116 protein-coding genes and 1 riboswitch (1 of these 117 only partly in view) are annotated in these 109614 nt (G+C 64.5%); of the genes, 60 read left to right on the forward strand and 56 right to left on the reverse strand.

The features are described 5' to 3' along the window. From C7G41_RS21325 to flaF, 3 genes are all read left to right on the forward strand, one after another. A partial coding sequence (locus C7G41_RS21325; RefSeq protein WP_146159786.1) for a DUF1522 domain-containing protein occupies nucleotides 1-1418 on the forward strand: 1418 nt, incomplete at its 5' end. Between the two features lie 215 nt (nucleotides 1419-1633). Further along, the gene (locus tag C7G41_RS21330) at nucleotides 1634-3925 is read left to right on the forward strand and encodes a DUF1522 domain-containing protein (protein ID WP_106944383.1); all 2292 of its coding nucleotides are present in this window, start codon (nucleotides 1634-1636) and stop codon (nucleotides 3923-3925) included. A gap of 291 nt (nucleotides 3926-4216) precedes the next feature. Further along, nucleotides 4217-4585 carry a flagellar biosynthesis regulator FlaF gene (gene flaF, locus C7G41_RS21335; protein ID WP_106944384.1) on the forward strand — a complete coding sequence of 123 codons (369 nt, stop codon included), beginning with the start codon at nucleotides 4217-4219 and terminating at the stop codon, nucleotides 4583-4585. Between the two features lie 142 nt (nucleotides 4586-4727). On the opposite strand, the gene C7G41_RS21340 is transcribed toward flaF, so the two are convergent. From C7G41_RS21340 to C7G41_RS21355, 4 genes are all read right to left on the reverse strand, one after another. Then, the gene (locus tag C7G41_RS21340; protein WP_027518930.1) at nucleotides 4728-5087 is read right to left on the reverse strand and encodes a hypothetical protein; all 360 of its coding nucleotides are present in this window, start codon (nucleotides 5085-5087) and stop codon (nucleotides 4728-4730) included. Between the two features lie 159 nt (nucleotides 5088-5246). Further along, a complete protein-coding gene (locus C7G41_RS21345; protein ID WP_106944385.1) occupies nucleotides 5247-5744 on the reverse strand; it encodes a hypothetical protein in 498 nt (165 codons plus the stop codon). Between the two features lie 11 nt (nucleotides 5745-5755). Beyond that, nucleotides 5756-6121, reverse strand: a complete 366-nt coding sequence (gene flgJ / locus C7G41_RS21350; protein WP_199198513.1) for a flagellar assembly peptidoglycan hydrolase FlgJ — start codon at nucleotides 6119-6121, stop codon at nucleotides 5756-5758. Continuing rightward, nucleotides 6121-7245 carry a flagellar basal body P-ring protein FlgI gene (locus C7G41_RS21355; RefSeq protein ID WP_106944387.1) on the reverse strand — a complete coding sequence of 375 codons (1125 nt, stop codon included), beginning with the start codon at nucleotides 7243-7245 and terminating at the stop codon, nucleotides 6121-6123. Before C7G41_RS21355 ends, flgJ begins: the two co-directional genes overlap by 1 nt. A gap of 270 nt (nucleotides 7246-7515) precedes the next feature. Between C7G41_RS21355 and C7G41_RS21360 the strand changes: the two genes are divergently transcribed. Beyond that, entirely contained in the window at nucleotides 7516-7929 is a 414-nt protein-coding gene (locus C7G41_RS21360; protein ID WP_106944388.1) for a flagellar assembly protein FliX, read from the forward strand. A 4-nt stretch (nucleotides 7930-7933) separates the two neighbouring features. On the opposite strand, the gene C7G41_RS21365 is transcribed toward C7G41_RS21360, so the two are convergent. Then, nucleotides 7934-8305 (reverse strand): helix-turn-helix domain-containing protein, encoded by a 372-nt coding sequence (locus tag C7G41_RS21365; protein WP_106944389.1) that lies wholly within the window; start codon nucleotides 8303-8305, stop codon nucleotides 7934-7936. Nucleotides 8306-8453: 148 nt separating this feature from the next. Between C7G41_RS21365 and C7G41_RS21370 the strand changes: the two genes are divergently transcribed. Together C7G41_RS21370 and dksA are read left to right on the forward strand one after the other, a co-directional pair. After that, nucleotides 8454-9065 (forward strand): NAD(P)-dependent oxidoreductase, encoded by a 612-nt coding sequence (locus tag C7G41_RS21370; protein ID WP_106944390.1) that lies wholly within the window; start codon nucleotides 8454-8456, stop codon nucleotides 9063-9065. Between the two features lie 215 nt (nucleotides 9066-9280). Further along, nucleotides 9281-9646: an RNA polymerase-binding protein DksA gene (gene dksA, locus C7G41_RS21375; protein WP_008554760.1), complete on the forward strand. Its 366-nt coding sequence runs from the start codon at nucleotides 9281-9283 to the stop codon at nucleotides 9644-9646. A gap of 284 nt (nucleotides 9647-9930) precedes the next feature. On the opposite strand, the gene C7G41_RS21380 is transcribed toward dksA, so the two are convergent. Continuing rightward, nucleotides 9931-10329: a helix-turn-helix domain-containing protein gene (locus tag C7G41_RS21380; RefSeq protein WP_199198514.1), complete on the reverse strand. Its 399-nt coding sequence runs from the start codon at nucleotides 10327-10329 to the stop codon at nucleotides 9931-9933. 95 nt (nucleotides 10330-10424) lie between these two features. Between C7G41_RS21380 and C7G41_RS21385 the strand changes: the two genes are divergently transcribed. Then, a complete protein-coding gene (locus tag C7G41_RS21385) occupies nucleotides 10425-11453 on the forward strand; it encodes an aldehyde reductase (protein WP_106944391.1) in 1029 nt (342 codons plus the stop codon). 87 nt (nucleotides 11454-11540) lie between these two features. Beyond that, nucleotides 11541-12320 (forward strand): 2-keto-4-pentenoate hydratase, encoded by a 780-nt coding sequence (locus tag C7G41_RS21390; RefSeq protein WP_106944392.1) that lies wholly within the window; start codon nucleotides 11541-11543, stop codon nucleotides 12318-12320. Nucleotides 12321-12616: 296 nt separating this feature from the next. On the opposite strand, the gene flgH is transcribed toward C7G41_RS21390, so the two are convergent. From flgH to flgF, 4 genes are read right to left on the reverse strand one after another with little or no spacing between them, the layout of a single operon-like run. Then, nucleotides 12617-13384 (reverse strand): flagellar basal body L-ring protein FlgH, encoded by a 768-nt coding sequence (flgH, locus tag C7G41_RS21400; RefSeq protein ID WP_106944394.1) that lies wholly within the window; start codon nucleotides 13382-13384, stop codon nucleotides 12617-12619. A 3-nt stretch (nucleotides 13385-13387) separates the two neighbouring features. Then, nucleotides 13388-14527: a flagellar basal body P-ring formation chaperone FlgA gene (flgA, locus tag C7G41_RS21405; RefSeq protein WP_199198515.1), complete on the reverse strand. Its 1140-nt coding sequence runs from the start codon at nucleotides 14525-14527 to the stop codon at nucleotides 13388-13390. Between the two features lie 10 nt (nucleotides 14528-14537). Further along, nucleotides 14538-15326, reverse strand: coding sequence for a flagellar basal-body rod protein FlgG (flgG, locus tag C7G41_RS21410; RefSeq protein ID WP_007602131.1), 789 nt, complete (start codon nucleotides 15324-15326; stop codon nucleotides 14538-14540). Between the two features lie 16 nt (nucleotides 15327-15342). Then, nucleotides 15343-16104 carry a flagellar basal-body rod protein FlgF gene (flgF, locus tag C7G41_RS21415; RefSeq protein WP_106944395.1) on the reverse strand — a complete coding sequence of 254 codons (762 nt, stop codon included), beginning with the start codon at nucleotides 16102-16104 and terminating at the stop codon, nucleotides 15343-15345. A 379-nt stretch (nucleotides 16105-16483) separates the two neighbouring features. On the opposite strand from flgF, the gene fliL reads away from it, so the two are divergent. The 5 genes from fliL to C7G41_RS21440 all read left to right on the forward strand — a co-directional run bounded on the left by fliL (nucleotide 16484) and on the right by C7G41_RS21440 (nucleotide 23266). Beyond that, entirely contained in the window at nucleotides 16484-16984 is a 501-nt protein-coding gene (gene fliL, locus C7G41_RS21420; protein WP_106944396.1) for a flagellar basal body-associated protein FliL, read from the forward strand. Nucleotides 16985-17003: 19 nt separating this feature from the next. Then, on the forward strand, nucleotides 17004-18206 hold the full coding sequence (gene fliM / locus C7G41_RS21425) for a flagellar motor switch protein FliM (RefSeq protein WP_027567600.1): 1203 nt from the start codon (nucleotides 17004-17006) through the stop codon (nucleotides 18204-18206). Beyond that, a complete protein-coding gene (locus tag C7G41_RS21430) occupies nucleotides 18203-18649 on the forward strand; it encodes a DUF6468 domain-containing protein (protein ID WP_106944397.1) in 447 nt (148 codons plus the stop codon). The genes fliM and C7G41_RS21430 overlap by 4 nt, the downstream gene beginning before the upstream one ends. A gap of 9 nt (nucleotides 18650-18658) precedes the next feature. Continuing rightward, a complete protein-coding gene (locus C7G41_RS21435; RefSeq protein ID WP_106944398.1) occupies nucleotides 18659-19417 on the forward strand; it encodes a MotE family protein in 759 nt (252 codons plus the stop codon). Nucleotides 19418-19519: 102 nt separating this feature from the next. After that, entirely contained in the window at nucleotides 19520-23266 is a 3747-nt protein-coding gene (locus C7G41_RS21440) for a tetratricopeptide repeat protein (RefSeq protein ID WP_199198516.1), read from the forward strand. A gap of 270 nt (nucleotides 23267-23536) precedes the next feature. Here the strand turns inward: C7G41_RS21440 and fliP are convergent, their stop codons facing one another. Both fliP and C7G41_RS21450 read right to left on the reverse strand, forming a co-directional pair. After that, complete coding sequence (fliP, locus tag C7G41_RS21445; RefSeq protein WP_106944400.1) at nucleotides 23537-24298, reverse strand: flagellar type III secretion system pore protein FliP; 762 nt, start codon at nucleotides 24296-24298, stop codon at nucleotides 23537-23539. After that, entirely contained in the window at nucleotides 24295-25266 is a 972-nt protein-coding gene (locus C7G41_RS21450; protein WP_106944401.1) for a flagellar biosynthetic protein FliO, read from the reverse strand. The genes fliP and C7G41_RS21450 overlap by 4 nt, the downstream gene beginning before the upstream one ends. 346 nt (nucleotides 25267-25612) lie before the next feature. On the opposite strand from C7G41_RS21450, the gene flgB reads away from it, so the two are divergent. The 9 genes from flgB (at nucleotide 25613) to atzF (ending at nucleotide 34728) form a co-directional block, all read left to right on the forward strand. Beyond that, nucleotides 25613-26017: a flagellar basal body rod protein FlgB gene (flgB, locus tag C7G41_RS21455; protein WP_106944402.1), complete on the forward strand. Its 405-nt coding sequence runs from the start codon at nucleotides 25613-25615 to the stop codon at nucleotides 26015-26017. A 72-nt stretch (nucleotides 26018-26089) separates the two neighbouring features. Next, nucleotides 26090-26515 (forward strand): flagellar basal body rod protein FlgC, encoded by a 426-nt coding sequence (gene flgC / locus C7G41_RS21460; RefSeq protein WP_106944403.1) that lies wholly within the window; start codon nucleotides 26090-26092, stop codon nucleotides 26513-26515. A gap of 16 nt (nucleotides 26516-26531) precedes the next feature. Beyond that, nucleotides 26532-26840 carry a flagellar hook-basal body complex protein FliE gene (gene fliE / locus C7G41_RS21465; RefSeq protein ID WP_007612285.1) on the forward strand — a complete coding sequence of 103 codons (309 nt, stop codon included), beginning with the start codon at nucleotides 26532-26534 and terminating at the stop codon, nucleotides 26838-26840. Between the two features lie 173 nt (nucleotides 26841-27013). Further along, nucleotides 27014-27277 carry a flagellar biosynthesis protein FliQ gene (gene fliQ / locus C7G41_RS21470; RefSeq protein WP_007612284.1) on the forward strand — a complete coding sequence of 88 codons (264 nt, stop codon included), beginning with the start codon at nucleotides 27014-27016 and terminating at the stop codon, nucleotides 27275-27277. Between the two features lie 17 nt (nucleotides 27278-27294). Beyond that, entirely contained in the window at nucleotides 27295-28065 is a 771-nt protein-coding gene (gene fliR, locus C7G41_RS21475; protein ID WP_106944404.1) for a flagellar biosynthetic protein FliR, read from the forward strand. Nucleotides 28066-28076: 11 nt separating this feature from the next. Then, nucleotides 28077-29156 carry a flagellar biosynthesis protein FlhB gene (flhB, locus tag C7G41_RS21480; RefSeq protein ID WP_106944405.1) on the forward strand — a complete coding sequence of 360 codons (1080 nt, stop codon included), beginning with the start codon at nucleotides 28077-28079 and terminating at the stop codon, nucleotides 29154-29156. A gap of 154 nt (nucleotides 29157-29310) precedes the next feature. Then, nucleotides 29311-31893 carry a cell cycle histidine kinase CckA gene (gene cckA / locus C7G41_RS21485; protein WP_106944406.1) on the forward strand — a complete coding sequence of 861 codons (2583 nt, stop codon included), beginning with the start codon at nucleotides 29311-29313 and terminating at the stop codon, nucleotides 31891-31893. A gap of 288 nt (nucleotides 31894-32181) precedes the next feature. Further along, nucleotides 32182-33174 (forward strand): Tim44 domain-containing protein, encoded by a 993-nt coding sequence (locus tag C7G41_RS21490; protein WP_106944407.1) that lies wholly within the window; start codon nucleotides 32182-32184, stop codon nucleotides 33172-33174. Nucleotides 33175-33342: 168 nt separating this feature from the next. After that, nucleotides 33343-34728, forward strand: a complete 1386-nt coding sequence (gene atzF, locus C7G41_RS21495) for an allophanate hydrolase (protein ID WP_106944660.1) — start codon at nucleotides 33343-33345, stop codon at nucleotides 34726-34728. Nucleotides 34729-34738: 10 nt separating this feature from the next. On the opposite strand, the gene C7G41_RS21500 is transcribed toward atzF, so the two are convergent. From C7G41_RS21500 to C7G41_RS21515, 4 genes are all read right to left on the reverse strand, one after another. Continuing rightward, complete coding sequence (locus C7G41_RS21500) at nucleotides 34739-35428, reverse strand: Crp/Fnr family transcriptional regulator (RefSeq protein WP_245446634.1); 690 nt, start codon at nucleotides 35426-35428, stop codon at nucleotides 34739-34741. Nucleotides 35429-35554: 126 nt separating this feature from the next. Continuing rightward, nucleotides 35555-36394, reverse strand: a complete 840-nt coding sequence (locus C7G41_RS21505) for an ABC transporter ATP-binding protein (protein ID WP_199198517.1) — start codon at nucleotides 36392-36394, stop codon at nucleotides 35555-35557. Nucleotides 36395-36414: 20 nt separating this feature from the next. After that, the gene (locus C7G41_RS21510) at nucleotides 36415-37239 is read right to left on the reverse strand and encodes an ABC transporter permease (RefSeq protein ID WP_245446636.1); all 825 of its coding nucleotides are present in this window, start codon (nucleotides 37237-37239) and stop codon (nucleotides 36415-36417) included. Between the two features lie 14 nt (nucleotides 37240-37253). After that, nucleotides 37254-38498 (reverse strand): NrtA/SsuA/CpmA family ABC transporter substrate-binding protein, encoded by a 1245-nt coding sequence (locus tag C7G41_RS21515; RefSeq protein WP_245446611.1) that lies wholly within the window; start codon nucleotides 38496-38498, stop codon nucleotides 37254-37256. Between the two features lie 131 nt (nucleotides 38499-38629). On the opposite strand from C7G41_RS21515, the gene C7G41_RS21525 reads away from it, so the two are divergent. Together C7G41_RS21525 and C7G41_RS21530 are read left to right on the forward strand one after the other, a co-directional pair. Then, nucleotides 38630-39310, forward strand: coding sequence for a lectin (locus C7G41_RS21525; RefSeq protein ID WP_106944413.1), 681 nt, complete (start codon nucleotides 38630-38632; stop codon nucleotides 39308-39310). Between the two features lie 186 nt (nucleotides 39311-39496). Then, nucleotides 39497-40204, forward strand: a complete 708-nt coding sequence (locus C7G41_RS21530; protein WP_106944414.1) for a glutathione S-transferase — start codon at nucleotides 39497-39499, stop codon at nucleotides 40202-40204. Here the strand turns inward: C7G41_RS21530 and C7G41_RS39015 are convergent. The 3 genes from C7G41_RS39015 to C7G41_RS21540 all read right to left on the reverse strand — a co-directional run bounded on the left by C7G41_RS39015 (nucleotide 40201) and on the right by C7G41_RS21540 (nucleotide 41672). After that, nucleotides 40201-40590: a hypothetical protein gene (locus tag C7G41_RS39015; RefSeq protein ID WP_373681139.1), complete on the reverse strand. Its 390-nt coding sequence runs from the start codon at nucleotides 40588-40590 to the stop codon at nucleotides 40201-40203. The genes C7G41_RS21530 and C7G41_RS39015 overlap by 4 nt on opposite strands. Before the next feature lie 134 nt (nucleotides 40591-40724). Next, nucleotides 40725-40898: a hypothetical protein gene (locus tag C7G41_RS37880; RefSeq protein WP_018456406.1), complete on the reverse strand. Its 174-nt coding sequence runs from the start codon at nucleotides 40896-40898 to the stop codon at nucleotides 40725-40727. A 300-nt stretch (nucleotides 40899-41198) separates the two neighbouring features. Next, complete coding sequence (locus C7G41_RS21540; protein ID WP_106944415.1) at nucleotides 41199-41672, reverse strand: hypothetical protein; 474 nt, start codon at nucleotides 41670-41672, stop codon at nucleotides 41199-41201. Between the two features lie 247 nt (nucleotides 41673-41919). Here C7G41_RS21540 and C7G41_RS21545 point away from each other — a divergent pair, with 247 nt between their 5' ends. Beyond that, nucleotides 41920-43575 carry a fumarate hydratase gene (locus C7G41_RS21545; protein ID WP_106944416.1) on the forward strand — a complete coding sequence of 552 codons (1656 nt, stop codon included), beginning with the start codon at nucleotides 41920-41922 and terminating at the stop codon, nucleotides 43573-43575. 161 nt (nucleotides 43576-43736) lie between these two features. Here the strand turns inward: C7G41_RS21545 and C7G41_RS21550 are convergent, their stop codons facing one another. The 6 genes from C7G41_RS21550 to C7G41_RS21575 all read right to left on the reverse strand — a co-directional run bounded on the left by C7G41_RS21550 (nucleotide 43737) and on the right by C7G41_RS21575 (nucleotide 48001). Then, nucleotides 43737-44657 (reverse strand): SH3 domain-containing protein, encoded by a 921-nt coding sequence (locus C7G41_RS21550; RefSeq protein WP_106944417.1) that lies wholly within the window; start codon nucleotides 44655-44657, stop codon nucleotides 43737-43739. Between the two features lie 14 nt (nucleotides 44658-44671). Further along, a complete protein-coding gene (locus C7G41_RS21555) occupies nucleotides 44672-44968 on the reverse strand; it encodes a hypothetical protein (protein ID WP_106944418.1) in 297 nt (98 codons plus the stop codon). A 104-nt stretch (nucleotides 44969-45072) separates the two neighbouring features. Then, nucleotides 45073-45627: an inner membrane-spanning protein YciB gene (locus C7G41_RS21560; protein WP_106944419.1), complete on the reverse strand. Its 555-nt coding sequence runs from the start codon at nucleotides 45625-45627 to the stop codon at nucleotides 45073-45075. 12 nt (nucleotides 45628-45639) lie between these two features. Further along, nucleotides 45640-46215, reverse strand: a complete 576-nt coding sequence (locus C7G41_RS21565; RefSeq protein ID WP_106944420.1) for a hypothetical protein — start codon at nucleotides 46213-46215, stop codon at nucleotides 45640-45642. 78 nt (nucleotides 46216-46293) lie between these two features. Beyond that, a complete protein-coding gene (locus tag C7G41_RS21570) occupies nucleotides 46294-46563 on the reverse strand; it encodes a hypothetical protein (protein WP_106944421.1) in 270 nt (89 codons plus the stop codon). Between the two features lie 40 nt (nucleotides 46564-46603). Further along, nucleotides 46604-48001: a carotenoid oxygenase family protein gene (locus C7G41_RS21575; RefSeq protein ID WP_106944422.1), complete on the reverse strand. Its 1398-nt coding sequence runs from the start codon at nucleotides 47999-48001 to the stop codon at nucleotides 46604-46606. Nucleotides 48002-48106: 105 nt separating this feature from the next. On the opposite strand from C7G41_RS21575, the gene C7G41_RS21580 reads away from it, so the two are divergent. Together C7G41_RS21580 and C7G41_RS21585 are read left to right on the forward strand one after the other, a co-directional pair. Continuing rightward, a complete protein-coding gene (locus C7G41_RS21580; RefSeq protein WP_106944423.1) occupies nucleotides 48107-48832 on the forward strand; it encodes a TetR/AcrR family transcriptional regulator in 726 nt (241 codons plus the stop codon). 48 nt (nucleotides 48833-48880) lie between these two features. Next, nucleotides 48881-49528, forward strand: a complete 648-nt coding sequence (locus C7G41_RS21585) for a DUF6321 domain-containing protein (protein WP_106944424.1) — start codon at nucleotides 48881-48883, stop codon at nucleotides 49526-49528. Here C7G41_RS21585 and C7G41_RS21590 read toward each other — a convergent pair. After that, nucleotides 49525-50145 carry a hypothetical protein gene (locus tag C7G41_RS21590; RefSeq protein ID WP_106944425.1) on the reverse strand — a complete coding sequence of 207 codons (621 nt, stop codon included), beginning with the start codon at nucleotides 50143-50145 and terminating at the stop codon, nucleotides 49525-49527. The genes C7G41_RS21585 and C7G41_RS21590 overlap by 4 nt on opposite strands. Before the next feature lie 165 nt (nucleotides 50146-50310). On the opposite strand from C7G41_RS21590, the gene C7G41_RS21595 reads away from it, so the two are divergent. Further along, nucleotides 50311-50874, forward strand: a complete 564-nt coding sequence (locus tag C7G41_RS21595; RefSeq protein WP_106944426.1) for an SET domain-containing protein — start codon at nucleotides 50311-50313, stop codon at nucleotides 50872-50874. A 136-nt stretch (nucleotides 50875-51010) separates the two neighbouring features. On the opposite strand, the gene C7G41_RS21600 is transcribed toward C7G41_RS21595, so the two are convergent. Both C7G41_RS21600 and C7G41_RS21605 read right to left on the reverse strand, forming a co-directional pair. After that, nucleotides 51011-51409 carry a hypothetical protein gene (locus C7G41_RS21600; protein WP_106944427.1) on the reverse strand — a complete coding sequence of 133 codons (399 nt, stop codon included), beginning with the start codon at nucleotides 51407-51409 and terminating at the stop codon, nucleotides 51011-51013. A 38-nt stretch (nucleotides 51410-51447) separates the two neighbouring features. Then, nucleotides 51448-51678, reverse strand: a complete 231-nt coding sequence (locus C7G41_RS21605; RefSeq protein WP_199198518.1) for a hypothetical protein — start codon at nucleotides 51676-51678, stop codon at nucleotides 51448-51450. Nucleotides 51679-51779: 101 nt separating this feature from the next. Here C7G41_RS21605 and C7G41_RS21610 point away from each other — a divergent pair, with 101 nt between their 5' ends. Further along, a complete protein-coding gene (locus tag C7G41_RS21610; RefSeq protein ID WP_106944429.1) occupies nucleotides 51780-52601 on the forward strand; it encodes a helix-turn-helix domain-containing protein in 822 nt (273 codons plus the stop codon). Between the two features lie 67 nt (nucleotides 52602-52668). Continuing rightward, the gene (locus tag C7G41_RS21615; RefSeq protein WP_106944430.1) at nucleotides 52669-53334 is read left to right on the forward strand and encodes a DsbA family oxidoreductase; all 666 of its coding nucleotides are present in this window, start codon (nucleotides 52669-52671) and stop codon (nucleotides 53332-53334) included. 8 nt (nucleotides 53335-53342) lie between these two features. Here C7G41_RS21615 and C7G41_RS21620 read toward each other — a convergent pair whose 3' ends face one another. After that, nucleotides 53343-54506, reverse strand: a complete 1164-nt coding sequence (locus C7G41_RS21620; RefSeq protein WP_106944431.1) for a GNAT family N-acetyltransferase — start codon at nucleotides 54504-54506, stop codon at nucleotides 53343-53345. A gap of 170 nt (nucleotides 54507-54676) precedes the next feature. Here C7G41_RS21620 and C7G41_RS21625 point away from each other — a divergent pair, with 170 nt between their 5' ends. Together C7G41_RS21625 and C7G41_RS21630 are read left to right on the forward strand one after the other, a co-directional pair. Continuing rightward, a complete protein-coding gene (locus tag C7G41_RS21625) occupies nucleotides 54677-55105 on the forward strand; it encodes a YeeE/YedE family protein (protein ID WP_106944432.1) in 429 nt (142 codons plus the stop codon). Nucleotides 55106-55110: 5 nt separating this feature from the next. After that, on the forward strand, nucleotides 55111-55578 hold the full coding sequence (locus C7G41_RS21630) for a DUF6691 family protein (RefSeq protein ID WP_106944433.1): 468 nt from the start codon (nucleotides 55111-55113) through the stop codon (nucleotides 55576-55578). A gap of 57 nt (nucleotides 55579-55635) precedes the next feature. Here C7G41_RS21630 and C7G41_RS21635 read toward each other — a convergent pair whose 3' ends face one another. Beyond that, complete coding sequence (locus C7G41_RS21635; RefSeq protein ID WP_035961409.1) at nucleotides 55636-55965, reverse strand: hypothetical protein; 330 nt, start codon at nucleotides 55963-55965, stop codon at nucleotides 55636-55638. 109 nt (nucleotides 55966-56074) lie between these two features. Next, the gene (locus C7G41_RS21640) at nucleotides 56075-56479 is read right to left on the reverse strand and encodes a hypothetical protein (protein WP_106944434.1); all 405 of its coding nucleotides are present in this window, start codon (nucleotides 56477-56479) and stop codon (nucleotides 56075-56077) included. A gap of 168 nt (nucleotides 56480-56647) precedes the next feature. On the opposite strand from C7G41_RS21640, the gene C7G41_RS21645 reads away from it, so the two are divergent. Both C7G41_RS21645 and C7G41_RS21650 read left to right on the forward strand, forming a co-directional pair. Continuing rightward, on the forward strand, nucleotides 56648-56881 hold the full coding sequence (locus tag C7G41_RS21645) for a hypothetical protein (RefSeq protein WP_007602200.1): 234 nt from the start codon (nucleotides 56648-56650) through the stop codon (nucleotides 56879-56881). A gap of 12 nt (nucleotides 56882-56893) precedes the next feature. Continuing rightward, entirely contained in the window at nucleotides 56894-58930 is a 2037-nt protein-coding gene (locus C7G41_RS21650) for a pyrroloquinoline quinone-dependent dehydrogenase (RefSeq protein WP_373681140.1), read from the forward strand. A gap of 47 nt (nucleotides 58931-58977) precedes the next feature. On the opposite strand, the gene C7G41_RS21655 is transcribed toward C7G41_RS21650, so the two are convergent. Beyond that, nucleotides 58978-59220 (reverse strand): PilZ domain-containing protein, encoded by a 243-nt coding sequence (locus C7G41_RS21655; RefSeq protein WP_199198519.1) that lies wholly within the window; start codon nucleotides 59218-59220, stop codon nucleotides 58978-58980. A 180-nt stretch (nucleotides 59221-59400) separates the two neighbouring features. Between C7G41_RS21655 and C7G41_RS21660 the strand changes: the two genes are divergently transcribed. Then, a complete protein-coding gene (locus C7G41_RS21660; RefSeq protein ID WP_199198520.1) occupies nucleotides 59401-59694 on the forward strand; it encodes an HdeA/HdeB family chaperone in 294 nt (97 codons plus the stop codon). A gap of 112 nt (nucleotides 59695-59806) precedes the next feature. On the opposite strand, the gene C7G41_RS21665 is transcribed toward C7G41_RS21660, so the two are convergent. Continuing rightward, entirely contained in the window at nucleotides 59807-60271 is a 465-nt protein-coding gene (locus C7G41_RS21665) for a PaaI family thioesterase (protein ID WP_007612196.1), read from the reverse strand. A 360-nt stretch (nucleotides 60272-60631) separates the two neighbouring features. On the opposite strand from C7G41_RS21665, the gene C7G41_RS21675 reads away from it, so the two are divergent. Both C7G41_RS21675 and C7G41_RS21680 read left to right on the forward strand, forming a co-directional pair. Further along, nucleotides 60632-60943, forward strand: coding sequence for a hypothetical protein (locus tag C7G41_RS21675; RefSeq protein WP_106944662.1), 312 nt, complete (start codon nucleotides 60632-60634; stop codon nucleotides 60941-60943). A gap of 106 nt (nucleotides 60944-61049) precedes the next feature. Next, nucleotides 61050-61304: a hypothetical protein gene (locus C7G41_RS21680; RefSeq protein ID WP_199198521.1), complete on the forward strand. Its 255-nt coding sequence runs from the start codon at nucleotides 61050-61052 to the stop codon at nucleotides 61302-61304. Between the two features lie 9 nt (nucleotides 61305-61313). Here the strand turns inward: C7G41_RS21680 and C7G41_RS21685 are convergent, their stop codons facing one another. Both C7G41_RS21685 and C7G41_RS21690 read right to left on the reverse strand, forming a co-directional pair. Then, on the reverse strand, nucleotides 61314-61547 hold the full coding sequence (locus C7G41_RS21685) for a hypothetical protein (protein WP_106944439.1): 234 nt from the start codon (nucleotides 61545-61547) through the stop codon (nucleotides 61314-61316). 208 nt (nucleotides 61548-61755) lie between these two features. Continuing rightward, a complete protein-coding gene (locus tag C7G41_RS21690; protein ID WP_106944440.1) occupies nucleotides 61756-61944 on the reverse strand; it encodes a hypothetical protein in 189 nt (62 codons plus the stop codon). A gap of 286 nt (nucleotides 61945-62230) precedes the next feature. Here C7G41_RS21690 and C7G41_RS21695 point away from each other — a divergent pair, with 286 nt between their 5' ends. Continuing rightward, nucleotides 62231-62488 (forward strand): DUF2798 domain-containing protein, encoded by a 258-nt coding sequence (locus C7G41_RS21695; protein ID WP_199198522.1) that lies wholly within the window; start codon nucleotides 62231-62233, stop codon nucleotides 62486-62488. Between the two features lie 544 nt (nucleotides 62489-63032). Here C7G41_RS21695 and C7G41_RS21700 read toward each other — a convergent pair. Next, a complete protein-coding gene (locus C7G41_RS21700; protein WP_199198523.1) occupies nucleotides 63033-63200 on the reverse strand; it encodes a hypothetical protein in 168 nt (55 codons plus the stop codon). A 248-nt stretch (nucleotides 63201-63448) separates the two neighbouring features. Here C7G41_RS21700 and recA point away from each other — a divergent pair, with 248 nt between their 5' ends. After that, nucleotides 63449-64537: a recombinase RecA gene (gene recA / locus C7G41_RS21705; protein WP_007602214.1), complete on the forward strand. Its 1089-nt coding sequence runs from the start codon at nucleotides 63449-63451 to the stop codon at nucleotides 64535-64537. A gap of 400 nt (nucleotides 64538-64937) precedes the next feature. Here recA and gcvP read toward each other — a convergent pair whose 3' ends face one another. The 3 genes from gcvP to gcvT all read right to left on the reverse strand — a co-directional run bounded on the left by gcvP (nucleotide 64938) and on the right by gcvT (nucleotide 69490). Beyond that, nucleotides 64938-67802 (reverse strand): aminomethyl-transferring glycine dehydrogenase, encoded by a 2865-nt coding sequence (gcvP, locus tag C7G41_RS21710; protein ID WP_199198554.1) that lies wholly within the window; start codon nucleotides 67800-67802, stop codon nucleotides 64938-64940. Nucleotides 67803-67961: 159 nt separating this feature from the next. Continuing rightward, nucleotides 67962-68330, reverse strand: a complete 369-nt coding sequence (gene gcvH, locus C7G41_RS21715) for a glycine cleavage system protein GcvH (RefSeq protein WP_106944443.1) — start codon at nucleotides 68328-68330, stop codon at nucleotides 67962-67964. 11 nt (nucleotides 68331-68341) lie between these two features. Continuing rightward, complete coding sequence (gene gcvT, locus C7G41_RS21720; RefSeq protein ID WP_106944444.1) at nucleotides 68342-69490, reverse strand: glycine cleavage system aminomethyltransferase GcvT; 1149 nt, start codon at nucleotides 69488-69490, stop codon at nucleotides 68342-68344. Nucleotides 69491-69633: 143 nt separating this feature from the next. After that, nucleotides 69634-69723: riboswitch (glycine riboswitch) on the reverse strand. Between the two features lie 222 nt (nucleotides 69724-69945). Between gcvT and alaS the strand changes: the two genes are divergently transcribed. Continuing rightward, entirely contained in the window at nucleotides 69946-72639 is a 2694-nt protein-coding gene (gene alaS, locus C7G41_RS21725) for an alanine--tRNA ligase (RefSeq protein ID WP_199198524.1), read from the forward strand. Nucleotides 72640-72643: 4 nt separating this feature from the next. Beyond that, a complete protein-coding gene (locus C7G41_RS21730; protein WP_106944446.1) occupies nucleotides 72644-73870 on the forward strand; it encodes a cyclic nucleotide-gated ion channel in 1227 nt (408 codons plus the stop codon). A 4-nt stretch (nucleotides 73871-73874) separates the two neighbouring features. Here C7G41_RS21730 and C7G41_RS21735 read toward each other — a convergent pair whose 3' ends face one another. Both C7G41_RS21735 and C7G41_RS21740 read right to left on the reverse strand, forming a co-directional pair. After that, entirely contained in the window at nucleotides 73875-74369 is a 495-nt protein-coding gene (locus tag C7G41_RS21735; RefSeq protein ID WP_106944447.1) for a DUF3455 domain-containing protein, read from the reverse strand. Nucleotides 74370-74470: 101 nt separating this feature from the next. Then, a complete protein-coding gene (locus C7G41_RS21740; RefSeq protein WP_106944448.1) occupies nucleotides 74471-75685 on the reverse strand; it encodes an NADP-dependent isocitrate dehydrogenase in 1215 nt (404 codons plus the stop codon). 336 nt (nucleotides 75686-76021) lie between these two features. Between C7G41_RS21740 and C7G41_RS21745 the strand changes: the two genes are divergently transcribed. Further along, complete coding sequence (locus C7G41_RS21745; RefSeq protein WP_106944449.1) at nucleotides 76022-77221, forward strand: TrmJ/YjtD family RNA methyltransferase; 1200 nt, start codon at nucleotides 76022-76024, stop codon at nucleotides 77219-77221. 60 nt (nucleotides 77222-77281) lie between these two features. Here C7G41_RS21745 and C7G41_RS21750 read toward each other — a convergent pair whose 3' ends face one another. The 5 genes from C7G41_RS21750 to mddA form a co-directional block, all read right to left on the reverse strand. Then, complete coding sequence (locus C7G41_RS21750) at nucleotides 77282-78985, reverse strand: amidohydrolase (RefSeq protein ID WP_106944450.1); 1704 nt, start codon at nucleotides 78983-78985, stop codon at nucleotides 77282-77284. Nucleotides 78986-79156: 171 nt separating this feature from the next. Further along, the gene (locus C7G41_RS21755; RefSeq protein ID WP_106944451.1) at nucleotides 79157-79912 is read right to left on the reverse strand and encodes a PaaI family thioesterase; all 756 of its coding nucleotides are present in this window, start codon (nucleotides 79910-79912) and stop codon (nucleotides 79157-79159) included. A 31-nt stretch (nucleotides 79913-79943) separates the two neighbouring features. Continuing rightward, entirely contained in the window at nucleotides 79944-80921 is a 978-nt protein-coding gene (locus tag C7G41_RS21760; protein WP_106944452.1) for an NADPH:quinone oxidoreductase family protein, read from the reverse strand. Further along, the gene (locus C7G41_RS21765) at nucleotides 80918-81457 is read right to left on the reverse strand and encodes a LuxR C-terminal-related transcriptional regulator (protein WP_245446613.1); all 540 of its coding nucleotides are present in this window, start codon (nucleotides 81455-81457) and stop codon (nucleotides 80918-80920) included. The genes C7G41_RS21760 and C7G41_RS21765 overlap by 4 nt, the downstream gene beginning before the upstream one ends. A 134-nt stretch (nucleotides 81458-81591) precedes the next feature. Beyond that, a complete protein-coding gene (gene mddA, locus C7G41_RS21770; RefSeq protein ID WP_106944454.1) occupies nucleotides 81592-82395 on the reverse strand; it encodes a methanethiol S-methyltransferase in 804 nt (267 codons plus the stop codon). Between the two features lie 150 nt (nucleotides 82396-82545). Between mddA and C7G41_RS21775 the strand changes: the two genes are divergently transcribed. After that, nucleotides 82546-84114, forward strand: a complete 1569-nt coding sequence (locus C7G41_RS21775) for an alpha/beta fold hydrolase (RefSeq protein WP_106944455.1) — start codon at nucleotides 82546-82548, stop codon at nucleotides 84112-84114. A gap of 78 nt (nucleotides 84115-84192) precedes the next feature. Here the strand turns inward: C7G41_RS21775 and C7G41_RS21780 are convergent, their stop codons facing one another. Further along, nucleotides 84193-84873, reverse strand: a complete 681-nt coding sequence (locus C7G41_RS21780) for a TetR/AcrR family transcriptional regulator (RefSeq protein ID WP_199198525.1) — start codon at nucleotides 84871-84873, stop codon at nucleotides 84193-84195. 245 nt (nucleotides 84874-85118) lie between these two features. Here C7G41_RS21780 and C7G41_RS21785 point away from each other — a divergent pair, with 245 nt between their 5' ends. The 3 genes from C7G41_RS21785 to C7G41_RS21795 are packed head-to-tail and all read left to right on the forward strand — an operon-like array spanning nucleotide 85119 to nucleotide 87733. Beyond that, the gene (locus C7G41_RS21785; RefSeq protein ID WP_106944456.1) at nucleotides 85119-85664 is read left to right on the forward strand and encodes an OsmC family protein; all 546 of its coding nucleotides are present in this window, start codon (nucleotides 85119-85121) and stop codon (nucleotides 85662-85664) included. Nucleotides 85665-85695: 31 nt separating this feature from the next. Next, the gene (locus tag C7G41_RS21790; RefSeq protein WP_199198526.1) at nucleotides 85696-86808 is read left to right on the forward strand and encodes an acyl-CoA dehydrogenase family protein; all 1113 of its coding nucleotides are present in this window, start codon (nucleotides 85696-85698) and stop codon (nucleotides 86806-86808) included. 46 nt (nucleotides 86809-86854) lie between these two features. Next, nucleotides 86855-87733: a sulfurtransferase gene (locus C7G41_RS21795; protein WP_106944458.1), complete on the forward strand. Its 879-nt coding sequence runs from the start codon at nucleotides 86855-86857 to the stop codon at nucleotides 87731-87733. A gap of 6 nt (nucleotides 87734-87739) precedes the next feature. Here C7G41_RS21795 and C7G41_RS21800 read toward each other — a convergent pair whose 3' ends face one another. Further along, nucleotides 87740-89668 carry a sigma 54-interacting transcriptional regulator gene (locus tag C7G41_RS21800; RefSeq protein ID WP_106944459.1) on the reverse strand — a complete coding sequence of 643 codons (1929 nt, stop codon included), beginning with the start codon at nucleotides 89666-89668 and terminating at the stop codon, nucleotides 87740-87742. Between the two features lie 160 nt (nucleotides 89669-89828). Between C7G41_RS21800 and C7G41_RS21805 the strand changes: the two genes are divergently transcribed. The 4 genes from C7G41_RS21805 to cynS all read left to right on the forward strand — a co-directional run bounded on the left by C7G41_RS21805 (nucleotide 89829) and on the right by cynS (nucleotide 93723). After that, nucleotides 89829-91208: a CmpA/NrtA family ABC transporter substrate-binding protein gene (locus C7G41_RS21805; RefSeq protein ID WP_106944460.1), complete on the forward strand. Its 1380-nt coding sequence runs from the start codon at nucleotides 89829-89831 to the stop codon at nucleotides 91206-91208. Between the two features lie 187 nt (nucleotides 91209-91395). Then, nucleotides 91396-92238, forward strand: a complete 843-nt coding sequence (ntrB, locus tag C7G41_RS21810; RefSeq protein WP_106944461.1) for a nitrate ABC transporter permease — start codon at nucleotides 91396-91398, stop codon at nucleotides 92236-92238. Between the two features lie 4 nt (nucleotides 92239-92242). Beyond that, on the forward strand, nucleotides 92243-93175 hold the full coding sequence (locus tag C7G41_RS21815; protein WP_106944462.1) for an ABC transporter ATP-binding protein: 933 nt from the start codon (nucleotides 92243-92245) through the stop codon (nucleotides 93173-93175). Between the two features lie 65 nt (nucleotides 93176-93240). Beyond that, nucleotides 93241-93723, forward strand: coding sequence for a cyanase (gene cynS, locus C7G41_RS21820; RefSeq protein ID WP_106944463.1), 483 nt, complete (start codon nucleotides 93241-93243; stop codon nucleotides 93721-93723). Between the two features lie 114 nt (nucleotides 93724-93837). Here cynS and C7G41_RS21825 read toward each other — a convergent pair whose 3' ends face one another. Beyond that, the gene (locus C7G41_RS21825) at nucleotides 93838-94161 is read right to left on the reverse strand and encodes a DUF1476 domain-containing protein (protein ID WP_106944464.1); all 324 of its coding nucleotides are present in this window, start codon (nucleotides 94159-94161) and stop codon (nucleotides 93838-93840) included. Between the two features lie 308 nt (nucleotides 94162-94469). Between C7G41_RS21825 and purC the strand changes: the two genes are divergently transcribed. Both purC and purS read left to right on the forward strand, forming a co-directional pair. Next, a complete protein-coding gene (gene purC, locus C7G41_RS21830; RefSeq protein WP_171944915.1) occupies nucleotides 94470-95237 on the forward strand; it encodes a phosphoribosylaminoimidazolesuccinocarboxamide synthase in 768 nt (255 codons plus the stop codon). Nucleotides 95238-95249: 12 nt separating this feature from the next. Continuing rightward, complete coding sequence (gene purS / locus C7G41_RS21835; protein ID WP_007602264.1) at nucleotides 95250-95492, forward strand: phosphoribosylformylglycinamidine synthase subunit PurS; 243 nt, start codon at nucleotides 95250-95252, stop codon at nucleotides 95490-95492. A 10-nt stretch (nucleotides 95493-95502) separates the two neighbouring features. Here purS and C7G41_RS21840 read toward each other — a convergent pair whose 3' ends face one another. Then, a complete protein-coding gene (locus C7G41_RS21840; RefSeq protein ID WP_106944465.1) occupies nucleotides 95503-96519 on the reverse strand; it encodes a magnesium and cobalt transport protein CorA in 1017 nt (338 codons plus the stop codon). 165 nt (nucleotides 96520-96684) lie between these two features. Here C7G41_RS21840 and purQ point away from each other — a divergent pair, with 165 nt between their 5' ends. Both purQ and C7G41_RS21850 read left to right on the forward strand, forming a co-directional pair. Further along, entirely contained in the window at nucleotides 96685-97386 is a 702-nt protein-coding gene (purQ, locus tag C7G41_RS21845) for a phosphoribosylformylglycinamidine synthase subunit PurQ (protein ID WP_106944466.1), read from the forward strand. After that, entirely contained in the window at nucleotides 97383-98354 is a 972-nt protein-coding gene (locus C7G41_RS21850; RefSeq protein ID WP_106944467.1) for a tripartite tricarboxylate transporter substrate binding protein BugD, read from the forward strand. The genes purQ and C7G41_RS21850 overlap by 4 nt, the downstream gene beginning before the upstream one ends. Before the next feature lie 15 nt (nucleotides 98355-98369). On the opposite strand, the gene C7G41_RS21855 is transcribed toward C7G41_RS21850, so the two are convergent. Next, the gene (locus C7G41_RS21855) at nucleotides 98370-99326 is read right to left on the reverse strand and encodes a DMT family transporter (RefSeq protein ID WP_106944468.1); all 957 of its coding nucleotides are present in this window, start codon (nucleotides 99324-99326) and stop codon (nucleotides 98370-98372) included. Between the two features lie 75 nt (nucleotides 99327-99401). Further along, on the reverse strand, nucleotides 99402-99881 hold the full coding sequence (locus tag C7G41_RS21860) for a PaaI family thioesterase (protein ID WP_106944469.1): 480 nt from the start codon (nucleotides 99879-99881) through the stop codon (nucleotides 99402-99404). A gap of 183 nt (nucleotides 99882-100064) precedes the next feature. Here C7G41_RS21860 and purL point away from each other — a divergent pair, with 183 nt between their 5' ends. Next, a complete protein-coding gene (purL, locus tag C7G41_RS21865; RefSeq protein WP_106944470.1) occupies nucleotides 100065-102275 on the forward strand; it encodes a phosphoribosylformylglycinamidine synthase subunit PurL in 2211 nt (736 codons plus the stop codon). Between the two features lie 100 nt (nucleotides 102276-102375). Here purL and C7G41_RS21870 read toward each other — a convergent pair whose 3' ends face one another. After that, nucleotides 102376-103554, reverse strand: coding sequence for an acyltransferase (locus tag C7G41_RS21870; RefSeq protein ID WP_106944665.1), 1179 nt, complete (start codon nucleotides 103552-103554; stop codon nucleotides 102376-102378). Nucleotides 103555-103744: 190 nt separating this feature from the next. Here C7G41_RS21870 and C7G41_RS21875 point away from each other — a divergent pair, with 190 nt between their 5' ends. Beyond that, complete coding sequence (locus C7G41_RS21875) at nucleotides 103745-103918, forward strand: DUF1328 domain-containing protein (RefSeq protein WP_007612121.1); 174 nt, start codon at nucleotides 103745-103747, stop codon at nucleotides 103916-103918. A gap of 122 nt (nucleotides 103919-104040) precedes the next feature. Here C7G41_RS21875 and C7G41_RS21880 read toward each other — a convergent pair whose 3' ends face one another. Beyond that, entirely contained in the window at nucleotides 104041-104400 is a 360-nt protein-coding gene (locus tag C7G41_RS21880; RefSeq protein ID WP_106944471.1) for a DUF427 domain-containing protein, read from the reverse strand. 213 nt (nucleotides 104401-104613) lie between these two features. On the opposite strand from C7G41_RS21880, the gene C7G41_RS21885 reads away from it, so the two are divergent. Next, nucleotides 104614-104850: a BolA family protein gene (locus C7G41_RS21885; RefSeq protein ID WP_018316584.1), complete on the forward strand. Its 237-nt coding sequence runs from the start codon at nucleotides 104614-104616 to the stop codon at nucleotides 104848-104850. Nucleotides 104851-104874: 24 nt separating this feature from the next. Next, the gene (locus C7G41_RS21890; protein WP_106944472.1) at nucleotides 104875-106092 is read left to right on the forward strand and encodes a low temperature requirement protein A; all 1218 of its coding nucleotides are present in this window, start codon (nucleotides 104875-104877) and stop codon (nucleotides 106090-106092) included. Nucleotides 106093-106254: 162 nt separating this feature from the next. Here C7G41_RS21890 and egtD read toward each other — a convergent pair whose 3' ends face one another. Both egtD and egtB read right to left on the reverse strand, forming a co-directional pair. Then, nucleotides 106255-107226, reverse strand: a complete 972-nt coding sequence (gene egtD / locus C7G41_RS21895; RefSeq protein WP_199198527.1) for an L-histidine N(alpha)-methyltransferase — start codon at nucleotides 107224-107226, stop codon at nucleotides 106255-106257. Between the two features lie 52 nt (nucleotides 107227-107278). Then, nucleotides 107279-108571 (reverse strand): ergothioneine biosynthesis protein EgtB, encoded by a 1293-nt coding sequence (gene egtB, locus C7G41_RS21900; RefSeq protein WP_199198528.1) that lies wholly within the window; start codon nucleotides 108569-108571, stop codon nucleotides 107279-107281. Between the two features lie 241 nt (nucleotides 108572-108812). On the opposite strand from egtB, the gene grxD reads away from it, so the two are divergent. Together grxD and C7G41_RS21910 are read left to right on the forward strand one after the other, a co-directional pair. Next, nucleotides 108813-109139, forward strand: coding sequence for a Grx4 family monothiol glutaredoxin (gene grxD, locus C7G41_RS21905; protein WP_007602294.1), 327 nt, complete (start codon nucleotides 108813-108815; stop codon nucleotides 109137-109139). A 3-nt stretch (nucleotides 109140-109142) separates the two neighbouring features. Then, on the forward strand, nucleotides 109143-109614 hold the 5' portion of the coding sequence (locus tag C7G41_RS21910; RefSeq protein WP_106944474.1) for an O-acetyl-ADP-ribose deacetylase. It continues 80 nt past the right edge of the window; the window shows 472 of its 552 coding nt (coding positions 1-472); it begins with the start codon at nucleotides 109143-109145; its stop codon lies off the right edge, out of view.

Consider the following 109614-nt stretch of genomic DNA (forward strand, 5'->3'; position numbering starts at 1 on the left):
GTGCTGCCGTCTCGACCGCCGTCGGCGGCGCAGTCACGCTGAAGAGCTCGACGGGTGCGGATCTCAGCGTTACCGGCAAGGCCGACCTGCTGAAGGCTCTTGGCCTGACGACGTCTACCGGTGCAGGCAACGCCACCGTCAACGTCGCACGGACCACGAGCTCGGCCTCGCTGGGGGCGACCATCACGGACGGTTCGTCGCTGAACGTCGATGGTCACACCATCACCTTCAAGAACGCGCCGATCCCGGGTTCGACCGGTGCTCCGAGCGTTCCGAGCGGCTTCGGTGCCAGCGGTAACATCCTCACCGACGGCAACGGCAACTCGACCGTCTATCTGCAGGCCGGCACGGTCAACGACGTGCTCAAGGCGATCGACCTTGCCACCGGCGTGCAGACCGCGACGATCAACGCCAACGGCACCGCGACGCTTGCGACCGCCACAGGCCAGTCGAACTCGACGATCAATACGTCCGGTCAGCTGAAGCTCTCGACCGGCATCAATGCCGATCTGACGATCACGGGCAGCGGCAATGCACTGAACGTGTTCGGTCTTGCCGGCAACACCGGCAGCGCGTCGGCATTCACCGCGGCGCGCACCTCCGGGGTCGGCGGCATTGCCGGCAAGACCTTGACCTTCTCCGCGTTCAACGGCGGCACGGCGGTCAATGTCACCTTCGGCGACGGCACCAACGGCACGGTCAAGACGCTCGATCAGCTCAACACGGCGCTTCTGGCCAACAATCTGGCTGCCACGATCGACGCCAACGGCCGGTTGACCATCACGGCGTCCAACGACTACGCGTCCTCGACGATCGGTTCGACCGTCGCAGGCGGCGGCATCGGTGGCTCGCTCACGTCGGCGCTGACGTTCTCGACGGCTTCCAGCCCCGTTCAGGATGCGGTTGCACAGACGGCCCGTGCGAATCTGGTGTCTCAGTACAACAACATCCTGAACCAGATCGACACGACCTCGCAGGACTCCTCGTTCAACGGCGTCAACCTGCTGAACGGCGATCAGCTCAAGCTGGTGTTCGACGAGACCGGCAAGTCGAGCCTCAACATCACCGGCGTGACCTACAACTCTAAGGGTCTCGGCCTCGCGGCCTTGACCGTCGGTGTCGACTTCATCGACAACGCCGCGTCCAACCGCGTGCTGACCAATCTGAACGCCGCATCGAGCACGCTGCGCTCGGAAGCCTCAGCGCTCGGCTCGAACCTCTCGGTGGTGCAGGTGCGTCAGGACTTCAACAAGAACCTGATCAACGTGCTGCAGACCGGTTCGTCCAACCTGACCCTGTCCGACACCAACGTCGAAGCGGCCAACAGCCAGGCTCTGTCGACCCGCCAGTCGATCGCGGTCTCCGCGCTGTCGCTGGCGAACACCTCGCAGCAGAGTGTGCTCCAGCTTCTCCGCTAAGTAGCTGGTATCGCTAAATAAAATCGGAGCGGCGGGGCCATTTGCCCCGCCGCTTTTTTGCGTCCGGAGGCTGGCAGGGACGTTCACCGGCCATTAACCCTATCCCTTAAACCGGCGTTAACCATACTTTAAAGGACAGCCTCTAAGACTGGACAAAAGCCCGCTTCCAAGACCGCGCGGCCGATTCGTACCTGGTTCAAGAGGAAGACTCGCCAATGTCCAACATCGTTCTCTCGGCGTCCGTTCGCCAGAACCTGTTGTCGCTGCAGTCGACGGCCGACTTGCTGGCCACGACGCAGGAGCGGCTGTCGACCGGTAAGAAGGTCAACACGGCGCTCGACAATCCCACCAACTTCTTCACGGCCCAGGGGTTGGACAATCGGGCGAGCGACATCAGCAACCTGCTGGATGGCATCAACAACGGTGTGCAGGTGCTGCAGGCCGCCAACACCGGCATCACCTCGCTGCAGAAGCTGATCGACAGTGCCAAGTCGATCGCCAACCAGGCGCTGCAGACCACGGTCGGCTATTCCACCAAGTCGAACGTCTCCACCACGATCCCCGGTGCGACGCCCGCCGACCTGCGCGGCACCACCTCCTATGCGAGCGCGACCGCCAACAGCAACGTGCTCTATACCGGCGCACCCGGTGGCGTGACCCCGGTCACGGGAACCGCAGCGCTCGGCGCCTCGCTGGGCTCAACCGCCGGCGCCTTTACCGGCACAGCAGCGCTCGCCGCCGACGGCACCACCGCACTGTCCGGTACCGCCACGCTGCTCGGCACCACGGCATCCACCACCTTCGCCGCGGCGCCCGCGGACGGCGACACCATCACGGTCAACGGCAAGACCATCACCTTCCGCACCGGCGTCGCCCCGAGCACGCAACCGACCGGCTGGGGCCTCAACCCCAGCGGACACATCGCCACCGACGGTAACGGCAATTCGATTGTCTACGAGGGAACGGCGGCAGCGCCCGGCGCGACCGTCAACGACGTCCTCAGCGCGATCGACCTCGCCAGTGGCGTCAAGACCGCGGCCATCAGCGCAGGCGCCGCAACCATCAGTGTCAGCGGCTCGGCCGGTCCGATCGGAACGCTGCAGGTGGCATCGTCCATCTCGGGCGGCGGCGCGGTTACGCTGAAGAGCTCGACCGGTGCCGATCTCAACGTGACGGGCAAGGCCGACTTCCTCAACAAGCTCGGTCTGACCCCGGCGACCGGCGCAGGCAATGCCAACATCACCGCGGCCCGATCGACCACCGCGGGCTCGCTCGGCTCTCTCGTTCAAGACGGCTCGACGCTGAACATCGACGGCCACACCATCACCTTCAAAAACGCCCAGACGCCCCAGTCGGCGATCAGCGTGACCTCCGGCGGCGTCAACGGCAACATCGTCACCGACGGTAACGGCAATTCGACCGTCTACATCCAGAGCGCGACGCTCACCGATCTGCTCAACTCGATCGACCTCGCCACGGGCGTCAAGACCGCCAGCATCTTCAACGGCGCGGCGACGCTGTCGACCACCGCGGGCCAGATCCCCTCGTCGGTCAACAGCAGCGGTCAGCTTGCGCTCTCCACCGGCATCAACGCCGATTTGTCGATCACCGGTACCGGCAATGCGCTCAACGCGTTCGGTCTCAGCGGCAATACGGGAACGGCGACCGCTTTCGCCGCGGCGCGCAACTCCGGTGTTGGTGGCGTCGCCGGCAAGACGCTGACCTTCACCTCCTTCAACGGCGGCACGCCGGTGAACGTCACCTTCGGCGACGGCACCAACGGCACCGTCAAGACGCTCGACCAGCTCAATGTGCAGCTTCAAGCCAACCACCTGACGGCGACGATCGACGCCAACGGCGTGCTGACGGTCACCACCGTCAACGAGTACGCATCCTCGACCCTCGGCTCGACTGCCGCCGGCGGTACGGTCGGCGGTACGCTCACCGGCGTGCTGGCCTTTACCACCGCGCAGCCCCCGATTCAGGATCCGGTCGCGCAGACCGCGCGCTCCGGCCTGGTCAGTCAGTTCAACAACATCCTGGCGCAGATCGACACGACCTCGCAGGACTCGTCCTTCAACGGCGTCAACCTGCTCAACGGCGACACGCTGAAGCTGGTCTTCAACGAGAACGGCAGCTCGACGCTCGGCATCAACGGCGTCGTGTTCAACGCGGCCGGCCTCGGTCTCAGCAATCTCGTTCCCGGCACGGACTTCATCGACAACGGTGCCACCAACAAGGTGCTGGCCAGCCTGAATGCGGCCTCGAGCACGCTGCGCTCCGAGGGTTCGTCGCTCGGTTCGAATCTGTCGATCGTGCAGGTGCGTCAGGACTTCTCCAAGAACCTGATCAACGTTCTGCAGACCGGCTCGTCCAACCTGACGCTCGCCGACACCAACGAGGAAGCGGCCAACAGCCAGGCGCTGTCGACCCGCCAGTCGATCGCGGTGTCCGCGCTGTCGCTGGCCAACCAGTCGCAACAGAGCGTGCTGCAGCTGCTCCGCTAATTTCGCGGCGAAAGATCGCTCATCGATTTCGCGGCGGGGCTAACGCTCCGCCGTTCATTTTACGGAGATCGCTAAGGCAGGATTAGCTGAGATCGACGCGCACCACGCGTGACGTGTTTACAGCGTGCACATGCGCGTCTAGCTTTACGATGACGAAGAACTCCGAGACCCGTAATAATCCGGAGTGCTTCCAAGCACACATGTAAGCAAATCTTAAGCGGTGCTGCCTAGGGTCGGGAAAGAAATCCTTAAGCGCGTTCAACGGGCTAGGTAACCTCCAGGGTGTGATTGATGTCGAATTCCGCTGCCTCGGCCTACGCGCGTGTTGCAACGACCACCGCATCTCCTCGCGACATCGAAGCGCAGACCCTGCTCAAGGCAGCGAACAAGCTTCAGGATGCGATCAACAACGCCGATCCGTTCAGCGAGCAGACCACGCAGGCCCTGATGTTCAATCGCAAGCTTTGGACGATTTTCCTGAGCGAGGCCATGCGCGAGAACAATCCGCAGCCGATCGACGTCCGGCAGAAGATCGCCAACATCAGCGTGTTCGTGCTGAGCCAGACCGCCGCGCTGCAGATGAGCCCGCAGTTCGATCACTTCCGTCCGCTGATCGAGATCAACCGCAATATCGCTGCTGGTCTGTCCGGCCGTCCGTGATCGAGCGCGGCTCGTTCCGCTTCGGCAACACCAAGTTCAATTTGACGGATAGCGGCAAGTGCAGATCGACAACGTCGTCCCCGGTCCCGCGACCGGTTCGAGCGATCTCGATATTGCCGTTGCGACGCTCGACGCCTGATTGTCAGGCGCTGCGGTCGGTGCTGGCCGGACGCGAGGGCTCGGATTTCAAATCCTGCGCATGGAAATAGGCCCGCCGGCGCAGCATTGCTTCGTCGGGGAACTGGTTGACCACCGCGTCGGTCCTGTCGTTGACGACCTGGAAGACGAACGACGCCGCTGCCTGGTCGAACACGACCTGGCGTGAGACGTTCTCGTTGCTTCGCAAATCATTACGTGCAGGCGCGCTCGCGTCGCCAGCGGCCACTGTCTGGCTCACGGGCAGATCGGTTTGCACGGCCTCGTTCGCCGCCGCATTCGACGTCGTTACGATCTGCACGGCGACCGGTATCCCCACCGGCCTGATGCTGAAATCTGTACTCATGGCAGCCTCCTGGTTGCCTCACGTGAGTCAAATCCCAACCCCTCTCAATACGCAACCATGGAACACCGGGATTGAACATCCGGTAAGGAAACGTGCCTAACCGCGCGACGATGTTGCCGCGCGGTTTTTCGTAAAATTGTCGTTTGTTGTTGCGTGCGCTCAGAGCGAGCGGCTGACCGCGAGCGGCGTGATGTGGCGCGGGCCCGGCGTGGCGCGTCGTCCCGCGGCCGTGTAGGTGTTCGGCACGTTGCGCTTCTGGATCTCGGTGTTGACGCCGCGCACGACGCTCTCCGAGACGGCGTGAGCGGTTGCGAGCACGGTGAGGTTGACCTGGAGCATCGCGCGGAATGCATCGTGGTGTCGATGCAGCGTCGAGAGCAGCTCGGGCGCGGATTTGGCGAGCTGGGCCTGGTTCGCCTTCAACTGGGTGACGGCGCCGACGTAGTTTCGCGACAGCTCCTGCTTCGTGCTCTCGAGGGTCATCGCCTCGCGGACCTGGCCGGCGCGAACGAGCTCGGTCTCGCGCTCGATCAGGCCGAGCAGGGCACTCATCGCATCCATCAACTGCTCGGCGATCTTGCGCGCCTCGGCGCTGCCGGGTGCGGTGTTCGGGCGCTGCGCTTGCACCGGCTGACGCGAGGCGTTGAAGTGGTTCATCTCGTTTGACCTTATGCCGTGCGGATCGTTTTTGCCTGCTGCATGATCAGGGTGCGATAGACGTCGGTGGCGATGCCGACGCCGCCGGCGTTGGCGAAGTTCTTGGAATATTGCTCGGTCAGCATCGAGCGCCACACGCCGGTGCCGCGGGTGTCGCCGAACGGGCCTTCGCCCTTCAGACCGGAGGTCATCTGCGAGAACATGCTGTTGAGGAACATCGCCTCGAAGTCGGTGGCGATCTTCTGCGCCTTGGCCTGCTGCTTCGGCGGGACCTTCTGCAGGGCCGCGGCGAGATCGAAGTCCGGCCGGCCGTTGCGGCTCTCCACCGAGAAGGCGGAGCTGGCGAGCCGTGCGGTGTTGACCATGCCGGTCTGCATCACATCACCTCGATGTCGGCTTCGATCGCACCGGCGGCCTTGATCGCCTGCAGGATGCTGATGAGATCGCGCGGGCCGATGCCAAGGCCGTTGAGGCCGTCGACGAGCTGCTGAAGCGAGACGCCGTCCTTGACGACGGCGAACTTCTTGCCGTCCTCGGTGACACTGACGCTGCTGCGCGGCGCGACCACGGTCCGGCCCCGCGACAGCGGGTTGGGCTGGCTGACCTGCGGGCTCTCGGAGATCGTGACGGTGAGGTTGCCCTGTGCGACCGCAACGGTGGCGACGCGGACGTCGCGGCCCATCACGATGATGCCGCTGCGTTCGTCGATGATGATCTTGGCGGCGAGATCCGGATCGACCTGGAGCTGCTCGATCTCGGTGAGAAAGGCGACGACGTTACCTTTGAACTCCGGCGGGATTGCAAGCTGCACGGTCGACGGGTCGATCGGCTCGGCGGTCTTGACGCCGAGATAGTCGTTGATTGCGGCGGCGATCCGCTTGGCCGTGGTGAAGTCGGCATTGCGCAGCGCAAGGCGGACGTTCGGGAGGCGATTGAGCGCGAACTCGATCTCGCGCTCGATGATGGCACCGTTGACGATGCGTCCGACGGTCGGCACGCCACGCACGATTTTCGCCGCCTCGCCCTCGGCCTGGAAGCCGGAGATCGCGAGCGAGCCTTGTGCGACCGAATAGACATTGCCGTCGGCGCCGAGGAGGGGGGTGACGAGCAGGGTGCCGCCCTGGAGATTCTTGGCGTCGCCGAGCGCGGAGACGGTGACGTCCATGCGCGTGCCCTGGGTGGCGAAGGCCGGCAGATTGCCTGTCACCATCACGGCGGCGACGTTGCCGGTGCGGATGGTGGCGCCGCGGATGTTGACGCCCATGCGCTCGAGCATCGCTTGCAGCGACTGCTTGGTGAAGGGGATGTTGTTGAGGGTATCGCCAGTGCCGTTGAGGCCGACGACGAGGCCGTAGCCGATGAGCTGGTTCTGCCGCACGCCTTCGATGTTGGCGAGATCCTTGATGCGCGATGTCGCGCTTGCAGAATTGACCGAGAACACCAGCGCTGACAGCGCGGCGCAGGCCACCCCCACAAGTCTCACCCAACGAACGCTTGGCATCCTCTGCTCCCCGAGGCTCCTCAAATCGAAGGACCATCACGACACTCCCATGACGAGCTGGTCCGACGCTGTCCTTGCGAGCGCTGTGCCAACTCGGGGCAGCGGGGGTAGGTAGCTGAATAGGTTGAATAAATCTGTTTCGAGCGACCTCAGCCTGTGTTGTCCCTGAGGAGCGAAACTGCCGCCTCTCGGCAGATTTTGCCGGGCTGTTTACGGGCCGTTAACCATAAAACGGCGAATGTGGCGCATCGATCACCCGGATTGCTTCCGATGCGCATCTACGGACCGAACGGCACCACGCTTGGAACGCCGGCCAGCCAGGCCAGGCGGACGAGCTCTGGAAGCTTCGTGCTGCCCGACACCTCGTCGGCGCCGGAGACGCGGGGCGCCGCCGCACCGAAGGCCGCCGCCAACATCGACGGGCTGCTCGCGCTGCAAGGCATCGAGGAGGATCCGGTCGAGCGTCGCAAGCGCTCGGTCGTGCGCGGAAAGACTGCGCTCGACGTGCTCGACGATCTCAAGATGGGACTTCTGTCCGGCAAGCTCGACACCTCGACCGTGATGCGGCTGCGCGACGCTGCGGCGAACCTCAAATCGTCCTCCGGCGATCCCGGTCTGGATTCGGTGCTGTCCGAGATCGAGCTGCGCGTCGAGGTCGAGCTCGCCAAGGCCGGGCAGGCGTAGCGTCTTACGCCGCTTCATCCTTCAACTGCGCGTCGTAGCGGCGCTGGGCGGCGAGCACGTCCTTCAGATTCTGCTCGGCCCAATCGCGCAGGGGATCGACGGCGGCGGCGAGCGTCACGCCGAGCTGCGTGATCGAGTATTCCACGGTCACGGGCACGGTCGCGATGGCGTGGCGCTTGATCAATCCGTCGCGCTCCAGCGACTTGAGAACCTGGCTCAGCATCTTCTGCGAAATGCCTTCGATCGTGCGGCGCAATTGATTGAAGCGCATCGGCTCCTCGCGCAGCAGCAGCAGGATCAGCACCGCCCATTTGTCGCCGATGCGGTCGAGGATCTGTCGCGTGGAGCAGTTTGCTGCATAGACGTCTGGCTTCATCGTCGGGTCCTCACGATCCATTCCGCTCATGTGCCGGCGCCGCCGGTTACTCCTGTGTAATCAGGTAAGCACAAAGTGCTCTCTTAACACCAGCACTCATTACGATATCTAGTTACCGGTAGTTACCAAAAAAGCAAAGGAGCCTTCCATGAAAATCGCAGTTGCCGGTGCGTCGGGCCGGGCCGGGTCGGAGATCACCAAGGAACTGTCCCGCCGCGGTCACGCGGTCACGGCCATCGCCCGCAACCCCGAGAAGATCGCGGTCCTGCCGAACGTCACCCCCACCAAGGGGGATGTCCTCGACCAATCAGGCCTTGCCAAGCTGTGGGCTGGGCACGAAGTCGCCGTGAGTTCCGTGCACTTCCTGGCCAGCGATGCGCTCAAGCTGATCGGTGCGGCCAAGGACTCCAGGGTCGGTCGTTACCTCGTCGTCGGCGGGGCCGGCAGTCTGGAGGTCGCTCCGGGCGTCAAACTGGTGACAACTCCCGGTTTTCCGGCTCAGTACAAGGCTGAGGCGGAGGCGGGTTCGGCCTTTCTCGACCTGCTGCGGCAGGAAAACGAGCTGAACTGGACCTTCATCTCGCCGTCGGCCCTGTTCATCGAGGGGGAGCGCACCGGCAAGTTCCGGCTTGGGACCGATCAGCTTCTCGCTGATGCGAACGGGAAGAGCTGGATCAGCTTCGCGGATTACGCCATCGCGCTCGCCGACGAGATCGAGCGGCCGGCCCATGAGAGGCGGCGTTTCACGGTCGGCTACTAGGCCGTCGGCCGTTCCCGGGCCCTCCAGGATAAACCTTCCTGTGCAAGGGCTTGGGGGCGCCGATCGGGCGATCAGGGAAACATTGTCTGTCACAGGAGGCCGCTATATAACGCCCCGCTCAGCGGACCCCGTTCCGTGTACGAGTCGTTGCTTAGACAGATAGGCCGCCCTTGGAAAAGTTGAAAAACTACCGACCGACCGAAAAAGAGCCTTTCATGAACGACAGGCAGAAGGAGTACTTCCGCTTGAAGCTGCTCGCCTGGAAGGATGAGATCCTCAAAGAGTCCAAGCTCACCCTGCAAGCCCTGCAGGAGGAGAACGTGAACCACCCCGATCTCGCCGATCGGGCATCGTCCGAAACCGACCGCGCCATCGAACTCCGTGCCCGCGACCGCCAGCGCAAGTTGATCGCCAAGATCGACGCCGCGCTCCAGCGTATCGAGGACAACACCTACGGCTATTGCGAGGACACCGGCGAGCCGATCTCCTTGAAGCGGCTCGAGGCCCGTCCCATCGCGACGCTTTCGGTGGAGGCGCAGGAGCGCCACGAGAAACGCGAGAAGGTCTATCGCGACGAATAGAGTCCGAGCCGCAGCGATGCGGCTCTTTGTTTTTTGACGCAAGGCGTGCCTTTTCGCGCCGTGATCAGCATTTTGCCTGTCGCTTGCAGCCGCGCGCTTCGGCGCGCGAGCGCAATCGCGAAAAGTGAATCGCGATCAATGGGCTAGACTCAACTCCTCCGAGCTCACGTGAGTTCGGATGAGAAACAGCCTTCACTTCAGGTGCGGGAAGTTTTGCGAGTCGCATCAAGGACATCGAGTCGAATGCTGAGGCGCTGATCCAGCAGCTTCACGCATTGCTGCAATCAGGCCTGATGCGACGCTACAAGGCGCGCATCCCCATAAAGCCTGGACCAGCTCAATATTTCCTTAAACGCCGGCAGCAGGCCGTAGGCTGCGTCCGTCAGCCCGTACTCGACCCGCAGCGGCTTTTCCGCGAAGACGGTGCGCGACACCAGCCCGTCCTGTTCGAGCTCGCGCAGCTGCGTAGTCAGCATGTGCTGGGTGATGCCGCCGATCGATCGCCGCAAGGCGCCGAAACGAACCGCGCCGTTCATCAGCGCGAACAGGATCTCCAGTTTCCATTTGCCGCCGAGGGCATGGATGGTCCGCTTGAAGTCGGCGAGCAGGGTGGGGTCGGGGCTGCAATCGCAGTCGCCGTCGCAAACGCTGGTCAGGTTTTCCATACCGGTCTCGAAATTCATTCTACTTGTCCGGCAGCAGATAGTGACCAGATGCGGCCCTGGGCAGGGCCTGCGCGGAACCAACTCGCCGGTCCCGAGCAAAGGGGAATTTGGCAATGAGCACCGTTCTTGTCACCGGCGGATCCGGCTTCGTCGGCATCCATGTCGTCCTGCAACTTCTGGCCGCCGGCCATGAGGTGCGGACGACGGTGCGCCGGCCGGACCGGGAACCTGAGGTGCGGGCGATGCTGCGCGAGGGCGGGGCGGCTTCGCCCGACAGCCTGTCCTTCTTCACCGCGGACCTCACGGCAGACGAGGGCTGGCGCGAGGCGGTTGCGCGCTGCGACTACGTGCTGCATGTCGCTTCGCCTTTGTCGACCAGCGCGCCCACGGACGAAAACGAGATGATCGTCCCGGCCCGCGACGGCACGCTGCGAGTGCTGCGTGCCGCGCGCGAGGCCGGTGTCAGGCGCGTTGTCATCACTTCGTCGCTGGGTGCAATCGGCTACGGCCATCCGCCGCGCGACAAGCCGTTCGACGAGTCCGACTGGACCAATCTCGACGGCGCCGACGTGCAGGCCTACGTCAAGTCCAAGACACTGGCCGAGCGGGCGGCCTGGGACTTTGTCGCGCGGGAGGGCGGCGGGCTCGAATTGTCGGTCGTCAACCCCGCCGGCATTTTCGGCCCCGTGCTGGGGTCTGACTTCTCCGGCTCGATCGAAATCGTCAAATCGCTGCTCGAGGGCGCCATGCCGGCGGTGCCGCGGGTCTATTTCGGCGTGGTGGACGTGCGCGACGTGGCCGAGTTGCACCTGCGCGTGATGACGGCACCCGAGGCCAACGGCGAGCGCTTCATCGCGGTCTCCGGTGCGGCGATGTCGATCCTCGACATCGCCAGGGTGCTGCGGCGGGAACTCGGGTCGGCCGCACGCCGGGTTCCGCGGCTCCAGGCTCCGGACTGGCTGGTGCGGCTGGCCGCGAACCGGATTCCGCTGTTGCGCGCCGTCGTGCCGATGCTCGGAAAGGTCAGGCATTCCACCAGCGTCAAGGCGAGGTCGCTACTCGGCTGGCAGCCCCGCTCCAACGACGAAGCAATCCTTGCGACGGCCGAAAGCCTGATCCGGCTCAGCCTGGTCAAGGGCTGAGGCCGCTGCGCGCCGCCTGCGCTTGTCAGGCTCGGACGGGGATGCTCCACTGACCCGCACAATCGCGTAGCGTGGGAGGCGGCGCCGATGGATAAAATTCTCCGAGCCGCAAAGGCGATCGCGCTCGCGCGCCGCAACCATGCGCCGCTCACGGCGCTCGAAGTTCCCCCAGCCGACGAGGCCGAGGGTTACGAGGTCCAGCGCGCGCTGCACGATCTGCTGCTGCCGCATGTCGGCCCGCTGGTCGGCTACAAGATCGGCTGCACCAGCCAGGTGATGCAGGATTACATCGGCATTCCACATCCTTGCGGCGGCGGCGTGTTCCAGAAGGGCGTGCACGACAGCGGCGTGCGGCTCGCGGCTGCCGACTACGTCCGGGTCGGCGTCGAATGCGAGATCGCGGTGAGGCTGAAGCGAGACCTTGCGGCCGGCGAGGCGCCGTTCACGGCCGAATGGGTCGGCGAAGCCGTCGAGGCCTATCATCCCGCGATCGAGATCGTCGACGACCGCTATGTGAAGTGGGAGACGATGGGCGCGCCGACGTTGATCGCCGACGATTTCTTCGCCGCCGGCTGCGTGCTGGGTGAGGTCGTGCCGCGCTCGTCGGTGCCGGACCTGAAGGCCATCAAAGGCCGCGCCATCGTCAACGGCGAAGAGGTCAGCCACGGTAGCGGCGCCGACGTCCTCGGCCATCCCCACAACGCACTCGCCTGGCTCGCCAACCATCTCGCCGCCGAGGGTAAGGGTCTTCACGCGGGACAGCTCGTTCTCACCGGGAGCCTGGTGAAGACGCTGTGGCTGAAAGCCGGCGACAAGGTGCGGATGGAGCTGGACGGGCTGGGCGTGGTGGAGGCGGAGTTTACGTGAGGGCGCTGCGGGCACTACGTCGTCATTCCCCGCGAAGGCGGGGAATCCAGTACGCCGCGCCGCATCGATGTAACCACGTATGTCTCGGAGTACTGGATCGTCCGCCTTCGCGGACGATGACAGTTGAGAGGGCGGATAGGGGGCAGCGGCGTCGCCACAATTGCGCGGCCCTGACGTGCTGCATGCAGCCGCCGCAAAATACATGCGGCCCTCGCCAGGGGAGCTAGCGAGGGCCGCGTCGTACATCGTCGTCCGCGCCTAGGTTCGCGAACACGATGTGGGAGCTCGGGAGAAGGCTAGAAGGGCAACAGCACGTCCATGACTTGCTGGCCATAGCGCGGTTGCTGCACGTCCATGATCTGGCCGCGGCCGCCATATGCGATGCGGGCCTGCGCGATCTTGGTGGAATCGATGGTGTTGTCGCTCTGGATGTCTTCGGGGCGGACGATGCCGGCGACGATGAGCTCGCGGATTTCGTAGTTGACGCGAATCTCCTGCTTGCCTTCGACCACGAGGTTGCCGTTGGGCAGGACCTGGGTGACGACCGCCGCGACGTTGGTCTGCAACGCTTCCTTGCGGTCCACGCTTCCTTTGCCCTCGCTGGACGCGGTCGAGTCGGCGGTGAGGATGCGGCCGGGCAACACCTTCTGCGCTTGGGCGCCCAATGTCTTGGCGCCGATGAAGTCGGTGATTCCGGAATCTTCCTTGTTGGTGCGGCTGCGCTGGGTGTCGTTTTCGATATTGGCCTTGTCGGTGATGTTCACGGCCACCGTCAGGATGTCGCCGACCTGATGGGCGCGCTGGTCCTTGAAGAAGGCGCGGCTGCCGCTGCGCCACAGCGAGTTCGGATTGTAGGAGGCAACCTCGGGCTTCGGCATCGGCATCTGCACCGGCTTGTAACCGGGCTGCGTCGTCGGATTATCGATCGCCGACAATTTCGGCTGCTCGCCGATCTGCGACAAGCGGTCGATCGAGGAGCAGCCGCTCGCCAGCGCGCAAGTCGCCAGCAGCAGGGCAGAGATCGCGATGCGACGGAGACGAAAAGCCGAACTGAACGTGGACATGACTTACTCTGACTTGGCTGGAGCTTGCGAGCCGCGAACTTGCGGGATCTGGGCTTGTGCGATCTGGGCCGGGGATGCCGGGGCCTGGACCAGGTTCCGAACGAGGGCTGCGGTATCGACGGGCGCGGGCGCCTCGTCACGCTTGAGCGACGAGGTCTGTTCGACCGCGGCCGGCATCGGCGCGGCCTGGCTAGCGCCCTGGACCGTCACCTGGCCGCGGCCGGTGACGACGCCGCTCAGCGTGCGCTTGGTCTGCAGGTTGAGCACGCTGATGGTGTCGCCCTCGGCGCCGCTCTCGATCGCCTTGCCGCGCGTGGTGAGGTAGATTCCGGGGACCTGGTAGATGACGGTGACGTTCTGGTCGCGCTGCACGAAGTCGGGCTTGACGATGTCGGCGACGCGGATCGGCGTCCCCGCCCGCATCGGCCGGCGGAGTTGCATGCCGAGCGTGCGATCACGCGAGGCGGCCTCACCGGTCACCTCGGCCTTCGGCCGGCGCTCCATGGCGACGTCGGAGGCCTTCAGGAGATCGACGCGGTCGATGTCGCGCGTCAGCACGGCCACTTCCACCGTCTCGATCGCGTTGCCGGTGAAACGCAGCTTGGTCGGGGCCGGATTGTTGTCGCTATTGATCTCGAAGGCGATGTCGAAACGGCCGCTGCGGGCGTCGTAGCGGGTTGCGACCGGCTGCAGCACGCCGGTATTGGAGGCATCCAACCGCATGTCGGCAATGCCGCGGTCGAAGGTGACGGTGATGTTGGCTGCATCGCCGAGCCCGAAGCGGCGCTCGAGCGCCGAGGCGACCGCGGTTTCGAGGTCCTTGTTCGCCAGCGTGCGGGCGAGACGGGTGACCTGGACCTCCTTGATGTCGCCGGTCATCACGCCGATCACCTGCTTCGCGCGCAACACCGCCAGCAGCTGGGCGACCGGCAGCGCACCGGTGGTGCCGAGATCGGGCGAGCGGTAGAGCGGGATCAGCGCGGCCGAGCCGGCATTGTCGATGAGATCGCCGACCCGCACCACGTCCGAGGTCACGGTGATGCTCGCGCGCAGCGTCGGCGTCGCGATGAAATCGTCGGCGGCCCGTGCGGGCAGCGCCAGCACGAGGAGAGCGGAGATCGTGGCGAGGGTGGTGCGGATCATCGTCATCACCTCAGCGGAACAGCGCCGTGGTCGACTGCATCATCTGGTCGGCGGCGCTGATCACCTTGGCGTTCATCTCGTAGGCGCGCTGGGCGGCGATCAGGTCGCTCATTTCCGAAACGACGTCGACATTGGCCTGCTCGAGGCTGCTCTGGGTGATGTTGCCGAAACCCTCGGAGCTAGCGGTACCGTCCTGCGGCGGGCCGGAGGAGGGCGTCTCGGTGAACTGATTGTTGCCGACCGGCTGGAGGCCCGCCTTGTTGATGAATCGGGTCAAGCCGATCTGGCCCTGGACGGCCGAGGTCGACGAACCCGGCAGCGTCACCGAGACCTGGCCCTGCACGTTGATGGTGAGGCCCGAGGCGTTGTTCGGGATCGTGATCGTCGGTTGCACCGGGTTGCCCTGCGCAGTGACGATGCGCCCCTGATTGTCCATCTGGAAGGTGCCGTCGCGGGTGTACTGGTAGCTGCCGTCGGGCATCAGGATCTTGAAAAAGCCTTCGCCGGTGATGGCCATGTCGAGGTCGTTGCCGGTCTGCGACAGCGTGCCCTGGGTCATGCTGCGCGGCGTGCCGACGGTCTTGACGCCGCCGCCGATGTCGACGCCGACCGGCAGGATAGTGCCCTGGTCGGACGACTGGGCGCCGACGCGGCGGACGTGTTCGTAGATCAGGTCCTGGAACGCCGCGGTCTGCTTCTTGAAGCCGGTGGTGCGCAGGTTCGCGATGTTGTTGGAGATCACCTGAACGTTGAGTTCCTGTGCCGCCATTCCGGTTGCTGCGGTGTGAAGCGCCTGCATGTCAGTTCTCCCTCAATCAGGCCGGAACGTCGGCGAGCTTCTCGATCGCCGACTTGTGCATGTCACTCTGCTGCTGGAGCAGGTTTGCGATGGCGGTGTAGCTGCGCATGACTTCGACCATGCGGCTCATCTCACCGACCGAGTTCACGTTCGACTTCTCGACATAGCCCTGCTGCACGGTCGACTTGGTGTCGGCCTGCGGGACCGCGGAGCCGATGTTGTAAAGGTTGGCGCCGAGCTTGGTCAGCTTGGCCGGATCGTCGAACGAGGCCATGCGGATCTTGCCGCGGATCGAGTCGTTCTTGGCCGTGCCCTCGAGCACCGTGACGGTGCCGTCCGGCGCGACGTTGATGTCGTGGTCGGTCGGCTGGAAGGTGATCGGGCCGCCGGTGCCCAGCACGAGGTTGCCGTCGGAGGTGACGAGCTGGCCGGTGCTGTTGAGCGAGAATTTGCCGTCGCGGGTGTAGCGCTCGGCGCCATTGGCCTGAACCGCGAAATAGGCGTTGCCGCTGATCGCTATGTCGAGCGGATTCTTGGTCGGCTCCATCGGGCCCTGGCCGACGTCGCGGAAGGTGCCGCGGTCCTGCACATAGGAGACCCGGCGGTCGGAGGCGACGAAATTATCCTCACGCGCGTTCGAGTTGAGGTACTCCTCGAACAGCGAATGGTCGGCCTTGAAGCCGTTGGTGTTGGCGTTGGCGACGTTGTTGGCGATGACATCCATCTGCCGTTCCAACGTCACCTGTCGTGACAAGCCGATCAGAAGCGCGTTCTGCATCGGAAATCTCCCCTGAGTGAGATCTGCCAGCCCGCTCTCCCAAGCGCATTGGCCGATCCCGTGAACGAGACCTCGGGTTCTCCCAAACCTTGGGTCTCGGTCCTTTCTCAGCGAAACTCGTGCCAAGCCGAAAAATTATGTAATTTCAATATCTTGTCTATTTTTCGAGGGCGCGGGGAGGCGGCAGAAAGGGTCTGTTAGCCATGTTTGCCCGGCAGATTTTTCCTAGCGAAGGATCAATCGAAAGGTTCCGTTAACCATTATTACCGTAGCGTTTGCGGGTAAGAGGAGCACTGCGCTGGGGCATTTGTATCGCGTCATTGTCTGCCAGGAGCTTCGCTCTTTCGACCCCTTTGAGAGATGAGCGAGCGCGGCGATCATGGCAGAGAATGAAGCGGAAGGCGGCGCAGCCGCTGAGGGCGCGGAAGCCGCTCCGCCCAAGAACAAGTTCAAGCTGATGATCATGGCGGTGGGCCTGCTCGCCGTTCTCGGTGGCGGCGCCGCGACCTGGTTCTTCTTTTTCCGTCACGGCGACGACGAGCATCACGCCGAGGCGGCGCCTCCGCCGAAGCCGCCGTCTTTCGTCGAGGTTCCCGACATCATGGTCAACCTCGCCGGCGCGCCGGGCGAGCGCGTGCAATATCTGAAGCTCAAGATCGTGCTGGAGCTGAAGGAAGAGAAGCAGGTCGAGGCGATCAAGCCGACGATGCCGCGCATCACCGACATCTTCCAGACCTATGCGCGCGAGCTGCGCTCCTCCGACCTCAACGGTTCCGCCGGCATCTTCCGCCTCAAGGAAGAGCTGACCAAGCGAGTCAACGCGGCGGTCGCTCCGGTCCAGGTCAGCGCGGTGCTGTTCAAGGAAGTCGTGATCCAGTGAGCATGACGGGCTAGGGATCATGGCAGGCACCGACCAACCAGACCAGGATGCAATTGCCGCCCAATGGGAGGCCTCGCTCGATTCCGAGGATCCCGCCGAGGCCGCGAAGGCTGCTGCCGAAAACGAACTATCCGAGACCATGGCCCTGCAATGGGCGGCCATGGTCGAGGATGGCAGCCGCGATCTCGGCGCCGGCAAGAATTCCGGCGAACGGGTGCTGTCGCAGGAGGAGATCGACAATCTCCTCGGCTTCGCGGTCGGCGACGTCACGCTCGACGACCATTCAGGCATTCGCGCCATCATCGATTCGGCGATGGTCTCCTACGAGCGTCTGCCGATGCTCGAAATCGTCTTCGACCGCCTGGTGCGGTTGCTGACGACCTCCTTACGCAATTTTACCTCCGACAACGTCGAAGTCTCGCTCGACCGCATCACCTCGGTGCGCTTCGGCGACTACATGAACTCGATCCCGCTGCCCGCCGTCCTCACCGTCTTCAAGGCCGAAGAGTGGGACAATTTCGGCATGGCCGTAGTTGATTCCAGCCTGATCTACTCGATGATCGACGTGCTGCTCGGCGGCCGCCGCGGCTCGAGCCAGCTCCGCATCGAGGGCCGGCCCTACACCACGATCGAGACCGAATTGGTCAAGCGGCTGGTCGAGGTCGTCATGGCCGATGCCGAACAGGCGTTCCGGCCGCTGTCGCCGGTGACCTTCACCATCGATCGGCTCGAGACCAACCCGCGCTTCGCCGCGATCAGCCGTCCTGCCAACGCCGCGATCCTGGTGCGCCTGCGCATCGACATGGAAGACCGCGGCGGCAACATCGAGCTCTTGCTGCCCTACGCGACCATCGAGCCGATCCGGGGCGTCCTGCTCCAGATGTTCATGGGCGAAAAGTTCGGCCGCGACCAGATCTGGGAAGGCCATTTCGCCACAGAGATCGTCCAGGCCGAGATCTCCGTCGACGCCGTGCTCTACGAAGCCGACATTCCGCTCAAGCAGCTGATGCGGCTGAAGGTCGGCGACACGCTGCCGCTGGACATGCGCGCGGATGCCAACGTCACCGTTCGCTGCGGCGACGTCACCATCACCGAAGGACGCATGGGCCGGGTCGGCGACCGCGTCGCGATCCGGGTGACGAAACCCTTGCGCAAGCCAAGTACGACACTTGCCATGTTCGAAAAGGTCGACGAGCAGAACAAGATGATGGAGGCCCCATGAACCACTCCCTAGGAATGGCGATCGAGACGCTGGTGGCTATCCTGCTGATGCTGACCATCGTCTACTGCGTCACGCTCAACAAGCGACTGACGCGGTTGAAGGCGGATGAGCATTCGCTGAAGGCGGTCATCGGCGAGCTGATCACCGCAACCGAGATCGCCGAGCGCGCGATCGGCGGACTGAAGCTCGCCGTGCGGGACGTCAACGAGAACCTCGGCAGCCAGCTTGCGTCGGCGACCCAGATGTCCGAGCAGCTCTACAAGCAGCTCGGCGAAGCCGACAACGTGGTGCGGCGCCTGTCCAAGATCGCAATCGCGGCGCGTCCCGTGACGAACCCGGAAATGGTCGCCGCGCCCGCAGCCAAGCCCTCGTCGGCGAAGGCCGTGGCGGCTGCGGCCGAAGCCTTCTCCGAACGCCGACGATCCAACGGTCTTGCCGCATAAAGTCAGGGTATGAAGTCTTTTCGCAACATCCGCGTCATTCCGATCGTGCTGGTTGCCGTCGCTGGCCTCGCCACGCTGAAGGTCACGGGTCTTGTGATCAATGGCGGCTATGTCTTCGACTACAAGCCGAGCCCGGCCAAGAAGTCCTGGGCGCAGGAGAATCTGAACTTCCCGGCCAACCGCGAGGATCCCGATATCACGGGCTCGACCCATGGCGCGCCGAAGGAGGCGCCGAAGCCGGCCGCGCCCGACACCAAGTCTGAAGGCGCCGCGGTCAAGGAGGAGGCCCAACCGCAGATCTCCGCCTCGGAGCGCGCGATCCTGGAACGCCTGCAGTCGCGCCGCCAGGAGATCGAGGCCCGTCAGCGCGAGATCGACATCCGCGAGAGCCTGTTGAAATCCGCCGAGAAGCGCATCGAAAACAAGGTCGAGGAGATGAAGGCGGTAGAAACCCGTATCTCCGCGACGCAGGCCGAGCAAAAGGCCGCCGAAGCCCAGCGCATGAAGGGCCTCGTGACCATGTATGAGGGCATGAAGCCCAAGGACGCCGCGCGGGTCTTTGACCGGCTCGAGATGGGAGTGCTGATCGAGATCGCCTCGCAGATCGCGCCGCGAAAAATGTCGGACATCATGGGATTGATGTCCCCGGAGGCCGCCGAGCGGCTGACGGTCGAGATGGCCCGCCGGGCCAATGGCGGCGGCGATCAGTCCGCCTCGGCCGGCGAACTGCCCAAGATCGACGGCAAGCCGACGCAAAAGCCGAATTGAGGGCTCATACTTAAGAAGTCCTTAATTGCCAAAATCTACAGTCTGGGGCAGGGGCCGGCAGCAATGCCGGCGTGGACTGTCGAACCGGAAGAAATGCCGCCAATGGCGCGAGAGGCTGCCGCTGGATTTGTGTCGCGAGCCCGCGCCCTAGCGCGGAGGCTGTCGCGTCATGTCCGCGCGGCGCCGCTGCTGGCAGCCGGCCTGCTGATCGGCTTCACGGCGCCTGTCCGGGCGGCTGATGCTATCCGGGGCGAGGCGACTTTCTCGGCCAGCGGCGGCTTTGCCCGTCTCGTGATCAAGCTCGGGGAGGACGTCCCCTCCGAGGTGACGACGGCCGGCTCCATTCTCGTCATCCGCTTCGACCGGGCGGTCGATGTTCCCGTCGACCGCGTCCCGGAAGGCGCGCCCGACTACGTCAACTCCGCCCGCCGCGATCCCGACGGCGGCGCCATCCGCCTGTCGCTGGCGCGGCGCGTCACCGTCAACACCATGAATGCCGGCGAACGAACCTTCATCGACCTCCTGCCGGAGGGTTGGAAGGGGCCGCCGCCGAGCCTGCCGATGGACGTGGTCAAGGAGCTCGCCGAGCGCGCGCGCGTCGCCGAACGCGCGTTGCGGGCCCAGCGCGCCGCGGCTGAGAGCAAGAAGCGTCCGCAGATCCGCGTGCGCGCCTCGGTGCAGCCGACCTTCGTCCGCTTCGTGTTCGAGATGCCCGACGGCGTCGGTGTGTCCTCCGTGCTCAACGAGCAGAAGCTCACGCTCGCCTTCAACGCCAACCTCAATTTCGATCTGGCGGACGCGGTCGTCGCAGCGCCGCCGAACGTCGCCTCGATCAAGCAGAAGGCCGACATCGACCAGACCAGTGTCGAGATCGCGCTGATCGGCGATTCCGACGTGCATTCGTTCCGCGACGAGAAGAACTACGTCGTCGACATCTCCTTCCAGCCGGACAAGGGCAAGATGGCCAATTCGGCCGAGGCGGCGATCGCGCAGGCCAAGCCCGCCGCTCATGGACCGGCGCCTGCGCCCGAAAAGCCGGCGGCCGAGAAGCCGAAGGACGCGCATCGCGAGATCGCGCCGCCGACGTCCGAGACGATCGCGCGCGAAGCCAGGATCGACGTCAAGCCCGAGGTGAAGCCGGAAGCGCCCGCCGCCATGCCGCCCGCTGAAGCGCCGAAATCGCTGCCGGCTCCTGCGTCCGAAGCCGCGCACGCTGCGCAAGCACCCAAGGAAGCGCCAAAGGAAGTTGCAAAGACTGTCGCGCCAGTTGCAGAAATTGCGGTCGCGCCTGCCAAGCCGGTCATGGCCGAAGCGCCTCAAGAGGTCGTGAAGGAAGCTGCGAAGGAGCCGGTAAAGGAAGCCGTCAAGGCCGCGCCGGTAGAAGTGCCCGCCGCGCCGCAGTCGACTGGTGCCAGCGTCGATGTCCGCCGCGACAGCGACGGCCTGCGCGTGACCTTCCCGCTTCAGGTCGCAACGCCTGCGGCGGCGTTTCGCCGTGGCGACACCGTCTGGCTGGTGTTCGATACGACGAAGCCGATCGACGTCGAGGCGATCCGCACCAAGGGCGGTGCGATGATCGGAGAAGTCGGCCGCGTTCCGCTCGAGAAGGGACAGGCGGTGCGCATCCGTCTCACCCGGCCGCTGGTCTATTCGTTGACGAGCGAGGAGGTCGGCAAGGAGACCAACTGGCTCTTGACCCTCGCCGACAAGATTCAGGCGACGCCGCTGCCGCTGATGATCTCGCGCAACATCACCGATCCAGCGCTCGCCAACATCGCGATCCCCTTCGCCAATCCGGGGCTCCTGCACAAGCTCACCGATCCCGATGCCGGCGACACGCTCTATGTCGTCACCGCGCAGCGGCCGGTGCGCGGCTTCATCAAGCGGCAGGACCTCGTTGATCTCGCGCTGCTGGAATCCGCGCATGGCATCGCGATCCGGCCGAATTCCGACGAGGTCGGCGTCGAGGTCGGGGCCGACAAGGTCATCCTCGGCAAGAAGGGTGGGCTGACGCTGTCGCCCGTCGACATCTCGGCCGAGCGCGCGCCGACCGCAGTGCGGCCGGTCTTCAGTCCCGAAGGCTGGCGCAAAGGCCAGTCGGAAAATTTCATAGCGCGCCAGAACGAGCTGATCACGGCGATCTCCAACGTCGAACCGGCGATGCGTTCGCTGCCGCGGCTCGACCTCGCGCAATTCTACATGTCGCGCGCGATGTATCATGAGGCCAAGGCCGTCACCGAATTGATGCTGGCCGATCCCCTCAACAAGGAGGAGAGCGGTGCGCTGATCATGCATGCGATCGCGAGCATCCTGATCGGCCGGCCGGTGCAGGGCCTGAAAGACCTCGCCAACCCCGTGATCGGCAACAGCCACGATTCTCAGCTATGGAAGGCGCTCGCCTATGCGCGCCAGGGCAAATGGGCCGACGCGCGCGAGAAGTTCAAGAACGTCGAATTCGCCATCGCCTCGCTGCCGCTCGACATCCAGCGCATCGTGACGATGGAGGCGATGCGCGCTTCTCTCGAGGTGAAGGACTATGCCGGCGCCTCCAAGCGCCGCAGCGAGCTCGAGGTGGTCGGCGTCTCGCCCGAGGCCGCGCCCGGCTTTGCCGTGCTGCGCGGCCGGCTCGCTGAGGCGCTTGGCCACGACAAGGATGCGCTCGACGACTACAAGTTCGCGGTCGGCTCGTCCGACCGGCCGGCTGCGGCCGAGGCCAAGCAGCTCGAGGTCGCGCTGCGGCAGAAGCGCGACGAGATCAGCAAGGAAGACGCGTTGCGCGAGCTCGAAACGCTCTCGATGACCTGGCGCGGCGACTCGATCGAGGTCAAGACGCTCCAGATGCTGTCGCAGATGTTTGCCGAGAACGGGCGCTACCGGGACGCGCTGACCGCGGCACGTACCGCGACAAAGCTGCAGCCGAATGCGGACGCCTCGCGCCAGGCGCAGGACCTCGCCTCCGACCTGTTCACGCAGATCTTCCTGGGACCTAAGGGCGACGAACTGCCGCCGATCGAAGCGCTCGGGATGTTCTACGAGTTCCGCGAGCTGACGCCGATCGGCCGCCGCGGCGACGAACTGATCCGACGCCTCTCCGACCGTCTCGCCTCGATCGATCTGCTCGACCAGGCCGCCGAGCTCCTGCAATACCAGGTCGACCACCGCCTCGAAGGCGCGGCGCGTGCACAGGTCGCCGCGCGCCTCTCCATGATCTATCTCGCCAACCGCAGACCCGACATGGCGATCACGGCGTTGCGCGCGAGCCGGATCAGCGACCTCTCGGGCGAGCTCAGGCAGCAACGCCTGTTGCTGGAGGCCCGTGCGCAGAGCGACGTCGGCCGCCACGACCTCGCGCTCGACATCGTCTCCAACGTTACAGGGCGCGAGGTGCTGCGGCTGCGCTCCGACATCTTCTGGGCAGCGCGGCGCTGGCGTGAATCCGCCGAGCAGATCGAGCTTTATTACGGCGAGCGCTTCCGCGACTTCAAGCCGCTCAACACGGTGGAGAAAAGCGACATCATCCGCGCCGCCGTCGGTTATGCGCTCGCCGACGACTCGATCGGCATGTCGCGCTTCCGCGAGAAATATGCGCCGCTGATGAGCGAGAGCGCCGATCGACTCGCCTTCGACATCGCCAGCAAACCGGCGGGCGCCTCCAGCGCCGAATTTGCCGACATCGCCAAGCTGGCTGCCAGCGTCGACACGCTCGACGGCTTCCTCCGCGAGATGAAGCAGCGCTTCCCCGACGCCACCGCCCGGGCGCCGGCCTCGCCGCAAGCCAAGGACCAGTCCGACCACACCGGCTCGCTGCCCACGATCCCCGTGGTGCGGCAGATCAAGATGACGCGGTAGGATTGCCGCTACTCTCGCCTCTCCACACGCCCGCGCGAGGCGCAACCTGCGCATCTTGATGGGAGAGTGTTGATGTGAGCAAGCCGAAGCCGAACTTCCCCATTCTCCGTCATTGCGAGCGCAGCGAAGCAATCCAGAGTCTGCCCGCGGCGGCAGCCTGGATTGCTTCGTCGCAAGCGCTCCTCGCAATGACGGGGAGATAGCGGGGTCAAGTCGAGTGCGGGAGGGATGCAAGGCCGGCTTCGCAATTCGACCCTGAGCGCGCGCCCGCTAACCCCCGTAACTCTGCACCAGGCTTCCCGCCACCAGCGACCAGCCGTCAACCAGCACGAAGAAGATCAGCTTGAAGGGCAGCGAGATTGTTGCCGGTGGCAGCATCATCATGCCCATCGACATCAGCACGGACGCGACGACGAGGTCGATGATCAGGAAGGGGAGGAACAGCAGAAAGCCGATCTCGAAGGCCCGCTTCAGCTCCGAGATCATGAAGGCGGGAACGAGGATGCGTAAGCCGAGCTCGTCGGGAGTGGCGGGCGGCGGCTCGCCGGAGAGATCCAGGAACAGCTTGAGGTCCTTCTCGCGCACATTCTTCTGCATGAAGCCGCGCAGGGGGACGGAGGCGCGCTGAAGCGCGTCCTCGACGCCGAGCTGATTGGCGACCAGCGGACGGATGCCCTCGTCGTAGGATTTTTGCAGGACGGGTCCCATCACGAAGAAGGTGAGGAACATCGCCAGCGCGATGATCACCGAGTTCGGCGGGGCGGTCGCGGTGCCCATTGCGGTGCGCAGCAGCGACAGCACGACCACGATGCGCGTGAACGACGTCATCATGATCAGGATCGACGGCGCGATCGACAGCACCGTGAGCAGCGCGATCAGCTGGATCGCGCGCTCGGTGACACCGCCACCGCCAGCGCCTCCGCCGCCGAGATTGATGCTGATGTCCTGCGCATGCGCAGGCATCGCGAGCAAAACCGCGCCGATCAGGACAGAAAGAAGAAAAACTCTACGCGGGAGGGCCGGCAGCCTCACGAAGACGGCTTCGGACGGCCGAGCAACGAGGCCATCTCGTCTTCGAGATTTTCAAAGCTGGTCTTCTCCGGAGCCGGCTTTGCGGCAGGGGCCGGTGGCGCCGGCGGCTCGCTGCGGGCCACACGCGGGGGAGCAGCCGGGGGCTCCGGGGCGACCGGAGGGGCCAGCGTCTCGCCGCCGGGGCGGCGCAGCGCTGCTTCGAGCCGCTGCGCCATCTCGGCGAGATTCTGCTCGGCGCTCGATGGCGCCGCAGGAGCGGGCGCCGGCGGCGGAACGGGCGGAGCCTGCGGCACAGGCGGAGGTGGCGCGGCGACGCGCTCGGCGCGCACCGGAGGCGCCTTCACCGGCTCGCTCTGGCGGGGCGGACGCGGCATCAGAGGGGGTTCGTTGCGCGCAACGCGCGGCGGAATAGGTTCGGGACGCAGCTCACGCTCGGGGCGCGGCGCGATCGGCTCGGAGGTGAAGCCGGCCAGTGGCGGCTCGTTGCGGCGTTCGGCCAGCGCGGGAGCCGGCCGGCGCACTTCGTCGGCGAAGGAGGGGCGCGCGGGCCGTGATGGCGGCTCGGGCATTTGCGGCTCGGGATGATCGAGCAGCTCGGGCCGCGATGCTTCGTCGGCCCAGCTGCTGGTATCATGCATCGGCGCAAGACGCTGCGGCTCGGCGGCATTGGAACGCTGCGGGAGCTGGTCGCGGCCGGGCGCTGCGCGCACGATGTTGGGTTCGACGACGATGTCGGTGGGGCCGCCGATCATCAGAAGATGCTCGACGTTGTCGCGCCGGACCAGCACCAGACGGCGGCGGCCGTCGACCGCGGCGGCATCGATCACGGCGAGCCGGGGCATCCGGCCGCGCTGGGTGTTGGCGCCGAGCCGGCTGGTGGCGAATCGGCGAACCAGCCATGCAGCGACGCCGATCAACGCCAGAACGACGATGAACGCGACGATGAAGGTGATAGGGCTGCCTTGCATACTTGTCCCCGACAAATGGCGCTTGTCTCGGGCCCGTGGTCAGATGCGCCAACCACCGGCTTACGTTGCCCCAAACTGCGATTTCTTAACGTCCCACGGCAAGTTTTGCCGTCCCCAACTCTTAATAACCTATGAATCGCTCGATCCAAAACGACTTCTTGGCCTGTGCACGCGCCGCCAAGCGGTTGGGTTAATGCCGCTTTTGGAGGCGTAGAATCACGGGGCGCGCATTCGTGTCCCGGCGAGGGACAACTGCCTGCAACCTCCTTAACCAGCTGTTAACCATACAGGCGGCAAATTCTGCCTAGCTTCGGACCTGGTCCGAGAGGCGGAAGGAGCCGCAACGATGTCCATCAACGATCTTCCGGTGCTATCGGCGCTTCGCACCAAGATGCAATGGCACCAGGAGCGCCAGCGCGTCCTGTCCGAGAACGTCTCCAATTCCGACACGCCCAAATTCCGGCCGCGCGACCTGGTCGAGCCGAAGCTGGACAAGAGCGGGGCCGTCACGGGTTCGATGGGCCCCTTGACGCTTACCCGCACCAGCGGTTCCCACATGGGGCCGTCAGGCGCGGCCTCCGGATTCGACCAGAACAAGAATGCGGGTTTTGAGACCCGCCCCGCGGGCAACGCCGTCAATCTCGAAGAGGAGATGATGAAGGCCGCCAGCAACCAGATGGATTATGCGGCGGCGACCTCGCTCTATTCGAAGAGCCTGCACCTGCTCAAGACCGCGATCGGCAAAGGCTAGAGCATGATCCGGAAAAGTGTGCAGCGGTTTTCCGACCAGATCATGCTCAAAAATGAGGGCTGGAGATAGATCATGGCGAATGATTCAAGCGACTTTGCCCGCTCGATGGCGATCGCGACCTCCGGTCTGCGGGCGCAGGCCGGGCGCATGCGGGTGATCTCGGAGAACATCGCGAATGCGGATTCGACGGCGCCGACCGCCGGCGGCGATCCTTACCGGCGCAAGGTGCCGACCTTCTCCTCCGCGCTCGACCGTACACTCGACGCGCAGGTCGTCACCCTCGGCAGGATCAAGCCCGACCAGTCCAATTTCCGCACCAAATACGAGCCGAACAATCCGGCGGCGGATGCAACCGGCAACGTCAAATATCCCAACGTGAACTCGGTGGTCGAGATGACCGACATGCGCGACGCGCAGCGGTCGTACGAGGCCAATCTCAACATCATCAGCGCGACGCGCCGGATGATCCAGCGCACCCTCGACATCCTCAAGAGCTGAACAGGACATTTGAACCATGGCAACACCGACAATTGCCGCCAACGCCTATGCAAACCTCGCCCGCGTGCTGGAGAACAGCGGTGCCGGCAAGGGCAGCGAGCCGAGCGGGCAGTCCTTTGCCTCTCTTCTGAAAGACACTGTCGGCAGCGTCCTGGAGTCCGGCCGCAAATCCGACGCGCAGACGGTGGCGATGGCCGCCGGCAAGGCCAACGTGATGGACGTGGTGACGGCGGTCGCAGACACCGACGTCGCCGTATCCACGCTGGTCTCGGTCCGCGACCGCGTGATCGCGGCATATGAAGACATCATGAAGATGCCGATCTGATTTTTGGCGCTCGCGCCCGCCCCAATCGTCATTGCGAGCGCAGCGAAGCAATCCAGAGTCTTTCCGAAGCGGCAGTCTGGATTGCTTCGCTGCGCTCGCAATGACGGGGGATAGGCCTTCGCATCGCTCGCAAGAGCGGTGGGAGGCGAGGAATAAGACAAAGGAATTGCGAAATGACCGGACCGGAAACCCTCGACGTCGCGCGTGATGCGATCTGGACCATCGTGATCGTGTCGTCGCCCCTGATGGTGGTCGGCCTCGTGGTCGGCGTCGTCGTGTCGCTGTTCCAGGCGCTGACGCAGATCCAGGAGCAGACGCTGATCTACGTGCCGAAGATCCTGGCCATCTTTGCCACAATGCTGTTGGCCTTGCCGTTCATGGCCGACGCGCTGCATTCCCACATGCTGCGGATATCGTCGCGAATCATCGGCGGCTGAGGCACAATGCGCCCATCATGCGCATCGACGTCTCGCTGCTGCCGGCGCTTGCCGCCTCCTTCATGCTCGCCTTTGCCCGGGTCGGCGCGATGGTGATGCTGTTGCCGGGTCTGGGCGAGACCAATATCCCGACACGGATCAAACTGTCGATCGCGCTTCTGCTCACGCTGATCATCCTGCCGTTGCATCGCAATGCCTATCAGGTCGACATGGGCTCGATCGCGCCGCTGCTGGTCCTGATGCTGCATGAGATCGTCATCGGCATCGTGCTGGGGGCGACCGCGCGGGTGACGTTGTCGGCGCTCCAGGTTGCCGGTTCCGTGATCGCGCAGCAGATGGGGCTCGGCTTCGTCACCTCGGTCGATCCGACGCAGGGACAGCAGGGCGTGCTGGTCGGCAACTTCCTGACGATACTGGGGGTGACGCTGCTGTTCGCCACCGACAGCCATCATCTGGTGATCGCGGCGCTGAACGACAGCTACACGATCTTCGCGCCGGGCGAGACCGTGTCGAGCGGCGATGTCGCCGCGCTGGCGACGCGCGCCTTCGCCGCCGCGTTCCGCCTGGGCTTGCAACTTTCCGGCCCGTTCCTGGTGTTCGGCCTCGTCTTCAACATCGGGCTCGGTGTGCTGGCGCGGCTGATGCCGCAGATGCAGGTCTATTTCGTCGGCGTGCCGCTGTCGATCTTCGCCGGCTTCCTGGTGCTCGCCGTCGTGCTCACGGCGATGATGGGCACCTATCTCGACTACTTCGTCGGTGTCATGCACCAAATGATGCCACTCAAGTGACCGGGTGATCGATGGCGGAAGACAACGATCCAGAGAGTCAAACAGAAGACCCGACGCAAAAACGTCTCGAAGAGGCGCTCGAACGCGGTGACGTCGCCAAGAGCCAGGAGATCAACACCTGGTTCATGATCGCGGGCGCCACGCTCGTGGTCTCGAGCTTCTCGGGGTCGGTCGGCAGCGGGCTGCTGGCGCCGATGCGCAACCTGCTCGCCAATTCCTGGATGATCAAGACCGACGGCAGGGCTCTGCTCGCCCTGATGCAGCAGATCGAAGTCGCGGTGCTCGCGGCGATGGGCGTGCCGCTGCTGATGCTGGTGCTCGCGGCAATTGCCGGCAACCTGCTGCAGCACCGCCTGGTCTGGTCGGCCGAATCCCTCAAGCCCAAGTTCAGCAAGCTGTCGCCTGCCGAAGGCCTCAAGCGCATCTTCGGCAAGCAAGCGGCGGCGAACTTCCTCAAGGGTCTCGGCAAGCTGATCGTGCTCGGCGCGGTCATGACCACGATCCTGTGGCCGGAACGGCATCGCATGGAGGCGATGGTCAGGCTCGATCCGGCCGCCATGCTCGGCGCCACCACCAGCCTGACCATTCACCTGCTCGGCGCGGTGGTCGCGGCGCTCGCGATCATCGCCATCGGCGACTATTTCTTCCAGTATCGCAGCTGGTTCCAGCGGCAGAAGATGTCGCTCCAGGAGATCAAGGAAGAGTACAAGCAGTCCGAAGGCGACCCGCACATCAAGGGCAAGCTGAGGCAGTTGCGCCAGCAACGCTCCAAGAAGCGCATGATGGCGGCGGTTCCCAAGGCCTCCGTGATCATCACCAACCCGACCCACTATTCGATCGCGCTGTCCTACGAGCGGGGCATGTCGGCGCCGATCTGCGTCGCCAAGGGCGTCGATAACCTCGCCTTCAAGATCCGGGAGATCGCGCGCGAGCACGACATCCCGATCGTCGAGAACGTGCCGCTCGCCCGCGCGCTCTACGCCACCGTCGAGATCGACGAGGAAATCCCGACCGAGCACTACCATGCGGTCGCCGAAGTCATCGGCTACGTCATGCGTCTGAAGAGCGGATTCGGTGCCAGCCGGCAATAAAACCCCTGAAAAGTACTGGAAATGGCCGTAATCTGGGAATCAGCGTACCTTTCGCCCCTGCTGCCCTTGCGCCTGCGGGTCCGATTCAGGCAGGGAGGACCCTGCGCGCCCTGTAGCGCGTTGATTCTCTGCCGACAGGCTGTGCCAGCTTGAGATGACTGCCGAGACCGACCACGACCTCACACGCGAGCCCGTTGCGGCGCACGAGCCCTCGCCGCGCTCGGGCAGCATTGCGCTGGTGCTGCTGGTGGCCGCCGGCCTCGTCGCCGTTGCCGTCGGGTTGATGACGCTTGGGCGCGCGCAGGCGCAGCCCTATATTCTCGGCATCCTTGCCGTGCTGGCGATGGTCGGCCTGTTCAACCTGTTCGCCTTCGCCGCCGGCATCATCCGCTTCGTCGACCGCAGTCTCGACGATCCCGTGATGGGGCGCATCGCCGACCACGCCTTCGACGGCCTCGCCGTAACCGACCCGCGCGGCCATGTGGTCTATTCCAATGCGGCGTATCTGACGCTGACCGGCGCCGCCGGGCCACAGGACGTGCGCCCGGTGGAGCGCGTCTTCATCGGCAACCCCGACGTCTCCGAAGCGGTGTTCCGCCTGTTGAAAGCCGCGCGCGAAGGCAAGCGGCAGCAGGAAGAGGTGCGCATCTCCGGCCATGACGGCAGCCAGGGCCGCTGGCTGCGGATGCGGGTGCGGCCTCTCGGCACCGGCAAGCGCGAGACGAGATACGCGGTGTGGTCGATCGCCGACATCACCCGCGACCGCGAGCGCCAGGAGGACGTGTTCCAGGAACTCCAGCACGCGATCGAATATCTCGATCACGCGCCCTGCGGTTTCTTCTCGGTCAATCCGGCCGGCGAGCTCGCTTATGTCAACGCGACGCTGGCGAACTGGCTCGACTACGACCTCGCCGAGATCGGCTCGGGCGGGCTGAAGCTCACCGACATCGTCTCCGGCGACGGCGCTTCGCTGCTGACCGCGATCGTGGCGGTGCCGGGCGAAGTCAAGACGGAAGTCTTCGACATCGATCTGCGCATGCGTACCGGCAAGACCATGCCGGTGCGGCTCTATCACAAGCTTGCCTTCGGCGCCGACGGTGCGCCGGGCCCGTCGCGCACGCTGGTGATCAGCCGTGCCCGCGACGAGCGCAGCGATCCGGATCGCGCCGCCGAAGTGCGCTTCATGCGCTTCTTCGACCATACGCCGATGGCGATCGCGACGGTCGACCGCGGCGGCAACGTCGTGCGCGCCAATGCGCGCTACGCCAAGCTCGGGCAGGCGCTGGGGCTCGACAGCGCCAGCAAGTCGATCTTCCGCGCGGTCAATTCGCGCGACCGTCATTTGCTGATCGCGGCCATCAACCAGGCCGCCGAGAATCAGGCCGACATCGCGCCGGTCGAGGTCGCGCTGGAAGGAACCAAGGAGCGCTGGGGCCAGTTCTTCGTCACGCCGGTCGACGGGGGCGAGAACGACGCGGAAGCCGCCATCGTGCACATGCTCGAGACCACCGAGCGGCGCGCGCTGGAGAACCAGATCAACCAGTCGCAGAAGATGGAGACCGTCGGCCAGCTCGCCGGCGGCATCGCCCACGACTTCAACAACGTGCTCTCCGCCATCATGATGGCGAACGACTTCCTGCTGAACGCGCACAAGCCGACCGACCCGTCGTTCCAGGACATCATGCAGATCAAGCAGAACGCGACGCGGGCCGCCACGCTGGTGCGGCAGTTGCTGGCGTTCTCGCGCCGGCAGACGCTGCGGCCGCAGGTGCTCGACCTCGGCGATGCACTCTCCGATCTCGCCATGCTGCTGCGTCGCCTGATCGGCGAGAAGGTCAAGCACGAGACCATCCACGGCCGCGATCTCTGGCCGGTCAAGGTCGACGTCTCCCAGTTCGAGCAGGTCGTCGTCAACCTCGCGGTCAACGCGCGCGACGCCATGCCCGACGGTGGCAAGCTGATCATCCGCACCGCCAACGTCACCACCGAGGAAGCGGCCAGGCTGGCCTACAAGGGCATGCCGGCAGCGGACTATGTGCGGATCGAGGTCACCGACACCGGTACCGGCATCCCCGCCGACATCCGCGACAAGATCTTCGAGCCGTTCTTCTCGACCAAGGAAGTCGGCAAGGGAACCGGCCTTGGGCTCTCCACCGTCTACGGCATCGTCAAGCAGACCGGTGGTTTCATTTACGTGGACTCCGAGCCGGGGCAGGGCACCTCGTTCCAGATCTTCCTGCCGCGCCATCATGCCGAGCCGGAGGTGCAGGTCGAGCAACCCGCGCCGGTCGTTGGCGCCAGCAATGGTGCCGCGAAGGAAGCCAGATCGGCGGCGGACGCCAAGCCCCGCACCGATCTCACCGGACAGGGCACCATCCTCCTGGTCGAGGACGAGGAGGGCCTGCGCGCGCTCAACGCACGCGGTCTGCGCTCGCGCGGCTACACCGTGGTCGAGGCCGAGAACGGCGTCGAGGCGCTGGAGGTCCTGGAAGAGCAGAGCGGCGGAATCGATCTCGTCGTCTCCGACGTCGTGATGCCGGAGATGGACGGCCCGACGCTGCTCAAGGCGATGCGCGAGAAGAACCCCGACATCAAGTTCATCTTCGTCTCCGGCTACGCCGAAGACGCGTTCGAGAAGAGCCTGCCCGAAGGCCAGCAGTTCGACTTCCTGCCCAAGCCTTTCACGCTCAGCCAGCTCGTGGCGGCCGTGAAGGAGACGATGGCGAAGGCGGGGTGAGGCGCTCCCCGTTCTCCGTCATTGCGAGGAGCGAAGCGACGAAGCAATCCAGCCTGTCTCCGCGGAAACAGTCTGGATTGCTTCGCTTCGCTCGCAATGACGGGAAAGAAAGCGGAATTGCCGTCGCAAAAGCGACCGGTAACCCGCGACCGCGGCGCTCCGCTCACCCGGCCAAGCTGCCGCCAAATATGGGCTTTTGCCACATCCCCGCGACTGAGGGCCGCAGCCATAGGTTCCGATAGTGGCTTCCTTTTTACGGAAGGCTGCCCATCTTAGGGGCACGTCCCCATGCCGGGGATCTGGGAAACGAACATGAATTTCTCGCAACGCTCCCGCAGCCTCTTCAAGACGATTGCCGTCGTGCTGGCGCTTGCGCTGCCGACTGCGCTGGCGATCTCGTCCGCCGACGCGCGCGTCGGTGGCGGCATGTCGTCGGGTTCGCGCGGTTCGCGCACCTATTCGGCCCCGCCATCGACCACGACCGCGCCGGGCTCGACCTCGCAGTTCAATCGGACCTACACCCAGCCGGGCGCAGGCATGAATTCGGCTGCCGCCGCACCCGCGCGCGGCGGCCTGTTCGGCCGGGCCGGCGGCTTCATGGGCGGCCTTGCGGCCGGCTTCCTCGGCGCGGGCCTGCTCGGCATGCTGTTCGGCGGTGGCCTGTTCGGCGGCCTCGGTGGCATGTCGTCGATCATCGGCCTGATCATCCAGATCGTGCTCGTGGTGCTCGTGGTTCGGCTGGCGATGTCCTGGTGGCAGCGCCGCCATACTCCGCAGGCGGCCTATGCCAACGCTGACGCCGGTGCCGGTCCGGGACCGCAGGCAAACAACCGTAGTGGTCTTGGTGGCGGCTTCGGCTTCGGCGCCAACAACGCACCGCTCGAGATCAAGCCGGACGACTATGAGGCGTTCGAGCGCCTGCTCGGTGACGTCCAGTCCGCCTGGTCCAACGAGGACGTCGCCAAGCTGCACACGCTCGCGACGCCGGAAATGGTCTCCTATTTCGAGCAGGACCTCGGCCAGAACCGCGCGCGCAACGTCGTCAACAAGGTCAGCGACGTGAAGCTGTTGCAGGGCGACCTCGCGGAATCCTGGCGCGAAGGCGAGACCGATTACGCGACGGTGGCGCTGCGCTTCGCGCTCACCGACAAGACGCTCGACCGCAATACCGGCGCGGTTGTCGCCGGCAGCGAGCAGCCGGGCGAGGCCACCGAAGTCTGGACCTTTGCCCGACGTCCGGGCGGCGCTTGGGAATTGTCGGCGATCCAGCAGACCAACTGATCGCGCGTATAGCGACAAACGAGGGCGTCGTGCTTCGGCACGGCGCCCTTTTCGTTTGAGCGGCACGTTTCCGGTTCAGGCGGCCATTTGGGCGAAGCACTTAATTGCTTGTTGGCCGCGCAGAGCTGCCGCAATTTCGCGCCTGCCGGTTGGATGAGGAGATATTCCGTGAGCCATTGTGTTGCGCGCCTCGGGACAAACTACGAAGGCATTGCCAGGAGTTCGTCTCTGCTGCTGGAGGCGATCGGAACGGCGTATGACCGGATCGAGGCCGAGGGCGACCGCAATTGCTGGATCTATCTTCGCCCCCGGCAGGAGGCACTCGAAGAATGCCATAAGCTGGTGGCGCGCGCGCGGACGGGCGAAAATCTTCCGCTGCTCGGCATTCCATTTGGTGTGAAGGACAATATCGACGTCGCGGGAATGCCGACCACTGCCGCATGTCCGGCGTTCAGCTACACGCCCTGGCATTCCGCGCATAGCGTCGAACGCCTCACTGCAGCCGGCGCAATTTGCCTCGGAAAGACCAATCTCGATCAGTTCGCCACAGGCCTATCCGGCGTGCGCTCGCCGCATGGCCCCTGCGCGTCCGTTGCCGATGCGCGCTATATTGCGGGCGGCTCCAGTTCCGGGTCCGCGGTCGCCGTGGCGGCCGGGCACGTCGCGTTCGCGCTCGGCACCGATACCGGCGGGTCCGGCCGCATACCTGCCGGCTTCAACAACATCGTCGGAATCAAGCCGACCGTCGGGCTGGTGTCATCGCGTGGCCTGGTGCCGAATTGCCCGACGATCGATTGCGTGTCGGTATTCTGCAACACTGTCAGCGACGGCGAAGCAATCCTCGACATCATCGAAGGGTTTGATTTCGAAGATCCCTACAGCCGCCTGCCCAGAACCTTTTTCCCCGCCGACGGGGCGGCGGCATCATTCCGGTTCGGCCGCGTTGCGCCGGCAGATCTCGAATGCTTCGGCATGTCGGAATGCGGCGAACTCTACGAGAGGGCCTGCGAACGTCTTGCTCATATCGGAGGAACGGCGGTCGAGGTGGACTTCGCCCCATTCCGCCAGGCCGGGGAGTTGATGTTCAGCGGTCCCTGGGTCGCGGAGCGGCACTCTGCCATCGCTTCTCTCATCGACGTCGAATCCGGCTCCTTGCTTGATGTCACGAGGACCGTGCTGGGCTCAGCCGCCGGCTATTCGGCGATCGACACGTTTGGTGCCATTCACCGGCTGCACCGGCTTCGCCGCGACGCCGAAGCAATCTTTGCCGGCATCGATGCCCTGGTGGTTCCGACTGCTCCGCGGCCGTTCACACTGGAGGAGATGCATCGTGATCCGATCACCCTCAACAATCGTCTGGGCTACTACTCGTACTTTGCCAATCTACTCGATCTCTGCGGCGTCGCCGTTCCGAATGCGAAATTGCCGAACGGCATGCCCATGGGCGTGACCCTCCTGGCGCCGGCCTGGCACGATCGCGCGCTGATCGGACTGGCGCGGCGGTTCGAGGCCGGCGCAGACCGATCGGCGTTCGAATTGAAGTCTGGCGGCTAAAGGGCGGACATTATTCCATCGCTCGCCCGAGCGTAGAAACATCCAGGATCGAAATCACGGATCTTTCGTATCTGATCACGCCTTCGTCCTGGAGCCGCGCGAGTTGCACGGTCACCCATTGGCGGGTGGATCCGATGAGGTTGGCGAGATCCCCGTGGGTAAACGGCATGCCGACGACGATCTCACCGTCGCGCTTCACGCCGTAGACGTGCGACAGGAAGATCAGCAGGCTATGCAGTCGCTCGGTGACCGAGCGCGTCCCAAGCATCTGGGCCATTGCCGAATAGCATCGCGCCTTGAATGCGAGGGCATCCAGCAAGGCGACGGCGATTGCCGGCGATTCAAGTGCAAGCCGCCGCAACGCCAGTCCGGGCATGAACGTCAACCGGCTGCGCTCGGCCGCAACCGATGTCCACATGTGCGGGCCTGTCCCGAATATGTCGGGCCCGCCGACGAAGTTGCCGGGAAACCAATAAGCGAGCGTGACTTCGCGCCCTGACGGTGCCGCATAATAGCTGCGTATGCGCCCCTCGCTGATCAGGTAGATCCCGGCCTGTGCGTCGCCCTGAGACCAAACCAGTTGGCCGGCTTCCAGGATCTTGTCGCGTCCTATCGCACGCAAGCGATTGCAATCAGCCCGGTTGAGACCATCCAGCAAGCCGGGCAGGGGTCTGACGAGATCGTCCGACTCCGCGAGCATCACGCCTGCCGCTATCGCGCTGTTCGCCGTGTGCATGGCCGGCTCCGCATGTGAGACCCGGCATCGACTATTCAAGAACCATGCCAGCCCTCTGCGGTCCACCTCAGACCCGCGGACTTCGGGTGATCAGTTCGCATCCGACTGATTGAACGCCCGCAACCCTTCTGCGCGGATGACGTCGAGACAATCCTTCTTGAGCGAATGATAAGCTGGCTCGACCAGGACAGAACTCGACCGTGGGCGCGGCAGCTTGACCGCGACTTCGCGTAGGATGCGGCCAGGTCCCGCGCTCATGATAAGAACGCGGTCGGCCAGCACGATGGCTTCATCGATGTCATGCGTCACGAATACGATTGTCGCCTTGATCCGGTCGCGCAACGCGAGCAGATTGTCTTGCATCACCGTGCGGGTCTGCGCGTCGAGCGCCCCGAAGGGCTCGTCCATCAGCAGCACACGGGGCTGATTGGCCAGCGCTCGCGCGATCGCCACGCGCTGTTGCATGCCGCCGGACAGCGTGTTCGGATAAGCGTCGGCGAAACGCTTGAGGCCGACCATCGCGATCAGATCGTCGGCGATGGCATACGCTTCCGTCGTGGACTTCCCGAGCATCCTGGGGCCGTGGGCGATATTCCTGCGGACGGACTTCCAGGGGAAGAGATGCGGCTGTTGGAACACCATGCCGACATCGGGACGCGGACTGTAGACGGGCGCGCCCTCGACCAGGATCTCGCCTTCGAACGGCACTTCCAGCCCGGCGATCGTATTGAGGACCGTCGACTTGCCGCAGCCGGAGGGCCCGGCGATGCAAACGAACTCGCCAGGCGCCACGTCAAACGAAACGCGATCGACCGCGATGACTTGCCCGCCCTTGGTGTCGAAAACGATGCTTAGGTTCGAGACTTGAATGGCGGGTTGTTTCCGCGCAGATTCGTCGGAGGCAGGCGAACTTGCCAGCGCCAGTTTCATGCTCGATCGAGATCCCGACATCAGCGCCACCAGACGATACGTTCGGCAAGAGCCGCAAACAGCCGGTCGGCGATGAACGAAATCAACCCGAGCGCTGCGAGCCCGCCCATGACCTGGCCCGTTTGCAAATTCTGCTGCGCAATCTCGATCCTGTAGACAATGCCGGCGAAAGCGCCGGCCAGTTCAGCCGCGACAAGCGTGTAGAAGGAGATGCTGACGGCGGTGCGCAACCCGACCACAATGTAGGGAAGCGCGCCCAGCAGCACGATCTCCTGGAGCATCTGCCGTCTGGGCGTGCCGAGCATCAACGCCGCCCGAATGAGGCCACGGTCGACCTTTTGCACGCCGATGTGAGTCGAAAGCCATACCGTGAAGAATACGCCCCATACGACGAGGAACAATTTTCCCGCCTCCGACAGGCCGAACCATAGGATGACGATCGGCACGAAAGCAATCGGTGGAATTGGCCGCAGGATGTGGAATAGCGGGGACAGCAAGCTCGAGATAACGGGGAATTGGCCGGTGAGGATACCGAGCAGGATACCGAGCGCGCCGCCCACGATGAACCCCGTGGTGACGCGAAAGAGGCTGGCTAACAGATCGCTAAAGAACTGTCCGCTTCGTATCCATTCAAGCACGGCCGCAGCAACCACCGTCGGCGGCGGAAACAGCACCATATTGACGGTCCCGGAACGGGAGACCAGCTCCCAGAGCCCAATGAACAAGGGAAGAGAAAGCGCCCCCACCAGAATATTGAGGCGGCGCAGCCCAACTGAATTCGGCCGCCGAGCGCGACCGCCAGTGCGAAGGGCAATATCGCTTTCTGCTGAAGTGGCTTCCGGCATGGCCACGCGGGTGCCTATTTCCACGATAAGGAGACGCGTGCGGGGTCGACCTTTTTCAGTGGCTCGGTGACGACGACCTTGCTGAAGTCGGGCATCGCCGCTCCCGGAGGATGGTTGCCGCTCTCGAGGCGCCATGCGGAGTGGGTCTTGAGAATCTCGATCAGCCGGTCGTCGAGACGCACCCGGTAAACATAGTCGGCCCAGATGGGGGCGAGGTCGTCCCGCTTCATGCCGACCGCGTCCGCCACGACCGTGATCGCCTCATCCGGATGTCCCTTCATCCAGACCTCGGCATCGATCAGTGCGGCGATGAACTTCTCGACCAGCGCAGGGTTAGTATCCAGATAGGGCCTCATGACGACGATATTGAACGTCTCGGAGTAAGTGCCCGTCGTATCGAGCTCAGCGACGGCTTCACCCAGGGCCTTCTTCGCGTTGGCGACGTGGGGCTCCCAGGTGTCGATCGCGTCGATGCTTCCTGCTGCAAGTGCCGGCAGCATCTCCTGCGGCCGCAGGTTGACGAGGGTGACATCCTTGGGAGTCAGTCCTGCCGACTTCAGCAAGGTCGCCGTGTAAACCTCGCTGCCGGTGCCGGCAGTGAATCCGATTCGCTTGCCGCGAAGATCTGCCTTGGTCTTGACGCCGGCCTTGGCCGCGACGACCGTCTTGAGGTCGGAATATTCCATGCCGGCGACGAAGGCGATGGGCTGGTTTGCCATCGCCGAAGCGGTGACCGGCGCCTCCGCCGTCGTCGCGATGTCGGCACCGCCCCCGATCACGGTGTCCAGGCACTGCTTGCCGGACGTGAAGTTCGAGACCGTGATGTCCAGTCCATTCTTTTCGAAAATTCCCTTCGATTTGGCGACGATCGCAAGGCCGGAGATCGGCCCGAGGTTTTGCGCAAGCCGGGCTTTGAGCAATTCCGCGGCCGAGGCGCAGTCCGGACCGATGGCAAGGCCGACGGCAAGGCAGCAAAGCATGGCACGGCCGGCAATTGCCTTGATTGGGCGGATGTTGGTCCGGTGCATGACGATCTCCCCTTGCGCCGCGCCCTGCGCAGCCCCGATGTGATCGCGAATACCGCCTTGAACGGTCCCGCCACAGTCCCCCGCGTCCTCCCCTGGACGATCACTTGCGGACCGGCCCATTTGGTATGCTCGCCCGGCGCTACTGTCCCGGGAAGCAATTAATCGACATGGCATTCGGGGGCGGCTGGAAATTGTCCGCGATCCGGCAGACCAACTGATCGCAGACGACATGAAAAACCAGGGCGTCGTGCTTCTTGCACTGCGCCTTTTTCTTTGGGACGTCTCGCATCGGGAACCGGAATAAGCGGGCCTGCGCCGGGTTGAAATCTGGGGCCAACGATAAAACACAACTGGAGGACAAGATGATCCGCATTGAGAGATCCGTGACGATTTCAGGCCTCGCGCTCGCCGCGGCCTTGCTTGCGGCGCTATCGGCGCAGGCGCAGTCGGCCGACATGACGTTCTTCGTGACGTCCAACGGTCCTGGCAAAGGCGCCGATCTCGGCGGCCTGGAGGGGGCCGATGCGCAGTGCCAGAAGCTGGCCCAGGCCGGCGGCGCCGGCAGCAAAACCTGGCGCGCTTATCTTTCGGCCCAGGCAGCCGACGGCAAGCCGGCCGTCAACGCGCGCGACCGCATCGGCAAGGGACCGTGGCAGAACGCCAAGGCTGCTGTGATCGCCAAGGACGTCGCCGATCTGCACGGCGCGGCCAACAACCTCACCAAGCAGACCGCGCTCAGCGAGAAGGGCGAGGTCATCAACGGCCGCGGCGACACGCCGAACCGGCACGACATCCTCACGGGTTCGCAAGCCGACGGCAGCGCATTTCCCGCGGGTGACGACAAGACCTGCAAGAACTGGACGTCGAGCACGCAAGGCGCAGCGGTCGTCGGCCACGCCGATCGTCAAGGCCTGCGCGATGACGAGCCGTCGAAATCGTGGAACAGCTCGCATCCCTCGCGCGGCCCCGACGGCGGCTGCTCGCAGGCCGATCTGAAGAGCACTGGCGGCGACGGCCTGCTGTATTGCTTCGCGTCAAATTGAGGCTTCCGTCATTGTGAGGAGCGCAGCGACGAAGCAATCCAGAGTCCCTCCAGGGTGACAGTCTGGATTGCTTCGCTGCGCTCGCAATGACGGAGCATGTGGTGCCGCCGTTCCGCCCCATCCTGACGGAACCTTGTCGCGCGTGATAAATTGGTCCTGTCGCTTCCACGCTCACGGACCCCTTTCATGAAATACGAGCTCTATTATTGGCCCGAGATCCAGGGCCGCGGCGAATATGTGCGGCTGGCGCTCGAGGAGGCGGGCGCGGCTTACGTCGACGTGGCGCGTGGCCCACGCGGCACAGCTGCGATGATGAAGATGATGGACGCGCACAAGGGTACGCCGCCCTTTGCGCCGCCGTTCCTCAAGGCCGGCAAGCTCGTCATCGGCCAGACCGCGAACATCCTGCTCTATCTCGGCGCCCGCCACGGCCTCGCCCCGAAGTCGGAGGCCGGTCGACTCTGGGTGCATCAGCTCCAACTGACGATCACCGATTTCGTGGTCGAGATTCACGACACCCATCATCCGCTCGGGCCCTCGCTCTACTACGAAGATCAGAAACCGCCGGCGAAGAAGCGCACGGCCGACTTCTGGGGCGAGCGCGTGCCGAAATATCTCGGCTATTTCGAGCAGCTCCTTGAGGACAATGGCGGTGCCTATGTCACCGGCCGCAGACTGACCTATGTCGATCTCTCGCTGTTCCAGATCGTCGCGGGGCTGCGCTATGCGTTTCCGAAGCGGATGAAGGCGTTCGAGACAGATATCCCGGGCCTCGTCGACCTGCACGACCGCGTCGCTGCGCGGCCGAACATCAAGGCTTATCTCGACAGCGAGCGCCGCATTGCCTTCAACGAGCAGGGCATCTTCCGCCGGTATAAAGAGCTCGATAATTAGCCGGTCCGGAGGGAGGCTGGCGGCAGCCTCCGTTCCGGACCGGCCGTTTCGGGCGCGATCAATCGCCCGAAGACCTCGTGGCTTTCGAGCGCTTGCGAACGCTTCGGGCCGGATCGGTCGGCTGAATCATCGGGGATCGTCGACAGATCATGCTCGTCGGGGCAGGGGGGCTTGCAGAACATCGTCGCTTCTGCCTTTGCGTGGGTGCCGTCCCCTCTAGCGAGGTTCGGTCGCGGCGACGTCAGTCGATCGGAGGAGAGGAAACGCTTTTCCGCGCGGTGCACAGCGGAGGTCGCGAGGAACACCCAGGCCGATGGCCAATGCAGGGTGCCGGCGGACGCGAACAGCAGCGCGCCCATCGCGACGGTGGTGATCGTGCTCTGCAATAAGAGTCATGCGATCATGCGCAGGTCTCAGGGGAGCCGCGCACGATATTGGTCCCGCTATCCGGCGAAGTTGCGGCCGGACACGCGAAAAGCCCGATCGACCGGATCGGGCATTTCATCTTCGACGCGGTTGATCAGGCGAGCTGATCGATCCGCGTACCTTGACCCGGCGGCAGCGGCGCAGGCGGCGGCGGCTTATAGGTCGGGTCGTTGTCCTTGGTCTTGGTCTGATCGTCCTGCTGCTTGGTCGTGTCGTAGCTCGGCACCACGATCGCGATCGGCGGCGGCGAAACGGTAGAAACGCTCATCCACAAATCCTCACATATGGAAACAATGGACTCTGCGCCGCGAGACGCGAAATTTCCTTCAAGCCAATCGTTAAAATGCGAGGGATCTGGTGCGTGAGAGAAGGCCGCTTTCGCGCCGCCACAAGCGTTGTTTCCGCGAGAGGACAGACCTCTCCTCGTCATTGCGAGCGTAGCGAAGCAATCCAGTCTGTCTCCGCGGAGGGATTCTGGATTGCTTCGCTACGCTCGCAATGACGGAATGTGTGGCGGCGACGTCGTTCCGCGGCCGGACTATGCCCGCGGTGACCGCGCGGTGCAGGCCTATTCGTCCTTGCCGCGCGTGATCGCGATGGATGCATCCGTCTTGGTGCGGGTGCATTCCATGTTGAGACGCCGGTAACGCATGCTGATCTTGTCGCCGCGCAAGAGCCCCATCCGCTTCAGGCAGCGTGTCGCGCCCGTCGTCGTATCGTCCTTGGTGACGGTGAAGACGATCGCCGCCATCGACCCCACCAGCGCAAAGAACTCCGGCTTCGGCTTGCGATCGCCCTTGGCGTAGAGCTCGATCGAATATTTGTCGCCACGGCAAGCCACGGACAATTCCTTGGCAGCGGGATGAGTCAGGTAGACGACATTCGCGGCGCGGAAATTCACCTTGAGGCGATCGACCTGGTTCGCCAGCTCCTTGGCGCTGTCGTCGCAGCGGTCCGCGCGGGCGGGCGAGGCGAGGGTCACAAGACCGGTGATGGCGACGGCGACCAGGATCGCGCCGCGGATGTGCAAGTTCAATGTCATGATGAAAAGCCCCTTAGCGGGCGCATTCAACCGTCGTCGGGCGCGCAGCGCAAGGGGCGCACCCCCGGTCTTCACCGGCATCATGAGGGCCTCGTGTCCGCCGACTGCCGCCGAAAATAGGTCGCCATGTCGCCGAATCGGGATGCCCCGACCGCACCAGAGCGCCTTCCCTTTGCGGCAAAAAAGCTTAGAACGCTTCTATGAAAAGGGCCCATGCGAGGGCTCTAAAACCCCGAGATTCCAGCCCATGAACGCTCCCACCGCCTTCCCCGACCCCGCAAAGCCCGTTCCGCCCTACAAGCACACACCGCTGTTTCCGCTGGGCAAGGACGAGACGCCCTACAAGAAGGTCACGGCCGAGGGCGTGCGGGTCGAGAAGGTTTTGGGCCGGGACATGCTGGTGGTGTCGCATGAGGCGCTGCGGGCCCTGTCGGAAGCGGCCTTTGGCGACATCAACCACTATCTGCGGCCGGGTCATCTGAAGCAGCTCCGCGCGATCCTGGAGGATGGCGAGGCGAGCCCGAACGACAAATTCGTCGCGCTGGACTTCCTCAAGAACGCCAACATCGCCGCCGGCGGCGTGCTGCCGATGTGCCAGGACACCGGCACCGCGATCATCATGGGCAAGAAGGGTTGCAACGTCATCACCGACGGTGACGACGAGGCGGCGCTGTCGGAAGGCGCGCGCGATGCTTACCTGCGCCGCAATTTGCGCTACTCGCAGGTCGCCCCCTTGTCGATGTACGAGGAGAAGAACACCGCCAACAACATGCCGGCGCAGTGCGAGATCTACGCCGAAGGTGATGACGCGTACAAATTTATGTTCATGGCCAAGGGCGGCGGCAGCGCCAACAAGAGCTTTCTGTTCCAGGCGACGCCTTCGGTGCTGACCAAGGACCGGCTGCTCGCCTTCCTCAAGGAAAAAGTGTTGACGCTGGGCACTGCAGCGTGCCCGCCCTATCACCTCGCGATCGTGATCGGTGGCACCTCGGCCGAGCTCTGCATGAAGACGGTGAAGCTGGCGTCGGCCCGCTATCTCGACGCACTGCCGACCCACGGCTCGCCTGACGGCAACGCCTTCCGCGATCTCGAAATGGAGCAGGAAATTCTGAAGATGACGCAGTCGCTCGGCGTCGGCGCGCAGTTCGGCGGCAAGTATTTCTGCCACGACGTCCGCGTGATCCGCATGCCGCGTCATGGCGCCTCGCTTCCGATCGGGCTCGGCGTGTCCTGCTCGGCCGATCGCCAGGTGCTCGGCAAGATCACCAAGGACGGCGTCTATCTCGAAGAGCTCGAGCACAACCCGGCGCAGTATCTGCCTGAGGTCGAGCAGTCGCTCGGCGGCGAGGTCGTCAAGATCGACCTCAACCAGCCGATGAAGGATATCCTTGCCACGTTCTCGAAGTACCCGACCAAGACGCGGGTCTCGATGACCGGCACCATGATCGTTGCGCGCGATTCCGCGCATGCCAAGCTGCGCGAGCGGCTCGACAAGGGCGAGCCGCTGCCGGACTATTTCAAGAACCATCCCGTCTATTACGCCGGCCCCGCCAAGACGCCCGAGGGCTACGCCTCCGGTGCGTTCGGCCCCACCACCGCGGGCCGCATGGATTCCTTCGTCGATCAGTTCCAGGCCGCCGGCGGCTCGATGGTGATGGTCGCCAAGGGCAACCGGGCGCCGGCCGTGCGCGAGGCTTGCAAGAAATACGGCGGCTTCTATCTTGGCTCGATCGGGGGTGCCGCGGCGAACCTTGCCGAGCATTGCATCAAGAAGGTCGAGGTGCTCGAATATCCCGAGCTCGGCATGGAAGCGATCTGGCGCATCGAGGTCGTCGATTTCCCGGCGTTCATCATCATCGACGACAAGGGCAACGACTTCTTCAAGGAGTTGAATCTCGGCTAGCTCTTCGCCTCGCTCCGGGGTGCCGGAAGAGCTCGGCCTGCATGGTTCGAGACGCCCGCTTTGGCGGGCTCCTCACCATGAGGGTCTGATATCTCGCCGCGAAATGCGACCTCATCCTGAGGGCCCGCCGGAGGCGGGCGTCTCGAAGGATGGGCCGCAGGCTAGCTGCAATTCGTGACCTGGTTGGAGCACAGCCCGCGCCACCAGCCGCGGACGCCGTCCTGGCTCTCGACAAGGCCCCAGAGGCCGCTGCAAGCAAAGATGTGCTTCGGCCCGCCGTCGGTGTCGATCGGGCCACCGAGCTCTCGCTGGGCCGGCATCCATTTCGCATCGACGAAGGGCGCCTGGAACAGGCCGCCCATGCGTGTCGCGCCATTGGCGTAGGACGCGCCGACCTTGTTGGAGGCGACCCAGCCGCGTCCGGCATAGGGTTTTGGCGCGCTGCGCGGATATTTCTTGTCGTCCTCGTAGTCCTTGCCCGGCGGCTTGGCACCCTCGATCAGAAACCAACCGTTCTTGAAACCGATGATGCGGAATTCGGTGAGCCAGCCGCCATCGGGCGTGTTCTCGCTGCCGCCGAGCTTGAGCCGGTAGGGCGGCGGAAGCGTGCCGAGCACCCGCGCCTTGATCGACGGTTCGGCACGCACGTTGAGTCCATCAGGATCCTTGTCGACGGACCGGGCGCCGAGATCGCAGGGCTCGGTGCCTTCGGGGAGCGTTGAGCGCTTGGCGGCGAGATCGGCGTGCAGCTTTGCGAAATCAGTGTCGTCGTTGTCAGGGTCCGGCCCGGTACGCGGCTTCAATTCGGCCGAGACTGCGCGTGTCGCATCCGGCGTCAGCGTGACCACGAGAGCATGGCGCGCAGCGAACACGCTTGCCGGTGACTTCGGGTCGTTCGACGAGGCCGGATAGACGGCGAGGTCGCCCGTCGAACCTTCGGTTCGATAGGCCGTGCCGGCGACATAGCCTGCCGGCACCATGGCGAGCGCGCTTGCGCGCCACGCCGGTTCGGCATCGTCCGCGCGCGCCGCTTGTGTTGCGGCACACAGGATCGTCGCAGCGATGAGACCGAGCGCGCGCACGGTTGCCGCGCGGCTTACGCGCGGGCGCCCGTGAACGGGAAGCTGCCCATCGGGCCGATGCCCATCTCGCCGCTCATGCTGTCGCCGGAGACGGTTCCGATGAACTCGAGCGTCAACGGCATCGGATTGGTGATCGAGACCTTCCAGTTCACGGCATCGCCGCTGACGGTGCCGTCGAAAATTTCGGCTGTATCGCCTTCCGCACCCTGCGTCCCCGTCAGCGTGCCGCCCGCGGCCGTCAGGCTCAGCGTCGCCTTGCGCTCGCCCATGGGGGTCGTCAGGGTCAGAGTCCAGTTGCCGTCGACGGCCATTCGCGTCTCCCAAGATCCCGGCGGACCGCGACGATCCGCGGGCCCGTCCCGGCCGAGCGTATAGCGCAACTCGCAGCAGCTGCCTAACGCTCCGTGGGAGGCATTTAGGCGCGGGCGGCGGCGCGCCGTCGGCTGGTGACGACGAGCCGAAGGACGACATATTGCACGGCGAAGGCGAGGATCTTGGCGCCGCCTGCGACCACCGTGAGATAGAACGCCCACAGCTTCAGATCGCCTGTGGAGGCGACCGCGATCATGCCGGCGCCGATCACGAACATCAGCGCGGCCCAGGCATAACCTGCAGCCGTCACATATTCCGGAACGGTCTCGACGACGATCGGCGGCATATAGCGCAACATCCAGCCGCGCTTGAGCATGATGGTGCCGATCGCGAAATGCGCGATCGAGGGCTTTGCGAGCATGAAGCGGGGATCGTTGGTCAGCAGCGTGACCGTGCCGAGCACGACGACGAGCGCGACGCTCGCATAGGTCATGTAGTTGAGCTGCTGCCCCTTGACGCGGGCGTAGATCACCTGCGCGATCGCCCCGGCAATCGCGACCGACGTTGCCAGGACGACGTTGTCGGTGACGAGGTAGATGACCAGGAAGACGATGGCGGAGAAGAGGTCGGAGGCGAGGCGGGCGAATACGTCCTTCATCGTCGATCCTGTTCAGCGGGAGGTGGGCAACGCGCTGGCCGGCGCACCGTACTTGATCTGCCGATATTCGGGATACCATTTTGTGAAGTAGATCGCGCTGTTGCGGGCGGCGAAGGCGACCGCAAGGCTCGACCAGAGCGGCAGGCCGGGGACATAGAGCAGCACGAGATTGGCGGCCGCCATCAGCAGCGCAGCCGCCGTCCACGCGCCGGTGATGACGTAATTGGCGTAGAGAAAGCCGGGCATTGACGCGGTCTCGGCCGGCACGGATTCGAGCGCGTATTGAAGCGTGAAGGGACGGCGGACCAGCATCGAGCCGAGCGAGATGACGAAGATGCCGATGTCGACCGACAGCTTGACACCGAGCGTGCCGAGCGCCGGGTCGAACAGCGCGAGGTGGAAGCCGATTGCGGCGAATAGCAGTGCCGAGCCCACGGCCAGGATCTTCACCGAACGGCCGCGCACGACATCGATCGCGACGGTAGCGAGACAGACTGCCGAGGCCACGAACACGCTGATCGTGGCCGACGTCATCAGCATCAGGAATGTGAAGGCGCCGTAGGGCGCGAGGATCAGGAAAATCGCCATGGTCCGCCTCGGTCAGGGCCTTATCTTTACGATGTAAAGATCAGTAAATCAGGATCGGGGTGGGGTCAAGCAAAATCTTTACAGTGTCAAAATGACGTAAGCAACTTCTAAAAATTGAATTGCTGCAACGGCTTGGGCGGCCATCTCGTCGATGAATCCGGCCCAGGGCAGGTGCGACAGGATAGGTAACGCGCAGGCGATCGAGAGGACGAACGCTAGCAGGATACCGCCGTTGAAGACGGTTTGGCCGCTCCGCCGCGGCCGGATCATCCTGATCCTGATCCCGGCGCAGATCAGGATCAGGATCAGGATAGCGAGGCGGTCCGCGGCGATCGTGGGCATGTGCATGAGAGACCTATTGGTGACATCAGCATTGACGAGAGGAGCGCTACCGCGCGCCGACCCAATTGCCGTGAAAACCGTCGGGCACGCGGTGGCCGAGCTGCACCAGCGCGACCGGGCCGGCCTCGACATCTCCGGCGTTGAACACGGCGAGGTCGCTGCGGCTCTCCCGCGCGCGCCAGACCACCGCCAGCAGCCAGCCATCGCCTTCCGCCGCATCTTTCGACCGCTCGACGAATACGGGTTCGGAAATGGTGTCGCCGGCCGGCAGCAGATAATGGCCGAGGCGCTTTCCATTGCCGTCGACATGGACGACGCCGGACAGCGCGCCGAATATCGGCAGCTTCGGATTGGCGCAGGCGTACCAGCCGTGACGGTTCCTCAATCCGGCGCGGCGGTCGTCGATGCGCGGGAACTCGCCGGTGAGATCGTCGAGATAGGCCTGCTGGAAGCGGTCGGTGTCGCCTGACAGGTCGAATGTCCAACGGCAATGGCGGGCGCGCGACTTCTCCGGATCGGTCGGCCGGCCGTCCGGATGCGGAAACAGCGGCGCTTCCTCGAACTGCATGACGTCGGCGATGATGCGGTTACCGTCCTCCCACGCATTCATGACGTGGAAGACGTAACAGGCTTCAGCGCGGAACCAGACGATGTCCTTCGCGCTGCCCTTGCGCTTGATCACACCGACATAGGCGCCCTTGTCCGGCTCCCAGGCATAGGGCGGCCGCCCGCTCATCGCGCGCTCCATGCTGCCGGTGAGGGGCAGGATCGGAAACAGCACGTGGTTCTCGGTGACGATGAAGTCGTGCACCATGCTGGCATAGGGCGCCTCGAAGCGTTCAAAGCGCGTCGCCTTGCCGGACGCATCAATCGACCCGTAGGAGAGGACAGGCGTCAGCGGTCCCGCCGCATTGTAGCCGAAGAACACCAGCTCGCCCGTGACGGGATCCATCTTGGGATGCGCCGTGAAGCTGCCGGCGACACGGCCCTGATAATTGTGATAGCCGCGCGTTGCGAGCGTATCAGGCTCGATCTCGGTGGGCAGATGCGCTTCCTCCAGCGCCAGCAGCTTGCCGGCATGGAAGATGATGTTGGTGTTGGCGACACCGCCGTCGGTGAGGTTTGCCGGCGCATCCGGCAGCTTGCGGCCGAAGCCACCGAACAACGCGCGGCCGGCATCGTGCTCTGCCAGCCATTTCGGCGTGCGGATCCAACGGTTGCGATAGCTGGCACGCCCGTTCTCGAGATGAAAGGCATGCAGCATGCCGTCGCCGACGAACCAATGCGCGCCAGGCGAGTCGAACTGCGGGTTGGGACCGTTGCGATAGAGCGTGCCGTTGAGCTCGCGTGGCAATTCACCGATGATTTTCAGGAAGGGCGCGTCGGCTTCGAACGGAATCGGACCGAGATTGTGTCGGCGCGCGGCGGTGGCGTCCTGTTGCACGGTATGCCTCCCTAATCTTTACATCGTAAAGATCAAATAGCCGCCGGAGGGGTTCTGGTCAAGTGAAATCTTTACACTGTCAATATCGCATCCTATAGCTGGTCCATGGGCAAGAGCGAAATCAGGACAGAAACGGCGCGCGGTGCGCGCACCCCAAAGAAGCCGAGCGCGCCGGCGCGTCCCGCGCGACGCCCGGCGAGCGTCAAGCCCGAGGCGCCCTATCACCACGGCGCGCTGCGCGAGGCGCTGCTCCGGGCTGCCGAAAGGGTGCTGGAGCGTGACGGGCTCGCCGGCCTGACATTGCGCGCGGTGGCGCGCGAGGCGGGCGTCTCGCACGCTGCGCCCACCCATCATTTCGGCGACCTCACCGGGCTTCTCAGTGAGCTCGCGGCAGTCGGCTTCCGCCAGTTCAATGCGGCGATGGCGTCGTCCTCCGACACCGCCACCACCCCCCTCGAGCACGCGCTGGCGCGGCCGAAAGCCTATGTCGCCTACGCCCAGGCTCATCCCGGCATGTACGGCATCATGTTCCGCACCGAGCGCCTCGACTATTCCAGGCCGTCGCTGCACGAGGCCGCCGAGGCGTCCTTTGCCGGACTCACCAATGCCGTCGGCATGATGAGGCAGGAACAGATCAGCGGCGACGCGCTGACGCTCAATCAGGGCGCCGCAATCGCGCGCGCCTGGTCGATGGTGCACGGTTTCACCATGCTGCTGCTCGATGGGCGGCTGGAGGATATTCTGGGGCGCCTGCCCGAGGGCACGACGCCCGAACGGCTGCTGGAGGCGATGCTGATGTCGCCCGTGACGGGGAAGCCGCCGGGTCCTTGATCGATAGGCACGAAGGCAACCCTTGCCATCGTCAGGCGTTGACGCCGCATGGCAAAATCATCCCGCGCGCCCTGGAAACGATCGAACCCGCGCAAGCGCGCGGGCAAGGCGTCCAAGCATCTCACGCCTGCGCAGAAATCGGCGGCCAAGGCGCGTGCCCGCCGCGCCGGGCGCCGCTATCCCAACCTCGTGGACAACATGCGCATGGCTGCGAAGAAAACGCCCAAGGCGAAAGCTTCAAAGAAGAAATCCGCGAAGAAGTCGCCCAAGCGCAAGGTTACAAAGAAGCCCGTAAAGAAAAAGGCTGCAAAGAAGAAAGCCGCCAAGACGTCGCGCAAGCGCCGAGTATCTGCGCGCGAAAAGGATCCGCGCGGCGGCTTGACCGCGGCGGGCCGCAAGGCTTTCGCGCGCCAGCAAGGCGCACATTTGCGGCCGGGCGTCACCAAGACCGTGTCCGAGATGACACCGCAGGAGATGCGGCGCAAGGGAAGCTGGGCCGTGCGTTTCTATGGTCGCGCCAAGCTGCCGCCTCTCGTCGATGCCAACGGCCGGCCGACCCGGCACGCGTTGTCGGCGCATGCCTGGGGCGAGCCGGTTCCGAAGACGGTGGCGGCGGCGCGGCGCATCGCCGCGAAGGGTGAACGCCTGCTGGCGCGCTACCACCGCGCCAAGACGCGGACCAAGACGAAAGCCTAGCGCATCGTCGCCAGCTCGACCGCGCGGCCGCGTGCGCCAATGATCTTCACCTCATCCTTGCCGCAGGTAAAGCTGCGGGCGAACTCGTCCGCGGCCTTGCGCGCGAGCTCATTGGCGTTCGGGTTGGCGATCGCGTCGACATAGGCGACATGGCAGACGGGGCCGGGTGGTAGCCGGGTCACGATGAGCATGGCCTTGGTGTTCGGCCGCCCCTGCTTGTCGGGATCGGTGCCATCGGCGATGTGCCAGCGCTGGATCATCGCAAACGGTTTGGCGGCCGCGGTACGCCATTCGACGGTGGTCTCGGACGAGTTGAACGGAGCGAACCAGACTTTTGCAGCCGGTTCCTCGGCCGCGGCCCTGCGATTGCGGCCGACGGAGACGACCTCGCGAAGATCGTCCTCGGCGATCAGGACCACGAGGCCATCCTTGCCCTTGCAGACCCGCGTGGTGCTGCCGTCGAGCTCGCTGGGCTTGCCGATCTGGCGGCAATCCTTCGAGGCCGTCGAGCTATATTGGCTGCCCACGAATTGAGCGTCGGCGCGGTCGAGACCGCTGCAGATCAGCAACATGGCCAGGAGCAATATGGCCAAGGTTGCGGTGGTGATACGGAACATGACGATGCCTTTGATCGAGCGGGAACTCCGTACCGTCAGACGTCTTGATTGTGGGCAAGGTTCAAACAGTGTCGACAGACACCTGACAGCGGCGCGGAATCGTTCTAGAAGAGCGGCTTCGCTTGGGCTCTTTCAGCCTCGTTCGCGTCCTCGTTTTTCGTGATCATGCCAGCCACCTCGTCGAACAAACCTTATCGCGTCGGCCGCTCGAAAACCGGGCTCGGCCTCTTCGCCACCAAGCCGATCAAGAAGGGCACCCGGATCATCCGTTATTACGGACCGATCCTGGACTCCCGGATTCCCGAGCACGACGACATCGAGAACAAATACCTGTTCGAGCTCAACGGCCGCTGGACCATCGATGGCTCGGTGCGCAAGAACCTCGCGCGCTACATCAACCATTCGTGCCGGCCCAACGCCGAATCCGACGTCCGGCCGCGCGAGCGCAAGGTCTTCATCCGCGCCATCAAGAACATCGAGCCGGGCGACGAGATCAATTACGACTACGGCACCGATTATTTCAAAGCCTATCTGAAGCCGATCGGCTGCAAGTGCGAATCTTGCGAGAAGAAGCGCAAGAAGCTGCGCGCGGAAGCGCGGGTCGAGCGCGCCAAGGTGAAGGCGCGTGCGGAGCGTAAGGCCGAGAAGGCGGGCGCCAAAGGCGCCAAAAAGAAGAAGCTCAATGGCCATGCCGTCGGCAAGGCCAACGGCCGCGCGCGCGTAGCCTGAGTTCGAGCTTCTGGCACAACTGTCATGCCCCGCGAAAGCGGGGCATCCAGTACGCCGCAGCCTCTCCGTACCCAACTGACTTCTCGGAATATTGGGTCGCCCGGTCAAGCCGGGCGACGACTGGCGGCGGTAGGCCTCACGCGGCCAGCACACTCCCGCTCCTGCGCAATCCCACATATTGCAATTCGGCAAACACGCCGGTCGCGATCGCCTGCGCCACGACCATGAACTCGCCGGCAAGGTTCGGCGACACCGCGCCCGAGAGCAGCAGCGCGATGCTGCCGACCGTCCAGGCTGCGTTGCTGACCACGACCAGCAGCACCAGCGGCTTTGCCACGGAGGCGCGTGAGGCAAGCCAGCCGACGAGTGCGGTGTAGGCGATCAGGAACAGGCCGGTCTCGCGCAGCAGCGCTTCGGACAGGTTGAACAGTGACGCGAACGCGCTGGCGCCTAACGTGAAACCGAGAGCGGCGACGCCGCTGAAGATTGCGTCGGCAAGAAGCGCGCGGCGAAGGAAGGTGGATGCGTCGATCATCGTGGGGCTCCATGGTTGGGGTGGGCTCAAGGTGAAACTCAGTGTAATCCGCGCCACCAGGCGCGGAGCAGGCGGGCGAGGCGGAACGGGCAGAGGCTCCTGCCGACGCTGTGCTCGAAGGCGGTGACCTGCGCGACGACGTAGTCGCCGGTCGAATGCACCAGCGGCTCGGGCATGTTGAGGCTGCGCGCCAGCATCCGGGTTGCGAACGCCATGGCCCAGGGAACAAGGTGGTCTGCGACGGTCCGGTAGAGCAGCAGTGCGATCATGGTCGTCTCCTGTTGCGACCGAAGATGCGCCGGCCCGAGGCCCAATTCGATTACCTCTGACGTAATGGAAGCGCCGAAATCTGCGTGCTAGGTTTTCGACCATGAACGCACATGCATCCACGGCACAGGCCGAACGCAGCCAGCCGGTCCATATCGGCGACCATCTGCGCGAATGGCGGCAGCGCCGCCGCATGAGCCAGCTCGATCTCGCCGGCGAGGCCGAGATCTCGGCGCGGCATTTGAGTTTCGTCGAGACCGGCCGCGCCGCACCCTCGCGCGACATGGTGCTCAGGCTCGCCGAGCGCCTCGACGTGCCCTTGCGCGAACGCAACGTGCTGCTGGTCGCCGCAGGCTATGCCCCGGCCTTTCCACAGCGCCCGCTGGAGGATCCCGCCTTGAAATCAGCCCGCCAGGCGATCGACCTCGTCCTTAGAGCGCACGAGCCCAATCCGGCGCTGGCCTATGACCGGCACTGGAATCTGGTCTCGGCCAACCGCATGCTGGCGCCGCTGCTCGCCGGCATTCCGCCGCGGCTGCTCGGCCAGCCCCTCAACGTGCTGCGACTTGCCTTCCATCCCGAGGCGCTGGCGCCGCGCACGGTCAATCTCGCGGAATGGTGCGGACATCTCCTGGAGCGGCTGCACCGGCAATGCGAGGCGACGGCCGATCCCGAGCTGATCAAGCTGTACAACGACCTGAAGAGCTATCCGATCCCGGCGCGCGCGGCGCCGCTATCGAGCGACAATGTCGCGATCCCGTTCAAGCTGCGCCACGACGGGGAGATACTAAGTTTCTTCTCCACCACCATGGTGTTCGGCACGCCCGTCGACATCACGCTGTCGGAGCTCGCTCTGGAAACCTTCTTCCCGGCCGACGAGCGCACTGCCGAGCGGCTCCGACAAATGGCAGCAGCCATGAGCTAGCGGCCTTGCCTCGGAAGGGGTTCGGCTTATCTTTGGGCACGACCCGCAACGCCCGAAGGAGGCGCTCATGAGCACCCTAAAGCCGCTCCAGATTGACGTCGTTTCCGACGTGGTATGCCCCTGGTGCTATATCGGCAAGCATCGGATCGAGAGCGCGCTGGCGCTGGTGCCCGACGTTCCGGTCAAGCTCAATTTCCGTCCTTTCTTCCTCAATCCGTGGGTGCCGTCCGAGGGCATCAGCCGGGAGGACTATCTCACCAAGAAGTTCGGCTCGGTCGAGGTCTATAAGGGCATTGCGGGACGCGTCGTTGCGGCCGCGAGCGAAGAAGGGCTCGTCTATCGGCCCGAGCTTGTCGCGCGTCAGCCCAACACCACCGACTGCCACCGCCTGATCCTGTGGGCCGAGGCGATCGGCAAGGCGCCCGAGCTGAAGCAGCGTCTGATGGAGCTCTACTTCCGCGACGGCGGCGACCTCACCGATTTGAACGTGCTTGTGCAGGCGGCCGCAGATGTCGGCCTCGATGCCGACGACGTGCGCAAGCGGCTTATGACCGACGAGGACGTCGCGCGCGTATCGGCAGACGCGCAGGAAGCCGCCGAGAAGGGCATCTCCGGCGTGCCGACCTACGTGTTTGCGCAGAAATACGCCGTCTCCGGCGCGCAGGATCCCAACATGCTCGCGCGCGCCATCCGTGAGGTCTCGGCGGAGATCAACGCCCAGGCGGCGGAGTAGGAGCCATCCTATTTGCGAAGCAGCCGAACTGCGCGGCGCGCCGCCGCGTAGGCGATGCCGTGCGCCGCGAGCGCTCCGTGAACGAGCGCCACGATGGGGTCGTTCCGCCGCAACGGTATCAGCACGTCGCCGACGGCGAAGCGCCCGCGCCAGATCGGGTTGATCATGGGGTGATCGGCGCTCGCCGTGGAATCCGCGCTGGCGATGGCGGGATCGGCGCAGAGGCGGCGGGTGAGCTCGAGCGTGAGCTGCACGCCCGGCGAATATCGTGCAAAGCGCTCGTCGATGCCGAGCTTGAAGAAGAAAGCGCGATCCTGATGGCGTAGCACGATGCCGGCGGCCACCGGCGTCGCGCCGGCGCTAAGGGTGACGATCTCGCATTGCGCGGTTTCCGCGAGCGCGGGAACGGCGCGACGGATGAAGGTTGCATCGCCGGCATGCTGGACCAGCGCGGTGCCGCGCTTGCCTTTCCAGCCACTGGCTTCGAGCTGCAAGAATGTCTCGAGTGCGGGCCTGATCTCGTCGGGGCTGTGCGCGACGTCGAACACGACGGCGCCGTGTTCTTCGAGACGATGGCGCTGGCGGCGCAGCTCCTTGAGCTTTTTGGTACCGAGCGCGTCGCGTAGCAGCGTCTCGCCGTCCTGCGTCGCATCAAGACTGGCGCGGATGTAGGAGTTCAGGAGGCGCGGCTTCAGGCCGTCGCGGTTCAGAGCCTGATTGAGAGCGGTCATTGTCGCCCCGTGGAGCGCGACGTCGTTCAGCACGAGCGCGTGCGCTCCGGCCGCGCGGGCCTGCTGTAACAAGCGCGTCGCTGCCTCGATCGGGGCATCGCGGTCGATCAGCGGGCTGCATAGCGTGCCGTAGGGATGCGCGCTCACCAGAGCGGGCAGGGGGATCTTCCATGCCCGCCAGAGCGAGATCACCGGCATCAGCCCGATCAGCCGCGATCCATCGCACGCGGGAAGCGCCGAAGCATCCGTGCGGCCGCGCGCGGTTGCACTGACAGCGAGCTCCCAGCCCGGCAGGTAATATCCGTTCGGCTCGACCGCGCGCTGCGCGAGTGCGCGCCACTGGCCGGGGTCGATCGCAGTGAGCGGGACACGCGCGCGCGAGGCCGCGGCAGGCTTTGCCGATGCCGGATTGATCGCAGCCTGGTGCGCGATATCGACCACGTCCCGTCGTCCCCGTTCAGGAGGCCTTGCTTAGCGCAAAGATTGGAAAATACCGTTGGGACGCCGCTTCAATTCGAGTGGTAATATTAACGTCTCGTTGAGCATCCGGCCGCGAGCCGCCGGATGCGCCGATGGGTACGCCAGAATTGCTCTCGACCCGGAGGATCATCATGGTCGTAACACCTTTTACGCCGATTGCGTCGCTCCTTGGCGGCGCGTTGATCGGCTTGTCCGCCGTGCTGCTGATGTGGACGACGGGGCGGATCGCCGGGGTCAGCGGTATCGCGGCGCGACTGTTTCCGCCTTACGAGGATCGGGAATTGGCCGGCCGGCTCGCCTTCGTCGCGGGCCTCGTCCTCGCGCCCGTCCTGGCGCGCCTTGTCACCGGAAGCCTGCCAGCGCAAACGATCGCCGCGGGAACGCCGCTTCTGATTGTCGCGGGATTGCTCACTGGCTTCGGCGCGGTGTGGGGCAGCGGCTGCACTTCCGGCCACGGCGTCTGCGGTTTGTCGCGGCTGTCGGTGCGATCGCTGGTCGCGACCATGACTTTCATGGCGGCCGGCATGGCGACCGTCTTCGTGATGCGGCACTGGAGCTGACCACGATGACAATCCTCATTCAATTCGGGATCGGTGTGGTCTTTGGCCTTGGCCTCATCATCTCAGGCATGTCGAACCCGGCAAAAGTACTAAATTTCCTGGACGTTGGCGGCATCACGGCAGGAACGTGGGACGCGAGCCTGGCCTTGGTGATGGCTGGCGCGGTCGCGGTGACCTTCATCGGCTTCAGCCGCGTCTTGAAACTGGCGCGGCCTGCCTTCGCCGATCGCTTCTATGTCCCAACGCGAAAAGATATCGATCCGAGAATTATCGCCGGTCCCGCCATCTTCGGTATCGGCTGGGGTCTTGCAGGCTTTTGTCCAGGCCCGGCGTTGACCGCGCTCGGATTTGGCTCGGCTTCCGCCTTCATCTTCGTCGCAGCGATGTGTGCCGGCATGGTGCTCGCCCGCTTCATCGCGCAGGTTCCGTCGGCAGCACGTGTCGTCACGCCGGCAGATCCGCTCGAAACCTGACATGGACAGGACCGGGCGAGTTATCTCGTCCGGTCCCGTCTGTCATGGCTTCATCGACTACCAGCGATCGCCGACACCGACGCCAACGCTGACGCCGGGCGCGCGGATGCCGACGCCGCCGCGCGGACCATCGTCCCAGTCGCGATACGTGCGGCGCTCATAGTAGCGGTCACGCGGCATGGTCGCGTAGGAGTCGCGCACGATCACGCGCGAGCCGCCGCGGGTGCGATAGCAATTGCCGGAATCGTCGCAGACCAGCCGCACTTCCTGAACGAGATCGGGGCTGGTGTATTCGCTGGTCGTGTAGACGTCAGCGGCCTTGGCGCCGCTCACTGCTGCCAGGGCTCCGACGCCAGCCAGCAATGCAATCGTGAATGTCCTCATCATGTCCTCCTCGAAACTGCCCTCGGCGGTAACAAGAAGGGGAGGCGGCGATCGTTCCGGCAGAATTACAGGTTTTTCCCGGAACCCGATCGCGTGTCGGCGTGATTTGTTCCTAGATCGGATCGTAGCTTTCCGACCCACAGATGTCGTCCGCTTCGGCGCGGCGGCGATCGACCACCTTACCGCCTGATATCGTCACGATGTAAGTCTGTGGCCCGAGCGGCGATCCGGTGGCAGAGGTGAGCTGGGCGCGGACGCAAGCTGTCCAGCCCTGTCCCCGCACCTCACGATGGGGCGGGGCGACATGCACCTCGCGCGGATAGGACGTGCTGAGGAAGACGAATTCGATCTGCTCGCGCACGACGCGTTTGACGTCGGGGGGCGATTCGGGCGGCGGCTGCTCGGCCTCCTTCATGCGCATGAACTCGGGCACCGGGGCGCGGCTGTCGGCAAAGCCGCAGGCCCCGAGCGCGAGCGCGGCGGCCAGCAGCGCCGCATGAGCAATAATCCGTAACATCCGTGAAGGTCCCCTGCGGGCCAAAACATAGGCACGAAGGCGATCCGACGAAGACCCCGCCGATCAAGATTTCCTGAAGTCAGGAATTCCTGAAGTCTTGGAGCCCGCGGCATTGGCTATTCCATAATTGCCGGCTAGTTTGTGCCCTAGACGAGGGGGATTGCGCCCATGAGGATTTTGGTCATAGCGGCCGCGGTGCTGGCGCTGGCGGTTGCCTCCGCGCAGGCGCAGATGGGCGGCGGCAGGCGTCAGCCTAACGAGGGCGGCCAGAAGGCGGACAACAAGCCCAAGGTCGACGAGAAGGCCTACAAGGCCGCACTCGAGCGCATTCCCGAGTCCAAGGAGAAGTACGATCCGTGGAGCGGGGCGCGTCCGCCTGAACCTGCCAAGAAGCCGAAATAGGTGAGGCGGGCGTTGGCGACCCGCCCCTGCTGTTCGGCCGCTCTCATCACGCTCCTCTTGTTTTCGTCGCGGCCAGGCATCGCCTGGGAGAGCTGGGGTGGCGATCCCGGCGGCTCGCGATTCTCGCCATTGCGAGAGATCACGCCCGACAATGTCGGCAACCTGGTTCGGGCCTTCGAATTCCACACGGGCGATCTCGCGGTGCGGCCGCCCGCGGTGATGCGGCGAACCAAATTCCAGGCGACGCCGCTGTTCGTCGAGGACAGCCTGGTCTTCTGCTCGCCTTTCAACGAGGTGATCGCGCTCGATCCCGGCACGGGCGCGCAGAAATGGCGCTACGATCCCAAGATCGCGATCAACCAGCGTCCCGCCAATCGCTACGTCTGCCGCGGCGTCACTTACTGGATCGACAACGAGGCGCCTGTCGATGCCGCATGTCGATCGCGCATCTTCATGGGCACCAACGATGTCCGCCTGATCGCGCTCGATGCGACGACGGGAATCCCCTGTGCCGACTTCGGCAAGGGCGGTGAGGTCAGGCCCGACATAGGCATGAAGCTGGAATGGCCCGGCGAATTCCAGATCACCTCGCCGCCAGCGGTCGGCCGGGGTGTGATCGTGGTCGGCTCCGCGATCGGCGACAACCGCCGCGTCGACGCACCGAGCGGTGTGGTGCGCGCGTTCGATGCGCGTAGCGGTCAGCCACGCTGGACCTTCGAGCCGCTCAAGCGCGACGGTATCGAAGCCGGTCACGCCAATGTCTGGGCGCCGATGTCGGTCGACCCCGCGCGCGGGTTGGTGTTCCTGCCGACATCCTCTCCATCGCCGGATTTCTGGGGCGGCAAGCGGCCGGGCAACAACGAACATGCCAATTCGGTGGTCGCGCTGCGCATCGAGACCGGCGAGCTCGTATGGGCATTCCAGACCGTGCACCACGACGTCTGGGACTACGATCTGCCGGCGCAGCCGACGCTCACGCGCATCGACACCGGCGAAGGTCAGCGCGATGTCGTGATCCAGCCGACCAAGCAGGGTTTTGTCTTCGTGCTCGATCGCGATACCGGAAAGCCGGTGTGGCCGGTCGAGGAGCGCAGCGTTCCGCAGGGGGCCATGGAAGGCGAACGGCTGTCGCCCACGCAGCCATTCCCGACACATGTGCCGGCGCTGATGCCGCAGAGAATCTCGACGGAGGATGCGCTCTCGTTCTTGCCCGGCTGGCGCCGCTCTGCTTGTGCAAAGCGGTTCGCGGAGGCACGTAACGAAGGGCTTTTCACGCCACCCTCAACGCAAGGCACGCTGGAATACCCCTTCACCGGCGGCGGCGTGAACTGGGGCAGCGCGGCCTTCGATCCCGTCAACCAGGTCCTCTATGCCAACACCAGCCGGGCCGTTCATCTGATCAAGCTGATCGCACGCGCGGAGGCGGCCGGATACGATCCGCCGCCCGGTCATGATTTCGGCCAGCAGACGGGCGCGCCGTTTGCGATGTCGCGGGCGGTGGTGACATCGCCGCTCGGGTTTCTTTGCAACAAGCCGCCCTGGGGCGAGATGGTCGCGGTCGATTTGAAGGCCGGAAAGATCCTCTGGCGTTCGACCGTCGGCACGACCGAGGATCTCGCCCCGCTTGGCATGCCGTTGCCGTGGGGTGCGCCGCTCGTCAACGGGCTCGCGGTCACGGCAGGCGGGCTCGCTTTCACCGGCGCTATGGACGCCTATTTGCGCGCCTTCGATACGCGAAGCGGAAGGGAGCTGTGGCAAGGCCGGCTGCCGGTGCCCGGAGTCGCCAATCCCATGACCTATCTCTGGAAGGGCGAGCAGTATGTCGCCATCGGCGCCGGCGGCCACTCCGAGGCAGGCACCTCGATCGGCGACAGCGTCGTGGCGTTTCGCCTGGCACGGCCGGGCGAGGGGCCGTCGCTATGGTCGCGGACCATCGATCGTCCCGGTGGACGATTTTTTGCGGCATCATCGGCGATCGCGCTCGCGATCGTCGCGCTCGTGGTTGCAAGCCTGCGCTGGCGTCGCCGGCGTCGTATCGCGCGAACATGACGCAGCCATCGCGCGCGCGATGCGAACGATCGTTCACATCATACGCACTACTGTTCGAAAGCGAGGCCGATGCGCCTGTCTCGGCGCCAGACGGTGCGGCATTTCCGCACGAAATTGTCACGCGTGATCGCGAGTGTGAACGATCGCGGTAATGTGACGAGGGCATCGAGATCGATTGCGGCGCCGTTCGCCGACATGTTTCGCACCGTGCACGTGATGCCGCTATTTTCAAAGGTGATCGTTGCACCCTTGAAAACACGGTAACGCTGCGCTGCACGCTTCTCGATCATCCGCGTTAATCCATAATGATGTTTGTGAAGTAGTGCATAGAAATTACGTTGAACTAAACTCAATACTGGCGCTACTTGCACAGCGCTTCAGATTTCGTTTACGACGTCGAAGCGGAAATCACTCCGCCGACTTTCCCCCCAAGCCGTCCTTTGTGGCGCTACGCGCCGATGGAGATATTGATGAAGACCACGCTTTCGCTTCTGTTCGCCGCGACGCTCTCGCTGTCGTCCATGCCCGCCCACGCCACCAAGCTCGATCTCGCGACCATGAGCTGCAAGCAGTTCCTCGAGAGCGGCGACGACACCATCAAGATGGTGCTGACCTGGATGGACGGCTGGTACAAGGGCGATGAAGAGAACGCAATCATCGACACCGACGTTTTCGTCGAGAACGCCAAGCAGTTCGGCAGCTATTGCGGAAAGAACCCGAACGTCAGCATCGTCACCGCGGCTGATGAAGTGCTTGGCAAGTAACTGCTCCCGCGTGACGGCGCGAAGCGCGACCGCGCTTCCTGTCTCGACATGACGCCATCGAGAGCCGCGGTGCGCTTTGCGCTCACGCGGCTTTCTTCTTTTCGGATCATGCTTACCCCGGCAGCATCGCGAACGCGCTCGACACCATCGCCACCGGCTTGTTGTCGGTGGCCGAGAGCAGCGTGACCCTGCCGAAGCTCATGGTGCGTCCAAGTCGCACCACGCGGGCGTCGGCCAGCACGTCCGACGAGGAGACGGCGCGCATGAAATGCGTGGTCTGGTCGACCGTCGTCATCGGACGGTAGCCGCGGTTGGCGGCGAGATTCGCGATCACCATCGCGGTGTCGGCGAGCGCCATCAGCGCCTGGCCGCAGACCACGCCGCCGTTGCGGCACAGGCGCTCCGAGAACGGCATGCGCAGGAGCGCTGCCGGCTGCCAGTCGGGCACGTCCGGCGGCGGCAGGTGCTCGATGCGCTCGACCGACAGGTTGAGATCCTGGACCCACGGCGCAAAGACCTCGCCGAGGATGCGTCGGGCCTCAGTGATGCCGAACTCGGCTTCTGGCTGCGATGGCATTGCTGTCGTTTCCTCCGTGTTGCCGGATATTTCGGCCATTCTGGGCGGACCGGCGCGGCAAAGTCACCCGGTCTGCCGCGGGTCCCGTCGGCTTGAAAATGCCTGACTTCGCCCGGTATGATGCCACGGAGTGGATATGGGTGGGTGATGTTGCGTCGGTATGTCCTCGTGTTTTGTCTGGCCGGCATCGGCCTGTTGCTGAACGGGTGCACCAAGTGCGGCCCGATCTGGGACGACTGGCTCCACGCGCCGAAATCGTGCAAATCGGACCGGCTCTAGCGGGCCGTGCGGCCCCTGCGGTTGTGACAGGGGTGACAAGGCGCGGGCGACCCGCCGCCATGGATGATCAAGGAGTCAATGATGAAGCTTTTCCGTATGGCCGCGGTGCTGGCTGTCCTGGCAGGACCGGCCGCGCTGACGGGACCGGCCTATGCGCAAATGCCCAATCTCAATTTGCTGCAGGACGGTCCGAGCAAGACCCCCGAGGAGAAGGCCGCGGAAGCCGAGCGTGAGAAGGCCTACAAGGAAACGCTGAAGAAGATTCCGGATTCCAAGGCCTCCAACGATCCCTGGGGCGGCATGCGCTCCGACCCGCCGAAGCAGTCGGCGGCGCCAAAGGCCTCGGCCGCAACCGGTGCGCCGAAGAAGAAATCCGGCACGACTGCCAATTGACCTTCCGCCCGATCGGAGGCGGCTGAGGCCTCCGGCGGGGGACTCCTCTTTGTTCGGCCTGCTTCCTACATTGCGCGGGAGCGTATTGCGTCGAGGAGGGCAGGACATGGCCGATCGTCCGCGGGATCTCGCCGAGCGGATGGCGCGCCGGCGCAAGATGGGCGGCAAGCCCGGCCAAATGGCCGGCGACGGCTATCTGCGCGAGACCTTCACGCTGCCGCGCGCGGCGGCGCGGGAGAGGGCGCAGGCTTTCTTCGCCCGCTACCCCAAGGCCGGCTATATGAGCGCGGTCGAGCACTGGCGCGAGCTGCCCGGCGGCGACATCGAATTCACGATGCGGCGGCTGCCCAGCGCGGACTAGGACCGGTCCCTATTCGAAGGTTTCGGATGTGATGCGGATCCGGAACACGGGCTCCTTGGCCTCGTCCAGCAGCTCCATGTGCCATTCGGAATTTTCCTGGAGTTTGCGGGCGATGCCGGCGGCCATGTCGGCGCAGACGCTGGTCATCTCCTTCCAGGCCGAATCGCGATCGGCAAATTCCGACGCCTGGTCGGCACAGCCGGAATAGCGGCCGTTCCGGATTCGAAAGAAGTAGAGCGGCATGGTTCGCACCGATCGCGCGTAATGGCTCCGTCCCCACGGCCATAATCGCGGGCAGTCCATTCCCAAACCACCGGCAGATCAATTCCGGGCGGCTACGGAATAGCCCCCATGGACGCCGCTGCGCCCGGCACAAGCCATGCTGCTCTCTGCAGGCCATCGCGGCTGCGGCGCGCAGGCGCCAGGCCGCCGACGATCTCAGGCCGGCCGCTTAGGCCGTCTCGCGCCCGATCGCCTTCAGCTCCCGATCGATGCGCAGTTGCACCCGCCGGATCGCCAAGAGATCGATCTTGGTCTCGGTCCTGCCGGTCTTGATCTGCTCGCCGATCCGGAACTGCCACTGCCAGATACCGGGAATTGCCGTCTTGGCGACGGTGAACTCGACGCCCCTGTGATTCATGGCCGTCTCCCACGATTCACTTCCATCATTGCAAACATGCTGGGCGGCATAATATTCCAAGGGAAGCGAAATCTGTCAGGAAGCCCCGGATAGCTCACGGCTATCTCGCAAACGCACGCGCTCCGAAACATGCGAAATCGAAACTCGAAAGACGCCGGCGGCGCGAGACACGTCCCCGTGGTTCTCCGACCAAGAACAGAGTTCCTGGACCGGGCAATGGCGCCTTCCGGCGCGCGGCGGCATGTGCCTTGCTTGGCCCGATGACGGTCAACAACATGGGCGCGTCATGCCGGGCATTCCCCGCCGCTATTCTCATTTCGTGTTCGGAATCATCCAGTCCGGACTGACCTCGCTGATCGCCGCGGGCATCGCCAGCTTTCCCGCAGGGAGCGCGCTGGACTTCCTCGCGCACTGGCTGGTGTCGTGGCTGATCGCATGGGCGGCGATGCTGCCGATCGTGCTGCTCGCGGCGCCGGCGATCCGCGCCTTCTCGCTGCGCCTGACGCAGGAGGAGGATGGTTCGCAAACCGGCCGGCCGGCATGAAAATCGGCATGAAAAAAACCCCGCCTGGGGAGAGCCAAGCGGGGAGAAGGTTATTGGAGGCTGAGGTGCTGGGCTGCAACACCGTAGCCGGACGACCCTAGCCGGCTCGGCTTACGACAGCCTGACAAGGCTCGACAGCAGCAGCGAAAGTTGGAGGTCGGAGGCCGCAGACTGGCCCCGCACCGGTCCCAATTTCGACATCCGTTCGCACAACTCAGGACACAACCGCAGGCGAGATTTCGCAGCGACGGTGCTGCCGTGGGGGAAACGTGGCGCGCCGGCAACGGGGTGGCATCATGGACAACGTAGAGCGGTCATTCGCCGCCGCGACGGCGGCTGGCTTTGTCGTGCTGGTGATCGGCATTGGGTTGCTGGTTCTGCTGTAGGAGGTGTGGGGGCCGGGAGACGGCTCCGGGGTGGAAAGGCCCATGCGCGCCTTTCAAAAACACGAAAACAACCCCATGCACAGTAGCCCGCCCTTGTTAAATCAATTGGTTATTGGTGGTATCGGCGGTCGATCCGGTACCGTCGCCAGCCGGCGGCCTTAGTGAACCTTGATCGCGTCCAGCGGCAAACGGAGCTCGGCGGCACGCTCTTCGCGGTCCTTCTTGCGGAACTCGTTTTCCTTGCGCTCGAACTTGCTCATCTCCTCCTGCGCGGCCTCCAGCAGCGGATTGCGCCGGGTCGTATCGTGATGCGTATTTTCCGTCATGACAGAAGTCCCCAGAGTTGCGGTCCGATCCAAGAGAAGGCCGCAGACCGCGAAAGGTTCGGTGCCTCAGGATTACGGAATTCTGACGGCGCGCAGCTCAACCGTCCTTGATGCACGTCATGGCCCCAAAATCTGCAAAAGAACATATTGCGAACCTAGAACAAATAGGGTACATTGGTTTTATCGCCGCGCCGCCTCGCCAATCGTTTGTCCCTCACGCGAATCCTCGTCATAAGGAGCACGACCCGATGTCCACCACTGCCCTGCGTATCGTCGAAGGATCCTCCATGGACAAGAGTAAAGCTCTCGCCGCCGCGCTCTCCCAGATCGAGCGTCAGTTCGGCAAGGGCTCGGTGATGAAGCTCGGCAAGAACGACCGTTCGATGGATGTCGAGGCGGTCTCGTCGGGCTCGTTGGGGCTCGATATCGCGCTCGGGATCGGCGGCCTGCCGAAGGGGCGCGTCGTGGAAATCTACGGGCCGGAATCGTCGGGCAAGACCACGCTGGCGCTGCACACGGTGGCGGAAGGGCAGAAGAAGGGCGGCATCTGCGCCTTCATCGACGCCGAACACGCGCTCGACCCGGTCTATGCGCGCAAGCTGGGCGTGAACATCGACGAGCTCCTGATCTCCCAGCCGGACACCGGCGAGCAGGCGCTGGAAATCTGCGACACGCTGGTGCGCTCCGGCGCGGTCGACGTGCTGGTGATCGATTCGGTCGCGGCGCTGGTGCCGAAGGCCGAGCTCGAGGGCGAGATGGGCGATGCGCTGCCGGGTCTGCAGGCTCGTCTGATGAGCCAGGCGCTGCGCAAGCTGACGGCCTCCATCAATAAATCCAACACCATGGTGATCTTCATCAACCAGATCCGCATGAAGATCGGTGTGATGTACGGCTCGCCGGAGACCACCACCGGCGGCAACGCGCTGAAATTCTATGCCTCCGTCCGCCTCGACATCCGCCGCATCGGCGCGATCAAGGAGCGCGACGAGGTGGTCGGCAACACCACCCGCGTCAAGGTGGTGAAGAACAAGCTGGCGCCGCCGTTCAAGCAGGTCGAGTTCGACATCATGTACGGCGAGGGCGTCTCGAAGATGGGCGAGATCCTCGATCTCGGCGTCAAGGCCGGCATCGTCGAGAAATCCGGCGCATGGTTCTCCTATGACAGCCAGCGTCTTGGCCAAGGCCGCGAGAATTCGAAGGCGTTCCTGAAGGCCAACCCCGACATCACCGCCAAGATCGAGACCTCGATCCGTCAGAACTCCGGCCTGATCGCCGAGCAGATTCTCGCCGGCAGTCCCGAGCGTGATGCCGACGGCGAGGAGCCGGGCGACGAGTAAGCCTAAACGCGGCGAGTATTTCGCGAGGAGCGGGCGCTGAGGACGTTGAGTTGCCGACGTCTTCGGCGCCTGTTTCGTTTTGCGTGGGGTGAGCGGGGCCATGAAGAACCTGATCCTGACCAGTTCCTCCGGTCTTAGTCTCACAACCCGATCAAACATTGGGGGGGCGGGACTGAATTGACCAACGAGCGGCTCTGGCGATGGGATCGCGAGACGCGGTCGCTGGTCAAGCCCTGACATGCATCCAGAGTGCAGGGGTCGGTAGGGTGGGCAAAGGCGCGCAAGTGCCGTGCCCACCATATCTCAACTCAGACCAAGGAGGTGGGCACGCTTCCGCCTTCGCTCTTCGAGCTACGGCGGACGAGTCGCTTTGCCCACCCTACGAAACCTCCGTCGGGTCCTACTCCGCTGCTTCCGCGTAATCGCTCACCGGCGGGCAGGAGCACACCAGGTTGCGGTCGCCATAGACGTTGTCGACGCGCCCGACCGGGGACCAGTATTTGTCGGTGCGCGAGGTGCCCGCGGGGAAGCAGCCCTCGGCCCGGGTGTAGGCGCGCTTCCATTCGTCATCCGCGATGTCGTGCACGGTGTGCGGGGCGTGGCGCAGCGGCGACGCCTCGATCTTGAAGCGGCCGGCCTCGACCTCGGCGATTTCCTTCCGGATCGCGATCATGGCGTCGCAGAAGCGATCCAGCTCCGCCTTGGATTCCGATTCGGTCGGCTCGATCATCAGCGTGCCCGGTACCGGGAAGCTCATGGTGGGCGCATGGAAGCCGTAATCGATCAGGCGCTTGGCGATGTCGTCCACGGTAACCCCGCTGGTCGTCTTCAGCGCGCGGGGATCGACGATGCACTCATGCGCGACGCGGCCCTTTTCGTTCTTGTAGAGCACCGGGAAGTGCGCATCGAGCCGTGCGGCGACGTAGTTAGCGTTGAGGATCGCGATCTCGGTGGCGCGCTTGAGGCCTTCGCCGCCCATCATCAGGATGTAGATGTAGGAGATGGTCAGGATCGAAGCCGAGCCGAACGGCGCCGCCGAGACCGGTCCCACAGGCGCGTTCCCGTCCGTCGCGGGATGGCCGGGGAGGAATGGCGCGAGGTGCGCCTTGACGCCGATCGGGCCCATGCCGGGGCCGCCGCCACCATGCGGGATGCAGAAGGTCTTGTGCAGGTTGAGATGGCTGACGTCGGCGCCGTAATCGCCGGGCCGGGACAAGCCGACCTGCGCGTTGAGGTTGGCGCCGTCGAGATAGACCTGGCCGCCATGGCCGTGCACGATGTCGCAGATCTCGCGGATGTGCTCCTCGAACACGCCATGCGTCGAGGGATAGGTGATCATGACCGCGGCGAGATCGTTGGAATGTTTCTCCGCCTTGGCGCGGAGATCGTTGACGTCGACGTCGCCGTTCTTCTCACAGGCGACCACCACCACGTCCATGCCGACCATCGCGGCCGAGGCCGGATTGGTGCCGTGGGCGGAGGAGGGGATCAGGCAGATCTTGCGATGCGTCTCGCCGCGCGCCGCGTGATAGCCGCGGATGGCCAAAAGTCCGGCATATTCTCCTTGCGCGCCCGAATTTGGCTGCAGCGAGATCGCGTCATAGCCGGTGATGTCGCACAGCCATTTTTCCAGGCGCGCGAACAGCGCGTGATAGCCGCGGGCCTGCTCGCGCGGGGCGAAAGGATGCAACGAGCCGAACTCGGGCCAGGTCAGCGGCATCATCTCGGTGGTCGCGTTCAGCTTCATGGTGCACGAGCCGAGCGGAATCATCGCGCGGTCGAGCGCGAGGTCGCGGTCGCTGAGCTTGCGCATGTAGCGCAGCATCTCGGTCTCCGAGCGATGCGCATGGAAGACCGGGTGGGTGAGGAAGGAGGTACCGCGCTTGAGTGCTTCCGGCAGCGCCTCACGCGTGGTGGCGTCGATCTCGGCATAGGCAAGCTGGCCGCCGAAGGCGCGCCAGACCGCTTCCACCGTCGCGGGCGTCGTGGTCTCGTCGAGCGCGATGCGCAAGACTTCGTCGCCAACGCCGAGATTGATCTTCTCGGCTGCCGCGCGCGCGACGATCTCGGCACGCTTCGCACCGGCATCGACGCTGAGCGTGTCGAAGAAGTTTTCGCTTCTCAGCGTAAAGCCGAGCTTGCGCAGGCCCGCGGCCAGCACCGCCGTGCGGCGATGCACATTGCGTGCGATCTGCGAAAGCCCTTCGGGGCCGTGATAGACCGCATACATCGAGGCAATCACGGCGAGTAGCACCTGCGCGGTGCAGATGTTGGAGGTCGCCTTCTCGCGGCGGATGTGCTGCTCGCGGGTCTGCAGCGCGAGGCGATAGGCCGGCATCCCGCGCGAGTCCACGGAGAGGCCGACGATGCGGCCGGGCAGCGAACGCTTCAGCGCATCGCGCACCGCCATATAGGCGGCGTGCGGCCCGCCATAACCCATCGGCACGCCAAAACGTTGCGCCGAGCCGATGGCGATGTCCGCGCCGAGTTCGCCGGGCGAGGCGAGCAGCGTCAGTGCAAGGAGATCGGCTGCAATGATCGCGAGTGCGCCCTTGGCCTTCAGGCTCGCGATCGCGGGCCTGAGGTCACGTACGGCGCCTGAACTGCCCGGATATTGCAGCAGCGCGCCAAGCACGTCCGTCTTGTCGAGATCGGTGAGGGGATCGCCGACGACGAGGGTCCAGCCCAGGGGCTCCGCGCGGGTGCGCATCACGGCGAGCGTCTGCGGATGCACGTCCTTGTCGACGAAGAAGGCCTTTGCTTCGACCCGCGAGTGCCGCTCCGCGAGCGCCATGGCTTCGGCGGCAGCGGTCGCCTCGTCGAGCAGCGAAGCGTTGGCGACGTCGAGCCCGGTGAGATCGCAGATCATGGTCTGGAAGTTGAGCAGCGCCTCGAGCCGGCCCTGGCTGATCTCGGGCTGGTAGGGCGTGTAGGCCGTGTACCAGGCCGGGTTCTCCAGAATGTTGCGCTGGATCACCGCAGGCAAGATCGTGCCGGAATAGCCCTGGCCGATCAGCGAGGTGAAGACCTGGTTCTGGGCGGCGAGCTCGCCCATATGCGCGATCGCCTCGGTCTCGCTGAGCGGCTTGCCGAGATCGAGCGGGGCGGCCTGCCGGATCGACGCCGGCAGCGTCTGCGCCATCAGCGCGTCGACGCTGTTCGCGCCGACGGCCTCGAGCATCGCGGTGACGTCGCGTGCCGAGGGGCCGATGTGGCGGCGTACGAAGCTCGTGGTATCGCCGTTGGATTTGCGGTGCGCGGTCATCATGGGTCCTCGCTTTAGATGTTCTTGTCGTGCCCCGCGCAGGCGGGGCACCCAGTAAACGCAGCCGGTCGCGATAGAGCCGAGAAGCCGCGGCGTACTGGATCACCCGCCTTCGCGGGTGATGACACCGAGTATCCGGCGGCTGCTTGCCTCATATCCTCACGCCGTATGTGCCTTATACGCAGCCTCATCCATGAGGCCGCCGAGCTCGCTCTTGTCGGCAATCTTGATCTTGAAGAACCAGGCCGCGCCTTGCGCATCCGAGTTCACCAGCGCGGGCTCGGCGGTGAGCGCAGCGTTATTCTCGAGCACTTCGCCCGTAACGGGCGCGTAGACGTCCGATGCGGCCTTCACCGATTCCACGACGGCGGCGGCTTCGGTCTTCTTCAGCGTGCGGCCGACCTTGGGCAATTCGACGAATACGACGTCGCCGAGCTGCGATTGCGCGTAGTCGGTGATGCCGACGGTGGCGACATCGCCGTCGATCGCGAGCCATTCGTGGTCGGAGGTGTAGAGCGTCGTGGTCATTTTCTCAGTCCTCAGCGTTTGTAGGTGTTTTTCACGAAGGGCATGGCGGCGATTTGCACGGCCAGGCGTTGGCCGCGCACTTCGGCGAACAGCTTTGTGTCGATCGCGCTCGATGCGACGGGCACATAGCCCATCGCGACCGGCGCATTCAGGCTGGGGCCGAAACCACCCGAGGTGACCTTTCCGATCGGCTCGCCGGAGGTCGCGTCCGCAAACAGCAGCGCGCCTTCGCGCACCGGCGCGCGGCCCTCGGTGCGCAGGCCGACGCGGCGGCGGGATGCGCCGCGGTCGAAATGGGCCAGAATCTTTTCCGCGCCGGGGAAGCCGCCGGCGCGCGCGCCACCGCTGCGGCGGCTCTTCTGCACCGACCATTCCAGTGCGGCCTCGACCGGCGTGGTTTCGATGTCGATGTCGTGGCCGTAGAGGCAGAGCCCGGCCTCGAGCCGCAGGCTGTCACGGGCCCCTAAGCCGATTGGCATCACATCAGGGTTTTCCAGCAGCGTCTTGGCGAGGCGCTCCGCATCGCCGGCAGGAACCGAAATCTCGAACCCGTCCTCGCCGGTGTAGCCGGACCGCGAGACGAAGCAGTCGAGGTCGGCAACCCGGTGCGGGCCGGAATCCATGAACTTCATGGCAGGTGCTTCTGCACATAATTTCGCCAGCGCCGATTCCGCCTTCGGCCCCTGCAGCGCGATCAGCGCGCGGTCGGCAAGCTGCTCGATGACGCAATCGTCTGAGAGATTCGCGCGCAGATGCGCCTCGTCCTCGGCCTTGCAGGCGGCGTTGACGACCAGGAAGAGGTGATCGCCGAAATTGGCGACCATCAGATCGTCCAGAATCCCGCCGTCGGCATTGGTGAACTGGGCGTAGCGCTGCCGGCCCGGCGCAATCGCGACGATGTCCTGCGGCACCAGCCGTTCCAGCGCGCGGGCGGCGTCCTCGACCTTGCCGGATTTCGGCCTGAGTGCGATCTGGCCCATGTGGGAGACGTCGAACAGGCCGGCTGCGTTGCGGGTATGAAGGTGCTCCTTCAGGACTCCGGCCGGATATTGCACCGGCATGTCATAGCCCGCGAACGGCACCATCTTGCCGCCGAGCGAGACATGGAGCCCGTGAAGGGGCGTCTGTTTAAGTGAATCTTGGTCGTCACGCGCAAGCATCGGGGGGCCCTCGGCGGTTCCCCGGGAACGATTTCCCGTGGACACCAGTCGAAGCCCCATCTGTCGCTGTGCCTGAGAGTATTATCCCGTCGGCGGACGCAATCCGGACCTAAGTCCGTCGGCGCCTCTTTCCAGATGCTGTCAAAGCCACGCGGTCCGTTTGCCTGAGAGTTTCCGGGGCGGTTGCTCCTTCGGCGCCGGCTACCAGTGCCGGTCTCTCCCGACGTGGCCGTACGATACAGATGGGTAAAGACCACAGGCCGACCAAGCCTGTCAACGCGGGCCTTGCGGCTTTCAACGGGATTACGCGACTGCGGCAACGCTTTGATCTCTCTGCACAGTTTCTGGACAGCGAAGCTGGCCTTGTCTAAAAGCGCTTTGGCCCGCAGATATCACCCCAAACTCGCGGTTTGGATGGCTGGGAAGCGGGCCCAAGCACACCCGATTGGATGAACATGAGCGGCGTCAACGAGATCAGGTCGACCTTTCTGAACTTCTTTGCCGAGAACGGCCACGAGATCGTGTCGTCCTCGCCATTGGTGCCGCGCAACGATCCGACGTTGATGTTCACCAATGCCGGCATGGTGCAGTTCAAGAACGTCTTCACCGGCGTCGAGAAGCGGCCCTATCAGCGCGCCACCACCTCGCAGAAATGCGTGCGCGCCGGCGGCAAGCACAACGACCTCGACAATGTCGGCTACACCGCGCGCCATCTCACCTTCTTCGAGATGCTCGGCAACTTCTCGTTCGGCGACTATTTCAAGGAGCGCGCGATCGAGCTGGCCTGGACGCTGATCACCAAGGAATACGGGCTCAAGAAGGACAAGCTGCTCGTCACGGTCTACCACACGGACGACGAGGCGGCCGGACTGTGGAAGAAGATCGCCGGCTTCTCCGACGACCGTATCATCCGCATCCCGACCTCGGACAATTTCTGGGCGATGGGCGACACCGGCCCGTGCGGCCCGTGCTCGGAGATCTTCATCGATCGCGGCGAGCACATCTGGGGCGGACCGCCGGGCTCTCCGGAGGAGGACGGCGACCGCTTCCTCGAATTCTGGAATCTCGTTTTCATGCAGTACGAGCAGGTGACGAAGGAGGAGCGCGTGGCGCTGCCGCGTCCCTCAATCGACACCGGCATGGGCCTTGAGCGCATGGCCAGCATCATGCAGGGCGTCGACAGCGTGTTCGAGACCGACCTGTTCCGTCATCTGATCGATGCGACCGCGTCCGCTCTCGGAAGCGGACCGGACGAGAAGACCGTGGCCTCGTTCCGCGTCATCGCCGACCATCTGCGTTCGTCGGCTTTCCTCGTCGCCGACGGCGTGCTGCCCTCGAACGAGGGCCGCGGCTATGTGCTGCGCCGGATCATGCGCCGCGCGATGCGCCATGCGCAGCTTCTCGGCGCGCAAGAGCCGCTGATGCATCGGCTGGTCTGGGCGCTGGTGCGCGAGATGGGCCAGGCCTATCCCGATCTGATGCGCGCGGAAAATTTGATCGAGGAAACGCTGCGGCTGGAAGAGACCCGCTTCCGCAAGACGCTGACGCGCGGCCTCGCCATTCTCGACGAGAAGAGCGCTTCCTTAAAGAAGGGCGACATGTTCGACGGCGACGTCGCCTTCACGCTGTACGACACCTACGGCTTCCCGCTCGACCTGACGCAGGACGCGCTGAAGTCGCGCGGCATCAGCGTCGATCAGGCTTCCTTCACCGACGCGATGGAGCGTCAGAAGGCCAAGGCGCGCGCGTCCTGGGCCGGCTCCGGCGAGGCGGCTTCGGAAGCGATCTGGTTTCCGCTGCGCGAGAAGCTCGGGGCCACCGAATTTTTGGGCTACGAAACCGAGAGCGCGGAGGGCGTGGTCTCCGCGCTGGTCAAGGACGGCAAGGAAACCGACCGCCTCAAGGCGGGCGATACCGGCGCGCTGCTGCTGAACCAGACGCCGTTCTACGCGGAGTCCGGCGGCCAGGTCGGCGACACCGGCCTATTGACCGGCGAGGGCGGCATCAAATTCCGCGTCACCGACACGCAGAAGAAGCTCGGCGATCTCTTCGTTCATGTCGGCACGGTGGAGAGTGGCGAGCTGAAGCTCGGCACCGCGCTGCAACTCGAGGTCGATCACGGCAGGCGCTCGTCGATCCGCGCGCATCACTCGGCCACGCATCTCATTCACGAGGCGCTGCGTCAGGTGCTCGGCGACCACATCGCCCAGCGCGGCTCGATGGTCGCGCCGGATCGCCTGCGTTTCGACTTCGTGCATCCGAAGCCGATCAGCGCGGAAGAGCTCGCGCGCGTCGAGGACATCGCCAACAACGTGGTGCTGGAGAATGACGAAGTCTCGACCCGTGTCATGGGCGTGGACGAGGCCCGTGAGGCCGGCGCGCGTGCGCTGTTCGGCGAGAAATATGGCGACGAGGTTCGCGTCGTCTCGATGGGCCGGACCGCGCGCGAGCGCGGCGCCAACGCGCTCGGCTGGTCGGTCGAACTGTGCGGCGGCACCCATGTCAGGCGCACCGGCGACATCGGGCTGATCACGCTGACGGGCGAGAGCGCCGTCGCCTCCGGCGTGCGCCGCATCGAAGCCTTAACCGGCAACTACGCGCGAAAACACGCCAACGACACCATGGCGCTGGCGAAGACCGCGGCCCACGAGCTGCGCACCTCGATCGACGACGTGCCGGCGCGCATTGCCGCGCTGATGGAGGAGCGCAAGAAGCTCGAGCGCGAACTCTCCGACGCCCGCAAGAAGCTCGCGATGGGCGGCGGCGCTGCTGCCAGCAATGGCGCAGCGAGCGGCGTGCGCGAGGTCGGCGACGTCAAGCTGATGGCGCGCGCGGTCGAGGGCATCGAGATGAAGGACCTCAAGAGCCTTGCCGACGACGGCAAGAAGCAGATCGGCTCCGGCGTCGTCGCCATCGTCGGCGTCACCGAGGATGGCAAGGCCGGCGTCGTGGTCGGCGTCACCGCCGATCTCACCTCGCGTTTCAATGCGGTCAATCTGGTGAAGGTCGCCTCCGAAGCCCTCGGCGGCAAGGGCGGCGGCGGCCGTCCCGACATGGCGCAGGCCGGCGGCCCCGATGGCGCGAATGCGGCCGCGGCGCTCACGGCGATCGAAAAAGCCATGACTGAACAAAAATCGGCCGGCGCGTAAGCAGGTGCGCCCCGTTCCGCGAGGACGTGGCTCAACCGATCCCAATCTGAGGGATCGCCTCTACGAATTGCTGGAGCACGATCCGCTGGCCTATTCGGTCGGGTCGCGCTTCATCCAGCTGATCATCGGCGTCATCGTGCTCGACGTGGTCGCGATGATCCTTGCCTCGGTGCCGGAGCTGGACGCGCAGCTCGGCATGCTGTTTTCGGCGATCACCATCCTGTCCGTGATCGTGTTCGCGCTGGAATATGCCGCGCGGCTGTGGACCGTGGCGGGCCACACCCAGCGCACGGCGTCCGCGCTGTCGGACCGGCTCGGCTATGTCTTCTCCGCACTCGGCATCATCGATCTCCTCGCGTTCCTGCCGGCTGCGATCGTGCTCGCCACGGGCCGGCATGCGACGCTGGCAGCCCTCGGCGTGCTGCCGTTCTTCAAGCTGGTGCGCTACTCGCCCGCGATGCGCTCGCTGCTCGCCGCCGTCCATGCCGAGCGGCGGGCGCTGATCGGCTGCATCGTCATCCTGATCGGCGCGGTTCTGACGTTTGCCTCGCTGCTCTACGCCATCGAGCGCGACGTGCAGCCGGACAAGCTCGGCACCATCCCGCAGGCGATGTGGTGGGCGATCGTGACGCTCGGCACCGTCGGCTACGGCGACGTCGTGCCGGTGACGGCGCTCGGAAAGTTCATCTCCGTCTTCACCATCATCAGCGGATTTGCGATGATCGCGCTGCCGGTCGCGATCATCTCAACGGCCTTTGCGGAAGAGGTGAAGCGGCGCGATTTCGTGGTCACCTGGGGCATGCTGGCGCGGGTGCCGCTGTTCTCGCATCTCAGCGCATCCGAGATCGCCGACATCATGCGGCTGCTGCGCGCACGCACCATCGAGCAGGGGGAAATCCTGGTGCGGCGTGGCGATGCGGCTTCGTCGATGTATTTCATCACCGCCGGCGAGGTCGAGATCACGCTGCCAAACCAGCAGGTGCGGCTCGCGGATGGCACCTTCTTCGGCGAGATCGCGCTGCTGCACAAAACAAAACGCAGCGGCACGGTGACGGCGACGCGCAAGACCCGGCTGCTGGTGCTCGACGCCCAGGACTTTCACGCCCTGATCGAGCGCATGCCGACGCTCGCCGCGCATGTCCACAAGACGGCGAAGGCCCGGCTGGAGGGCAGCGGCGACCTTGCGGTGGCGGAGCTGGCGCAAGCGGAGCGCGAAGGCACCGACCGCTGAGTGCTCAGCCCTTCTTCAGGAAAACATACTCGGCCGAATAGGGCGCGCTCTTGAAATCGCCGGCCTTGTCGCAAGAACCCTCAAGCTTACCGCCATGGGTGTTGATGCGCTGAACCGTGGTAACGGGCGTGAGGACGCCGCTGCCGCGGTGGGCGGTCACTTCCAGCTTCAGCCAGGCGATGTCGTTCGCGGTCGTGCCCGGCGCGTTGCCGATGGCCTTGCCGACCACGGCGCTGCCGTCGGCATGCTCCCAGTTCGGCCCGGCATAGTGACGGCCAACCGTCTTGCCCTCGGCGAGCAGCGTCGCGATCGGCTCGCGAAAGGCCCAGGCGAGCTTGCCGTCGGTGCCGGCCTTGCACTCATAGACCTGCGCGCCCTCGGCGTGGACGCTGAGCACGACAGTCTCGCCTGGAGCTGCGATGGCGTCGGGAAGCGGGTCGGCGGCCAAAGCCGGTCCAGCGAGCAGCAACAGGCAGGGGACGGCAAGCTTGATTGACATGGTCGCATCTCCGCGCAAGGTCTCAAAAAGGAACGGGCCGCGCTTGCGACGCGGCCCGTGATGATGTCCGACCGCAGTCGGGCGAAATTGCGGATGGCAGCTTACGCCGCCAGCGCCTTCCCGAGGTTCTCGGCGACCTTGTCGAGGAAGCCGGTGGTCGAGAGCCAGCGCTGGTCGGCGCCGACCAGGAGCGCGAGGTCCTTGGTCATGTAGCCTTCCTCGACGGTGTCGACGCAGACCTTCTCCAGGGTGTTCGCGAACTTGGCGAGCTCGGCATTGTTGTCGAGCTTGGCGCGGTGCGACAGGCCGCGGGTCCAGGCGAAAATCGACGCGATCGAGTTGGTCGAGGTCTCCTTGCCCTTCTGGTGCTCGCGGTAGTGGCGGGTCACCGTGCCGTGGGCGGCTTCGGCTTCCACCGTCTTGCCGTCGGGGGTGAGCAGCACCGAGGTCATCAGGCCGAGCGAGCCGTAGCCCTGCGCCACCGTGTCGGACTGCACGTCGCCGTCGTAGTTCTTGCAGGCCCAGACATAGCCGCCGGACCATTTCAGCGCCGAGGCCACCATGTCGTCGATCAGGCGGTGCTCGTAGGTCAGGCCCTTGGCCTCGAATTCCTTCTTGAACTCGCGGTCGTAGATGTCCTGGAAGATGTCCTTGAAGCGGCCGTCATAGACCTTGAGGATCGTGTTCTTGGTCGAGAGATAGACCGGGTAGTTGCGCAGCAGGCCGTAATTGAGCGAGGCGCGGGCGAAGTCGATGATGGAATCGTCGAGATTGTACATCTGCATGGCGACGCCTGCGCCGGGCGTCTTGAACACTTCCTTCTCGATCACGGTGCCGTCCTCGCCGACGAACTTCATCGTCAGCGTGCCCTTGCCCGGGAACTTGATGTCGGTGGCGCGGTACTGGTCGCCATAAGCGTGGCGGCCGATGATGATCGGCTTGCTCCAGCCGGGAACCAGGCGCGGCACGTTCTTGCAGATGATCGGCTCGCGGAAGATCACGCCGCCGAGGATGTTGCGGATGGTGCCGTTCGGCGACTTCCACATCTGCTTGAGGTTGAACTCCTTCACCCGGGCCTCGTCCGGGGTGATGGTGGCGCACTTGACGCCGACGCCGACCTTCTTGATGGCCTCGGCGGCGTCGATGGTCACCTGATCGTTGGTGTGGTCGCGGTACTCCATTCCCAGGTCGAAATACTGCAGCTCGACATCCAGGAACGGGTTGATCAGCTTGTCCTTGATGTACTGCCAGATGATCCGGGTCATCTCGTCGCCATCGAGTTCGACGACGGGGTTGGACACCTTGATTTTTGCCATGATCGGGGAAGCCTCTTGGGAACGGCGCTTTTGGCGCGCCACGGGAATATCCGCCGCCTCTTAGCACCGGGACGCGGCCGGCGAAAGCCAAGGGATTATGCACTTTTAGCTCATCCAGCCTCCGCGGATGGGGGGCGGGAGCAGCCTTGCCGCGGGGCCGAGGCTGAGGTTTCAGGCGAGATTCAAAAGTCGAATTCAACCCGTTATTTCCCTTGAGAATTTCGTCAGGACAGGCAAACGACAGGCGGACGGGCAGCCGGCTCCTGGGGCGGCTTTGAATCAATTCCTGCGAGCGCCTCTCCAAGGCCTTGAGAACCAGTGTGAAAGCGAAGCGAGATGTCGGGGACTGACAAGAGCAAAGCGGGGCTTTCCCTCGACGGTCCCATCGTGATCCTGGTCGAGCCGCAACTGGGCGAAAACATCGGCATGGCCGCGCGCGCCATGGGCAATTTTGCGCTTGGCGCCTTGCGCATCGTCAACCCCCGCGACGGCTGGCCCAACATCGCCGCCCAGCGCGCCGCGGCCGGGGCCGACTATATTCTGGATAAGGTCGAATTGTTCGACACGGTCGGTGAGGCCGTTGCCGATCTCGACCTGCTGTTCGCCACCACCGCGCGCCCTCACGACCAGGCCAAGCCGGTGGTGGGACCGGAAGCCGCAGCTAGCGAGATTTCCGGGCACGTCGCGGCGGGCGGCAAGGCCGGTATCCTGTTCGGCCGGGAGCGCTGGGGCCTGACCAACGAGGAGGTCGGGCTTGCCAACCGCATCATCACCTTCCCGGTCAATCCGGGCTTTGCCTCGCTCAACCTCGCCCAGGCGGTGCTGCTGGTCGGCTACGAATGGTTCAAGCGTGCAACCTCCGGCGAGCTGCCGCACAGCATGCCCGAGCGCTCCGAGCGTGCCTCGCAGCACCAGATGCAGGCCTTCTTCGACAATCTCATCCGCGAACTCGACCGGGTCGAGTTTCTGCGCCCGGCCGAGAAGCGCGACACCATGCTGGTCAATCTGCGCAACATCTTCACCCGGATGGAGCCGACCAAGCAGGACATGCACACCCTCCATGGGGTGGTGATGGCGATCGCGGAAGGCCGCAAGGGCCCGGCCAAGGGTGGCGTGCTCGACGGCGAGCAGGCCACGCGGCTGCGCGCGCTGCTGGCCGAGCACGGGCAGGGCGGCGGGGTGCCCGACAGCGGCTCCACCGTGCGCGGCCTCGCACGCCTGCTCCGCCGCAACCCGACCGATGCCGAGCGCCTGCTCTGGCAGGCGCTCACACGCGATCGCCGCTTCGCAGGAGGGTTCAAGCGCCAGACCCCGGTGGGCCGACACATCCCGGACTTCGTCTCGTTCCCACACCGGATCGCGATCGAGCTGGTGAACGCGGGTGAGGGCGAGACCATCGCCGCTGACCGCGCATCACGGCGGGCGTGGCTCGAGGCGCGCGATTATCGCGTGATCGAAATGCGGGCGGCGGATATCGAGCGGGATATCGAGACGGAGCTGGTGCGACTGCAGGGGATGATCGAGCAGGGCGTGTAGATTTCGTCGGGAAACAGAGCGAATTGTCGCTCTCGCTCACCTTGGCCGATCAGCGCCGGTTCAGCGCTGAAAGACAACCTTGCCGCCGACCAGGGTCAGGTCCACCTTGATGTCCTTGATCTGCTCCTCCGGCACGGCCGCGAAGTCGGCGGAGAGCACCACGATGTCCGCCAGCTTTCCGGGCTCAATGGTCCCTTTGCGGGCTTCATCGAAGTTGTAGCGCGAAGCCGCGCTGCTGTAGAGCCGTAGGGCCTGCTCGCGCGTAATAGCTTCTGCCGAGCCGTAGATGTTTCCGTTGGGATCCTTCCTGGTCACCATGATGTACATGTTGAGGAAGGGGTTGATCGGGTTGACCGGAAAATCCGTCCCGGCGCCGAGGCTGTTGAGTCCCATTTTTTCGATCAACGTCCTGGTCGGCACGGCGCGGTCAGCGGTCGCTTTCCCGAGAAATCGTTCGACGGTCGCTCCCTTATCCCACATGAAAACGTTCTGGAAATCGATGCGGACTCCTAGTCTTTGCGCACGCTCCATCTGTTCTGGCCGGATCAGGCTGGCGTGGATGAGGACGAAGCGACGGTCGCGGATCGATTTTTCTTTATCCGCTGCCTCGAAGGCATCGAGCACCTGGTCAACACCCAGGTCGCCCACGACGTGGACTCCGACACGCCAGTCATAACGGTTGCAGACGGATATGAGTTGCTTCAGCCGCTCAGGTGTCTGCTGCGTGATGCCGTGATAGTTGTCGTGTGAATCGGGGTAAACGTCACGCATGAGGGCCGTCTTCAGCGTCATGCCGCCGTCGTAAAAGATCTTGATGCCGGCGAACTTGAGCCAATCGTCACCGAACCCTGATGAGGCCCCATTGCCTGACATGATCGCTTCCCATGCGGTCAGATCGGCGGGGGGCTCCGGTCGAAACATCACGCCGGTGCGCAAAGTGGCTTTCCCGGCTGCGACAAGCTTCTGCAGCGTTCGGACATCGCGTGGCTCTGTTGCGCCTTCGATCACACTGGTGATGCCAAAGCTGTTCAGCACACCTTCGGCAATGGTGAATTGCCGCATTTCGTCGTCTTCTGTCCAAGGTGGTACGGCCTTCTCGACCCGATCGATCGCCGTCTCCACGAGCACGCCAGTCAATTCACCGGCTGCGTCGCGTTCAAACTTTCCACCACTCGGATCCGCGGTGGTCTTGTCGACACCGACCACTTGTAGAGCCATGGTGTTCGCCATCGAGAAATGCCCGACGGTGCGAAGATAGACCGGGTTGTTCGGAGCAACGCTATCGATCTCGTGCCTCGTGAGATAGCGCTTCTCGGCCAATTGTGAGGGCGGATGCCACGCGCCACCTACAATCCACTCACCCGGCTTCTTCTTGGTGGCGAATGATTTGATGGCCTCGAGCGCGTCCGCGACGGTCTTGGCTCGGCCAAGGCTTACGACATAGTCGCCCAGACCAGCGGCCTTGAAGTGAGCGTGTGTATCGATCAATCCGGGGATGACGGTCTTGCCGGACACGTCGAGCACGCGGGTCCGGGCGTCTGCAAGCGCCTTGATCGAAGCACTGGTTCCGGTCGCGGTGATCTTTCCATCCGCGACGGCGACTGCCTCCGTGACGGTCGATCGGTCGTCTAAGGTCAGAACCTTGCCATTAACGAGGACGAGGTCAGGCGCATTAAGCTCCGGCTGCTGTGCCTCGGCATTTGCGACGCCAGCGACGAACATGCCCGTAGCAAGGATTGCAAATGCCTTTAACTTGCGGACCATCGCGTACCCTCTTGGATCTTTTTTGCTTGGCGACAGCTGCAAGAGTATCTTTGATTAAACGTGGGTTCAACGCTTCTCGACGCTTGGCAGCGTCGCACGGATGGCAAAGTGGAGTGCTCCCGTGGTTAGCTGGAAAGCTGGCCGTCCCGGTACCGGGCGCCCATGTCCCCTCTACGAAGAGCGCCCAAGCTGCACATCGCGGTCGACTGCGATCCATGTCGTTCGGGCCACCGCCAACAACTTCCCGGCTTCATCGTGGAGCGCTGCCTCGGCCGTGCGTTTGCGGCCGTCGCGGCCGATGGGCCAGGCGGTGATGATGCAGCGCTCTCCGGGGCGTGGGCGGACTTCGATCCGCGCCGACATCCGCCCCAGCAGCAGCGGTGCCTTGTCGAAGCTGCCGCTCTGTTGATCGCAGTTGCAGGCGAAGCCGGTGGGGCAATCGAGGGCCGACCAGAGAAATTCAGGGGCGATCAGGCCGTCCTCGGCGGTCAGATTCTGATCCGGGGTCCAGCTCGCCGCGAGAACGGCCTTCTGCGCATGACCTGCAAGCGATCCGGCGAAGATGCGCAGGCCGTCTCCCTTCGCTCTTGCGGGACCGCAGACGAAGCAGGTCGGCAGCGGATGCTCGGGCGGCTTGACCGGGGTCAGCAATTCGGCGGCGCAGGCTTCCTCTAAGCTGGCTTTTTCAAAGCGCGAAAGCTCGACATTTGCCGCTCGCCCGGTCGCGACGATGTTACCACCATCGCGAAGCTCCCATGTGCCGTCGTCGGTTGCGATCGCATCGAGCGGCGTGTCCAGGGGAGGCGGTGCGCGCAGCGTCACCTCCGCACCCCCGGGAATGTGGCGGGCGAGCCGGCCGCAGACATAGCCGCCGTTGCCGGAGTTCGGAGGGCCGCAAAAGCGCTTGTCGATGATGATCTGTGTCATCGGTCGCTCTCTCCAGCGTGGCCGGCTTACCTTACCTGACCTTGAGGACAATTCGTCCCTGAACCGTTCGGCTGGCCACGGCGCGCATGGCTTCTCCGGCCTCCTCCAAACGAAGGACGCGGTCGATATGCGGGCGGATTTTCCCGTCCGCCAGCAATTGCATCAGCGTGGCGTTCATACGCGCGGCTTCTGCGGAAAATTTTTCCGCCCAGGCGCCGACGAAGACGCCGAGGATGGAATAGTTCTTCAGCAGCGGCAGGTTCATCGGGAGCTGTGGAATTTCGCCGCTGGTGAAGCCGATCGGCATCAGCCGTCCGCCCCATTTCATCAGCCGTGCCATCTGCTCGAAGATCGCGCCGCCGATATTGTCGAAGCCGATGTCGATGCCTTCTCCCGACGTGATCGACTTGATGCGGTCGCGCAGATCCTCGCAGCGATAGTTGACGATGTCGCCAGCCCCGTAACGGCGAACCAGGGCGGCCTTGTCATCGGAGCCGATACCGGCGACGACGCGCAGGCCGAGATGGCGGCCAAGATCGACCGCGGCAAGGCCAACTCCGCCGGCTGAACCGGTGACGAACAGCGTTTCGCCGCGCTGCGCCCGGGCCCGCTCGACCAGGGCGTAATAGGCCGTGCCGTAATTGTGCAGGACCGTCGCCGCTGCCTCGAACGCGACGCCTTCCGGCAGACGCACGCACTTTGAGTCCTTCGCTATCATCCGTTCGGCGTAGCCGCCGGTCCAGGCGCTGCACGCCACGCGGTCGCCGGGAGCGAATGCCGTGACCTCATCGCCGACCGCGACGACGACACCGGATGCTTCCGTGCCGGGCACGAAGGGCGTCGGCGGCCGCATCTGGTAGAGGCCCGAGACCACCAACTGGTCCATGAAACTGACCGAGGCCGCATGGACGTCGATCAGAATCTCGTCGCCGGCCGGCTTCGGCTCGTCGATCTCGCCGAGACGCAAATCGCCGGGTCCGGTGAACGAGCTGCATAGAACTGCTCTCATCGCGTCACTCCAACGGATTGTCTATATTCGGCAGGTTCTCTCAACGGCGTCGCATATCCCGCGACGAGCTTGACGAAATCCGCCTGTCGCGCGGCACCCGTTTTTTCAAACAGGCGACGGACATGCGTCTTGATCGTCGTATTGGCGACGCCGAGCGCCGCCGCCACCTCGGGAACGCCGCCGAGTTCGACGATCGCGAGCATCACACGCAGTTCGGCTGGCGTCAGCTTGAACGCCTTGCCGATCACTTCGGAACGAGGCGGTATCGTCAGTGCCGCCCTGCGGACAAACAGCGCTGCGACGGCGCTGTAGGCGACGCCCCCACGTCGGCGTGTGCCGGAGGCCAACGGCAGAGCATGGGCGACGTGGCGCTGCCCATCCCGGCCGATCATCGGCACCGCAATTCCGTCGGCGCCGAGGAACGCGTTTTCCTGACCGGCGGCTGCGAAAAAATGCTGCAGGGTCCGGTTGACCGTCGGATCGCAGGCCGCGAGGTGCCCGCGGATCTCGAACAGGATGTCGCGCGCTTCGATCATGTCATGCCCGGCAGTATTGGCGTGAATGAGACGCGCCGCCGCGTCGACGAGACAAAGACCGACGTCAAGCCCATCGAGCGTATCGGCAAACGTGGCGGCCTCAGCCGACATCCGGGGGACAGGTGACATTGCACTCATCGGGGTGCACCAGCGGGGCGAGGGGGCTGGCGCTCGTCCGTCGCGCGGCGCGTGAAGAGACGGGGCAGGAGCATCGGAACGCGGCGGCGATATTGCTGATAGGTCATGCCGAACTCGGCGATCAGATCCCGCTCCTCGAACTGCAGGGCGAGCAGGATGTAGGCCGTGTTCGCGATCGCAAACAGCAGATGGCCGGCGGTCATCTCGGGCGTCGCCCAGAACGCGAGCAGGAAACCCAGCATGATTGGATGCCGCACGATCTTGTAGAGCAGCGGTGTCCTGAAGGATTGACCTGATATCTCGGCCCCGCGCAGCGCGGCGAAAGCCTGTCGCAGGCCGAACAGATCGAAATGGTCGATCATGTGGGTCGCGGCAAACGCGATCAGCCAGCCGAGCCAATGGAGGCCGATCAGCAACCAGGCCGCAATGCCGCTGGTCTGCCAGATCGGTGCCGGGATCGGACGCCACTGCCAGAACAGCAGCAGCAGGATCAGGCTGGAGAGCAGCACGTAGGTGCTGCGCTGGCAGGCGAGGGGCAGGAATTGTCCCCACCATCGCTTGAAGCCCGGGCGTGCCATGACGCTGTGCTGGATTGCAAACAGGCTCATCAGCAGCAGGTCGACGACGATGGCCCCGCCTAGATTCGCAGGACCGCCGACGTCGATCGGCAGATCGATCGACTTATCGATCGACTTGGGCACGACATAATTGCCGACGAAACCGAGCGCGTAGAGAAACGAAACCGTGAATACGGCATAGCTGACGAGAGCGTAGAGCAGGATTGCGAGGCGTGCGAACATGGTTTTTCCTATTGTGCCTGATACAGCAGTGCCGCATGCAGGAGCGCGAACCGCTCGCTGGCGGTCAGGCTCGATCTGGCCCGACTCATATCGGCGGACCGTCCCCTGCGCGTCCCCCCGGGGGACGCCGCGAGGGGAGAGAGGATCTCCATGACCGCCTTTTTGCTGGGAGCGTTCGGGTTCCCCGAGGTCCATGCCGACGACCGCACGATCAAGCTGGCTTTACGCAAGGGTCTTGCGCTGCTGATCTATCTCGGGGAGGCCAACGGCGCGGTCGCGCGGGACGTCCTTGCGACGCTGCTGTGGCCCGAGACGTCCCGCGAGACGAGTCTCGCGCGATTGCGACGGCTGCTTCATCGCATCGAGCCTGCGCTTGGCCAGTCGATCTTCGAGACCGACCGCAGCAGCGTGCGATGGTCTCCGGAGATTGAGCTAAATGTGGATACGCATCAGTTCGAGAGCGCCTGCAATCGCGGCGCCTTCGAGGAAGCCTGCCTGATGTATCGGGGAGATTTCCTGGCGGGCTTCGCCCTGGACGACTGCCCCGAATTCGACGACTGGGCGTTCTTTCGGCGGGAGGCGCTACGGGGGCGGCTGATGCACGCGCTGGAGCGTCTCGTGCAGGACAAGAATGCAGCCGGCGACCATTTTGCCGCAACGGTGCATGCGGGACGCCTGGTCGAGCTCGATCCGCTCAGCGAGGTCTATGGCCGGCATCTGCTCCGCAGCCTTTTGCTGGCCGGCGACCGGAGCGCGGCCGAACGGCATCATGCGGCCCTGACGCAACGGCTGCGGGACGAGCTTGGGGTAGCGCCGGAAGCCGAGACCGAGGCGCTCATGGACCCCGGCGCGGCCTCGTCGCTCGCCGACGTTCCGACGACGCGCTACGTCAAGGGCGCCGGTGTGCATCTGGCGTATCAGACCTATGGAAGCGGTCCGCTCGATATCCTGGTCATGCCCGGCTTCGTCTCGCATGTGGAGCGCGCGTGGGAGCATCCCGCGAGCCGGGCGTTTCTGGCCTCGTTGATGAAGTTGGGGCGGCTGATCGTGTTCGATCGTCGCGGCATCGGGTTGTCCGACCGGGTTGGATCGGCGCCTGATATCGACGTCACCGCGGAGGATATCGGCACCGTGCTACGGGCCGTGGATGGACGCCGTGTCGTGCTGTTCGGCGCATCCGAGTGCGGGCCGGCCTGCATCAAATTTGCGGTCGATCAGCCGCGTCTTGTGGCCGGGCTCATTCTGTTCGGTGCACTGGCCAAGGGCTGCTGGTCGCAGGACTATCCGCACGCGTTGCGCGCCAGCCAGTACGACGCCTGGAGCAAGCACCTCATCGCGCAATGGGGCGGTCCGGTGGGGATTGAAACCTTCGCGCCCAGCCTTGCCGGCGATCCCCAGGCCCGCGCCTGGTGGGCGGGGCTGTTGCGCGCGGCCTCCAGTCCCGGCGGCATCTCGGCAGTGCTCGAGGCGTTTCGCGACGCCGACGTGCGGCAGCTTTTGCCGCAGATCGCCATGCCGACATTGGTGCTGCATCGTCGGAACGACAAGGCCGTACGGATCGCGGCCGGCCGCGATGTGGCGAGCCGGATCAAAGGTGCGCAATTCGTCGAGCTCGACGGCCATGATCACTGGTTCTTCGCAGGCGATCAGCAGCCGGTGCTCGATGCGATCAGGCGGTTCATTGATGCACTACCGAGGGAGCGGCTGCGAGTGCTGTAGCCCGGATGAGCGCAGCGACATCCGGGGATGGTCGTCCCGCATGTCGCTGCGCTCATGCGGGCTACGGGATGGGAGCGATCACACCGCCTCGAGCTGATCCGCCGCGCGCTTCTTCTTTGCCTTCCACTGGCCGAGCAGGGGGCCTGCCGTCAGCGCCGCCGTATCCGCCACGCCCGGATCGCGCGAGACCATCGCGGCGACGATCGCGCCGTCGATCAACAGGCCGAGCTGGTGCGCGAGCACGAGGGGCTCGTTCGATCCGAGTTCGCCGGCGAGCTTCTCGATATGTCCGAGCACGATCTTCTTGTGCTTCATCGCGATGTTGCGGAACTGCTTGGCGTCCTTGTCATGCTCGCCGACCGCGTTGATGAAGGGGCAGCCGTAGAAGCGCTCTTCCGCGAACCAGCTCTTCAGGGCCGGGAAGATGCGCGTGAGTTTGGCTTGCGCGTCGCCGCCGCCTTCCTCCATGGCGCCGATGAACCATTCGCGCCACTGCTTGCCCTCGCTCTCCAGCACCGCGTTGACCAGATTGGTCTTGGAGCCGAACAATTTATAGAGCGTGGTCTTCGCGGTGCCGGCTTCCGCGATGATCGCATCGATGCCGGTGGCGTTGATGCCGTTCTTGCAGAACAGATGCGTCGCCGCGTTGAGCAGGCGCCCGCGCGCGGACTCGTCGTCGCTGGTGCCGCCGTGCGGCGACGGAGACTTCTGCTTAGACGTCTTGTTCAGTGAGGGCTTGTTCAGTGAAAGCTTGGCCATAAGCCAAACTTACCCGCAGCCGCGCCGCATCAGCAAGCCGCATCTGTTCCGCGCTGAAAAGATTCGCAAGGCAAAGCCCATCTGCATCGCCTTTGAGCAAGCGAGGGGTGATCAATCCGCAGGCAGCGTTCGCTAAGAGGCTCCAATACTTCGCCTTTTGATTTTGGCCGGCTCTGGCACGCTCCATGCAAGGAAACAGACCGTTCGGTATCCTTCCGATATCCATTTCTGCCAGGGAGAAAATGATGACTGCCGTCGTTCAGAAGACAGTGCTGACGGGTTGCCTCGCGCCCATCGACAAGAATGGCCTCGAGCAACTGATCGCCAACGGCAAGGCCAATCCGAAGGTCATCAAGACCTTGAAGTGCAAGACAGTCGCGGAGGGAAAATTCCGCCACGCCAACTACATCCGCAATTTGCCGCCCTACATTGTCGACGAGCCGCCCGGTCTGCTCGGCGACGACACCGCGCCCAATCCGTCCGAGGCCTCGCTCGCCGCGCTCGGCTCCTGCCTCGCCGTCGGCCTGCACGCCAACGCCGTGCATCGCGGCTGGATCGTCAACAAGCTCGAACTCGAGCTCGAGGGCGATCTCAACATCACCGCGGTCTGGGGCACCGGCGACATGTCGGACAAGCCGGTCGGCTTCACCGACGTGCGCGTCAAGGTCGACATGGAATGTGAGGGGATCTCGCCGGACGAGATCAATGCGCTGGTCGCCCATGTGAAGCAATGGTCGCCGGTCGCCAACACCTTCACCCGCCCGGTCAATCTTGAGGTCGGCATCTCGTAGACGGCAACAGGACAAGGTGCGGGAGACGATCATGGGTTCACTGGCTTTATCACGGGCCGAAGTTTTGGATCAGCCCGCACCGTCCATTGCAGGTGAGGTGGCGCGGATTGCGCGGGAGCAGCTCGCGCCGCTCGCAGCCGGCATCGATGCCGGCACGGTCTATCCGGCCGAGGTGCTGCGCAAGTTCGGCGAGGTCGGCGCCTGGGGCAGTCACGTGCCGCACGAAGGGCCTGCTGATCTGCGCTGTGCCATCCAGGCGATGGCGGCAATCGGCGAGGTCTGCGGCAGCACCGCCTTCATGGCGTGGTGCCAGAACACGCTGGTCTGGTACGCCGCCAACTCGACCAACATGAAGCTGGCAAAGCGCTTCGGCGATGCGTTCTCGACCGGCCGCGTGCTCGGCGGCACCGGGCTCTCCAATCCGATGAAGAGCTTTTTCGGCATCGAGAAGCTGAAATTGAAGGGGCGCAAGGTCGAGGGCGGCTACATCGTGCGCGGCGCGCTGCCCTGGGTCTCCAATCTCGGCCCCGGTCATTACTTCGGCACCATCTTCGAGCGCGAGGACGATCAGGGCACTGTCATGTTCCTGGCCGATTGCTCGGACCCCGCGATCACGCTGACGCCATGCAAGCCGTTCCTTGCCATGGACGGCACCGGCACTTACGGCGTGCAGTTCCGCGACGTCTTCGTGCCTGATGAGCTGATCCTCGCCGACCCCGCCGCGCCTTTCGTGAAGAAGATCCGCGCCGGCTTCATCCTGCTGCAGGCCGGCATGGCGCTCGGCGTCATCAGGGACTGCATCAACATCATGGACGAGGTCGATAATCCCCTCGGCCACATCAACCGCTATTTGCCGCAACAGCCGGTGCACTTCCGCGATCTCGCCGCCGAACTCGAGACCGAGACCATGGCGTTGGCGCGCGATCCCTACAATGAGGAGGAGACCTACTGGCGCAAGGTGATCGCGCTCAGGCTTCGCGCCGGCGAGGCCAGCGTCGCGGCGGCGCATGCGGCGATGCTGCATTGTGGCGCGCGCGGCTACCTCAAGTCCCACCGCGCGCAGCGCCGCCTGCGCGAGGCCTATTTCGTCGCCATCGTCACGCCTGCCACCAAGCAGCTGCGAAAGATGCTCGCCGATTCCTGAGCTTTACGAGTCCACCCACCATCTAACCTCAACGGAGAGGCTGCCAATGACGGACGTTCTGATCTCTGCCAGCGAACTTGCCGATCTCTTGAAGACCGAGCCCTGTGTCGTGATCGACACCCGCAACCCCGACGCCTATGGCGCCGGGCACCTTCCCAACTCCGTCAACGTGCATGAGATATTCACGTTTCTTGCGACCTCGACGCCGGAAGGTATCAGCGAGCTGAAGACCAAGTTCGCCGACGCCTTCGGCGCGGCGGGCCTGTCCGGCAAGGAGACGGCCGTGATCTACGAGCAGTCGATGAACTCCGGCTTTGGCCAGTCCTGCCGTGGCTACTACCTGCTCACCATGCTCGGCTATCCCAAGATCAAGGTGCTGCATGGCGGCTTCGATGCCTGGGCGGCCGCAGGTCTTCCGGTGACGAAGGATGTGTCGGCGCCGGCGAAGGCGTCGTTCGGAATCGTGCCTGAAGCAGGCGATATCCTGATCGACGCCAAGACCATGCTGGCGGCGGTGGGCAAGCCCGGCGTCGCCATTCTCGACGTGCGCGACGTCGACGAATGGATCGGCGACAGCTCGTCGCCCTACGGCAAGGATTTCTGCCCGCGCAAGGGCCGCATCCCCGGTGCGGTGTGGCTGGAATGGTATCGCATGATGAAGCCGACCGCCGAGGGCCCGCGCTTCAAGTCCAAGGACGAGATTCTGGCGGAATGCGCCACTGTCGGCATCTCGCCGTCCACGCCGGTCTATCTCTACTGCTTCAAGGGGGCGCGCGCCTCGAACACGTTCCTGGCGCTCAAGAACGCCGGCGTGAAGGATGTGCGGATGTATTTCGGCTCCTGGAACGAATGGTCGCGCGATCCGTCGCTGCCGATCGAGCAGGGATTGCCGATTGCATCGGAGGTCACGACCAAGGCGGCGTGATCGCCGCTAACCGCCGGCCCGCGGACGGGGCGCGATCCCCAGCGCCTTGATCCGCGAGGCCAGCGTGGTCGGCTTGATATCCAGCATCTCGGCCGCACCACCGGGGCCGAACACTTTTCCGGCGCAGCCCTCGAGCGCGGCCAGGATGTTGGCGCGCTCGTGGTCGCGCATTTCGGATGACGTCATCACAGCGGGCCGCGCGTCAGCCTTCTGCCGCGAGGCGCCAGCTGGGGCCTGCGGACCTGAGGAGTCGGGCAGATCAATCCGCAAACGGCCGTTCTGCGACAGGATCGCAGCGCGCTCGATCACGTTCTGCAATTCGCGGACATTGCCGGGCCAGTCGTAACGGGTCAGCCGCCGCGCATCGCCTTCCGACAAGCGCAGATTCGATTTCAGCGCCTTGCTCTCGCGGGTCAGAAAATGCTGGGCGAGCAGCGGAATGTCCTCGCGCCGTTCGCGCAGGGGCACCGTCTCGATCGGAAACACGTTGAGCCGGAAATAGAGGTCCTCGCGAAAACGGCCGCGCTGCACCTCCTGCTTGAGGTCGCGGTTGGTCGCGGCGATGACGCGGACGTCGACCGCGCGGGTGCGCTCCTGGCCAACGCGCTCGAAATTGCCCTCCTGCAACACGCGCAGCAGCTTGCCTTGCAATTCGAGCGGTATCTCGCCGACCTCGTCGAGGAACAGCGTGCCGCCATCGGCGAGCTCGAACCGGCCGATGCGGTCGCGCGTCGCGCCGGTGAAGGCGCCGCGGACATGGCCGAAGAATTCGCTCTCGAACAATTCGCGCGGGATCGCGGCGCAGTTGACGCGGATCAGCGGCCGGTCGCTGCGGATGGAGTCCTCGTGGATGGCGCGTGCGATCAGCTCCTTGCCGGTGCCGGACTCGCCGGTGATCATCACCGCGGCCGTGGTCGGCGCCACCAGCTTGACCTGGCGCAGCGTCTTCTGAATCGCCTCGCTTCCACCGATGATGCCGCGCGGATTGGTCTCGATGCGGATTTCTTCCTGGAGGTAGGCGTTTTCGAGCTCGAGCCGTTCGCGGAGGCGGTCGACCTCGGCGAGCGCGGCGTGCAGCTTCTCGTCGGCCTCGCGGCGCTGGCTGACGTCGCGAAACACCACGACGGCACCGACCACCACGCCGCGGTCGCGGATCGGCGTGGAGGTGTATTCGACCCAGGCCGGCGAGCCGTCCTTGCGCCAGAACACCTCGCCGTCGACCTGGTGCACGGCGCCGTCGCGGAACGCCGCGTAGATCGGGCAGTCATGGTTGTGATAGTGCCGCCCGTCATGGTGGGTGTGGTGCATGATGGGATGGATTTCCTTGCCGACCAGCTCCTCGGCAGTCCAGCCCAGCATCCGCTCGGCGGCTGGGTTCACGAAGGTGGTCTTGCCCTCGGCGTTGACGCCGTAAATGCCTTCTCCGGCGGCGCGCAGGATCAGCTGGTTCTCGCGCTCGATGTCCTGGAACACACGCTCGACCCGCTGCCAGGTCGAGATGCCGCTGCGCATATGATCTTCCGCGGCGGCATCGACATTGCGGCGGCGGCGCGCTTCGAGATCGGTCAGGGTGAGCTGGACCAGCGTGCGCCCGTCATGGGGCAGGACGCAGCCGGCATATTCGAGCCGAAGATCTTGCCCGGTGGCATGGCGTGGGTTGAGCGCCGTGGTCCAGTAGGCGCCCCTGTGCAGCACGGCCTGGGTGAACACGGTCAGCGCCGGAAGCTCGCCGGCATGTAGCGTGCTCGCCCTGGTCTGGCGCAGCAGCGCGCGGTCGTAGCCGAGCAGAGCGCAGGCGGCGGGATTGGCATCGATGATCTGGTCGCCGAAGGGGTCGACCAGCAGCGTCGCCTCGACCGAGGATTCGAAGGCTGCGACGCGCGGATCGATGCTCAGGGCCACATCGTCGTGGGCGAGTATTGGCGTCGTTGCCATTACGAAATCTCGTTATTGAACTACGAAATATCGTTTATCACGAAATTTCGTAATGGCCAAGTGCGAGCGAAAGTGCTGCGTCATCAAGGCACTGGCCGGCCTGGGGGTGGTGGCATGCTCCTTGCGTAATTCTTCTCGCAAATGACGCGCAGGAGGTCCGATGTCCATTTTCGACAATCCGTTTGATCCCGATCGCAACCTGCGAGCCGGCTGTGCCTGTGGTCAGCATCAATCCGCGGCGGAGCATGAGCAGGCCATCGCGTTGCGCTGTGATCCCGTCGAGAGCGAGGAGAAGCGCTACGAGGGCGTGGTCGCCTCTGCCGTGATGCGCGCGATGTTTCCGCAGGACGCGGCGCGGCGGGCATTCCTGAAGTCGGTCGGTGCCTCCACCGCGCTGGCCGCGCTGTCGCAGTTCTTCCCGCTTCAGACCGCCACGGAAGTCTTTGCGCAGGCCGGCGCTCCGGAAAAGAAGGATCTCAAGGTCGGCTTCATCCCGATCACCTGCGCCACGCCGATCATCATGGCCGCTCCCCTCGGCTTCTACGCCAAGCACGGCCTCAACGTCGACGTGGTCAAGACGGCCGGCTGGGCCGTGATCCGCGACAAGACCATCAACAAGGAATACGACGCCGCGCACATGCTGGCGCCGATGCCGCTCGCGATCTCGCTGGGCCTCGGGGCCAACGCCATTCCGTTTGCTGTCCCTGCGATCGAGAACATCAACGGGCAGGGCATCGTGCTGGCGACCAAGCACAAGGACAAGCGCGATCCGAAGGACTGGAAGGGCATGAAGTTCGCCATCCCCTTCGACTATTCCATGCACAATTATCTGCTGCGCTACTATCTCGCCGAACACGGCATCGACCCCGACACCGACGTGCAACTGCGTTCGGTGCCGCCGTCGGAAATGGTGGCAAACCTGCGCGCCGACAACATCGACGGCTTCCTCGCACCCGACAACATCTGCCAGCGCGCGATCTATGACGGCGTCGGCTTCATGCATCTGTTGTCCAAGGAAATCTGGGACGGCCATCCCTGCTGCAGCTTCGCCGCCAGCCGCGAGTTCATCACGACGGCTCCGAACAGCTTTGCCGCGTTGACGCGTGCGATCGTCGATGCCACCGCCTATGCGTCGAAGGCGGAGAACCGCAAGCAGATCGCCGAGGCGATCGCGCCGGCGAACTACATCAACGCGCCGGTCACGGTGCTGGAGCAGGTCTTGACCGGCACCTATGCCGACGGCCTCGGCGGCGTGAAGACCGATGAAAAGCGCGTCGATTTCGACCCGTTCCCCTGGCAGTCCTTCGCGGTGTGGATGCTGACGCAGATGAAGCGCTGGGGCCAGATCAAGGGCGACGTCGACTACAAGGCGGTCGCCGAGCAGGTGTATCTCGCCACCGACACCAGGAAGCTGATGACCGAGATGGGCCTCGCGCCGCCAGCCGGCAGCTACAAATCGTTCGCGGTGATGGGCAAGACTTTCGATCCGGCCAAGCCGGAGGATTATTTGGCGGGCTTCAAGATCAGGAAGGCGTCGTGAGCGCCCGCGATGTGCCTCCGCTGTCGTCCCGGCCTAGTGCGCGCTGCGCACGGGGGCCGGGACCCATAACCTCCGGGTGGAGTTTGGCGAAGATAAGTTGCTCGGTACTACGACCTTTCGACTCCTCTAGATCACGCGGTATGGGTCCCGGCCTTCGCCGGGACGACGTGTGGAGAGGTTTTGCGCGATGACCACCACCTCCCTTCGCCTCCGCGCCGGCCTCGTCTCGATCGTGTTGCTCGCCGCGTTCCTCGGCGTCTGGCATCTCGCCGTGCGCTCGACGGCACCGGTGGCCACGATGAGCCCGGAATACGCCAAGCTGATGGGCCTGACCGCGACGCAGGGCAAATCCGCCATGCCCGGGCCGGTCGATGTCGCCGCAAAACTCTGGGAGCACGTGAGGAGGCCGTTCTACGACAACGGGCCGAACGACAAGGGGCTCGGCATCCAGCTCGGCTATTCCATCGCGCGCGTCGGCACCGGCTATCTGCTCGCCGTGCTCGTCGCCATCCCGCTCGGCTTCCTGATCGGCATGTCGCCGCTGCTGAGCCAAGCGCTCGATCCCTTCATCCAGCTGCTGAAGCCGATCTCGCCGCTGGCGTGGATGCCGCTCGCGCTCTACACCATCAAGGATTCCTCGATCTCCGCCATCTTCGTCATCTTCATCTGCTCGATCTGGCCGATGCTGCTCAACACCGTGTTTGGGGTCGCGAGCGTACGCAAGGAATGGATCAACGTCGCGCGAACGCTCGAGGTTGGAACGATCAGGCGCGCCTTCACCGTGATCCTGCCGGCGGCGGCGCCGACGATCCTGACCGGCATGCGCATCTCGATCGGCATCGCCTGGCTCGTGATCGTCGCGGCCGAAATGCTCGTCGGTGGCACCGGCATCGGCTACTTCGTCTGGAACGAGTGGAACAATCTGTCGATCACCAACGTGATCATCGCGATCCTCCTGATCGGGATCGTCGGCATGCTGCTCGACCAGATCCTCGCGCGCTTCACGCGCATGGTCACGTTTCCGGAGTAGGGCCGTGACCGAGAAATTCATCTCCATCGAAGGCATCGCCAAGCGCTATCCCGGCACGGGCGGCGCGACAACGACGGTATTCGAGAATCTGTGGCTGTCGATGGCGCGCGGAGAGTTCTGCTGCGTGATCGGCCATTCCGGCTGCGGCAAGACCACGGTGCTCAACATCCTCGCCGGCCTCGATGCGCCGAGCGAGGGCGCGGTGATCGTCGACGGGCAGGCCATTTCCGGGACGAGCCTCGACCGCGCCGTGATCTTCCAGAGCCATGCGCTGCTCCCCTGGCGCACCGTGCTGGGTAATGTTGCCTACGCCGTGAGCTCGAAATGGCGGCGCTGGGATCGCGCCAGGGTGAAGGCGCATGCGCAGACATTTATCGATCTCGTGGGCCTGACGGGTTCGGAACACAAGCGACCTTCCGAGCTCTCCGGCGGTATGAAACAGCGCGTCGGCATCGCGCGTGCACTGTCGATCACGCCAAAGATGATGCTGATGGACGAGCCGTTCTCGGCACTCGACGCGCTGACGCGCGGCACGCTGCAGGACGAGGTGCGGCGCATCTGTCTGGAGACCGGGCAGACCGCGTTCATGATCACCCATGACGTCGACGAGGCGATCTACCTCGCCGACAAGATCTTCCTGATGACCAACGGTCCCGGCGCGGTGCTGGCGGAAGTGGTCGAGAACCCGCTGCCGAGGGACCGCGGCCGCACCGACCTGCACCGCCACCCGCTGTACTACGCGCTGCGCAACCACATCATCGATTTCCTGGTCACGCGCAGCAAGACTTTCACCGCCGAGACGCCCGGTCACGATCCGCGCAATGTGCCGGTGGTGCACATCGGCAAGCCCGGACTGACGATCGCGTCTGACGCCAAGTCGGAGCCACTCAACGAGACGTCATGGCCGGGCTTGTCCCGGCCATCCACGTCTTCCTAGTGCAGCCAAGAACGTGGATGCCCGGGACAAGGCCCGGGCATGACGACAGCCAAGGAGACCATGACATGAAACGCGAAGACCTCACCGAGAAGCTGCTCGACATCAAGCGCGAGAACAGCTGGAGCTGGAAACACATCTGCGAAAAGATCGGCGGCTATTCCGAGGTGCTCATAACAGGCGCGATCCTCGGCCAAATGAAATTGACAAAACCGCAGGCCGCGAACGCCGCTGAACTGTTCGGCCTGACGAAGGCCGAGACCGCGATGCTGAACGAGACGCCGATGCGCGGCATGCCGATGCCGCCGACCGATCCCTTGATCTATCGTTTCTACGAGCTGGTCATGGTCAACGGTCCGGCCTGGAAGGCGCTGATCGAGGAGGAGTACGGCGACGGCATCATGTCGGCGATCGACTTCGACATGGTGATGGAACGCCTGCCCAACCCGAAGGGCGACCGCGTCAAGATCACGATGAGCGGTAAGTTCCTGCCGTATAAATATTACGGCGCCAGCGGCAACGTGCCGGAATATGGGTTCAAGGAGGGGTGATCGATCCCTCTGTCATTCCGGACGCCGCGATAGCGGCGATCCGGAATCTCGAGATTCCGGGTTCGGTCCTGCGGACCGCCCCGGAATGACAGTGCGCGCGGATGCCGCTTCGCCTTATTTCCCCGCCTTCACCTCGGCCGCTGCCACCGCGATCAGCTCGTTCATCTTGGCGCGAATCGCCTGTTCGGTGACGGCGACGTTCTTGGCGGCGAAATCGGCCATGACCTTGCGCAGGACGTCGGCATCGCCGGCTTCCTCGAAATCGGCTGCGACCACCTCCTTGGCATAGGCCATGGCGGCGTCGCCGGCGATCCCGAGCTTTTCGGCCGCCCACAGCCCGAGCAGCCGGTTGCGGCGGGCTTCCGCCTTGAATTTCTGCTCCTCGTCGAGGGCGAACTTCTTCTCGAAGCCTTCCTCGCGCTTGTCCAACGTGCTCATGCCTTTTCCAATTCCCTGCTGACCGGCCCCGGCCGCCCTCGTTGCGAGAGCCCCGGTGCATGCCTAGATAGGGGGCACGAATCGGCAAAACAACGAGCCGTTAAGCCGCAGGCAAGGCGGTATAAGTTTGATGCCGGACGGCTGGATCGATTGTGCTGGGGGAGCCAATCGGATAGGTTGCCTCAGGCTGGGTTCCCGTTCTGTTTCTAGGGGTTCCGGGCCGTTCACGGCAGCTCCGCTGTGGGTCGTAGTCTCGTCAACCGGAGCACACCAAATACATGGATTTCAACAAAACACGGTACATCCCCATGAGCCGTCGGCGTCGCATTTATGAAGGCAAGGCAAAGGTTCTTTACGAAGGCCCGGAGCCCGGTACCCTGATCCAGCACTTCAAGGATGACGCCACCGCGTTCAATGCGAAAAAGCATCAGGTGATCGAGGGCAAGGGTGTCCTCAACAACCGGATCTCGGAGTACCTGTTTCAGCACCTCAACGACATCGGGGTGCCGACCCATTTCATCCGCCGCCTCAACATGCGCGAGCAGTTGATTCGCGAAGTCGAGATCGTGCCGCTGGAAGTGGTGGTCCGGAACGTTGCCGCCGGCTCGTTGTCGCAGCGCCTCGGCATCGAGGAGGGCACGCAGCTGCCCCGCTCGATCATCGAGTTCTACTACAAGAACGACCAGCTCAACGACCCCATGGTGTCGGAAGAGCACATCACCGCTTTCGGCTGGGCGACGCCGCAGGAGATCGACGACATCATGGCGCTTGCCATCCGTGTCAACGACTTCCTCACCGGTCTCTTCCTCGGCATCGGCATCCGCCTCGTCGACTTCAAGATGGAGTGCGGCCGGCTGTTCGAGAACGACATGATGCGGATCATCGTCGCCGACGAGATCTCGCCGGATAGCTGCCGTCTGTGGGACATCAAGTCGAACGAGAAGCTCGACAAGGACCGTTTCCGCAGGGATCTCGGTGGGCTGCTCGAGGCCTATACCGAAGTCGCCAAGCGTCTCGGCATCCTCATGGAGAACGAGCGTCCGGCGGGCTCCGGCCCGGTTCTGGTGAAGAGCTAAGAGGGATCTGACGTGAAGGCACGTGTCACCGTTACGTTGAAAACGGGCATCCTCGATCCGCAGGGCAAGGCGATCGAGGGTGCGTTGAAGTCGCTCGGCGTCGACGGCGTCGCCAGCGTCCGCCAGGGCAAGGTGTTCGACATCGAGCTCGCCGGCGCGGACAAGGCGAAGGCGGAGGCGGCGTTGAAGGACGCCGCCGACAAGCTGCTGGCGAACACCGTGATCGAGAATTATCGGGTGGAGCTGATCGGGTGAACGGGGTGGCTCACAGCCATCCGACCCGCCGAAAACGCCAGTACAGCGCGCCGCACGCCGTCAGCATCACGCCGAGCAGCGTGTAATAGCCGTACTCCCAGTCCAGCTCCGGCATGTGCTTGAAGTTCATGCCGTAGATGCCGGCAAGCGCGGTCGGAATCGCGATGATCGCGAGCCATGAGGCAAGTTTCTTGGAGACTGCCGTCTCCTGAGCCTGGCCGACCAGCAGACTCGCTTCGAAGGCGAAGGCCAGCACCTCCCGCATCGAATCGATCCGCTCCTGGATGTTGCGGACGTGGTCGGTGACGTCGCGGAACAGTGGCTGCATCGTCGCGCGCACCATCGCCAGCTCGTCATGCTCGAGCCGGCGGCAGACCTCGACCAGAGGGCCGATCGCGGTCCGGAGCCGCAAGAGGTCGCGGCGCAGCATGTAGAGCCGCTCGATCTGCGCCTTGCTGATCGCCTTGGAGAGCACGTCATCCTCTATGCTCTCGACCTCTTCGTGAATGCTCTCGAGCACGGGCGAGTAGTTGTCGACGATGAAATCGAGAATGGCGTAGAGGATGTAGTCCTCGCCGCGCGCGAGCGCTCGCGGGCAACTCTCGCAGCGTTCGCGCACCGGCGTGTAGGACGTCGACGCGCCGTGGCGCACCGAGACCAGATAGCCTTCGCCGACGAAGATGTGCGTCTCGCCGAAGGCGATCCGGCCCTCGATCAGTTGCGCCGTGCGCGCCACGATGAACAGGGCCTCGCCATATTGCTCGATCTTCGGTCGCTGATGGGCGTGGTTGGCGTCCTCGATGGCGAGTTCGTGCAGGTCGAACTGCTTCTGCACCGCGCTGAGCAGCGCCATGTCGGGCTCGTGCAGCCCGATCCAGACCACGTGGCCGGGTTTCGCCCGCCAGCTCGAAGCCTCGCTGATGGCGATATTGGCGACGCGCCGGCCGTCGACATAGGCACCGGCGGCGATGACGCCCTCGGCGGACACCGGTTCGGACGGGGATGCGGGCAGCGACGGGACATTCATGGCTTTAATCCCGGGCGAATCGATCGGCCGAATGGCGGGCTATGGCCTGTGCACAACGCTCGCGGGCAAGGCTAGCACTGGTAAAATCCCCGTCAAATGGATATGTCTGCTGGCGATTTGGCAGCCGTGCCAGCCCCATTTCAATCCTCGTTCGGAACCTCTGCCATGAAAGCCGCCATCCTCGTCTTTCCCGGAATCAACCGCGAGCGCGACATGGCGCGTGCCTTGAGGCTGATCTCGGGCAGCGAGCCCGCGATGGTCTGGCATGCCGAGACGTCGCTGCCTAATGGCACCGACCTCGTGGTGGTGCCCGGCGGGTTCTCCTATGGCGATTATCTGCGCTGCGGCGCGATTGCGGCGCGGGCGCCGGTGATGGACGCGGTGCGCGACTATGCGGCCAAGGGCGGCCTCGTGCTCGGCGTCTGCAACGGCTTTCAGATTCTCTGCGAATCCGGCCTCTTGCCCGGCGTCCTGATGCGCAATGCGCGGCTGAAATTCATCTGCCACGACGTACATCTCCGCGTCGAGCGCTCCGACACGCCGTTCACGCGCGGCTACAATGCAGGGCAGGTGATCCGGGTGCCCATCGCACATGGCGAGGGCAATTATGCGGCGGACGCGGAGACCATCAAGCGGCTCGAAGGCGATGGGCGCGTGCTTTACCGCTATTGCTCGGCCGAGGGCGCGATCGACGATATCAGCAACATCAATGGCGCCGCGCAATCCATCGCCGGCATCGTCAACGACAAGGGCAACGTGCTCGGCATGATGCCGCATCCGGAAAACCACGTCGAAGACATCATGGGCTGCACCGACGGCCGCGGCTTGTTCGCCGGCCTCACCGCGCATCTGGAAAAAGCCGCGTGATCGCGTTCGTGCTGAAGCGGCTGCCGGCCGCTGTCGCCGTCGTTGCGTTCGCGACGGCCTCGTTCGCGCAGGATTTCCCCAAGCGTCCGGTCACCATGATCGTACCGTTCGCGGCCGGCGGCACGTCCGACGTGATCGCGCGCACGGTTGCCGAGCAGATGGGCATCGCGCTCGGCCAGACCATCGTGATCGAGAACGTCGCCGGCGCCGGCGGATCGACCGCACTGGCGCGCGCCTCCCGCGCCGAGCCCGACGGCTACACCATTGCGATCGGCAATGCCGGCACCAACGCCGCGACCTATACGATCTATCCAAAACTGCCGTTCACGCCGGATTCCTTCGTGCCGATCGCCATGGTGGCGAAAACGTTCGGCATCATCGCCGTGCGCAAGGATTTTCCGGCGAAGGACCTGAAGGAGTTCATCGCCTACGCCAAGGCCAACCCTGGCAAGATCAATCTCGGCCATGCCGGCGTCGGCTCGTCGAATTACCTGATCTGCAAGAGCTTCGTCACCGCCGCCGGCATCGACGCGACGCTGGTCGGCTATCGCGGCGCCGCGCCCGCGCTCACCGATGCGATCGGCGGCCAGATCGACGGCGTCTGCGATGCAGCAGCCTCCGTCTCGCAGTCGATCAACGAGAAGCTGGCGCGCGGGCTCGTGGTCGGCTCGACCGTGCGGCTCGCGACAGTGCCGGACCTGCCGACGTCGGCCGAAGCCGGCCTGCCCGAATTCGAAGCGCAGGGCTGGAACGGCCTGTTCGCGCCCAAGGGCACTCCGCCGGCGGTCATCGCCAAGCTGAATGCCGCTGCACGCACGGCGGTCGAAACCGACGCGGTGAAGAAGCGCTTTGCCGACCTCTCGACCGTGGCACCCGATCCCGACGAGCACACGCCCGAGGTGCTGCAAAAGCTCGTGACGCGCGACGTCGAGAAGTACCGCAAGATGCTGGCGGACGACGCCAAGTAGTAGCTCAAGCCATAGCTAGCGTCGTTTCAACCGTTCCGCCGGCACCGTCATCGCCGCAACGCCCGCCATGACCAGCACCAGTCCCAGCGCCAGGTTCGACGGCACGCTCTCGCCGAGCAGCAGCACGGAGAGGCCGACGCCGATCGGGATGCGCAAATAGCCTTGCGCGTTCGTCGTCAGCGTGCCGAGCCGTCCCAGGCACATGTAGAACAGCATCAGCCCCAAGGCGCTCGAGACGATGCCCATGACGACGGTGGCTATGATCGCGGTCGGCGTCGGGTGCAGCGTCCAGGGCTGGTCGATGATCAACGAAGGCGGCAGCAGCAACAGGCCGCCGAACAGCAGCGAGCCGGCCGCCACCACCATCGGATCGTATTCGGACAGACGCAGGCCGAAGATGGTCGCGCAGGCGAACGAGATGGTGGCGAGCAGGATGGCGATCTCCGCCACGATCTCGCTACCGAAGCCACGCAGCGCGTCGAGTCCGACGATGACGATTGTGCCGCCAAGGCCGAGGATCGCGCCCGCGAGCTTCAGCAGCGTGGCCGGCTCGTGCCGCGTGATCAGCGAGGTGATCAGGAAGGCGAAGATCGGCGTGGTCGAGGCCAGCACCACCGTGTTCGACGCCGGCACATATTGTTGCGACCAGGTGATGATCAGGAACGGGAAGGTCGAGTTGATCAATTGCTGGGTCGCGAACAACTTCCAGGCCTTCGCGTCGGTCGGGATCCTGACGCCGCGCATCCACAGAATTGCGAACAGGAAGGCGGCCGCGATCAGCGAGCGTGCTGAGATGAAGGTGATGGGTGGGATCGTATCCAGCGCGAGCTTGGCCAGCGGATAGGTTGAGCTCCAGCAGCAGGCGAGCGCGACCAGCAGCGCATAGTCGCGCCAGTTGCGCGCGCCTGTGGCGGGCATGGACGGCAATTGAGAGGCCGTGGCGCGACCCGTCGGCGATGTGCTCTGCGGCACCTTGATACTGCTCCCCGGCGCGACAGCGCTGAAGACAAGTCTGGGCGAGGGGGCGCCAAAAGGGAAGGCGGCGAGCTATGCGTTTGGCTGCAGTGCCGGCTTCCGCTTCACCCGCTTGATCGTGCCGGAGAAGGTGAACAGGGGCCGCCCGCCTGATGTCAGCTTGCCGCGCAGGAAGATCAGCGAGCCGCCGGCGCGGGAGACTTCGCCGACGCATTCGATCAGCTCGCCTTCGCGCGCCGCATCGAGGAAGTCGCAGGCAAAATTGGTGGTCACGGCCGGCCCATCCAGCTCGTGGGTGGCGATCGCGAACAGGCAATAGTCGGAAAACGCCATGAAGCAGCCGCCATGGACGTTGCCGGAGCCGTTGAGGTGCTTTTTCTCGACCCGGAACGCCGAGCGGACGCTGCCGTCGTCCTCGATCTTGTGCCAGAACGGGCCGATATGGCTCTCAAAACTGTCGCGAATCCAGGTTCGCCAGCCCTGGAATTCGCCATCGGTGGCGATGTGGAGGTCGGGGCGGCGAGGCGGGGGCGCTTTGGTCAATTCATGCAAGGAAATGGGCCTTCAATTGCGGGTCTTTTGCCCTTAAATCCGATCTGTCCGCGCTGTGCAATTCCTGTTCCCGCAGCCCCCGGCCGCAAAACGTGGGACAGCGGGAAAATGCGCCATAAAGGGCTTTTCCAAGCCGCCCGATGTTCCTAAGAACGGCCAACTGCTGCCGAAAGCCCAAATTCCATGAAGAACGAACCCAAGATCACCCCCGAGCTGATTGCCGCCCACGGGCTCAAGCCCGACGAGTATGAGCGCATCCTGAAGCTGATCGGGCGGGAGCCGACCTTCACCGAGCTCGGCATCTTCTCGGCGATGTGGAACGAGCACTGCTCGTACAAATCCTCCCGCCTTCATCTGAAGGGCCTGCCGACCAAGGCGCCCTGGGTGATCCAGGGCCCGGGCGAGAATGCCGGCGTAATCGACATCGGCGACGGCCAGGCCGTGGTCTTCAAGATGGAGAGCCACAACCACCCGAGTTACATCGAGCCGTACCAGGGCGCCACCACCGGCGTCGGCGGCATCTTGCGCGACGTCTTCACCATGGGCGCGCGTCCGATCGCCTGCCTCAACGCGCTGAGCTTCGGCGCGCCGGAGCATGCCAGGACGCGGCATCTCGTCTCCGGCGTCGTCGCCGGCGTCGGCGGCTACGGCAATTCCTTCGGCGTGCCGACGGTCGGTGGCCAGGTCCGTTTCCACACCCGCTACGACGGCAACATCCTCGTCAACGCGATGGCGGTTGGCCTCGCCGATACCGACAAGATCTTCTATGCGGCCGCCTCCGGCGTGAACATGCCGATCGTCTATCTCGGCTCCAAGACCGGCCGCGACGGCATCCATGGCGCCTCGATGGCCTCGGCCGAGTTCGACGACAAGTCCGAGGAGAAGCGTCCGACCGTCCAGGTCGGCGATCCCTTCGCCGAAAAGCTGCTGTTGGAGGCCTGTCTCGAGATCATGGAGAAGGGCTGCGTCATCGCGATCCAGGACATGGGCGCGGCGGGGCTGACGTGTTCGGCAGTCGAGATGGGCGCCAAGGGCGACCTCGGCGTCGACCTCGATCTCGACGCGGTGCCGACGCGCGAGACTGGCATGAGCGCCTACGAGATGATGCTCTCGGAGAGCCAGGAGCGCATGCTCATGGTGCTCAAGCCCGAGAAGGAGAAAGAGGCCGAGGCGATCTTCAAAAAGTGGGGCCTCGATTTCGCCGTGGTCGGCTACACCACGCCGAGCAAGCGCTTTGTGGTCAAGCATGGCGGTGACGTCATGGCCGATTTGCCGATCAAGGAGCTCGGTGACGAGGCGCCGCTCTATGACCGCCCGCATGTCCCCTCCGCCGCGCTGCCGGTCGTGCACGCGCGCGAGGTGCCGGCGCCGATGGGGCTCGGTGCCGCGCTCGAAAAGCTGATCGGCACGCCCGACATGTGCAGCAAGCGCTGGGTCTGGGAGCAGTACGACCACGTCATTCTCGGCAACACCATGCAGCGTCCCGGCGGCGATGCCGCCGTGGTGCGCGTGCAGGACGGCCCGAAGGGCCTGGCGTTGACCGTCGACGTGACGCCGCGTTATTGCGAGGCCGATCCCTATCAGGGCGGCATGCAGGCCGTGGCGGAAGCCTGGCGCAACATCACCGCGGTCGGCGGCAAGCCGCTTGCGATCACCGACAATCTCAATTTCGGCAATCCCGAGCGGCCCGAGATCATGGGCCAGTTCGTCGGCTGCCTGAAGGGCATTTCGGAAGCCTGCCGCACGCTCGACTTCCCGGTCGTGTCCGGCAACGTCTCGCTCTACAACGAGACCAATGGCCGCGCGATCCTGCCGACGCCCTCGATCGGCGGCGTCGGCCTGCTCGACGACTTCACCAAATCAGCCTCGCTCGCCTTCAAGGCCGAAGGCGAGGCGATCCTCCTGATCGGCGAGAGCCATGGCTGGCTCGGCCAGTCGGTTTACCTGCGCGACATCTGCGGTCGCGAGGAGGGCGCGCCGCCGCCGGTCGACCTCGCGGCGGAGAAGCGCAACGGTGACTGCGTGCGTGGCATGATCCATGCGGGCACCGCGACCGCCGTGCACGATCTCTCCGACGGCGGCCTGCTGATCGCGCTTGCCGAGATGGCGATGGCGAGCGGCATCGGCGCAAAACTGCTCGCGGCGCCGAGCGCGCTGGTGCCTCAGGCCTATTGGTTCGGCGAGGACCAGGCGCGCTATCTCGTCACCGTGCCCGAGGCGCAGGCAGGACTCGTGCTCGCCAAGATGCGCGGTTGCGAGGTGCCCTGCGTGCGGATCGGCACCACCGGCGGCGACGCCGTCGCGATCGCCGGAGAGGCGCCGGTAACGATCGAGGCGCTGCGGACCTCGTTCGAGCGCTGGCTGCCGGAGTATATGGGCGGCAAGGCGGCGTAAGGCGCTGAACTTGTAGCCCGGATGAGCGCAGCGACATCCGGGTCTTGTCGAGAGGTTTCCCGGATGTCGCTGCGCTCATCCGGGCTACGAGCGTCTTGCCTCACAACACGTGCGAGGCCCCCGGAATCTTCCGTAAGGCCGCCGTCAGGCCCCAGCTCAGGATCACCGTGAGCACGAAGCCGATCGCGGCCTTCACGATCGCGGGCAGGCTGTAGTCGTACAGCGCGTACTGGATCCACAACGCGATCGGGTAGTGCACCAGGAAGATGCCGTAGGCATCCGCCTGCATGCGGTCGAGCAGGTTCGGGCCCGGTGACCTCTGGTGCAGGAAGAAGGCGAGGATCGCGAGCAGGATCGAGCCTGAGAACAGCACGAAGAACGTGCTGTAGATGGCCTGGTACCAGTGCGGCTGTGGGTCGGGATTACCGAGGATCTCGCGCTTGATGTAGATCATCACCCACATCAGGCAGTAGGGGATCAGCGTGGCGAGCACCCACAGCCAGCGCTGTTTCGGCAACTGGCCGTCGGCGCTGAGGATACCGCGACCGAAGTTCGCAGCTCCAACACTGACGCCGATGAAGAAATAGGCAAAGTAGAGCAGGATGCGGCTCGCCTGCACCGAGAACGGCCCGAGCTCGAACCATTTGCTGCCGCCGAAATAGAGCAGCGCTGGCACGTAGGCGATTGCCGTAACGACCACGAGCAGCAGCCAGAATACGGCCGGCTGGTCGAATCCGCGCAGCGACACGCGGTTGCCCGGATCGACCAGATGCGCGGAGACCCGGTAGAGCAGGCTTGCTGTCAGGTCGAATGCCAGTAGCACCCAGACGAACCAGATCGGGCCGCTCGGCCACGGGCCAACCGTGATCGTCTTCCACCAGAACGACGTAAAGCTCAGCCCGGGATCGTGCCGCAGCGCGATCGCGTAATAGGCGAGCGGGATGACGGTGAACGCCGCGATCGCGAACGGCAGCCCGAGCCGCAACAGGCGGTCGCGGAGAAAGACTGACGGCGCCTTGCGCGCGATGCCAGGCCAGGTGAACAGTCCCGACAGGAAGAAGAACATCGCCATGAAGAAGCTGTCGGTGGCCAGCACGACGATGTCGAAACCGATCCAAGAGGTCGGATCGGTGTGCCCGAAATAGGTGTAGGGAATGACGGCGTGGTGCAGCAGCACCACCAGCGTCAGAAAGGTGCGGGCGCGATCGAGCGACAGATTGCGCGCCTTGCTCTTGGACGCGGCATGCGCCTCTACGCCGATCGTCGCTGAATGTGACATCGTCATCGTCGCCGCCCCGGTCGCGCTTCCGTTCCCGGCCAGACTTTGCCGCCGGGAACCGGATTCAGCAAGGGTCGTTTCAGATGCTCGCAGGTTCCGACACCGCTAGGAACCAGTTCCCTGCGACGAAGTTAGCGTTCGCCAAAAGGGCTTGAGGGCCGCGGCAGGCGGCACAATTTCGGAGCTGGCGATGACGATCCTGAAATGGGCGCTGATCTTCTTACTTGTCTCGATCGTGGCCGGCGTGCTCGGCTTCACCGGCATCTCGGCCGCTTCCGCCGACATTGCCCGCTTCCTGTTCTACGTTTTCGTTGTGATCTTCCTGGTGCTGCTGATCCTGGGGCTCACGATATTCAGGGCGTAGCGGGGCTCGTGGAAGCCATCACTGCGGTCATGGCCGGGCGTGTCCCGGGCATCCAGACTCGCCACGCATGACCAAGAACGTGGATGCCCGGGACAAGCCCGGGCATGACGAACGCTCAGCAGTTACCCCACTTCCTCGATCTTCACCTTGTCCGGATAGAAGGCGAGATGACCGGAAATCTCGGTCATCGCGGGGAAGGGCGCCTCATAGGTCCAGATCGCGTTGTCCAGCGTCTGGCCGTCGGCCTTGACGCTGTAATAGCTGGCATCGCCCTTGTAGGGGCAATGGGTGACGCGGTCGGTTCGCTCCAGCAGCGCCATGTTGGCGTCCTGTCGCGGCACATATTGCACCGCCGGATATTTCGCCTCTTTCACCGTCAGCGCCTTGGTGGTCTCGGCGATCACGATGCCGCCGGCCGTGACGCGGACGCGCCGGGGATTTGGGGTAATGGTGATGGGGTGGTCGGGCCCTGGAAGCTTCATGATTTCACGCCTTTTCGATCAGTCTGCCGCGCGCGGCACTTTGTCGTGGCTTTATCGCAATGGGATCACGGATATAGTGCCTCAAGGCGTGACGTAGAAGGCCGTTCACGCTAAGTTTGGCCCCGCAGGCAAGTTTGGCTTTGCAGATCCGGGACCCCCCGGCAGCGATTCGACGATAAGGCCGATTGCGGCCGAGACAGGAGCACGACCCGAATGCCAATGGACGCCCACGATATCGAGGCGATGATCAAGGCGGCGATTCCCGATGCCGAAGTGACCATCCGTGACCTCGCCGGGGACGGCGATCACTATGCCGCGACCGTGATCTCGGAATCCTTCCGCGGCAAGTCCCGCGTCCAGCAGCACCAGATCGTCTATCAGTCCCTGCGCGGCCAGATGGGCGGCGTGCTGCATGCGCTGGCGCTGCAAACCGGGGTGCCGGGCGCTTGATCTGATCGTGACGGGGGCATGACGATGGCTGCGGACAATCCGCGCGGCGCGATGTTTCGCGTCATCCTGCCGAACCAGCACAGCCGCGTCACCAATGCCGAGCTGTTCTTCGACCTGGTCTTCGTCTTCGCGATCACGCAGGTCTCGCACACGCTGCTGCACCATTTCACGCCGCTCGGTGCGGTGCACGTCGCGGTGCTGTTTCTCGCGGTATGGTGGGTGTGGGTCTACACCGCCTGGGTCACCAACTGGCTCGATCCCGAGCTGACGCCGGTCCGCATCCTGATCTTCCTGATGATGCTGGGCGGCCTGGTGCTGTCGACGACGATCCCGACCGCCTTCGAGGGGCGGGGCCTGTGGTTCGCGATCGCCTACGCAACCATGCAGGTCGGGCGCACCGCCTTCTGGATGTTTGCAACGCCGCGGCATCGAACTGCGGTCCGGCACAATGCGATCCGCATCCTGACATGGCTCTCGGTCTCCGCGATCTTCTGGATCCTCGGCGGCCTCGCCCATGACCAGGCGCGGCTATGGTTCTGGATCGTGGCGCTGACGATCGAATATGTCTCGCCGGCGGTGCGCTTCTGGGTCCCGAAGCTGGGCTTCTCGTCGGTCGAGGCCTGGGCGGTCGAAGGCGGCCACATGGCCGAGCGCTGCTCTCTCTTCGTCATCATCGCGCTCGGCGAGGCCGTCGTCGTCAACGGCGCGACCTTTGCCGAACTGGACTGGACCGCGGACAACATGCTGGCCTTCATATCCGCGCTGGTCGGCAGCATCGCGATGTGGTGGGTCTATTTCCACAGGGGTGCCGAGGCCGGCGCCGAGCGCATCTCGAAATCCGCAGAATCCGGCCGGTTGGCGCGGCTCGCCTACACCTATCTACACATGCCGATCGTCGCCGGCATCATCCTGACCGCGGTCTCCGATGAGCTGGTGCTGAAGCACCCGGTCGGACATTCAGATATCAGGACTATCGTCAGCACGATCGGCGGGCCGCTGCTGTTCTTGGTCGGCACCATCCTGTTCAAGCACGCGATCCGCGGCTTCCTCCAGCTCTCGCACGGCATCGGCATCATTCTGCTTCTGGTGCTGTGGTGGTTCGCCGCCGAACTGTCGCCGCTATGGCTGTCGGTCGCGGCGACCGTGATCATGATCGTTGTTGCGGTCTGGGAGTCGGTGTCGCTGGGATCCGCGACGGAAGGGTCCGGGGAGCATCAGAGCACGGACCGCGGTAGCGCCTGACTGAACGCCTCCTCCTTCGGACGACCGCTCCGCGGTCTCCTCAGGACGAGGCTAATCATCGCTGGTGCCCTTGAACCTGCTGCCACGCACTCCGTCCTCATCCTGAGGAGCCCGCCTAAGGCGGGCGTCTCGAAGGGTGCGTCGCAGGAAACGGAGCAATTTCTACTCCGCCGCCTCCAGCGCGTGCACCGAGAACATCTTCGCGGCATCCGTCCAGCTCTCGCGCACCCGCCAACCTGCGCCCTGCGCCAGCGCGGCGAAGCGCTCGATGCTGTATTTATAGCTGCTCTCGGTGTGGATGCTCTCGCCCGCGCGGAACGAAAAGCTGGTGCCGAGCAGGCGCACGGTCTGGCTCTTCTTGCTGATCAGGTGCATCTCGATGCGGTGCCGCTCGCGATTGTAGATCGCGCGATGGGTGAAGGCGGAGAGGTCGAAATTGCCGCCGAGCTCGCGGTTGATCCGCACCAGCACATTGAGGTTGAACCGCGCGGTGACGCCGGCGGCATCATTATAGGCGTCGTGGAGCAGGCGCTCCTCCTTCTCGAGGTCGGCGCCGATGATCATCTGCGCGCCCCGGCCCAGAATAGCGCGCGCGCTCTTCAGGAAGGCCTGTGCTTCGTGCGGCTCGAAATTGCCGATGGTCGAGCCCGGGAAGAACCCGACCTTGGGCATGGTCGCCACCGCCTTGGGTAGCTCGAACGGCGTGGTGAAGTCGGCCGCCACCGGGTAGATGCCGAGTGACGGAAAATCCCGCTTCAGGCCGTTCGCCTGCGCCGTCAGGAAGTCGCCGGAGATGTCGACGGGCACATAGGCCGCGAACTTGCAGTGGTTGAGGAGCAGGCGGACCTTTGTGGTCGCGCCCGCGCCGAATTCGACCAGGGCCGCGTGCTCCGGGATGATTTTTGCGATCTCGCTGCCGCGCTCCTTCAGGATCGCTAGCTCCGTGCGCGTCGGGTAATATTCCGGCAGCCGCGTGATCGCCTCGAACAATTCCGATCCGGCCGCATCGTAGAAATATTTCGGCGACAGCTTTTTAGGCTGCTGCGAGAGGTCCTCGATGGCCTCGCGGGCAAAGGCGGTGGTCTGTTCGTCGGGAAGATGGGCTTCGGCCAAAGCGCTGGCGTGCACATTCATGATACTCTCCTGAACGCGCTGTCCGGCGCGCATTTGTCGTCGGATGAGAATTTTACTCGTAGTCGGCGAGCCGCAGTCCCGTGAATTGCCAGCGGTGGTGCGGATAAAAGAAGTTGCGATAGGTGATACGGCTGTGCCCCTCCGGGGTTGCAAGCGAAGAGCCGCGCAGCACCAACTGGTTGACCATGAACTTGCCGTTGTATTCGCCGAGCGCGCCTTCGATGGCGCGATAGCCGGGGTAGGGTGAGTAGGACGAGCGCGTCCACTGCCAGACGATGCCGAAGGCATCGTTGAGCTGGCCCGCGCGGGCCGCGACCTCCCATTCCATCTCGGTCGGCAGATGTTTTCCGGCCCAGCGCGCAAAGGCGTCGGCCTCGTAATAGCTGACGTGGCAGACGGGCGCGGCGGGATCCACCGCCTTGAGGCCGGCCAGCGTCATCACATGCCATTGGCCGTCGACCTCGCGCCAATGGCCGGGGGCGTCCCAGCCCTCGTTGTTGACGGCCGCAAAACCGTCCATCAGCCACAGCGTCGCGGTCCGGTAGCCGCCGTCGCGCATGAAGGCGAGCCATTCGCCATTGGTGACGAGATTGCGTGCGATCTTGACCGGGCCGACGAGGGCGCGATGCGCCGGCTTCTCGTTGTCGAAATGGAAACTGTCATCGACATGTCCGACGGTGTGGATGCCTTCGTTCAACGTCAGCCAATCCTCGCTGGCTGGCGTCGCAGTCGGGAAGCGCCAGTCCGGATCATAGGCCGGTGGGATCGGATTCTGCGCGAAGGCGTGCAGGATGTCGGTGAACATCAACTCCTGATGCTGCTGCTCGTGGTTGAGGCCGACCTCGACCAGCGGCGCGATCTCGCGAAGCTTGTCCTCGCCGGCGTCGCGGAAGAATTTCACGACGGCAGCGTCGACATGTTTTCGATAAGCGCCGACCTGATCGGCGCTCGGACGGGTGATATCGCCGCGGTGATTGCGAGAATGGCGCGGGCCGGCGCTGACGTAATAGGAATTGAAAAGGAAGGCGAAGTCGGGGTGAAAGGGTCGGTAGCCCGCACAATGCTCGCCGAGCACGAACTGCTCCCAGAACCAGGTGGTGTGCGCCCGGTGCCATTTCGTCGGGCTCGCATCCGGCATGGACTGGATCTGCTGATCCTCCGGCGACAGCGGCGCGGCCCGGCGTTCGGTCTCGTCGCGGACGGTGAGAAACGCGTCTTCCAGCCTCTGGGCAAGGCCGCCCAAATCGGCCGACGGTGACGGGGCGGGGGCCGTAGCGGAGGCTTGGTTCGTCACGTTTTTCTCCAGACAGGACAAGAGAACGTTGTTGGCGTTGTCGGGTTCCAAAACGCCGGGTTCGTCCTAGATAGGGGCTCCGTGACGGTATGAAACTCCTCCCCAGCTATGATATTCGTGGCATCATGCAATGGGCCGGTGCAGCCAAGATGGGCCCACCCAAGGGCCGCTCGCCGGCATTTTACTTTGGATGCACAACGGTTTGGGCTACATATATACCCAGGTATCGGGTTAAATCGGCGGAGCCAGCCCGAAGCGATTGGAGTGGGCTCCGCCCCATAAGGACACGGATATGAGCATCGAGGAATTCATCGCCAACGAAGTGAAGTCGAACGACGTGGTTCTGTTCATGAAGGGCACACCGCAATTTCCGCAGTGCGGGTTCTCCGGCCAGGTCGTCCAGATCCTCGACCACATCGGCGTCGGCTATAAGGGCCTCAACGTTCTCGAATCCGCCGAACTGCGCAACGGCATCAAGGACTATTCGAACTGGCCGACCATTCCGCAGCTCTATGTGAAGGGCGAGTTCGTCGGCGGCTGCGACATTGTCCGCGAGATGTTCCAGGCCGGTGAATTGCAGCAGCTCTTCTCCGAAAAGGGCGTCGCTGTCGCGGCCTGATACGTGACCCGGCTGACGCGCCGGATCGGCGGCGCGGAGCTCGAGGTCATCGTAGCTGACATCACCACGCTGAGCGTTGACGCGATCGTCAACGCGGCCAACACGTCGCTCCTGGGTGGGGGCGGCGTCGATGGCGCGATCCATCGGGCGGCTGGGCCCGAGCTTCTAGCCGAGTGCCGGAAGCTCGGAGGATGCCCGACTGGCGATGCCAAGATCACGAAGGGCTACCATCTCCCTGCGCGCCATGTGATCCATGCGGTCGGGCCGGTCTGGCACGGCGGCACCCGCGGTGAGGCAGAGGCGCTGGGCTCCTGCTATCGCCGTGCGCTTGAGCTCTGCGGCGCCAATCACCTGACCTCCCTGGCATTCTCCGCGATTTCGACCGGGGTTTACGGCTTTCCGGCCGATCAGGCCGCGAAGATTGCGGTCCATGCGACCATCGAAGCCCTGCCGGCCGCGCCGTTGGTCGTCGACG

It is taken from the genome of Bradyrhizobium sp. MOS002, assembly GCF_003020115.1.
Taxonomy (GTDB): Bacteria; Pseudomonadota; Alphaproteobacteria; order Rhizobiales; family Xanthobacteraceae; genus Bradyrhizobium.

Bases quoted from the DNA above. Each gene is read 5' to 3' on its own strand.
- C7G41_RS21515 (WP_245446611.1), bottom strand. From the start codon at position 38,498: ATGTCGTCTGCGATCAGTTGGTCTGCCGGATCGCGGACAATTTCCAGC.
- flgH (WP_106944394.1), bottom strand. From the start codon at position 13,384: ATGTCCACGTTCAGTTCGGCTTTTCGTCTCCGTCGCATCGCGATCTCT.
- purL (WP_106944470.1), top strand. From the start codon at position 100,065: ATGAAGAACGAACCCAAGATCACCCCCGAGCTGATTGCCGCCCACGGG.
- ntrB (WP_106944461.1), top strand. From the start codon at position 91,396: ATGACCACCACCTCCCTTCGCCTCCGCGCCGGCCTCGTCTCGATCGTG.
- fliQ (WP_007612284.1), top strand. From the start codon at position 27,014: ATGACCGGACCGGAAACCCTCGACGTCGCGCGTGATGCGATCTGGACC.
- C7G41_RS21740 (WP_106944448.1), bottom strand. From the start codon at position 75,685: ATGGCAAAAATCAAGGTGTCCAACCCCGTCGTCGAACTCGATGGCGAC.
- C7G41_RS21340 (WP_027518930.1), bottom strand. From the start codon at position 5,087: ATGAGTACAGATTTCAGCATCAGGCCGGTGGGGATACCGGTCGCCGTG.
- C7G41_RS21440 (WP_199198516.1), top strand. From the start codon at position 19,520: ATGGCGCGAGAGGCTGCCGCTGGATTTGTGTCGCGAGCCCGCGCCCTA.
- gcvP (WP_199198554.1), bottom strand. From the start codon at position 67,802: ATGACCGCGCACCGCAAATCCAACGGCGATACCACGAGCTTCGTACGC.
- C7G41_RS37880 (WP_018456406.1), bottom strand. From the start codon at position 40,898: ATGAGCGTTTCTACCGTTTCGCCGCCGCCGATCGCGATCGTGGTGCCG.
- flgF (WP_106944395.1), bottom strand. From the start codon at position 16,104: ATGCAGAACGCGCTTCTGATCGGCTTGTCACGACAGGTGACGTTGGAA.
- flgG (WP_007602131.1), bottom strand. From the start codon at position 15,326: ATGCAGGCGCTTCACACCGCAGCAACCGGAATGGCGGCACAGGAACTC.
- C7G41_RS21880 (WP_106944471.1), bottom strand. From the start codon at position 104,400: ATGAAGCTTCCAGGGCCCGACCACCCCATCACCATTACCCCAAATCCC.
- mddA (WP_106944454.1), bottom strand. From the start codon at position 82,395: ATGTTCGCACGCCTCGCAATCCTGCTCTACGCTCTCGTCAGCTATGCC.
- C7G41_RS21525 (WP_106944413.1), top strand. From the start codon at position 38,630: ATGATCCGCATTGAGAGATCCGTGACGATTTCAGGCCTCGCGCTCGCC.
- C7G41_RS21675 (WP_106944662.1), top strand. From the start codon at position 60,632: ATGAAGCTTTTCCGTATGGCCGCGGTGCTGGCTGTCCTGGCAGGACCG.
- C7G41_RS21690 (WP_106944440.1), bottom strand. From the start codon at position 61,944: ATGAATCACAGGGGCGTCGAGTTCACCGTCGCCAAGACGGCAATTCCC.
- C7G41_RS21590 (WP_106944425.1), bottom strand. From the start codon at position 50,145: ATGTTCCGTATCACCACCGCAACCTTGGCCATATTGCTCCTGGCCATG.
- cckA (WP_106944406.1), top strand. From the start codon at position 29,311: ATGACTGCCGAGACCGACCACGACCTCACACGCGAGCCCGTTGCGGCG.
- dksA (WP_008554760.1), top strand. From the start codon at position 9,281: ATGAACGACAGGCAGAAGGAGTACTTCCGCTTGAAGCTGCTCGCCTGG.
- gcvH (WP_106944443.1), bottom strand. From the start codon at position 68,330: ATGACCACGACGCTCTACACCTCCGACCACGAATGGCTCGCGATCGAC.
- C7G41_RS21680 (WP_199198521.1), top strand. From the start codon at position 61,050: ATGGCCGATCGTCCGCGGGATCTCGCCGAGCGGATGGCGCGCCGGCGC.
- C7G41_RS21370 (WP_106944390.1), top strand. From the start codon at position 8,454: ATGAAAATCGCAGTTGCCGGTGCGTCGGGCCGGGCCGGGTCGGAGATC.
- flgA (WP_199198515.1), bottom strand. From the start codon at position 14,527: ATGATCCGCACCACCCTCGCCACGATCTCCGCTCTCCTCGTGCTGGCG.
- C7G41_RS21600 (WP_106944427.1), bottom strand. From the start codon at position 51,409: ATGATCGACGCATCCACCTTCCTTCGCCGCGCGCTTCTTGCCGACGCA.
- C7G41_RS21365 (WP_106944389.1), bottom strand. From the start codon at position 8,305: ATGAAGCCAGACGTCTATGCAGCAAACTGCTCCACGCGACAGATCCTC.
- C7G41_RS21640 (WP_106944434.1), bottom strand. From the start codon at position 56,479: ATGTTACGGATTATTGCTCATGCGGCGCTGCTGGCCGCCGCGCTCGCG.
- C7G41_RS21605 (WP_199198518.1), bottom strand. From the start codon at position 51,678: ATGATCGCACTGCTGCTCTACCGGACCGTCGCAGACCACCTTGTTCCC.
- C7G41_RS21805 (WP_106944460.1), top strand. From the start codon at position 89,829: ATGTCCATTTTCGACAATCCGTTTGATCCCGATCGCAACCTGCGAGCC.
- C7G41_RS21595 (WP_106944426.1), top strand. From the start codon at position 50,311: ATGCCAGCCACCTCGTCGAACAAACCTTATCGCGTCGGCCGCTCGAAA.
- C7G41_RS21510 (WP_245446636.1), bottom strand. From the start codon at position 37,239: ATGCCGGAAGCCACTTCAGCAGAAAGCGATATTGCCCTTCGCACTGGC.
- C7G41_RS21745 (WP_106944449.1), top strand. From the start codon at position 76,022: ATGTCGGGGACTGACAAGAGCAAAGCGGGGCTTTCCCTCGACGGTCCC.
- C7G41_RS21775 (WP_106944455.1), top strand. From the start codon at position 82,546: ATGACCGCCTTTTTGCTGGGAGCGTTCGGGTTCCCCGAGGTCCATGCC.
- C7G41_RS21540 (WP_106944415.1), bottom strand. From the start codon at position 41,672: ATGACATTGAACTTGCACATCCGCGGCGCGATCCTGGTCGCCGTCGCC.
- C7G41_RS21695 (WP_199198522.1), top strand. From the start codon at position 62,231: ATGCCGGGCATTCCCCGCCGCTATTCTCATTTCGTGTTCGGAATCATC.
- flgC (WP_106944403.1), top strand. From the start codon at position 26,090: ATGGCGAATGATTCAAGCGACTTTGCCCGCTCGATGGCGATCGCGACC.
- C7G41_RS21625 (WP_106944432.1), top strand. From the start codon at position 54,677: ATGGTCGTAACACCTTTTACGCCGATTGCGTCGCTCCTTGGCGGCGCG.
- recA (WP_007602214.1), top strand. From the start codon at position 63,449: ATGTCCACCACTGCCCTGCGTATCGTCGAAGGATCCTCCATGGACAAG.
- C7G41_RS21610 (WP_106944429.1), top strand. From the start codon at position 51,780: ATGAACGCACATGCATCCACGGCACAGGCCGAACGCAGCCAGCCGGTC.
- C7G41_RS21765 (WP_245446613.1), bottom strand. From the start codon at position 81,457: ATGATCGAAGCGCGCGACATCCTGTTCGAGATCCGCGGGCACCTCGCG.
- C7G41_RS21890 (WP_106944472.1), top strand. From the start codon at position 104,875: ATGGCTGCGGACAATCCGCGCGGCGCGATGTTTCGCGTCATCCTGCCG.
- C7G41_RS21870 (WP_106944665.1), bottom strand. From the start codon at position 103,554: ATGTCACATTCAGCGACGATCGGCGTAGAGGCGCATGCCGCGTCCAAG.
- C7G41_RS21560 (WP_106944419.1), bottom strand. From the start codon at position 45,627: ATGAAGGACGTATTCGCCCGCCTCGCCTCCGACCTCTTCTCCGCCATC.
- C7G41_RS21755 (WP_106944451.1), bottom strand. From the start codon at position 79,912: ATGACACAGATCATCATCGACAAGCGCTTTTGCGGCCCTCCGAACTCC.
- cynS (WP_106944463.1), top strand. From the start codon at position 93,241: ATGAAACGCGAAGACCTCACCGAGAAGCTGCTCGACATCAAGCGCGAG.
- C7G41_RS21660 (WP_199198520.1), top strand. From the start codon at position 59,401: ATGAAGACCACGCTTTCGCTTCTGTTCGCCGCGACGCTCTCGCTGTCG.
- C7G41_RS21345 (WP_106944385.1), bottom strand. From the start codon at position 5,744: ATGAACCACTTCAACGCCTCGCGTCAGCCGGTGCAAGCGCAGCGCCCG.
- fliM (WP_027567600.1), top strand. From the start codon at position 17,004: ATGGCAGGCACCGACCAACCAGACCAGGATGCAATTGCCGCCCAATGG.
- C7G41_RS21355 (WP_106944387.1), bottom strand. From the start codon at position 7,245: ATGCCAAGCGTTCGTTGGGTGAGACTTGTGGGGGTGGCCTGCGCCGCG.
- purC (WP_171944915.1), top strand. From the start codon at position 94,470: ATGAGCCGTCGGCGTCGCATTTATGAAGGCAAGGCAAAGGTTCTTTAC.
- C7G41_RS21685 (WP_106944439.1), bottom strand. From the start codon at position 61,547: ATGCCGCTCTACTTCTTTCGAATCCGGAACGGCCGCTATTCCGGCTGT.
- C7G41_RS21330 (WP_106944383.1), top strand. From the start codon at position 1,634: ATGTCCAACATCGTTCTCTCGGCGTCCGTTCGCCAGAACCTGTTGTCG.
- C7G41_RS21430 (WP_106944397.1), top strand. From the start codon at position 18,203: ATGAACCACTCCCTAGGAATGGCGATCGAGACGCTGGTGGCTATCCTG.
- C7G41_RS21390 (WP_106944392.1), top strand. From the start codon at position 11,541: ATGGATAAAATTCTCCGAGCCGCAAAGGCGATCGCGCTCGCGCGCCGC.
- C7G41_RS21665 (WP_007612196.1), bottom strand. From the start codon at position 60,271: ATGCCATCGCAGCCAGAAGCCGAGTTCGGCATCACTGAGGCCCGACGC.
- C7G41_RS21800 (WP_106944459.1), bottom strand. From the start codon at position 89,668: ATGGCAACGACGCCAATACTCGCCCACGACGATGTGGCCCTGAGCATC.
- purQ (WP_106944466.1), top strand. From the start codon at position 96,685: ATGAAAGCCGCCATCCTCGTCTTTCCCGGAATCAACCGCGAGCGCGAC.
- gcvT (WP_106944444.1), bottom strand. From the start codon at position 69,490: ATGCTTGCGCGTGACGACCAAGATTCACTTAAACAGACGCCCCTTCAC.
- C7G41_RS21615 (WP_106944430.1), top strand. From the start codon at position 52,669: ATGAGCACCCTAAAGCCGCTCCAGATTGACGTCGTTTCCGACGTGGTA.
- fliL (WP_106944396.1), top strand. From the start codon at position 16,484: ATGGCAGAGAATGAAGCGGAAGGCGGCGCAGCCGCTGAGGGCGCGGAA.
- grxD (WP_007602294.1), top strand. From the start codon at position 108,813: ATGAGCATCGAGGAATTCATCGCCAACGAAGTGAAGTCGAACGACGTG.
- C7G41_RS21780 (WP_199198525.1), bottom strand. From the start codon at position 84,873: ATGGCCAAGCTTTCACTGAACAAGCCCTCACTGAACAAGACGTCTAAG.
- C7G41_RS21790 (WP_199198526.1), top strand. From the start codon at position 85,696: ATGGGTTCACTGGCTTTATCACGGGCCGAAGTTTTGGATCAGCCCGCA.
- C7G41_RS21505 (WP_199198517.1), bottom strand. From the start codon at position 36,394: ATGAAACTGGCGCTGGCAAGTTCGCCTGCCTCCGACGAATCTGCGCGG.
- C7G41_RS21490 (WP_106944407.1), top strand. From the start codon at position 32,182: ATGCCGGGGATCTGGGAAACGAACATGAATTTCTCGCAACGCTCCCGC.
- C7G41_RS21700 (WP_199198523.1), bottom strand. From the start codon at position 63,200: ATGACGGAAAATACGCATCACGATACGACCCGGCGCAATCCGCTGCTG.
- C7G41_RS21585 (WP_106944424.1), top strand. From the start codon at position 48,881: ATGGCAAAATCATCCCGCGCGCCCTGGAAACGATCGAACCCGCGCAAG.
- C7G41_RS21875 (WP_007612121.1), top strand. From the start codon at position 103,745: ATGACGATCCTGAAATGGGCGCTGATCTTCTTACTTGTCTCGATCGTG.
- C7G41_RS21655 (WP_199198519.1), bottom strand. From the start codon at position 59,220: ATGATCGAGAAGCGTGCAGCGCAGCGTTACCGTGTTTTCAAGGGTGCA.
- flgB (WP_106944402.1), top strand. From the start codon at position 25,613: ATGTCCATCAACGATCTTCCGGTGCTATCGGCGCTTCGCACCAAGATG.
- C7G41_RS21885 (WP_018316584.1), top strand. From the start codon at position 104,614: ATGCCAATGGACGCCCACGATATCGAGGCGATGATCAAGGCGGCGATT.
- fliE (WP_007612285.1), top strand. From the start codon at position 26,532: ATGGCAACACCGACAATTGCCGCCAACGCCTATGCAAACCTCGCCCGC.
- C7G41_RS21760 (WP_106944452.1), bottom strand. From the start codon at position 80,921: ATGAGAGCAGTTCTATGCAGCTCGTTCACCGGACCCGGCGATTTGCGT.
- C7G41_RS21785 (WP_106944456.1), top strand. From the start codon at position 85,119: ATGACTGCCGTCGTTCAGAAGACAGTGCTGACGGGTTGCCTCGCGCCC.
- C7G41_RS21545 (WP_106944416.1), top strand. From the start codon at position 41,920: ATGAACGCTCCCACCGCCTTCCCCGACCCCGCAAAGCCCGTTCCGCCC.
- C7G41_RS21500 (WP_245446634.1), bottom strand. From the start codon at position 35,428: ATGCTCGCGGAGTCGGACGATCTCGTCAGACCCCTGCCCGGCTTGCTG.
- C7G41_RS21735 (WP_106944447.1), bottom strand. From the start codon at position 74,369: ATGTCAATCAAGCTTGCCGTCCCCTGCCTGTTGCTGCTCGCTGGACCG.
- C7G41_RS21840 (WP_106944465.1), bottom strand. From the start codon at position 96,519: ATGAATGTCCCGTCGCTGCCCGCATCCCCGTCCGAACCGGTGTCCGCC.
- C7G41_RS21360 (WP_106944388.1), top strand. From the start codon at position 7,516: ATGCGCATCTACGGACCGAACGGCACCACGCTTGGAACGCCGGCCAGC.
- C7G41_RS21435 (WP_106944398.1), top strand. From the start codon at position 18,659: ATGAAGTCTTTTCGCAACATCCGCGTCATTCCGATCGTGCTGGTTGCC.
- C7G41_RS21385 (WP_106944391.1), top strand. From the start codon at position 10,425: ATGAGCACCGTTCTTGTCACCGGCGGATCCGGCTTCGTCGGCATCCAT.
- C7G41_RS21795 (WP_106944458.1), top strand. From the start codon at position 86,855: ATGACGGACGTTCTGATCTCTGCCAGCGAACTTGCCGATCTCTTGAAG.
- alaS (WP_199198524.1), top strand. From the start codon at position 69,946: ATGAGCGGCGTCAACGAGATCAGGTCGACCTTTCTGAACTTCTTTGCC.
- flaF (WP_106944384.1), top strand. From the start codon at position 4,217: ATGTCGAATTCCGCTGCCTCGGCCTACGCGCGTGTTGCAACGACCACC.
- C7G41_RS21380 (WP_199198514.1), bottom strand. From the start codon at position 10,329: ATGAATTTCGAGACCGGTATGGAAAACCTGACCAGCGTTTGCGACGGC.
- flgJ (WP_199198513.1), bottom strand. From the start codon at position 6,121: ATGCAGACCGGCATGGTCAACACCGCACGGCTCGCCAGCTCCGCCTTC.
- C7G41_RS21635 (WP_035961409.1), bottom strand. From the start codon at position 55,965: ATGATGAGGACATTCACGATTGCATTGCTGGCTGGCGTCGGAGCCCTG.
- C7G41_RS21750 (WP_106944450.1), bottom strand. From the start codon at position 78,985: ATGGTCCGCAAGTTAAAGGCATTTGCAATCCTTGCTACGGGCATGTTC.
- C7G41_RS21450 (WP_106944401.1), bottom strand. From the start codon at position 25,266: ATGCAAGGCAGCCCTATCACCTTCATCGTCGCGTTCATCGTCGTTCTG.
- C7G41_RS21530 (WP_106944414.1), top strand. From the start codon at position 39,497: ATGAAATACGAGCTCTATTATTGGCCCGAGATCCAGGGCCGCGGCGAA.
- C7G41_RS21630 (WP_106944433.1), top strand. From the start codon at position 55,111: ATGACAATCCTCATTCAATTCGGGATCGGTGTGGTCTTTGGCCTTGGC.
- C7G41_RS21825 (WP_106944464.1), bottom strand. From the start codon at position 94,161: ATGAGCACGTTGGACAAGCGCGAGGAAGGCTTCGAGAAGAAGTTCGCC.
- C7G41_RS21555 (WP_106944418.1), bottom strand. From the start codon at position 44,968: ATGGCCGTCGACGGCAACTGGACTCTGACCCTGACGACCCCCATGGGC.
- egtD (WP_199198527.1), bottom strand. From the start codon at position 107,226: ATGAATGTGCACGCCAGCGCTTTGGCCGAAGCCCATCTTCCCGACGAA.
- C7G41_RS21645 (WP_007602200.1), top strand. From the start codon at position 56,648: ATGAGGATTTTGGTCATAGCGGCCGCGGTGCTGGCGCTGGCGGTTGCC.
- fliR (WP_106944404.1), top strand. From the start codon at position 27,295: ATGCGCATCGACGTCTCGCTGCTGCCGGCGCTTGCCGCCTCCTTCATG.
- C7G41_RS21570 (WP_106944421.1), bottom strand. From the start codon at position 46,563: ATGCACATGCCCACGATCGCCGCGGACCGCCTCGCTATCCTGATCCTG.
- C7G41_RS21580 (WP_106944423.1), top strand. From the start codon at position 48,107: ATGGGCAAGAGCGAAATCAGGACAGAAACGGCGCGCGGTGCGCGCACC.
- flhB (WP_106944405.1), top strand. From the start codon at position 28,077: ATGGCGGAAGACAACGATCCAGAGAGTCAAACAGAAGACCCGACGCAA.
- C7G41_RS21565 (WP_106944420.1), bottom strand. From the start codon at position 46,215: ATGGCGATTTTCCTGATCCTCGCGCCCTACGGCGCCTTCACATTCCTG.